This window comes from Curtobacterium sp. MCBD17_023 (assembly GCF_003224415.1).
GTDB lineage: Bacteria > Actinomycetota > Actinomycetes > Actinomycetales > Microbacteriaceae > Curtobacterium.
This window is the reverse complement of sequence record NZ_QKLJ01000009.1, coordinates 1-84,955: the sequence shown is the minus strand read 5'-3', so window position 1 is coordinate 84,955 and position 84,955 is coordinate 1. Positions and strand designations below refer to the sequence as shown.

85 protein-coding genes and 1 pseudogene are annotated in these 84,955 nt (G+C 71.2%); 36 read left to right on the top strand and 50 right to left on the bottom strand.

From position 1 onward, the window contains the following. Positions 1 to 4: 4 nt before the first annotated feature. Together DEI84_RS11355 and DEI84_RS11350 are read left to right on the top strand one after the other, a co-directional pair. Positions 5 to 1,249 carry a HupE/UreJ family protein gene (locus DEI84_RS11355; protein ID WP_110890908.1) on the top strand — a complete coding sequence of 415 codons (1,245 nt, stop codon included), beginning with the start codon at positions 5 to 7 and terminating at the stop codon, positions 1,247 to 1,249. 115 nt (positions 1,250 to 1,364) lie between these two features. Next, positions 1,365 to 3,491: an Ig-like domain repeat protein gene (locus DEI84_RS11350; protein ID WP_110890907.1), complete on the top strand. Its 2,127-nt coding sequence runs from the start codon at positions 1,365 to 1,367 to the stop codon at positions 3,489 to 3,491. 97 nt (positions 3,492 to 3,588) lie between these two features. Here the strand turns inward: DEI84_RS11350 and DEI84_RS11345 are convergent, their stop codons facing one another. From DEI84_RS11345 to DEI84_RS11335, 3 genes are all read right to left on the bottom strand, one after another. Then, positions 3,589 to 4,446 (bottom strand): family 16 glycosylhydrolase, encoded by an 858-nt coding sequence (locus DEI84_RS11345; protein ID WP_110890906.1) that lies wholly within the window; start codon positions 4,444 to 4,446, stop codon positions 3,589 to 3,591. Between the two features lie 185 nt (positions 4,447 to 4,631). After that, positions 4,632 to 6,173, bottom strand: coding sequence for an MFS transporter (locus DEI84_RS11340; RefSeq protein WP_110890905.1), 1,542 nt, complete (start codon positions 6,171 to 6,173; stop codon positions 4,632 to 4,634). 292 nt (positions 6,174 to 6,465) lie between these two features. Continuing rightward, positions 6,466 to 6,753: a helix-turn-helix domain-containing protein gene (locus tag DEI84_RS11335; RefSeq protein WP_110890904.1), complete on the bottom strand. Its 288-nt coding sequence runs from the start codon at positions 6,751 to 6,753 to the stop codon at positions 6,466 to 6,468. A gap of 49 nt (positions 6,754 to 6,802) precedes the next feature. On the opposite strand from DEI84_RS11335, the gene map reads away from it, so the two are divergent. The 6 genes from map to DEI84_RS11305 all read left to right on the top strand — a co-directional run bounded on the left by map (position 6,803) and on the right by DEI84_RS11305 (position 11,262). After that, positions 6,803 to 7,588 carry a type I methionyl aminopeptidase gene (map, locus tag DEI84_RS11330; RefSeq protein ID WP_110890903.1) on the top strand — a complete coding sequence of 262 codons (786 nt, stop codon included), beginning with the start codon at positions 6,803 to 6,805 and terminating at the stop codon, positions 7,586 to 7,588. A 114-nt stretch (positions 7,589 to 7,702) separates the two neighbouring features. Continuing rightward, positions 7,703 to 8,434, top strand: coding sequence for a hypothetical protein (locus DEI84_RS11325; RefSeq protein ID WP_110890902.1), 732 nt, complete (start codon positions 7,703 to 7,705; stop codon positions 8,432 to 8,434). A gap of 90 nt (positions 8,435 to 8,524) precedes the next feature. Continuing rightward, complete coding sequence (locus DEI84_RS11320) at positions 8,525 to 9,298, top strand: LamB/YcsF family protein (RefSeq protein ID WP_110890901.1); 774 nt, start codon at positions 8,525 to 8,527, stop codon at positions 9,296 to 9,298. After that, positions 9,295 to 9,927: an allophanate hydrolase subunit 1 gene (locus DEI84_RS11315; RefSeq protein WP_110890900.1), complete on the top strand. Its 633-nt coding sequence runs from the start codon at positions 9,295 to 9,297 to the stop codon at positions 9,925 to 9,927. Before DEI84_RS11320 ends, DEI84_RS11315 begins: the two co-directional genes overlap by 4 nt. Next, a complete protein-coding gene (locus DEI84_RS11310; protein ID WP_110890899.1) occupies positions 9,924 to 10,865 on the top strand; it encodes a biotin-dependent carboxyltransferase family protein in 942 nt (313 codons plus the stop codon). The genes DEI84_RS11315 and DEI84_RS11310 overlap by 4 nt, the downstream gene beginning before the upstream one ends. 91 nt (positions 10,866 to 10,956) lie before the next feature. Then, positions 10,957 to 11,262 (top strand): putative quinol monooxygenase, encoded by a 306-nt coding sequence (locus tag DEI84_RS11305; protein WP_110825884.1) that lies wholly within the window; start codon positions 10,957 to 10,959, stop codon positions 11,260 to 11,262. A gap of 22 nt (positions 11,263 to 11,284) precedes the next feature. Here the strand turns inward: DEI84_RS11305 and DEI84_RS11300 are convergent, their stop codons facing one another. The 3 genes from DEI84_RS11300 to DEI84_RS11290 are packed head-to-tail and all read right to left on the bottom strand — an operon-like array spanning position 11,285 to position 14,137. Beyond that, positions 11,285 to 12,364, bottom strand: a complete 1,080-nt coding sequence (locus tag DEI84_RS11300) for a DUF2891 domain-containing protein (RefSeq protein WP_258371765.1) — start codon at positions 12,362 to 12,364, stop codon at positions 11,285 to 11,287. Beyond that, positions 12,351 to 13,421: a DUF979 domain-containing protein gene (locus tag DEI84_RS11295; protein WP_110825883.1), complete on the bottom strand. Its 1,071-nt coding sequence runs from the start codon at positions 13,419 to 13,421 to the stop codon at positions 12,351 to 12,353. The genes DEI84_RS11300 and DEI84_RS11295 overlap by 14 nt, the downstream gene beginning before the upstream one ends. Further along, positions 13,418 to 14,137, bottom strand: a complete 720-nt coding sequence (locus DEI84_RS11290; protein ID WP_258371764.1) for a DUF969 domain-containing protein — start codon at positions 14,135 to 14,137, stop codon at positions 13,418 to 13,420. Before DEI84_RS11290 ends, DEI84_RS11295 begins: the two co-directional genes overlap by 4 nt. Before the next feature lie 72 nt (positions 14,138 to 14,209). On the opposite strand from DEI84_RS11290, the gene DEI84_RS11285 reads away from it, so the two are divergent. Further along, a complete protein-coding gene (locus DEI84_RS11285; protein ID WP_110890898.1) occupies positions 14,210 to 14,851 on the top strand; it encodes a GntR family transcriptional regulator in 642 nt (213 codons plus the stop codon). A 114-nt stretch (positions 14,852 to 14,965) separates the two neighbouring features. Here the strand turns inward: DEI84_RS11285 and DEI84_RS11280 are convergent, their stop codons facing one another. From DEI84_RS11280 to DEI84_RS11255, 6 genes are all read right to left on the bottom strand, one after another. Beyond that, positions 14,966 to 15,325, bottom strand: coding sequence for a hypothetical protein (locus DEI84_RS11280; RefSeq protein WP_110890897.1), 360 nt, complete (start codon positions 15,323 to 15,325; stop codon positions 14,966 to 14,968). Between the two features lie 139 nt (positions 15,326 to 15,464). After that, positions 15,465 to 15,977, bottom strand: coding sequence for a GNAT family N-acetyltransferase (locus DEI84_RS11275; RefSeq protein ID WP_110825879.1), 513 nt, complete (start codon positions 15,975 to 15,977; stop codon positions 15,465 to 15,467). Between the two features lie 43 nt (positions 15,978 to 16,020). Continuing rightward, positions 16,021 to 16,701: a response regulator transcription factor gene (locus tag DEI84_RS11270; RefSeq protein WP_258369050.1), complete on the bottom strand. Its 681-nt coding sequence runs from the start codon at positions 16,699 to 16,701 to the stop codon at positions 16,021 to 16,023. Beyond that, positions 16,698 to 18,038, bottom strand: coding sequence for a sensor histidine kinase (locus DEI84_RS11265; RefSeq protein ID WP_110890896.1), 1,341 nt, complete (start codon positions 18,036 to 18,038; stop codon positions 16,698 to 16,700). Before DEI84_RS11265 ends, DEI84_RS11270 begins: the two co-directional genes overlap by 4 nt. A gap of 4 nt (positions 18,039 to 18,042) precedes the next feature. Then, positions 18,043 to 19,980: an ABC transporter permease gene (locus DEI84_RS11260; protein ID WP_110890895.1), complete on the bottom strand. Its 1,938-nt coding sequence runs from the start codon at positions 19,978 to 19,980 to the stop codon at positions 18,043 to 18,045. After that, the gene (locus tag DEI84_RS11255) at positions 19,977 to 20,741 is read right to left on the bottom strand and encodes an ABC transporter ATP-binding protein (RefSeq protein WP_110825876.1); all 765 of its coding nucleotides are present in this window, start codon (positions 20,739 to 20,741) and stop codon (positions 19,977 to 19,979) included. Before DEI84_RS11255 ends, DEI84_RS11260 begins: the two co-directional genes overlap by 4 nt. Before the next feature lie 229 nt (positions 20,742 to 20,970). Between DEI84_RS11255 and DEI84_RS11250 the strand changes: the two genes are divergently transcribed. Further along, on the top strand, positions 20,971 to 21,585 hold the full coding sequence (locus tag DEI84_RS11250; RefSeq protein WP_110890913.1) for a CoA pyrophosphatase: 615 nt from the start codon (positions 20,971 to 20,973) through the stop codon (positions 21,583 to 21,585). 120 nt (positions 21,586 to 21,705) lie between these two features. Here the strand turns inward: DEI84_RS11250 and DEI84_RS11245 are convergent, their stop codons facing one another. From DEI84_RS11245 to DEI84_RS11230, 4 genes are read right to left on the bottom strand one after another with little or no spacing between them, the layout of a single operon-like run. Continuing rightward, complete coding sequence (locus DEI84_RS11245; protein ID WP_181420429.1) at positions 21,706 to 23,088, bottom strand: GH1 family beta-glucosidase; 1,383 nt, start codon at positions 23,086 to 23,088, stop codon at positions 21,706 to 21,708. A gap of 2 nt (positions 23,089 to 23,090) precedes the next feature. After that, on the bottom strand, positions 23,091 to 23,453 hold the full coding sequence (locus DEI84_RS11240) for a tautomerase family protein (RefSeq protein ID WP_110890893.1): 363 nt from the start codon (positions 23,451 to 23,453) through the stop codon (positions 23,091 to 23,093). 52 nt (positions 23,454 to 23,505) lie between these two features. After that, entirely contained in the window at positions 23,506 to 24,462 is a 957-nt protein-coding gene (locus DEI84_RS11235) for an aldo/keto reductase (protein ID WP_110890892.1), read from the bottom strand. Next, positions 24,459 to 25,262, bottom strand: a complete 804-nt coding sequence (locus DEI84_RS11230) for a VOC family protein (protein WP_110890891.1) — start codon at positions 25,260 to 25,262, stop codon at positions 24,459 to 24,461. The genes DEI84_RS11235 and DEI84_RS11230 overlap by 4 nt, the downstream gene beginning before the upstream one ends. A 249-nt stretch (positions 25,263 to 25,511) precedes the next feature. On the opposite strand from DEI84_RS11230, the gene DEI84_RS11225 reads away from it, so the two are divergent. From DEI84_RS11225 to DEI84_RS11205, 5 genes are all read left to right on the top strand, one after another. Further along, the gene (locus DEI84_RS11225) at positions 25,512 to 26,888 is read left to right on the top strand and encodes an ABC transporter substrate-binding protein (protein ID WP_110890890.1); all 1,377 of its coding nucleotides are present in this window, start codon (positions 25,512 to 25,514) and stop codon (positions 26,886 to 26,888) included. 31 nt (positions 26,889 to 26,919) lie between these two features. Continuing rightward, positions 26,920 to 27,903 carry a carbohydrate ABC transporter permease gene (locus DEI84_RS11220; RefSeq protein WP_110890889.1) on the top strand — a complete coding sequence of 328 codons (984 nt, stop codon included), beginning with the start codon at positions 26,920 to 26,922 and terminating at the stop codon, positions 27,901 to 27,903. Then, on the top strand, positions 27,896 to 28,684 hold the full coding sequence (locus DEI84_RS11215; protein ID WP_110890888.1) for a carbohydrate ABC transporter permease: 789 nt from the start codon (positions 27,896 to 27,898) through the stop codon (positions 28,682 to 28,684). The genes DEI84_RS11220 and DEI84_RS11215 overlap by 8 nt, the downstream gene beginning before the upstream one ends. Positions 28,685 to 28,789: 105 nt before the next feature. Continuing rightward, positions 28,790 to 29,584, top strand: a complete 795-nt coding sequence (locus DEI84_RS11210; RefSeq protein WP_110890887.1) for a substrate-binding domain-containing protein — start codon at positions 28,790 to 28,792, stop codon at positions 29,582 to 29,584. Next, positions 29,581 to 30,795, top strand: coding sequence for an ROK family transcriptional regulator (locus DEI84_RS11205; protein ID WP_258367602.1), 1,215 nt, complete (start codon positions 29,581 to 29,583; stop codon positions 30,793 to 30,795). The genes DEI84_RS11210 and DEI84_RS11205 overlap by 4 nt, the downstream gene beginning before the upstream one ends. Positions 30,796 to 30,873: 78 nt before the next feature. On the opposite strand, the gene DEI84_RS11200 is transcribed toward DEI84_RS11205, so the two are convergent. The 3 genes from DEI84_RS11200 to DEI84_RS11190 form a co-directional block, all read right to left on the bottom strand. Further along, positions 30,874 to 31,416, bottom strand: coding sequence for a hypothetical protein (locus tag DEI84_RS11200; RefSeq protein WP_110890886.1), 543 nt, complete (start codon positions 31,414 to 31,416; stop codon positions 30,874 to 30,876). A gap of 256 nt (positions 31,417 to 31,672) precedes the next feature. After that, positions 31,673 to 32,491 carry an SDR family oxidoreductase gene (locus DEI84_RS11195; RefSeq protein ID WP_110890885.1) on the bottom strand — a complete coding sequence of 273 codons (819 nt, stop codon included), beginning with the start codon at positions 32,489 to 32,491 and terminating at the stop codon, positions 31,673 to 31,675. Positions 32,492 to 32,579: 88 nt separating this feature from the next. Beyond that, positions 32,580 to 34,130, bottom strand: coding sequence for an MFS transporter (locus tag DEI84_RS11190; RefSeq protein ID WP_110890884.1), 1,551 nt, complete (start codon positions 34,128 to 34,130; stop codon positions 32,580 to 32,582). Between the two features lie 282 nt (positions 34,131 to 34,412). Here DEI84_RS11190 and DEI84_RS11185 point away from each other — a divergent pair, with 282 nt between their 5' ends. The 3 genes from DEI84_RS11185 to DEI84_RS11175 are packed head-to-tail and all read left to right on the top strand — an operon-like array spanning position 34,413 to position 35,922. Beyond that, entirely contained in the window at positions 34,413 to 34,913 is a 501-nt protein-coding gene (locus tag DEI84_RS11185; RefSeq protein WP_110890883.1) for a hypothetical protein, read from the top strand. Then, the gene (locus tag DEI84_RS11180; RefSeq protein WP_110890882.1) at positions 34,910 to 35,290 is read left to right on the top strand and encodes a hypothetical protein; all 381 of its coding nucleotides are present in this window, start codon (positions 34,910 to 34,912) and stop codon (positions 35,288 to 35,290) included. The genes DEI84_RS11185 and DEI84_RS11180 overlap by 4 nt, the downstream gene beginning before the upstream one ends. A gap of 47 nt (positions 35,291 to 35,337) precedes the next feature. Beyond that, positions 35,338 to 35,922: a GNAT family N-acetyltransferase gene (locus DEI84_RS11175; RefSeq protein WP_110890881.1), complete on the top strand. Its 585-nt coding sequence runs from the start codon at positions 35,338 to 35,340 to the stop codon at positions 35,920 to 35,922. Here DEI84_RS11175 and DEI84_RS11170 read toward each other — a convergent pair. Beyond that, positions 35,865 to 36,320 (bottom strand): hypothetical protein, encoded by a 456-nt coding sequence (locus tag DEI84_RS11170; RefSeq protein WP_146236354.1) that lies wholly within the window; start codon positions 36,318 to 36,320, stop codon positions 35,865 to 35,867. The two genes, DEI84_RS11175 and DEI84_RS11170, sit on opposite strands and share 58 nt — an antisense overlap. Positions 36,321 to 36,442: 122 nt before the next feature. Here DEI84_RS11170 and DEI84_RS11165 point away from each other — a divergent pair, with 122 nt between their 5' ends. Both DEI84_RS11165 and DEI84_RS11160 read left to right on the top strand, forming a co-directional pair. Next, positions 36,443 to 37,930, top strand: a complete 1,488-nt coding sequence (locus DEI84_RS11165) for an LCP family protein (protein ID WP_110890879.1) — start codon at positions 36,443 to 36,445, stop codon at positions 37,928 to 37,930. 186 nt (positions 37,931 to 38,116) lie between these two features. After that, positions 38,117 to 39,220: an SDR family oxidoreductase gene (locus DEI84_RS11160; protein WP_110890878.1), complete on the top strand. Its 1,104-nt coding sequence runs from the start codon at positions 38,117 to 38,119 to the stop codon at positions 39,218 to 39,220. 127 nt (positions 39,221 to 39,347) lie between these two features. On the opposite strand, the gene DEI84_RS11155 is transcribed toward DEI84_RS11160, so the two are convergent. From DEI84_RS11155 to DEI84_RS11130, 6 genes are all read right to left on the bottom strand, one after another. After that, positions 39,348 to 40,064: an alpha/beta fold hydrolase gene (locus DEI84_RS11155; RefSeq protein ID WP_110890877.1), complete on the bottom strand. Its 717-nt coding sequence runs from the start codon at positions 40,062 to 40,064 to the stop codon at positions 39,348 to 39,350. A gap of 95 nt (positions 40,065 to 40,159) precedes the next feature. Next, positions 40,160 to 40,924 (bottom strand): CPBP family intramembrane glutamic endopeptidase, encoded by a 765-nt coding sequence (locus tag DEI84_RS11150; protein ID WP_181420428.1) that lies wholly within the window; start codon positions 40,922 to 40,924, stop codon positions 40,160 to 40,162. Between the two features lie 140 nt (positions 40,925 to 41,064). After that, positions 41,065 to 41,493, bottom strand: coding sequence for a DUF1648 domain-containing protein (locus tag DEI84_RS11145; protein ID WP_110890875.1), 429 nt, complete (start codon positions 41,491 to 41,493; stop codon positions 41,065 to 41,067). Beyond that, positions 41,490 to 42,452, bottom strand: coding sequence for a sporulation-delaying protein SdpB family protein (locus DEI84_RS11140; protein WP_181420427.1), 963 nt, complete (start codon positions 42,450 to 42,452; stop codon positions 41,490 to 41,492). Before DEI84_RS11140 ends, DEI84_RS11145 begins: the two co-directional genes overlap by 4 nt. Further along, positions 42,443 to 43,000 (bottom strand): SdpA family antimicrobial peptide system protein, encoded by a 558-nt coding sequence (locus tag DEI84_RS11135; protein ID WP_110890873.1) that lies wholly within the window; start codon positions 42,998 to 43,000, stop codon positions 42,443 to 42,445. Before DEI84_RS11135 ends, DEI84_RS11140 begins: the two co-directional genes overlap by 10 nt. Beyond that, positions 42,997 to 43,548, bottom strand: a complete 552-nt coding sequence (locus tag DEI84_RS11130; RefSeq protein WP_110890872.1) for a hypothetical protein — start codon at positions 43,546 to 43,548, stop codon at positions 42,997 to 42,999. Before DEI84_RS11130 ends, DEI84_RS11135 begins: the two co-directional genes overlap by 4 nt. Before the next feature lie 206 nt (positions 43,549 to 43,754). Here DEI84_RS11130 and DEI84_RS11125 point away from each other — a divergent pair, with 206 nt between their 5' ends. Continuing rightward, on the top strand, positions 43,755 to 44,384 hold the full coding sequence (locus DEI84_RS11125) for an SRPBCC family protein (RefSeq protein WP_258371763.1): 630 nt from the start codon (positions 43,755 to 43,757) through the stop codon (positions 44,382 to 44,384). Continuing rightward, positions 44,381 to 45,047, top strand: a pseudogene (locus DEI84_RS15975) (DUF4166 domain-containing protein). Before DEI84_RS11125 ends, DEI84_RS15975 begins: the two are co-directional and overlap by 4 nt. Before the next feature lie 61 nt (positions 45,048 to 45,108). On the opposite strand, the gene DEI84_RS11115 reads toward DEI84_RS15975, so the two are convergent. After that, positions 45,109 to 46,050 (bottom strand): LysR family transcriptional regulator, encoded by a 942-nt coding sequence (locus DEI84_RS11115; protein ID WP_110890871.1) that lies wholly within the window; start codon positions 46,048 to 46,050, stop codon positions 45,109 to 45,111. Between the two features lie 119 nt (positions 46,051 to 46,169). Here DEI84_RS11115 and DEI84_RS11110 point away from each other — a divergent pair, with 119 nt between their 5' ends. The 4 genes from DEI84_RS11110 (at position 46,170) to DEI84_RS11095 (ending at position 49,463) form a co-directional block, all read left to right on the top strand. Next, complete coding sequence (locus DEI84_RS11110) at positions 46,170 to 47,165, top strand: putative oxygenase MesX (protein WP_110890870.1); 996 nt, start codon at positions 46,170 to 46,172, stop codon at positions 47,163 to 47,165. 68 nt (positions 47,166 to 47,233) lie between these two features. Continuing rightward, positions 47,234 to 48,283 carry a methionine synthase gene (locus DEI84_RS11105; protein WP_110890869.1) on the top strand — a complete coding sequence of 350 codons (1,050 nt, stop codon included), beginning with the start codon at positions 47,234 to 47,236 and terminating at the stop codon, positions 48,281 to 48,283. 311 nt (positions 48,284 to 48,594) lie between these two features. Next, on the top strand, positions 48,595 to 49,017 hold the full coding sequence (locus tag DEI84_RS11100; protein ID WP_181420426.1) for a PRC-barrel domain-containing protein: 423 nt from the start codon (positions 48,595 to 48,597) through the stop codon (positions 49,015 to 49,017). Positions 49,018 to 49,109: 92 nt separating this feature from the next. After that, positions 49,110 to 49,463 (top strand): SdpI family protein, encoded by a 354-nt coding sequence (locus tag DEI84_RS11095; protein ID WP_110890867.1) that lies wholly within the window; start codon positions 49,110 to 49,112, stop codon positions 49,461 to 49,463. Between the two features lie 248 nt (positions 49,464 to 49,711). Here the strand turns inward: DEI84_RS11095 and nrdF are convergent, their stop codons facing one another. The 4 genes from nrdF to nrdH all read right to left on the bottom strand — a co-directional run bounded on the left by nrdF (position 49,712) and on the right by nrdH (position 53,687). After that, positions 49,712 to 50,686: a class 1b ribonucleoside-diphosphate reductase subunit beta gene (gene nrdF / locus DEI84_RS11090; RefSeq protein ID WP_110825849.1), complete on the bottom strand. Its 975-nt coding sequence runs from the start codon at positions 50,684 to 50,686 to the stop codon at positions 49,712 to 49,714. A gap of 111 nt (positions 50,687 to 50,797) precedes the next feature. After that, positions 50,798 to 52,903, bottom strand: coding sequence for a class 1b ribonucleoside-diphosphate reductase subunit alpha (nrdE, locus tag DEI84_RS11085; RefSeq protein WP_110825848.1), 2,106 nt, complete (start codon positions 52,901 to 52,903; stop codon positions 50,798 to 50,800). A 17-nt stretch (positions 52,904 to 52,920) separates the two neighbouring features. Further along, the gene (gene nrdI, locus DEI84_RS11080; protein ID WP_110825847.1) at positions 52,921 to 53,337 is read right to left on the bottom strand and encodes a class Ib ribonucleoside-diphosphate reductase assembly flavoprotein NrdI; all 417 of its coding nucleotides are present in this window, start codon (positions 53,335 to 53,337) and stop codon (positions 52,921 to 52,923) included. 116 nt (positions 53,338 to 53,453) lie between these two features. Continuing rightward, positions 53,454 to 53,687 carry a glutaredoxin-like protein NrdH gene (gene nrdH, locus DEI84_RS11075; RefSeq protein ID WP_058769310.1) on the bottom strand — a complete coding sequence of 78 codons (234 nt, stop codon included), beginning with the start codon at positions 53,685 to 53,687 and terminating at the stop codon, positions 53,454 to 53,456. A 377-nt stretch (positions 53,688 to 54,064) separates the two neighbouring features. Between nrdH and DEI84_RS11070 the strand changes: the two genes are divergently transcribed. Together DEI84_RS11070 and DEI84_RS11065 are read left to right on the top strand one after the other, a co-directional pair. Continuing rightward, positions 54,065 to 55,270, top strand: coding sequence for an MFS transporter (locus DEI84_RS11070; RefSeq protein ID WP_110825846.1), 1,206 nt, complete (start codon positions 54,065 to 54,067; stop codon positions 55,268 to 55,270). 74 nt (positions 55,271 to 55,344) lie between these two features. After that, entirely contained in the window at positions 55,345 to 56,163 is an 819-nt protein-coding gene (locus tag DEI84_RS11065) for an aldo/keto reductase (RefSeq protein ID WP_110890866.1), read from the top strand. Between the two features lie 55 nt (positions 56,164 to 56,218). Here DEI84_RS11065 and DEI84_RS11060 read toward each other — a convergent pair whose 3' ends face one another. Beyond that, a complete protein-coding gene (locus tag DEI84_RS11060) occupies positions 56,219 to 56,548 on the bottom strand; it encodes a hypothetical protein (protein WP_110825844.1) in 330 nt (109 codons plus the stop codon). A 290-nt stretch (positions 56,549 to 56,838) separates the two neighbouring features. Between DEI84_RS11060 and DEI84_RS11055 the strand changes: the two genes are divergently transcribed. Further along, positions 56,839 to 57,453 carry a hypothetical protein gene (locus DEI84_RS11055; protein WP_146236353.1) on the top strand — a complete coding sequence of 205 codons (615 nt, stop codon included), beginning with the start codon at positions 56,839 to 56,841 and terminating at the stop codon, positions 57,451 to 57,453. 165 nt (positions 57,454 to 57,618) lie between these two features. Next, positions 57,619 to 58,140 carry a ribonuclease H gene (locus DEI84_RS11050; protein WP_110825842.1) on the top strand — a complete coding sequence of 174 codons (522 nt, stop codon included), beginning with the start codon at positions 57,619 to 57,621 and terminating at the stop codon, positions 58,138 to 58,140. Between the two features lie 86 nt (positions 58,141 to 58,226). Here the strand turns inward: DEI84_RS11050 and DEI84_RS11045 are convergent, their stop codons facing one another. Both DEI84_RS11045 and DEI84_RS11040 read right to left on the bottom strand, forming a co-directional pair. Further along, positions 58,227 to 58,478: a DUF6458 family protein gene (locus DEI84_RS11045; RefSeq protein WP_110890864.1), complete on the bottom strand. Its 252-nt coding sequence runs from the start codon at positions 58,476 to 58,478 to the stop codon at positions 58,227 to 58,229. Positions 58,479 to 58,552: 74 nt separating this feature from the next. Next, on the bottom strand, positions 58,553 to 61,108 hold the full coding sequence (locus DEI84_RS11040; protein WP_110890863.1) for an RNA helicase: 2,556 nt from the start codon (positions 61,106 to 61,108) through the stop codon (positions 58,553 to 58,555). A gap of 105 nt (positions 61,109 to 61,213) precedes the next feature. On the opposite strand from DEI84_RS11040, the gene DEI84_RS11035 reads away from it, so the two are divergent. Further along, entirely contained in the window at positions 61,214 to 62,227 is a 1,014-nt protein-coding gene (locus tag DEI84_RS11035) for an LLM class flavin-dependent oxidoreductase (RefSeq protein ID WP_110890862.1), read from the top strand. Positions 62,228 to 62,588: 361 nt separating this feature from the next. On the opposite strand, the gene DEI84_RS11030 is transcribed toward DEI84_RS11035, so the two are convergent. Beyond that, on the bottom strand, positions 62,589 to 65,111 hold the full coding sequence (locus DEI84_RS11030) for a glycoside hydrolase family 3 protein (RefSeq protein ID WP_110890861.1): 2,523 nt from the start codon (positions 65,109 to 65,111) through the stop codon (positions 62,589 to 62,591). A gap of 123 nt (positions 65,112 to 65,234) precedes the next feature. On the opposite strand from DEI84_RS11030, the gene DEI84_RS11025 reads away from it, so the two are divergent. Both DEI84_RS11025 and DEI84_RS11020 read left to right on the top strand, forming a co-directional pair. Further along, positions 65,235 to 65,825 carry a TetR/AcrR family transcriptional regulator gene (locus tag DEI84_RS11025; protein WP_110890860.1) on the top strand — a complete coding sequence of 197 codons (591 nt, stop codon included), beginning with the start codon at positions 65,235 to 65,237 and terminating at the stop codon, positions 65,823 to 65,825. Between the two features lie 126 nt (positions 65,826 to 65,951). Next, a complete protein-coding gene (locus DEI84_RS11020) occupies positions 65,952 to 66,806 on the top strand; it encodes an NAD(P)-dependent oxidoreductase (RefSeq protein ID WP_181419612.1) in 855 nt (284 codons plus the stop codon). A 9-nt stretch (positions 66,807 to 66,815) separates the two neighbouring features. Here DEI84_RS11020 and DEI84_RS11015 read toward each other — a convergent pair whose 3' ends face one another. After that, on the bottom strand, positions 66,816 to 68,381 hold the full coding sequence (locus tag DEI84_RS11015) for a class I SAM-dependent methyltransferase (RefSeq protein ID WP_258371762.1): 1,566 nt from the start codon (positions 68,379 to 68,381) through the stop codon (positions 66,816 to 66,818). Next, complete coding sequence (locus DEI84_RS11010) at positions 68,378 to 68,743, bottom strand: helix-turn-helix transcriptional regulator (RefSeq protein WP_110890859.1); 366 nt, start codon at positions 68,741 to 68,743, stop codon at positions 68,378 to 68,380. The genes DEI84_RS11015 and DEI84_RS11010 overlap by 4 nt, the downstream gene beginning before the upstream one ends. 125 nt (positions 68,744 to 68,868) lie before the next feature. Between DEI84_RS11010 and DEI84_RS11005 the strand changes: the two genes are divergently transcribed. Next, complete coding sequence (locus DEI84_RS11005; protein WP_110890858.1) at positions 68,869 to 70,113, top strand: MFS transporter; 1,245 nt, start codon at positions 68,869 to 68,871, stop codon at positions 70,111 to 70,113. Positions 70,114 to 70,140: 27 nt separating this feature from the next. On the opposite strand, the gene DEI84_RS11000 is transcribed toward DEI84_RS11005, so the two are convergent. Continuing rightward, complete coding sequence (locus tag DEI84_RS11000) at positions 70,141 to 70,638, bottom strand: TIGR02611 family protein (RefSeq protein WP_110825834.1); 498 nt, start codon at positions 70,636 to 70,638, stop codon at positions 70,141 to 70,143. A gap of 117 nt (positions 70,639 to 70,755) precedes the next feature. Continuing rightward, entirely contained in the window at positions 70,756 to 71,091 is a 336-nt protein-coding gene (locus tag DEI84_RS10995) for a TraR/DksA C4-type zinc finger protein (RefSeq protein WP_110825833.1), read from the bottom strand. A gap of 49 nt (positions 71,092 to 71,140) precedes the next feature. Between DEI84_RS10995 and DEI84_RS10990 the strand changes: the two genes are divergently transcribed. Continuing rightward, a complete protein-coding gene (locus DEI84_RS10990) occupies positions 71,141 to 72,247 on the top strand; it encodes an LLM class flavin-dependent oxidoreductase (protein WP_110890857.1) in 1,107 nt (368 codons plus the stop codon). Positions 72,248 to 72,356: 109 nt separating this feature from the next. Beyond that, positions 72,357 to 72,809 (top strand): DUF2510 domain-containing protein, encoded by a 453-nt coding sequence (locus DEI84_RS10985; RefSeq protein WP_181420425.1) that lies wholly within the window; start codon positions 72,357 to 72,359, stop codon positions 72,807 to 72,809. Positions 72,810 to 72,833: 24 nt separating this feature from the next. On the opposite strand, the gene arfB is transcribed toward DEI84_RS10985, so the two are convergent. From arfB to DEI84_RS15965, 11 genes are all read right to left on the bottom strand, one after another. Then, positions 72,834 to 73,256, bottom strand: coding sequence for an alternative ribosome rescue aminoacyl-tRNA hydrolase ArfB (gene arfB, locus DEI84_RS10980; protein ID WP_110825830.1), 423 nt, complete (start codon positions 73,254 to 73,256; stop codon positions 72,834 to 72,836). Positions 73,257 to 73,299: 43 nt separating this feature from the next. After that, complete coding sequence (locus DEI84_RS10975; protein WP_110825829.1) at positions 73,300 to 74,292, bottom strand: site-specific tyrosine recombinase XerD; 993 nt, start codon at positions 74,290 to 74,292, stop codon at positions 73,300 to 73,302. 43 nt (positions 74,293 to 74,335) lie between these two features. Beyond that, positions 74,336 to 74,935, bottom strand: coding sequence for a DoxX family protein (locus DEI84_RS10970; protein WP_110890855.1), 600 nt, complete (start codon positions 74,933 to 74,935; stop codon positions 74,336 to 74,338). Between the two features lie 77 nt (positions 74,936 to 75,012). Further along, positions 75,013 to 75,591: an NUDIX domain-containing protein gene (locus DEI84_RS10965; protein ID WP_110890854.1), complete on the bottom strand. Its 579-nt coding sequence runs from the start codon at positions 75,589 to 75,591 to the stop codon at positions 75,013 to 75,015. 125 nt (positions 75,592 to 75,716) lie between these two features. Then, complete coding sequence (locus tag DEI84_RS10960) at positions 75,717 to 77,444, bottom strand: CTP synthase (RefSeq protein ID WP_375342323.1); 1,728 nt, start codon at positions 77,442 to 77,444, stop codon at positions 75,717 to 75,719. Between the two features lie 103 nt (positions 77,445 to 77,547). Continuing rightward, on the bottom strand, positions 77,548 to 79,239 hold the full coding sequence (gene recN, locus DEI84_RS10955; protein WP_110825826.1) for a DNA repair protein RecN: 1,692 nt from the start codon (positions 79,237 to 79,239) through the stop codon (positions 77,548 to 77,550). A 124-nt stretch (positions 79,240 to 79,363) separates the two neighbouring features. Continuing rightward, the gene (locus DEI84_RS10950) at positions 79,364 to 80,290 is read right to left on the bottom strand and encodes an NAD kinase (RefSeq protein ID WP_110890853.1); all 927 of its coding nucleotides are present in this window, start codon (positions 80,288 to 80,290) and stop codon (positions 79,364 to 79,366) included. Continuing rightward, positions 80,287 to 81,231 (bottom strand): TlyA family RNA methyltransferase, encoded by a 945-nt coding sequence (locus tag DEI84_RS10945; RefSeq protein ID WP_258371761.1) that lies wholly within the window; start codon positions 81,229 to 81,231, stop codon positions 80,287 to 80,289. Before DEI84_RS10945 ends, DEI84_RS10950 begins: the two co-directional genes overlap by 4 nt. A 73-nt stretch (positions 81,232 to 81,304) precedes the next feature. Further along, entirely contained in the window at positions 81,305 to 81,532 is a 228-nt protein-coding gene (locus DEI84_RS10940; RefSeq protein WP_146234154.1) for a hypothetical protein, read from the bottom strand. 220 nt (positions 81,533 to 81,752) lie between these two features. Further along, entirely contained in the window at positions 81,753 to 82,727 is a 975-nt protein-coding gene (locus DEI84_RS10935; RefSeq protein ID WP_258371760.1) for an HAD-IIA family hydrolase, read from the bottom strand. Positions 82,728 to 82,758: 31 nt separating this feature from the next. After that, entirely contained in the window at positions 82,759 to 83,532 is a 774-nt protein-coding gene (locus DEI84_RS15965; protein ID WP_258368280.1) for a hypothetical protein, read from the bottom strand. Between the last annotated feature and the right edge of the window lie 1,423 nt (positions 83,533 to 84,955).

Genomic DNA, 84,955 nt, shown 5'->3' with positions numbered 1-84,955 from the left:
AGATGTGTATAAGAGACAGCTCCTCCCCCCGCCCGTCACGCGGATCGTCGCAGCCCTCGTGCTGTTCGGCACGGTCGTCCTGAGCCTGCTCGGCGGAGCGTCGGCTGCGAGCGCGCACGGCTTCAGCTCCGTCGTCTACGCGGACGTCAGCGGTGACGGTGCCGACACGGTCCGCGCCGAGCTCGGGCTCGAGTACGACCTCATGCTCGTGTCCGTCGGCACGAGCGAGGACGACGACGCGCTCTTCCGCCAGGGTCAGGCGGCCTGGGACGACGGGGACGACCCGGGGATGGTGCGAGCCGCCGAGGCGCACCTCGACTCGATCGGTCGGTACGTGTTCGACCGTTTCGGGGTGACGACCGGGGGGAAGGCGTGCACCGGCACGCTCGACGACTCGGTACGTGTCGAGATGCGCGACGAGGTGCCGTACGCCATGCTCACGGCGGACTTCGCGTGCCCGGAGCCCGGACACACCGCGTCCGGCCACGTGGTGCGATCGGAGCTGTTCCCGGACAGCGAGACGTTCGTGCAGGACACCAAGACGATCGTCACCTACGACGTCGACGACCAGGAGGGCACCGCGACGCTCGACGCCGACGAGCCGTCGTTCTCGACCGAGCAGTCCGCGGGCGCACGGTTCTGGGAGTTCTTCACCCTCGGCGCCGAGCACCTGCTGACCGGGATCGACCACATCCTGTTCCTCATCGCGCTCATCGCCGGGTCCCGACGGCTGCGCGAGGTCGTCTACACGGCGTCGGCGTTCACCATCGCGCACTCGATCACGTTCATCCTCGCCGCGCTCGGCGTCGTGAGTCCGCCGTCGATCGTCGTCGAACCGCTCATCGCGCTGTCGATCGCGGCGGTCGCCGGGTGGTACCTCTGGCGGCTGCTCCAGCGCCGGTCCCGCGCCGACGAACTGGTCGTGGCCGACCACGGCCGGTTCGCCCTGGACCGGTCCGGATGGTCACGTCTCGCCGTGGTCTTCGCGTTCGGACTCATCCACGGACTCGGGTTCGCCGGTGCCCTCGGCATCAAGGAGGCGTTCTCGTGGCAGCTGCTCGTGTCGCTCCTCATCTTCAACGTCGGCATCGAGGCGGTCCAGCTCGCGATCATCGTCATCGTCTTCCCGCCGCTGTCGCTCCTGCGACGCAAGGCACACATCGCGTCGCTGTGGGTCACCGGGGCGGTGACGGCCGGTGTCTTCGTGATGGGGATGATCTGGTTCGTCCAACGGCTCGTCGAGGGTTGATCTCCTACCGCTTCGGCGCTGTGAGACGGATGGTCACACAGCGTTTACTCACCATCCACCAGGGCGATGCAGAGTCTCTCTGCTGCACCATCCCTTCCCTCGAGAACGGACCCACATGAGTCTCCTGTCCGGCGCCCCTTCCCGGCGCAGAACCACCACCCTCCGCTTCGGCGGGGCCGTCATCGGCGCCGCCCTCATCGCGGGCGCCTGCCTCGTCGGCTCCAACCCGGCGACCGCGGCCACGAACACCCCGACGAGCAACATCTCGACCGGCCCGCTCCACATCCTGCTCGGCGTCGGTGCCACCGAGAGCCAGCGCATCGCCTCGTGGTACTTCCCCGCGAACGTCGCCCAGTCGCTCGAGATCCAGAAGACCGACAGCATGACCGGCGGTGTCTTCACCGACGCGAAGAAGACGATCGACGCGTCGGAGGCCGCCAACACGGCAGCCGACACGAGCACGACCGACCGGTCGACCCGCTCGATCCCGGGCATCACCGCCGAGGCCGGCTACATCAACGCCCACGCGACGATCTCGGACCTCGAGCCGAACACCACGTACACCTACCACGTCGGTGCCGCGGACGGGTCGGCCTGGTCCGCCCCGTACACGTTCACGACGAAGAGCTTCAGCGGCGACTTCGACTTCCTGTTCTTCGGCGACCCGCAGATCGGTTCGTCGGGCTTCACCGACGAGGACGGCGCCGGCTGGGCCGACACGTTGAAGTACGCGACCACGAAGGAGAAGGACGCCGAGCTCCTCGTCTCCGGTGGCGACCAGGTCGAGAACGCGAACAACGAGTACCAGTGGGGTGCGTTCGCCGACAGCAGCGACGTCCTCAAGCGCTACCCGTGGGCCTCGACCATCGGCAACCACGACGTCGGCGGCAAGGCGTACGAGCAGCACAACCAGCTGCCGAACTCCCTCCGCGTGCCGGACTTCTACCCGGGCGGCAACACCACCGCGAACTCGGGTGGCGACTACTGGTACATGTACAAGGGCGTCCTGTTCATCGACATCAACTCGAACGCCTACGCCGCCGGTTCCGACGCGGCGCACGTGAACTACGTCCGCGACGTCATCTCGCGTCACGGCGACGACGCGAAGTGGACCGCGCTCGTCTACCACCACTCGATCTACTCGCCGGCCGACCACGCGAACGACCGTGACAACCAGCAGCGCCGCTTCGACTTCACCCGCGCCTTCTCGGACATGGGTGTCGACGTCGTCCTGCAGGGCCACGACCACTCCTACTCGCGCAGCTACGCGATCAAGAACGGCAAGAAGGCCAACCCGGACGAGCAGCCGGGTGCCGAGGACGTCTTCGCCGGACCCGGTGGCGTCATCTACCTCACCGCCAACTCCGCGTCGGGGTCGAAGTACTACGACCTGACCACCCCGGACGCCACGCAGGGCTACGGCGCCGACCCGCTCGACCCGACCGGTCAGCGTCACTTCGCCAACTCGGTGGAGAACCAGGAGCACGTCCGGACCTACGTCAAGGTGTCGGTCACGGACGACAACCTCGCCGTCACGAACGTCCGTGCGGGCGACTGCACCACGCTCAACTCGGCCGTCCAGCACGGGAACGTCGACAGCTGCGGCGTGACCCTCAAGCCGACGGCCTCGGCCGACCCGGCGCCGATCGGCTCCACCGTCGACGACTTCACCCTGCACGCAGAGCTGCCGGCGACCACCACCACGGTCACCACCTCCGCGGCGAAGCAGGCCTACCGCACGGCGAAGCCCGTCGTCGTCACCGCCACCATCGGCGGCGGCATCGGCGACCAGCAGGGCACGGTGACCTTCTCGGACGGCACAACGGTCATCGGCACCGCGCCGGTCACGGGCGACACGGCGTCGATCACGCTGTCGAACACGCTGGCCGTCGGGGCGCACCCGATCACGGCGTCGTTCACCAGCAGCTCGGCGTTCGCCGGCACCAGCTCGTCGACCACGGCACCCACGACCGTCACCGTCGAGAAGGCCGCGTCGACCACGTCGCTCCGGTACTCCGGCGGCAGGGCGACCGTCACGGTGACCGCCCCGGGTGTCGTCTCGGTCAAGGGCACGGCGACCATCTACGACGGTTCGGTGAAGCTCACCACCGTCTCGATCGGCAACGGCACCGGCTCGAAGGACATCTCGCTCGCGAAGGGCACGCGCAGGCTGCACGCCGTCTTCACCAGCACCGCAACGGTCTCGGCCAGCACCAGCCCGACCATCTCGGTCAAGCGGTAACGACCGACGATGCACGACGAGAGGGCCCCGTGGTGACCACCACGGGGCCCTCTCCCCGTCGGTCAGCGGAGCGTGGACGGGCCGTCGGTTCGGGGACTCAGGCGTTCTGCCAGACCCGGATCCAGTCGACGAGCATCTGCTGCGGGAACGCGGTCATCGCGTCCGGCGCACCCGGCCACCCGCCGCCGACCGCGACGTTGAGGACCACGAAGAACGGCTTGTCGAACACCCACGGGTCCCCGTTCGTGTCCGCGGGCGTGATCGTCCGGTAGGTCGCACCGTCGACGGACCAGCTGATCGAGCCCGGTCGCCAGTCCACTGCGTAGACGTGGAAGGCGTCCGCGAAGGCACCGCTCGGCAGCGTCGCCGTCGTACCGATGCCCTCGGCCCCGGAGTACCCGGGTCCGTGCACGGTGCCGTGGATCGTCCCGGGCTCGCGTCCGATGTTCTCCATGACGTCGATCTCGCCGCACGCCGGCCACCCGACCTGCGGCAGGTCGGTTCCGAGCATCCAGAACGCGGGCCAGATGCCCTGCCCGCGCGGGATCTTGATGCGGGCCTCGACCCGGCCGTACTGCACGGAGTACGTGCCCTGCGTCGTCAGGCGGGCGGACGTGTACGAGCCGTCGGCCTCGCGCCGCGCGGTGATCGCGAGGTTGCCGTTGCCGTCGAGCGCCGAGTTCCGCCGCGAGTCGGTGTAGACCTCGAGTTCCCCGTTGCCCCAGCCGCCGCCACCCAGGTCGTGGCGCCAGATGCCCGGGTTCGGGGCGCTGCCGGCCGGTCCGTCGAACTCGTCGGCGGCGAGGAGCATCGGCGCCGTGGCCGCTCGGGCCGCCTCCGGCCGCAGTGTCGCGACGCCCGTCAGGCCGACCGCTGCGGCGGCGCCCAGGCCGAGCGTGAGCAGGCGGCGGCGGTCGATCGCGCCGTCGGCGCGGGACTGGTCGTCCTTCGTCATGGGTCCTCCGGCACGGTGTGCTGTCATCGGGCAGAGGAACAGTAGACGACACGTTCCGCCGGAACACCATGCCCCCGTCCGGGTCCCCCGCGCTGCGCGGCCAGACGGCGCGGTGACCGCAGGACGGACGGGAGGCCCGTGGCGGGTCGCGCCACGGGCCTCCCGGACGGCTCGGGGTGCGCCGATCAGGCGTGCCCGCCAGCGGCCTCGACCGTCTCCTCGAGCACCGCGGCCGGTGCGGACGTGCCACCGGACCGGACGAAGACGGCGGCGAGGACCGCCACGACGACCGCGACCACACCGGCGACGACGAAGGCGGTGTGCATGCCCCCGAGGAACGCATCGCGGGCGGCCGCCGACGCCGCCGGACCGAGCCCCGCGGGCACGATGCCCTGGGCGAGCCCCTGCCGGTCAGCGCTCGCGAGTCCGAGCCCGGCGGTGCCCGAGAGCACCCCGGCGCTGACCACGGCGGAGAGCACCGAGGTGCCGAGCGCACCGCCGAGCTGCAGCGCGGTGGCCTGGAACCCGCCGGCGACCCCGGCGAGCTGCACCGGGGCGCTGCCGACGACGGCCTCGGCACCGGCCGTCATCGTGAAGCCGGCCCCGAGGGCGAAGACGACGAACGGGACCGCCATCCCGACGTACGCGGAGTCCTGCGTGGTGCCGGTCAGGGCGAACAGCGCGACCCCGACCATGAGCAGGCCGATGGTGAGCGTCCTGCGGATGCCGAGCCGCCCCACGAGTGCCGCGCCGATCGGTGACGCGATGATCGAGACGCCGCTCAGCGGGAGCTGCATGAGCCCTGCCTGCAGACCGGTCACCCCGCGCAGGTTGAGCATGTACAGGGACAGGAAGAACGTCACGCCGAGCATCGCGAAGAAGTTCGCGCCGACGGCCAGGCCACCGATCGAGAGCGTCGACGACCGGAACAGCGACATCGGCAGCAGCGGGTCGGTCACGCGCAGCTCGACCAGCACGAAGACCACGAGCAGCGCGGCACCACCGAGCAGCACCCCGAGCGTGAGCGGGCTCCCCCACCCCCACGACTCGGACTGGACGACGGCCAGCACGATGCCGAACAGACCGAGCGCGAGCAGCACCACGCCGGGCACGTCGAAGCGTCCGCGGTGGGGAGCGGTGGACTCCCGCAGGACGAGCCCGCCGAACACCAGGCCGACGAGGGCGATCGGGGCGTTCACGAAGAAGACGGACTCCCAGCCGAGTGCGGCGACGAGCACGCCGGCGACGATCGGACCGGCCGCGATGGCCACCGAGGACGCACCGCCCCAGACACCGACGGCGACGCCGAACCGCTCCTTCGGGAAGGTCGCCCGCAGCAGCGCGAGGGTCTGCGGCATGAGCAGCGCGGCGCTGAGCCCCTGCACGGCACGGAAGACGATCACGCCCGTGGCGGTCCCCACGAGGCCGATCGCGACCGAGGCCAGCGCGAACGCGACGACCCCGATCAGGTACATGCGGCGGCGGCCGAACCGGTCCCCGAGCTTGCCGCCGAGGATGAGGAACACCGCCAGGGCGAGCAGGTAGGCGTTCGTGATCCACTGCAGCTGGGTGAAGGTGGTGCCGAGGTCGGCGGCGATCGCGGGGTTCGCGATCGACACGACGGTGGCGTCGAGGCCGACCATGAACAGGCCGAAGCAGACGGCGACGAGGGTGGCGATCGGGTTGCCGCGCAGGGTGCGGCGGGATCCGGGCATGGTTGTGCCCATGAGGGCTCCTTCGGACGACACGGACCGTGCTCCGGCGGTGGGACCGCACGACGAGAGGCACGAGGGGTGCGAACCGAAGGACGCGGGGTGGCACCGACAGGGAGCGGTACACGAGCCGACCGTCGTTCTCGCGTGACGGGCAGCCCCCTTGGTTCTGGCACGACGACGGTAGCAGACGAGCACCGCGCCGCACGAACGGCCGCACGCCGCTGTGCTCAGGGCTCAGGGCTCAGGGCTCAGGGCGCTGTGCTCAGGGCTCAGGGCTCAGGGCGCTGTGCTCAGGGCTCAGGGCTCAGGGCTGGGGTGCCGCTCCGACCGCGGAACGCTCGGCCTCGCGCTGCGCACACACCTCGGCCCACACGGCGTCGAGGGACAGGCGGAGCACGCCGGCGAGCGCCGCCACGGTCGGGAAGGACGGCGTCGCGATCCGTCCGGTCTCGACCTTCCGCAGCGTCTCCGGCGAGACACCGGCCTCGAGCGCGACCTCGAGCATCGACCGGGTGCCACGTGCGGACCGGAGCACGGCACCGAGGCGCCGCCCGCGTTCGAGGTCGACCGGGGAGAGCGGGAGACGGACCATGCACCTACAGTAATACCGGTATGACAATCGGAACAGAAACGGCACCCGCATGATCGAGATCCTCACCCCGGCCGAGCTCCCCCGGGCCCGCGCCGCCGGCGCCCTGGTGGCCGACATCCTGCAGACCCTGCGGAGCCGCACCACGGTCGGCACGAACCTGCTCGACCTCGACCGGTGGGCGGCCGAGATGATCACCGCCGCCGGGGCCACGTCGTGCTACGTCGACTACGCCCCGTCGTTCGGGCGCGGCCCCTTCGGTCACCACATCTGCACCGCCGTGAACGACGCCGTCCTGCACGGTCTGCCGCACGACCGCGCCCTGGCCGACGGGGACCTGCTGACGCTCGACCTCGCCGTCGTGCACCAGGGCTACGCGGCCGACTCCGCGATCAGCTTCGTCGTCGGGACGAGCCGTCCGGAGGAGAGCGTCGCGCTCATCGAGACCACCGAGCGGGCCCTGGCCGCCGGGATCGCGGCCGCCCGCCCGGGCGCACGGCTCGGGGACCTGTCACACGCGATCGGGTCCGTCCTCACCGAGGCCGGCTACCCGATCAACCTCGACTTCGGCGGGCACGGCATCGGCTCGACCATGCACCAGGACCCGCACGTGGCGAACGGCGGCCGGCCGGGCCGCGGGTACACGCTGCGTCCGGGCCTCCTCCTCGCCCTCGAGCCGTGGGTGATGGTCGACACCGACGAGCTCGTCACCGACGCCGACGGGTGGACGCTCCGCAGCGCGACCGGCTGCCGGACCGCCCACAGCGAGCACACCATCGCGATCACCGAGGACGGGGCCGAGGTCCTCACCCTGCCCTCCGGCCGGGTCGCCGGGTAGCCCGGTCGCCGGATGGCCCGGTCGCCGGACAGCTCGGTCGCCGGACAGCCCGGTCGCCGGATAACCTCGACGCGTCGGGCGGTCGAGGGGGCCGTCGACACGAGGGGGACACCGATGCGCACCACCACCATGCCCGTCGCCGCGGCCGCAGCCGTCCTGGCACTGACGCTGGCGGGCTGCTCCGGCGGCGGGGACGACACCACCGGCGGTGCGGGAGCCCGGACATCGGCGCCCGCCCCGAGCGCCCCGGTGACGAGCGCGGCGCCCACGCCGTCGGCGTCGTCGACGGGCGGTCGCGCGTCCGCCCACACCGAGGCCGAGCTGACCGGCGTGTTCCAGCGCATCCAGTTCAGGCCCGCCGAGTTCACCACGACGGACGCGATGCTCGACTCCGTCTACCCGGGCCTGACGGTCTCCGATGCCAGCTGCCTCGCCCCGTTCGGCGTCGGGTGGGACACCTCGGACGACGCCGGGACCGTGGTGTTCGGCACGAGCAACGACCGGTCGATGACCGCCGTCGTCGCCAGCACCGGGGAGACCGCTGCCGCGACGGACCTGGTCGAGGACGCTCGCAGTGCTCTGACCCGGTGCGCGGACGGCTCGGCGTTGTTCTCGATGCAGGGCAAGCCGATCGAGACCACCGTCGAGACGGCGGAGCCGTCCCTGACCGGTACCGACGAGGCGATCGGCTGGCGCGTGCGCGGCACCGTCGGCGGCAACGCGTTCACGCTCGTCGGCCACACCGCCAGGGTCGGCGGTGACGTCGTCGCGCTGGTGGGGTGGGACCCGACGTCGAACACGACGAACGTCCCGCTCGCGACGCAGATGTTCGTCGACGCGCTGTAGCCGGGTCGACGCATCGCCGCCGGGGATCCCGACGGTGACACGGCCGGCGGCGGGCGCTACATTGTTGAACAATCCCGACAGGAGGTCCGCGTGCCCACGATCGACCTGAACAGCGACCTCGGCGAGGGCTTCGGCGCCTGGACCGCGGGCGACGACGACGCGATGCTCGACGTGGTGTCCAGCGCGAACATCGCCTGCGGGGCCCACGCCGGCGACCCGACGATCATGCTCGACACGTGCCGGGCCGCAGCCGAGCGCGGGGTGGCCGTCGGGGCACACGTTGCGTACCGGGACCTGCTCGGCTTCGGCCGCCGCCCTGTCTCGGTCACCCCGGACGAGCTGTACGCCGAGGTCGTGCACCAGCTCGGCGCGCTCACCGCGGCCGCCCGGGTCGCCGGGACCGCCGTCACGTACGTCAAGCCGCACGGCGCGCTGTACAACACCGCCTGCGCCGACCCGGTGCAGGCCGAGACGGTCGTCCGCGCGGTCGCCGACGTCGACCCGTCCCTGTCGGTCCTCGCCCTCCCCGGCTCGGAGCTGGTGCTCGCCGCAGAACGCCACGGGCTCCGCGCGGTGCGCGAGGCCTTCGCCGACCGCGCCTACGAGCCGGACGGGTCGCTCGTGTCCCGCAGCCGCCCGGGGTCGGTGCTGCACGACCCGGACGAGGTCGCCGCCCGCGTGCTCCGCATGGTCACCGAGGGGGTCGCGATCGCGGTCGATGGCTCCGAGGTCCGCGTGGCGGCGGACTCCATCTGTGTGCACGGTGACTCCCCCGACGCCGTCGCGATGGCGCGGGCGATCCGGACGCTCCTGACGGAACAGGGCGTCGGCATCACGGCGTTCTCGACCGCCGCCGCGGCATGACGCCTGACGTCCGGGTCGCCGGGGCGACGGCGCTGCTGGCGACGTTCGACACCCTCACCGACGTCGTGGCGTTCCGCGCCGGCCTCACCGCGGCCGCGCTGCCCGGGGTCACCGAGGTGGTCTCCGGTGCGCGGACCCTCCTCCTCCGTTTCGACCCGACCGCCACCGACGCGGGACGACTCCGCGCGCTCCTGTCGGACGTCGAGCCGGTGCGCCCCTCGGACGACCGCGCAGACCGCGACCCGGTCGTGGTCCCGGTCACCTACGACGGCGCCGACCTCGACGCCGTCGGCGCGCTCACCGGCATGACCCGCGGGGAACTCGTCGCCTGGCACACCGGGCAGGTCTGGACGAGTGCCTTCTGCGGCTTCGCCCCCGGCTTCAGCTACCTGACCGGCACCGCACCGTCGCTCGACCTGCCCCGCCGCGACACCTCGCGCACCGCCGTCCCGAGCGGCGCCGTCGCCCTGGCCGGCGAGTTCAGCGCCGTCTACCCGCGGACCTCCCCCGGCGGCTGGCAGCTCATCGGCCGGACCGAGGTGCCGATGTGGTCGCTCGACCGCACCCCGCCGGCGCTCGCACCGGCCGGCGTCCGGTTGCGGTTCGTCGACGCGGCGGCACGGTCGTGAGTGCCCTGACCGTCGTGCAGGTCGGTTACGGCGTGACGACACAGGACCTCGGCCGTCCCGGACTGAGCGACATGGGGCTGGGTGCGGCCGGCCCCGCGGACCGGGGGTCGGCCGCACTGGCGAACAGGATGGTGGGCAACCGTCCGCACGCTGCCGTCCTGGAGGCCCTCCTCGGCTCCGTCGCGCTCCGCACCGACGCGCACGTGGTCGCCGCCGTCACCGGGGCACCGTGTCCGGTGTCGATCGAACGCGCGGACGGACGAGTGCGCGGTGCGGCCGCCTACGAGGTGCTCCTCCTCGAGCCCGGCGACACCCTGCGGGTCGGGCTGCCAAAGGACCGACTCCGCGCGTACGTCGCCGTCCGCGGAGGCATCGCGGTCGAGCCGGTGCTCGGCAGTCGGTCGTGGGACTCGCTCGCGCAGCTCGGTCCCGCACCGCTGTCGGCCGGGGACGTCCTGCCGGTCGGGCCCGCCGTGCGCGGTGCCACGGCGACCACGGACGGTAGGGCGACGGCCGGGGACGGGCTCGGCGTCGGCCCCTGGCCGGTGGTCGACGCGGTACCGCCGCCGCTCCTGCCCCGGCCCGGCGACCCCGTGGTGCTCGACGTCGTGCCCGGTCCCCGTGACGACTGGTTCACACCGGACTGGCGGGCCACCCTGACCGGCCAGGACTTCCACGTCACCCCGGACAGCGACCGGGTCGGGGTCCGCACCACCGCAGACGCCTCCCTCGTGCGTGCGGTCACCCGCGAGCTCCCCAGCGAGGGCGTCGAGACCGGCTCGCTGCAGGTCCCGCCGGCCGGCTTCCCCGTGCTGTTCCTCGCCGACCACCCGGTCACCGGCGGTTACCCGGTCGTGGCGGTCCTGACGCCGGAGTCCGTCGACCGTGCGGCGCAGCTCCGCCCCGGTGACACGCTGCGCTTCCGCATCGCCCGCTGACGCAGCGCACCCGGAACAACTCCCCGCCGGTCGTGGTTGCCGTCACGGGGCGCCGTCAGCGGACGGGGTCCGACGACGAAAGGTGCACACCATGACGATGACGGTCTTCCTCGAGGTCCAGATCCGGAACGACGTCGCAGCGGACACGGTCGAGGCCGCGATCCGGGAGACCCTCGCGCAGACCGCAGCCCGGCAGGGCAACGAGTCGCTCGAGGTCCTGGTCGACGACGAGGACCCGACGCGCATGGTCGTGCTGGAGCGCTGGGCCACCGCCGAGGACCACGACGCCTACGTCGCCTGGCGCGCCACCCCCGAGGGCGCGGCGGAGGCGCTCGGCGCAGTGCTCGCCGCCCCGCCGGTCACGAAGACCTTCGGTCAGACCATCCCGTTGCGCTGACACTCGTCGCGGTGCGGCAGGATCAGCGGGCTGCGTGCTCCCGGGCCTCCATGGCGTCCCACGCGAAGCTCGCCAACCAGTGCGTGGAGTAGTACTCCTCGCCGACGCTCGCGGCGAGCCCCGAGGCGAGCAGCCGGTCGGCCGCGCCGTCCAGCAGGGCCGTGAGGTCGGCGTCCTCGGCGTCGGCGGAGCGCAGGGCGTCGGCGATGCGCCGTGCCGATCCGGCCCGGGACAGGTCGAGGCCGAAGAGGTGCACCTGCTGCGGGTCGTTCTCGTCGCGGACGGTGGTCGGGGTCAGGATCGCGTCACCGGCGGAGACCTCGGAGAAGAACGCCCGCGCCCAGGTCTCGAACTCGGACGCCGGCAACACCGAACGCATGAGGTCTGCCTCGGCCAACCCGGCGGACAGGAAGTCGTGCCCGCTGCGCTCCCACGCGAACGGCCACCCGGCGTCGGCGCCGAACCACTCGCGGGCGGTGCGCTCGACCGTGGCGACGAGCTCGGTCCGGCCGAGCGACCGGGCACCCTCGAGCACGAGCAGCAGCCCGAACGCGGAGTTCGAGTGGACGCCGTGCCGGACCGGGTGCGCAGCGCCCTCGACCCAGCGGGTGACCAGGTCCTCGAGCACCTCGACCACGGGCGCGAAGCCCGGCGCGAGTGCGCGGACCGCCGGCACCTCGGAGGCGGCGACCTCGGCGGCGAGCCGCATCAGCCACGCCCAGCCGTAGGGCCGTTCGTAGTGCGGCGTGGCGCGGAGGTACGCGGCCTCGGTCGCGAGGTGGTCGGCGGAGAGGTGCGCCTGCAGGACGGAGGTGATCCGGGCCTCCAGGTCGGCGGGCACGCCGTACGCGACCAGACGCGTCGCGAGCCAGTGCATGTGCACGGACGAGTGCCAGTCGTACGACGTGGCGAAGGCGGGGTGCAGCTCGACGGGGAGCGCGCGGTCCTCCGGACCCGACGTCGTGTGGTGCGCGGCGTACGGGTACTCGCGCGTGGTGTTGTCGAGGGCGACGGCGGCGAAGCCGGCGGCCCAGGCGGCGCGGGTCAGGTCCGGTGCGGACGAGGACGACGGCGTACCGTCGGCGGGGTCAGAATGCGACAAGGTACATCACTCCCATGTTGACGACGAGCAGGATCCCGGCGGTCGGGAGCTGCGCCTTGATCGGCCCGTACTTGTCCCGCATCTCGAGCAGGGCGGCGGGCACGAGGTTGAAGTTGGCGGCCATCGGGGTGACCAGGGTCCCGCAGAAGCCGGCGAGCATGCCGATCGCGAAGATCGCGGCGGGGTTGCCGTCGAAGCCCTGCACCAGGACCGGCCAGCCGATCGCGGCGGTCATGATCGGGAACGCCGCGAAGGCGTTGCCCATGATGACGGTGAACAGGGCCATGCCGAGGCAGTAGACGACGACCGCGGCGAACAGGGACCCGTCCGGCAGGACCGCCTTGATGATCGTGCCGACCGCCGTGCCGACGCCGGCCTGGGTGAACACGATGCCGAGTGTCGAGAGCATCTGCGGCAGGAGCGCCGCCCAGCCGATCGCCTGCAGCAGCCGTGCGCCCTCGCGGACCGGGGTGTCGAGCCGCGGCGGACGGAGCACGAACACCGCGACGACCACGGCGAGCACCGAGCCGATGCCGAGCCCGGTCAGGGTGGCGCTCCCCTCGGCCAGGAGCGGCTCCCCTCCGATCCGGACGAGCGGGCCGAGGGTGGCGACGAGGACCGCCACGACCGGGATCACCAGCGCCGGGATGAAGAGCTTGTTCCCGTACCGCTGCGCGAACGCAGCGCGCTCGTCCGGGCTCGTCGTCGCGAGGACGCTCGTGCTCGAGCTCGGGCGGGTGGTGACGGCGGTCGGCTCGGCCGGGCCGGTCGCGGAGCCCACCCCGGCGCCGGGGACGCTCGCGACACGGGTGCGGCTCGTCGTGCCGGTGAAGCCGAGGCCGGCGAGCGCCACCATCACGAGGACGGCGATCCCGAGCACCCAGGCGGGGATCACCCCGGACACGACGAAGGTGCCGGCGAAGAACGACAGCCCGAGGATGCCCCAGAAGGCGGCGTTCCCGAGGCGCTTGGCGTGGGAGCGGTCCGTGACGATGAACACGGAGACGGCGATGAAGAACGCGCCGATGAGCCAGTAGAGCCATTCGCTGGTGATCATGCCGCGACCCCCTCGGTCTGGCGGACGTCGGCCGCCATCTTGTCGAGCTTCCGGTCGAGCAGGAGCAGGCGGATGCCGTGCACGATGAGCGCCGCGATGCCGGTGGGGATCGCCCACAGCGCCAGGTCGATCGGTTCGAGCGCGAGACCGTACGTGGTGTCGACGAAGGTCGTGATGAGCAGGATCGACCCGACCGCGACGAAGACGTCCTCGCCGAAGAACACCCCGACGGTGTCGGAGGACGCCGAGAAGCCCTTGATCTTCTCGCGCATCCGCTCGTCGATGCGGCCGTACTTCTTGGTCGCCGCACCCTCTGCCATCGGGTGCACGAGCGGGCGGACGGTCTGCGCCGGCCCGCCGATGCTCGTCAGGCCGACCGCGGCGGTGACCTGCCGGACCGCCAGGTACCCGGCGAGGATGCGGCCCGTCGTGAGCTTGTCGAGCTTCGCGATGAGCCGCTTCGCCTGGTCCTGGAGCCCGTAACGCTCGATGAGACCGATGACGGGCAGCACGAGCGCGAACGTCGTGACGCTCCGGCTCGACGCGAACCCGTTGCCGAACGCGGTGAGGATGCCGACGGGGTCGATCCCGCCGATGGCTGCCGTGACGATGCCCGCCACGGTGACCACGAGCAGCGCATTGATGCGCAACGCGAAGCCGATGATCACGACGGCGACGCCGATGAGGACGAACATGCGGGCCAGTCTGGCGTGCATTGTTGAACAATCTCAAGACCCGGCCGGATCTGTAACACGCCGGTCACACGAGTGCTCTGCGAGGATCGGGGCATGACACGGACGGTCAGCGGAGCAGAGTCCACCGCGGCACGGCTGCGGTCCTCGATCGCGGACGGCGCGTTCATGCCGGGCACGCAGCTGTCCGAGGAGCGCCTGAGCGACCAGTTCGGCGTCTCGCGGAACACCCTGCGCGAGGCGTTCCGGCTGCTCGCGCGCGACCGGCTCGTCGAGCACGTCTTCAACCGCGGGGTGTTCGTGCGTCGCCTGTCCGTGGCTGACGTCACGGACCTCTACGCGGCCCGGCGCGTCCTCGAGGAGGCGGGCATCCGCGCCTGCACCCCGGAGTCCCCAGCCCTGGCCGCGGCAGCGTCCGCGGTGTCCGACGCGCGGTCGGCGGCCGCCGCCGGTGACTGGCGCGCGGTCGGCACGGCGGACATCCGGTTCCACTCCGAGCTCGTGCGGGCCGTGCCGAGCGAGCGGCTGCACGTGCTCATGGACGCACTGCTCGCCGAGATGCGCCTGGCGTTCCTCACCACCGACGACCCGGCGGCGTTCCACGCGGACTTCGTCGACCGGAACGAGGCGATCGTCACGGCGCTGCGGGCCGGCGACCGGGACGGCGCGGCAGCGCTCCTGGCCGACTACCTCGACGACGCGGAGGCGACGCTGCGGTCCGCCGCCAGCGCGGGCTGACGGCCGGGAGGCACGCCCCCCTCGTGCGCGCGCCCGCGGTCGAGCAGGGCGCTGGCCACGGCCGGGTCCGGCACTTGACGCTGACGGTGTCCCGGCCACCGTCCGCGTGCCCGCTCAGGGCTTCGCCGCCTCCGCCGGGGCTCCGGGCTCGTCGTCGCCCGTCGTCAGGTCCGACCGCGTGTCGGCGTGGATGACGGTGTCGTGCCCGAACGTGCGGGCAGCGGCGCGCAGCCGTGCCACGAACTCGTCGTTCTCGAGCTCGAGCTCGTCCTCCTCCGCGTCGGCGACGACGACCTCGCTCGACGGGCCGATGAGGATCTTCGTCGTCGTCATGGTGCCGTCCTCGGCGACCGACGGCACCGCCACGGTGTCGGCCCGGTCGCCGCCGGAGAGCGCCGCGGCGTACTCGATCACGGCGTCGGCGACGTCGTCGCTCGTGAGGACCACGGTGTTGTCGTAGCGGATGGTCTTCATCGGGAGCCCCTTTCGCTAGACCATGAAAGCCCCCGCTCGCCGGGAACCCACCAGGTGGGCCGGACGGGCGCGCGTCCTGCGGACACTCCGGCGTCGCCGCACCAGTCGACGGACGCAGCCGTGCGACGACCGGGACCGTTCACCGTAGGGCCTTGCGCAGCTCCAGTTCCTCGCCGTACGGCGGCAGGGGGTAGGGCACGAGTCGGCCGGTGGGGACGAACCCACGACGACGGTAGAAGGCGATGGCGCGCGGGTTGTCCTCGTGCACGTGCAGGAGGATCCGGTCGCCCCGGCCCCGCGCCCAGTCCTCCACCGCGTCCAGGAGCGCGTCCGTCACGCCGGACTCGCGCCCCCGGTGCTCGGGGTCGACGAAGACGCCGACCAGGAGCGGGTCGCCGCCGTCGAGTCGACCGCCCATGATGCCCGCCCACCCGCCGGTCGTCACGTCCTCCGCGACGAACCAGGGCGTGTCGGCCTCGGCACCGCTGCCGGCGCGCCGACGCCACTCGTCCTCGCCGAGCTGCCGTGCGTGCTCCAGGGTCTCGAGGAACGCGAGCGGGGTGTCCGCGAGCATCCGCAGGCGCAGGTCGCGGAACACGGGCCAGTCCTCGGGGCCGGTGCGGCGGATCACGATGTGGTCGGGCAGTGGCATCCGGTGGTCCTCCCGGTCCGGTGTCGTCAGGGTCCCGCTGGCGTCAGGCGCCGCCGCCCCGCAGCCAGGCGAGGACGGCGAGCACCCGCCGGTGCGCGTCGGGTGTCGGTTCGAGGTCGAGCTTGGTGAAGATCGAGCTGATGTGCTTCTCGACGGAGGCGACCGCGATGCGCAGCCGGTGCGCGACCGCCTGGTTGGTCTGTCCCTCGGCGATGAGCCGGAGGACGTCGCGTTCCCTCGGGGTGAGGCGCTCGATCGGGTCGGTCCGGCGGGCGATGAGGCGCTGGACGATCTGCGGGTCGAGGACCAGACCGCCGCGGGCGACCCGGGCGACGTCGTCCCGGAGGTCGTCGATCGACGAGATCCGGTCCTTCAACAGGTACCCGACGTGGTGTTCGCCGGTCGCGAGGAGCTCTCGTGCGTAGTCGAGTTCCGCGTACTGACTGAGCAGCAGCACCGCCACCTCGGGGTGCTCGGTCCGGATCCGGATCGCCGCGCGGAGACCCTCGTCCCGGAACGTGGGCGGCATCCGCACGTCGAGCACGGCGACGTCCGGTCGCACGGTCGCGAGCTCAGCGAGCAGGGCGCCGGCGTCCCCGTACGACCCGCCGATCGTGAACCCGGCCTCCTCGAGCAGGCGGATCGTGCCCTCCCGGAGCAGGACCGAGTCCTCGGCGAGGACGATGCGCAACGCGGCGGGGACTGCACCTGCTCCGAGGGTCACCCGGCCAGGGTACGACCTCCGGTCGCCGGTGCCTCGACGGGGACCGGGATGCGGACCCGCACCACGGTCGGTCCCCCGGGCGGGCTGATGACCGTGAACACGCCCTGGAGACCCTCCACGCGGTCCCGGAGTCCGTCCAGCCCGTGTCCGGGGTCGAGTCGGGCGCCGCCGACCCCGTCGTCGCGGACCTCCAGTTCGAGGTCGCCGCCCGGGGCGGCCACCGCCCGGATCGTCGCGCTGCTCGCATGGGCGTGCTTCGTCACGTTCGTGAGCAGTTCCGACAGGATCGCGTAGGCACTCCGCTCGACGGCGGCGAGCCCGGCCCCGGCGGCGTCCAGCCGGACGTCCGCCGTCGTCGGCAGGACGCTGTCCTCGGCCAGGGCCTGGACGGCCGCCGCGAGACCGCGGTCCTGGAGGATCGGCGGTGCGAGTCCGCGGGAGAGGTTCCGGATCGTCTCGAGCACGACCTTCGACCGGTCCAACGACTCCTCGACGAGCCGCTCGGCGGCTGCGGTGTCGTCCGGGAACCGGCGGAGGGCGATGGCCAGGTCGTACTGCAGGCGGAGCAGCTGCTGCTGGGGGCCGTCGTGGATGTCCCGCTCGAGCCGGCGCAGCGAGGCGTCCTCGGCGAGGAGGGCGGCCCGACGTCCGGCCTCGGCGCGCTGCGCCCCACGGAGCAGCTGCACGTCCTGCCGCTCCCCGAGGAGGAGTCCGGCGAGCACCAGGTGCGGCACGACCAGGACGCGTGTGACGAACGGGAACGTCGCGGCGAGGACGAGTCCGGCGAGGACGACGACCACCGGCCGGAGCACCGTCCCGGTCCACTGCCCGGTCTCCCCGATGCCCGCAGCCACCCGCTCCAGCCAGATGTCGTCGGCCGGGGTGACGGCCCAGCTCCACGCCGGGTACGTGACGGCGCCCAGTGCGAGCGCGCCCCACGTCACCGTGGCCACCCACGTGGCGACCGACACCGGGAAGGTCGCGAGGGTGTGGACGGTCGCGGCCCAGTTCCTGGTGTCCGCGAGCGGCGCCACCAACCGCACCCCGGGGACGCCGGTCGGAAGGGTCGGACGGACCGTCCAGTCCGGAGCATCCGGGACCTCGCCGACCCTGCCCGCCCGGCGGCGGGCGAACACCCCGAGCAGGCGTCCGGTCCGCACGGTCACGGCCAGCACCGGGAGCCCCACCCACACGATCCCCAGCCCGATCCCCAGGCACAGCAGGGTCAGGACGACGACGAAGCCGACGAGGTCCACCGGGAGTGCCGTCAGGAGGTACCAGGTCCGCCCGGTCCAGCCGCGCCAGTCGTCGACGTACCGTCGTCGTCTCTCCGTCACGGGCCTATCCTCGCGCTGCCAGGAGCGTCGCGGGGCCCTGACGCGTCGCGACCGCCGCCGCCACGAGCCCGGCCGCCCCCGTCAGGACGAGCCCGCCGCCGCTCGCCGCGACGACGAGGAGCCACGGCACGTGCAGCACCGCTGCTCCCGTGGCCTGGGCCGTCCCGGTGAGCACGGCCGCCGCGGTCATCGCGGTCGCGACGAGCGCCAGCCCGACCGCTGAACCGGCGACGAGGACGGTCTCGAGTGTCGCCGCGGCCAGGACCTGTCCGCGCGTCATCCCGCTCGCGCGGGCCACCGCGAAGGCCCGGCGTCGGCCGGAGGTCGCGATCGCGACGGCGTTGAGGACACCGATCACCGCGTAGAGCGCACCGACCGCCATCACGACGAGCAGGACGCGGGTGTTCTGGTCGAGCCCGGCGGCCCCGGCGTCCTCGGCCCAGGCGTCGGTCTCCGCCACCGTCCCGATGCGGGCGAGGGCGGCGGTGACGGCGTCGCGGTCCGCACCCTGGTCGAGGACGACGAACGTGGTCGCGGGACTGTCGGCCAGGACGTCCGCCGGCACCAGGCCCCGGGGGACGACGATCCCGACCTGCCCGGCGCTCCCGGCCGGTACGGGGACACCGAACCGGACCGCCCCGAGGGCACGGTCACCGATGGCCACGGTCCCGGCTCGTCCGAGACCGAGTCCGGTCGCACCGGGGCCGGGGGCCGCGGAGCGACCGCCGAGGTCCTGCATCGCGGTACGCGCACCGGGGTGTGCCGCCGCGAACCCCTCGGGATCGACCACGAGGGCCTCCGTCGTGACGGCGAGCGGCGTCCCCGCGAGTTCCTCGGACATCCCCGGGACGGCCGACCCGGACGGCTGGACCCGCACGGGGACGGCCCACTCGGTGGACGCGGCCGCGACCCCGGGCACCGAAGCCGGGTCCGCGGTGAACGCGCCGGTCGTCTGCAGCACGAGGTCCGCGTCCGTGCCCCGCGCGATCTGGGCGGTCGCGGCGTCGGTGAAGGACAGCATCGCGATCGGCTGGCTCAGCACCAGGGCCAGCAGGACGACGAGCGGGGCGGCGGTGGAGGCCGAGCGGGTCCGGGCGTCGCGGAGTTCCGCGACGGCCAGCGACCCGACCGCCGAACGCGGACGCGGGAGGACGGCTGCCACGAGCGGCACGAGCACCGGGGCGGTCATCGTGATCGCGAGTGCGCCGGTGATGCCCGCTGACATCGCCATCGCCTGCGCGCCGGCGAGCCCGCCCACGGGTGCGAGGACGACCAGGGCGACCGTCACCACGGCGAGCACCAGCCCGCCGACCCATCGCGACCGCGTCATCGGTCGTGCGGCAGCGCCGGTCTCCCGCACCGCGTCGAGCGGGTCGATGCGCGCTGCTCGGCGCGCGGCGACGGCGACGCCCGCCGACGCCAGGCCGATCCCGACGGCGAGGGACGCGGGCACGACCCAGACCTGCCAGGACGGGGAGAAGCCGGACGGCACGAAGCCGGCGGCCACGAGCATGCGCGTCTCCACCGCCATCAGTGCGATGCCGGCCGGGATGCCGAGCACGGCCCCGGCGAGGCCGAGGACGACGGCCTCGCCACGGAGCATCCGTCGTACCTGCCCGACCTCGGCTCCGACGATGCGCAGCAGGGCGAGGTCCCGTCGCCGCTCGGTGACCGAGAAGGCGAAGGTCGACGCGATGATGAACACCGCGAGGAAGGCCGCGAACCCGAGGGTGACGGACACGACGGTGACCGCGACGATCCTGCTGCCGTCCGCCCGGGCCTGGGTGAGCGCATCGGCGCCGGCCGCCGGCTGCATGCCGAGCACGGACAGCAGGAGCAGCAGCGACGCCTGCACGAGCCCGACGCCGAGGGCGACGGTGACGATCGCGCCGACGTACGTCTGCCAGCGTTCCCGGAAGCCGCTCAGTGCGATGCGGTTCATCGTCCCGTCTCCAGGCTGACGAGGCGGTTCGCGATCGTGGCGGCGTCGGCGCCGGTGAGGGCGTCGACGAGCTGGCCGTCGCGGAGGAACACGGTGGAGTCGGCGGCGGCCGCGGCAGCCGGGTCGTGGGTGACCATGAGGATGGTCTGCCCGGCGTCGGTCATCTCGCGCATCATCGCCAGGACCACGCGGGCGGCGGTGGAGTCGAGCGCCCCGGTCGGCTCGTCGGCGAACAGGACCTCGGGTGCGGTGATCATCGCGCGGGCGATCGCGACGCGCTGTTGCTGCCCGCCGGAGAGCTCCCGTGGCCGGTGTCCCACCCGGTCGCCCAGCCCGACGCGGGCGAGGGCGTCGCGGATCATCTGCCGGGACGGGTGTCCGCCCGCGAGCTCGAGCGGCAGCGCGACGTTCTGCTCCGCGGTCAGCGACGCGATGAGGTTGAACGCCTGGAAGACGAACCCGATGCGGTTGCGGCGCAGCAGCGTGCGCTCGTGGTCCGTGGCGTCGGTGATGTCCGTCCCGCCGAGGACGACGCGGCCGGAGTCGACCTGGTCGAGGCCGGCGGCGATCTGCAGGAGGGTCGACTTCCCGGAGCCAGAAGGACCCATGATCGCGGTCCAGGAGCCGGTGTGGAGTTCGAGGGTGACGTCGCGGAGCGCGGTTACGCTCGCGTCACCGGTGCCGTGGGTCCGGGTGACGCCGAGGAGCGCCAACGCGGTGTCGTGGTGGACGAGGGGCTGGGTGGGGGTGGTCGTTGTCATGCCTCGATCACAGCCGTCCCGACGCCTCCGGAACAGCGTGCGGACCCGGCCGTGACCCCCTGGCCAGCCAGGGGGTCACGCAGCCAGCCGCGCCTCCGACCGGTGCCTAGGCTGGCATCGTGACCCCGCCCCGCACGTTGCCCGTCCGCACCGCTCCGAGGACCCCGTGAGCGCGCGCGACCGACTCGCGACGGCCGTCGCCCCCGGCGCGGCGCCGCTCGTCACAGGGATGCCCACGGCACCGTCACCGCGACGTGCCGCCGTGCTCATGCTGTTCGGCGTGCTCGACGAGGTGCCGAGTGAGCGCCCGGCCCGGGCCGGTGACGTCGCGCGGGACCTGGACGTGCTCCTGCTCGCGCGCGCCGCGACCCTGCGGTCCCACGCGGGCGAGGTCGCCTTCCCGGGCGGCCGTGTCGACCCCGGTGACACTGACGCGGTGGCGGCAGCGCTCCGGGAGGCCCGAGAGGAGACCGGCCTGGACGTCGCGGGCGTCGACGTGCTCGGGACCGCGGCTCCGGTGCCGCTGGCGTTCTCACGGCACCTGGTGACGCCGGTGCTCGGGTGGTGGCGAGCGCCGTCACCGGTGCGGGTGGTGGACGAGGCGGAGTCGGCCGCCGTGTTCCGTGCACCGGTCGCCGACCTCCTCGACCCCGCGAACCGCGGGGTGACGGTCTTCCACCGCGACGGCCGGGAGTGGCGCAGCCCGGCCTTCACGGTCCACACCGGATCCGGCTCGCACGTCGTCTGGGGCTTCACCGCGACACTGCTCGACGGTCTGTTCGACCGGGTCGGGTGGACCGAGCCGTGGGACCACGACCGGGTGGTGGCGCTGCCGGGGCGATGAGTGCGTCGGGCCGTCGACCGCACGACGGACGGGAGGCGCGGTGCCAGCCGGCACCGCGCCTCCCGTCCGTCGTCGCCGTCCCCGCTGGACTGCGACGCGGACGGCTCGCGTGACCGCGGGTCAGTCCGCGTCGCGGAGGAACGCCGCGAGCCAGTGCCCGCTCTGCTTGACGGTCCGCTGCTGCGTCTCGTAGTCCACGTGCACGATGCCGAACCGCCGTGAGTAGCCCCAGGCCCACTCCCAGTTGTCCATCAACGACCACGCGAAGTACCCGCGCAACGGCAACCCGGCGTCGACGGCCGCTGCGCACGCTCCGAGGTGTGCGCGGAGGTACGCCGTCCGGTCGGGGTCGACGACCTCACCCTCCGGCCCGACGTGGTCCGGGTCGGGGTACGCCGACCCGTTCTCCGTGATGTACAGCGGCAGTTCCGGCGCCAGCTCGTGCGCCTGCCGTAGGACGTCGACCATGCCGTCCGGGTGGACCTCCCAGTCCATCCCGGTCACCGCTGCCCCGGTCCGCACGAACCGCACCCCCTCGCTGCCGGGGTAGGCGCTCGGCTCCGTGGTGCCAGCCCCGTCGTCGTCGGCCGGCGCCGCCACCGTGTGCCGGCTGTAGTAGTTGATGCCGAGGAAGTCGATCGGCGCGGCGATCCGCTGCAGGTCCTCCGCGGTGGCGTGCTCGGCGAACCACGACGTCTGCCCGAGGTCCTCGAGCACGTCGGCCGGGTAGCTCCCCCGCAACACCGGGTCGAGGAAGAAGCGGTTGCTCAGGCCGTCGATCCGGCGTGCGGCGTCGCGGTCCTCGGCGGAGTCCGACGCCGGACGCACCGAGTACAGGTTCAGCGTCGTGCCGACCCGGGCCTCGGGCCGCGTCGCCCGGACCGCCTCCAGCGCCAGTCCGTGCCCGAGCAGGAGGTGGTGTGCCGCCTGCGCGGACCGGGCTCCCTCGTGCCGCCCCGGTGCGTGCACCCCGCTGGCGTAGCCGAGGAACGACGAACACCAGGGCTCGTTCAGGGTGATCCAGTCGGTGACCACGTCGCCGAGCTGCTCGGTCACGAGCGCTGCGTACTCGGCGAAGCGTGCGGCGGTGTCCCGTTCGAGCCACCCTCCGCGGTCCTCGAGCGCCTGCGGGAGGTCCCAGTGGTACAGCGTCGCCCAGGGAGTGACGCCCCGCTCGAGGAGCCCCTCGGCGAGCCGCCGGTAGAAGTCGATGCCGGCGGGGTTCACCGGGCCGGTGCCGTCGGCCTGGATACGCGGCCAGGCGATCGAGAACCGGTACGCGTCGAAGCCGAGGTCGGCGATGAGCGACACGTCCTCCGGCATCCGGCGGTAGTGGTCGTCCGCCGGGTCACCGGTGGACCCGTCGGCGATCGCGCCGGGTACCCGGGCGAAGGTGTCCCAGATGCTCGCGCCGCGGCCGTCCGCCTGCGTCGCCCCCTCGATCTGGTACGAGGCGGTCGCGGCGCCGAGGACGAAGTCGGCGGGCAGGTCGCTCCGACGCATGGTCACTGCACCGCGGACGGGGCGAGCCAGTCGCCGTCGCCGTTCTCGTGGATCGCGATCAGGACGTTGTCGCGCTTGATGCCGAGGGCGGCGAGGCGGTCGACGACGAGGGCGGCGCCGCGCTGCTTCACCTCGGGCGAGTACCCGGTGTAGGCGAGGATCTCGACGAAGACGATGTCCGTCCGGTCGGCCTCGGGGAAGGTGCGGCTGTAGAACAGGTCACCGGGTTCGTGCAGCTGGAAGACCTGGAACAGGTCGTCGGCGGGCATCCCCCAGCCGTCGGCGAGGGCGGAGTTGATCGCCTCGCTCATCTGCGGTCGGAGGTCGGCGAGGGGGGTGTGCATGTCGATGCGGACGAGTGGCATGTGGGCCTCGGTTTCGTTGGGTCGGTGGTGGCCTGGCGGCCGGTCTGGAGGCTCAGCGCGCGTCCGGCGCGTCGAGCCAGTTGTCGGGGGTGGGGACCAGGTCCTCGAGGGACTCCCAGAAGGCGTCCGGCAGGTCCAGGTCGGCGGCGTCGAGGGTCGGCCGGATGCGTTCCGGCCGGCTGATCCCGACGATCGTGCTGGCGAAGCGCGGATCACGGGTCGAGAAGCGCAGCGCCGCTGCGGCGAGCGTCGTCCCGGCGTCGTGGCAGAGGTCGCGCATCGCCGTGATCGCGCGCAGGGTCGCGGGCGGCGCCGGGCGGTACCCGTACGACGTCGTCCGCCCGGTCTCGTCGGCGAGGATCCCGCCGCCGAGCACGGCGGCGTTGACGACGCCGACGCCGAGTTCCGCGGCCCGGTCCAGGAGCGGTCCGGCGCTCCGGTCGACGACCGTCCAGCGGTTGTGGACGAGCAGGACCTCGAACACCCCGAGGTCGAGCCAGCGGCGCATCTCGTGCACGTTCCCACCGGCGAGACCGATGTGCTCGACCTCGCCCCGCTCCCGCGCGGCCACGAGCGCCTCGAGCGCTCCGCCGGGGCCGGACAGCGCGCCGAAGTCGTGGAACTCCGGGTCGTGCAGGTGCACCAGGGGCAGCGGGGCGATGCCGAGGCGCTCGATGCTCTCGGCGATCGACCGGCGGACGCGGTCCCCGCTGTAGTCGCCGTCCCGCGCGTCCACCTTGGTGATGACGGTGACGTCGTCGGGGACACCACCGGACTCGGCGATCGCGCGACCGATGCGGGTTTCGCTCCGGCCGTCCGAGTACCCGTTGGCCGTGTCGATCGTCCGGATGCCGCTGCGGAGCACCGCGCCGACGAGCGCGACCGCGTCCGCCTCGGCGACCTCGTGGCCGAAGTTCTCGGGCATGCTGCCCAGCGGGGCCCCGCCCAGGGTGACCGGACTGACGAGCAGTCCCGTGCGACCGAGAGGTCGGAGGAGACCGGCGCTCATGCCGATGCGACGATGAACGGAAGACCGTCCGGGTCCGTGCGGACGTCCTGGCCGAGCAGGGTGCCGACGGCGAGGGCGACGCTGCCGCCGCCCGCCCCTGCCGCGCGGGCCGACTCGGTCCCGGTCGCTCCGAAGGCCACGGCGGCGAACCCGAGGGCGTCGAGTTGCGGCGTCCGCTCCTGCTTCTCCGCACGGTCGTAGGTGAAGACCTCGAGCGAGCTGTCGCCGGCCCGGAGGAAGGTGATCTCGAAGCCCCGGTCGTCACTCGGCTGGTGGATGCCCGCCATGCGGACGTAGCCGAGCTCGGCGAAGAACTCGGTCGTCCGGTCGATGTCCGCGACGGTCTCGGCCACGTGGTCGAAACGCGGTCGGTCCGGTTCGCCGAGACCCCAGTCCCGGTCCACGGCCTGCTGGTCGTGGACCTCGTGGTACTGCAACGGTCCTTCGACGAGCTCGAGGAGCGTCCCGTCGGGGTCGAAGAAGAACGTGATGCGCACGCCGCCTTCGGCGTTGATCGGCTCGAGGTGGAACGGGACGCCGGCGTCGTGCAACGCGCTGACGCGGGCGTCGAGGTCGGCGACCTTGAAGCCCACGTGCCGGAAGCCGCGCTGCAGGTCGTCGCCGATCCACGTGGACTCCGCTGGCGCGTCGACGCGGGTGAGCACGAAGCGCGCGGTGACGAGGTCGAGTTCGGCCGCGTCGGGCGAGGACGAGATGACGGTCGCGCCGAGGTGACGCGTGTAGAACTCCGCGGACTGCGCGACGTCGCGCACGTTGAGGAGGACGGATTCGATGGCCACGGAAGGGTCCTTTCGTCGGTGAAGCGGGTGCCTTCGTGCCAGGCGGGGGCAACGCTAGTGCCGTCATGAACACTGTGCAACTAAGTCGCGCTTCGCGGCGGCGGAGAGCACGCACCGGCCACACTGTCGGCCTGGGCGAGTTCGTGACAAATAGGTTCGAACTCTTGCGCGGGCGGAGCGGCGTCCGTAGGCTCGCCGCCGAACGGGCACCTCGGTGCACCCCCAGCACAACGACGTGAAGGAAGAACAATGAAGCGAACGCGGATCCTGACCGCCGCGGCCCTCGCCGCGACCGCCGCTCTGCTCATCACCAGCTGCTCCGGGTCCCCCGGGAACACCGGGGAGGACGTCAAGCCGGCGAAGAAGGGCTCGGTGACGTGGTGGGGGTGGACGCCGGACACCCCCGTGGCCGAGCGGTACATCGAGGCCTTCAACGAGCAGTACCCCGACATCGAGGTCACGTACAAGAACTTCGAGAACGTCGACTACCGGAACACGATCACGCCGGCGCTCGACTCCGGCAAGGGTCCGGACGTCTTCGACCTCTCGCCGGCCGGCGGGTCGCCCGACCTGTGGGGACCGTACGCGCTCGACCTCAGCTCGCTCGCGAAGAGCACGCTCGGTGCCGGGTGGAAGGACGACATCGGCGGTGACTACGTCGAGCAGCTGACCAGCTCGGACGGACGGTTCGTCTCACTGCCGCTGGGCGGGATGTCAGCCGGGTTCCTCTGGTACAACCAGGACGTCCTCGACGAGGCCGGCGCGGATGTCCCCACCGACTACCGGTCATGGGTGGACACCTGCGAGAAGGTCACCGCGATCGGCAAGACCTGCTTCACGATGGGCGCCGGCGGCAGCGACACGTTCCCGACGGACATGTACCACGCGATCGCGAACTCGGTCGCCCCGGGCTGGTTCATCAAGGCGTCCACCGGCAAGGCGAAGTGGAACGACGCGAACGGCATCGAGGTCCTCCGGATCATCGAGAAGATGCAGGACGACGGGATCATCCCGAAGGACGCTCTCGACGGCCCGCAGTACCCCCTCGCGAACAACGAGTTCATGAAGGGCGACGCGGCCATGGTCCAGATGGGCTTCTGGTACACGCAGTACGCCGGAGCCGACTCGTGCAAGGCCGCGATGGAGGCCGCCGGCGTCAGCAGTCCGAAGTGCTTCGTGCAGCTGCCGGCGGCCTTCCCGGACGTCGCCGGGAAGGGCAACGGTTCCGCGTACTTCAGCGAGGCCGACTACGGGATCGCGATCAACTCGGCGTCCGAGCACATCGGTGCCGCGAAGACGTTCGTGTCCTGGATGACCCTCCACAAGCAAGGTCAGCAGAACGTGGCCAACGCGATCGACCTCCTGCCCGCGGTCAAGGGCGTCAGCCCCGACTGGGACTCCATCCAGCTCGTGGACGAGTCCGTCCAGCGTCCGGCGATCGAGAAGCTCATCGAGGACAGCAGCGAGGCGAGCGAGTCCCGCCAGTGGCAGGCCACCGAGAAGTCACTCGACGCGATCGTCGTCGCGACGCAGCAGGTGCTCGACCCCTCGGTGGACAAGTCGATCCAGGACATCGCCGACGACCAGCAAGCGGCGTCGGTGGCCAGCAAGGTCGGCACGAAGTGAGCCGGGCCGACCGCAGCGGGACGGCGCGATCGTGATCGACACCTCCTCGTCCGTCCGGCCCGGCGTCCGCGCCGGCCGGACGCCGGGGGCGGGACGCCCCCGGCGTCGACGCCCCCTCGTCCTGCCCGGCGGACTCCGCTGGATCCTGCCCGGCTTCGTCATCTCGGTCGGTCTGATCTACTACAGCATCGTCTACTCGGGCTACCTCTCCTTCTTCGACTGGCCCGGCGGTCGGGCACTGATGACGCCGGTCGGCTTCGGCAACTACGTCCAGGCGGTGCAGGACCCCGTGCTGTGGGGCGCGCTGCGGAACACGCTCGTGTACTTCATCGTCGTGTTCGCGGTACAGGTCGTCGGCGGGACGCTCTTCGCAGCCGCGATGCACTCGTCGATCCGCTTCGCCAACGTCTACAAGGTGCTCGTGGTCATCCCCGTGGTGGTCGCGCCGGCCACCCTCGCGCCGGCGCAGCTGCAGGTCTGGCAGAGCGACGGCACCGTCAACCACGTCCTCGGATGGCTCGGACTCTCCGGGCTCGAGCAGTCGTGGGTCGGTCAGTCGACCACGTCCCTGGTCGTCGTCGTCCTCGTCGGCTGCTGGGGCGCGGTGGGGTACGGCTTCATCCTGCTCTACGCGGGGATGGCGCAGGTCGACCCGGAGCTCGTCGAGGCCGGTCGACTGGACGGTGCGGGGAACCTCCGCGTCCTCTTCTCGATCGTCATGCCGAGCCTCCGACCCGTGATCGTGTCCCTCGCCATCCTCAACTTCATCACCGCCTTGAAGTTGTTCGACAACCCCTGGCTCATCACGCAGGGCGGACCGGCGCACTCGTCGGAGTTCCTCGGCACGATGATCTACGCCGAGACCGCGAGCAGCGACCGGAACCTCGGGTTCGCCTCCGCCCTGTCGATCCTCGTCCTCGTGATCGCCGTCGCGGTGTCCGTCCTCATGCAGATGCGCGGACGCGAACGCGTCGCGCGACCCGTGCGCCGTCGCAAGGAGACCTCCGGTGTTTGAGACCCGTTCCCGACGATCCAGGATCGTCCTCCAACTCGTCCTGACGCTCGCCGTCGTGCCGTTCGTGGTGCCCCTCATCGCGATGCTGCAGACGAGCTTCGAAGGCGCCGGCTGGCGGAACTACCTCGCCGTCGTGCAGGTCCCCGGCTTCCCGAAGTTCTTCCTCAACACGATCGTCATCGCCGCCACGTCGATGGTGATCGTCTACCTCGCCACCCTCATGGCGGCGTTCGGCTTCTCGAAGTTGCGGGTCCGTGGCAAGGAGGTCTACTTCTGGCTCATGATGGCGGCGCTCACGTTGCCCGAGGTCGTCCTGATCGCTCCGCTCTACACGACGGCGGTACGGCTCGGGCTGTTGGGCACGTACTGGTCGGTGATCCTGCCGATCGCCGCGCTGCAGATCCCGTTCACGGTGCTCATCGCCCGTGGGTACGTCGACGGGATCCCGGACGCACTGTTCGAGGCGGCGCGGATCGACGGCGCGAGCACCTGGCGCGTGTTCTGGTCCATCCTCGTCCCGCTGTCCCGACCGATGGCGGTGGCACTGATGATGCTGGTGCTCATCTACGCCTGGAACTCGTACCTGCTGCCGAAGGTCTTCCTCATCGACGACGGGCTGGGGGTGGTCACGCAACTGCCCGAGTTCTTCCGACGGCAGTACAACGACGACACCCCGAAGATCCTCGCCGCGTCCGTGATCACGGCGATCCCGACGATCGTCGCCTACATCGCGCTCCAGCGGCAGTTCGAACGGGGGATGGCGGCCGGTGCGCTCAAGTAGGCGCACCCGTGCGCGCCTCGAGCCGGTGCACGATCCGGCAGACTGCTGTCCTGCGGTGCCGTCCCCGGTGCCCACGCATCGGACCGGACGACGGGAGGGACCCGCATGAGCCACCAGGGAGCCTCCATCGGGCTCGTCATCCGGCAGGGGCACGACCGTGACCCGGTTGCCGGAGCCGTCGTCCGGGCCATCGCCGGCCCGCTCGTCGCCGCGGGGAAGCGCTTCGTGACCCGGTCCGTGGCGGACGAGGACGCGGAGCTCCGGGTCTACCGCCTCTGGGCGCGGACCGGAGGGGTCGCCGGCGTGATCCTGCTCGAGGTGTCGCGCGACGACCCGCGCCCGGCGCTCCTCCGGCAGATCGACATGCCCTTCGTGGCGCTCGCTCCGTCGACGCTCCCGGTCGACTTCCCGGCGGTGGTCGTCGACCGTGCAGCGTCGTCCGCGGCCCTCGCGGCGTACCTCGACGGCTACCCCGCCGAGCGCCGCGTCTCGGTGACGGGCACGGCACCCGCCGAACCGTTCGGGGACGAGCTCGGACCGGACGACACCGTCACCGAGGTCGTCCGGACGGACGACGTCGTCGGGACCTGCCTCCGGATCGGCGCAGGAGCCGACGGGAGCGGTCGGACGGTCCTCGTCGTCGACGGCGACCACGACGCGGTCGCGGTGCTCACCGGTCTCCGGGAGGCGGGCATCCGCGTCCCGGAGGACGTCGCGCTCATCTGCCGGAGCGACTCGCTCGTCTGTCAGAGTGCGAGCCTCCCGATCACCGCGATCGACCGCCGTGGTCGGGAGATCGGCGCCGTGCTCGGTGAGGCGGCCGTGCGGGCCGTCGACGACGCGGTCCTGCCAGCGGTCGCGATGCCCGCTCCGGTCGTCGTGCCCCGGGAGACGACGTGACCGGCCGGCGGCTCGGGCCGTCCTCGGCGGCCACCCGGAGCGCCGTGCTCGACATGGTGCGCTCGGGCCGGACCGTCACCCGCGCAGAACTCGCAGCACGGTCCGGCTTGACGCCGACGTCCATCACGCGCATCGTGAAGACCCTCCTGGACGAGGGACTCGTCGTGGAGGTCGGTTTCCTCGACTCCACCGGCGGCAAACGGAGCAGCCTGCTCGAGCTCAACACCACCGGACGGTTCGCCGTCGGGGTGTCCCTCGACGCCGGCCGACTCACCTACGTGGTCACGGACCTGGCCGGTGCGGTCGTCGGACGTCTGGTGTCGCCGGGCATCGAGCAGGACGCGCCCGGTGAGGACGTCGTGCGCATCGCCCGCGAACTCGGGCAACTCCTCGTGCAGCTGGACATCCCCCTCGAATCCGTCGTCGGCGTCGGGGTCGCCGGAGCCGGCCTCGACCTCGGCGCCGGAGCGGAACGGCACTCCCTCACCGCGACGGAGTGGGAGTCCTTCGCGTTGCCCGAGGCGCTCGAGCCCCGCATCGGCCTCCCCGTCGTGCGTGACAACGACGCTGCGTGCGCCGCCCTCGGCCAGTACTGGGCCGGGCGGGTGCCGTCCACGCAGGACTTCGCGACGCTCTACATGTCGAACGGCTTCGGTCTCGGCATCATGGTCGGCGGCAGCATCGCGCGGGGAGCGTCGTCGAACGTGGGTGAGATCGGTCACACGATCGTCGACATCGACGGGCCGGAGTGCTGGTGCGGCGCACGCGGGTGCCTCGAGATGCTCGCGGCACCGCGGGCCGTCGTGGCCGCAGCAGACGCGGACCTCGCCGCACGCCTCGGCCTGACGGGTGACGCCCAGCGCTTCCGTGTCGACTTCGACCGGATCGCCCAGGCAGCCGCGCAGGGCGACGTCGACTGCCACGCACTGATCCAGCGATCAGCGCGCTACCTCGCTGCGGCGGCGCTGTCGGTCGTGAACGTCCTCGACCTCGACCGCATCGTGCTCGCCGGCCCCGGCTTCGCGGAGGCCGGCGCGATCTACGTCCGGGAGATCCGACAGCAGGTCGAGCGGTTCGCCCGCACCCGGGGCATCCACGGGGTCCTGGTCGAACTCGCCGACCCCGGACTCGACGCCGCCGCGGGCGGCGCTGCGAGCCTGGCCCTGCAACACGCACTCACACCGCACGCGGTCCGGTCCGGCGGCTGGTAGCCGGGGCCACCGCACGACGGACGGGAGGCGCGGTGCCAGCCGGCACCGCGCCTCCCGTCCGTCACCGGACCGAGTCGGTCAGCGACGCCACTTGTCGAGGATGCCGGCCTTCGACCGCTGCTGCTCCCCCTGCTGCGCACCCATGACGAGGAGCACGCCGGTGAGGGCCGGGGTCGCCCACTGCAGGATCTTCTGCTGCCGCTGCGCCGCCTTCAGCGTGCCCGACGCGTCGGCGCTCGGCTCGGTGGTGCCCTCGGCGCCCTCGCGGGCGTGCTCGGCCATCTTCTTGCCGACCGAGGCCGACCAGAAGGTCGTGACGAGGGCCGCACCGGTCAGCACGAGCTTGATGCCCGTGTTCGTGCGGGCGCCCTGCTGCACGCCGAGGCGGTCGCGGTTGGCGACGATGAGGCCGATGCCGCCGATGCCGTGCACCGCGAGCGCGGCGAGCTGCACCGGTGCCCACTTGCCCCAGCCGACGCTCGACAGGGTGAGGCGCTCGACGGGGTCCTTCGCGCCGGCGGCGGCGCCGTTCAGCCCGGTGGCACCCATGAGGTTGCCGCCGAACCAGGCGGCGAGGCCGAGGTCGTGCATGCTGCGGATGAGGGTGTTGTTCTGGGACATGGGAGTCGCTTCCTGGTCGGTGGCGCTGGCGCGGCGAGGCGGTCGGCCGCGCGGGGGCGGGCAGCAGCGCGAGGCCGTGCCCGCGGCGGGGTCCGGGTGCAGATCGCGTTCCGGGTCGCTCCGTCGTGTGTCCCCGACGGTACGCGTCGGCGGTCCGGTGTCGGCTCAGGTCCGCGGCGTGCGTGGCCGGGTCACGACGGACGGGAGGCACGGTGCCGGCCCGCCACCGTGCCTCCCGTCCTGATGCGGCAGCCGGTCAGGCGCCGTGTGCCGCTTCGGCGACGGGCTGCCACTCGCGCCACGTCGCGAGGCGCGACTCGTAGTCACGCTCCGCGATGCCGAGCGGGGCCTTGCCGAAGAACACCCGGAGCGGGGGCTGCTCGGCGTCGACGACCTTCAGGATCGCGGCCCGCGTGGCCTCCGGCTTGCCCGGGTCGGCCGCCGAGGGGCGCTTCGCCGCGGCCTCGCGGACCTCGGCGTAGGCCGGGTTCTCCTCGCTGTGCTTCGAGGACGGGCCGGACCAGTCGGTGGAGAACCCGCCGGGCTCGATGAGGGTGACGGAGATGCCGAAGCCCGCGACCTCCTGGGCGAGCGACTGCGACAGGCCCTCGAGTGCCCACTTCGACGCGTGGTAGGCGCCGACCGTCGGGAACGCGCTGATGCCGCCGATGCTCGACACCTGGATGACGTGCCCGGAGCCCTGCTCGCGCATGATCGGCAGTGCCGCCTGGGTGACCCACACGGCGCCGAACAGGTTGGTCTCGAGCTGGGCGCGGAGCTCGTCCTCGCTGAGTTCCTCGACCATGCCGAAGTGGCCGAAGCCGGCGTTGTTGACGACGACGTCGAGCGACCCGAAGTGCTCCGCGGCACGGGCGACGGCATCGCGGTCGGCGGCGCGGTCGGTCACGTCGAGCCGGAGCGCGAGGAACGTGTCCGGGTACTGGTCGACGAGGTCCTGCACGTCGTCGAGGTTGCGGGCCGTGCCGGTGACGGAGTCGCCGCGTTCGAGTGCTGCTTCCGCCCACTCGCGGCCGAAGCCCTTGGATGCTCCGGTGATGAACCAGGTCTTGCTCATGTGTCCTCCAGTCGTGTGACCGGGTCAGTCAACGCCGTGGCCGGTCGGTGCGCGTCGATGTCCGGATCCGGGTGCAGTGTGCGCGGCGTCAGACCGACGCCGCGGTGCCGTGTCGCTTCCCGACGACCACGTCGACGATCCCGGCGACCAGCGCCACCGCGACGAACCCGAGCGACACCGCGAGGCCGAGTGGCAGGCCCTGCGCGTAGTCGCCGCGCGAACTCGCGAGCGTGGAGTAGAACACGCTGCCCACCGCTGCGATCCCGATCGCGGAGCCGACGCGGGCGCCGACCTGGATCAGCCCGCCCGCCGATCCGCCCTGCTCGACCGGCACCTCGGAGAGCGTGAGGGTCTGGTTCGGGGAGATGGTGAGCCCGGACCCGATGCCGGCGACGAGCAGCGGCAGGACGAGCCACCACCCCAGGTCCGACTCGAAGTGGTTCGCGACCACCCAGACGACCGCGCCGAGCCCGATGAGGACGAGGATCGTCCCGATGACGATGAGCTGCCGACCGAAGCGGTGCACGACGCGGCCGCCGACGGTCGAGGCGATGCCCGAGCCGATGGCGAACGGGATCGACGCCAGTCCGGCCATCAGCGCGGAGTAGTGCAGGCCGGACTGCAGTGCGAGCGTCAGGACGAAGAACAGCGGGGTGAAGCCGGCGAAGTACACCGTCGCCAGACCGACGCCGAGCGAGAACGACCGGCGGCGGAACAGCCGCAGGTCGACCACGGGCTCCTTCGTCCGCCCGTAGTGCCGCTCCCACAGGACGAACAGCACGCCGAACACGACGGCGACGACGATGAGCCACCACTTCGCGTTCCCCTTCCACTCCTGCGACTGCACGAACGGCAGCAGCAGGGCGACCACGGCGGCACCGAGGAGCACGATGCCGACGGGGTCGAAGTCGTGCTTCTTCCCCCGCTCGTCCCCGTTCGGTGCGGGCAGGTACCGGAAGGCCAGGAGGATCGTGACGAGTCCGACGGGCAGGTTCACGAAGAAGACGAACCGCCAGCCGTTCTCGGTGCCGAACGCCGTGATGAGCAGACCGCCGATCAGGGGGCCGATCGCGGTCGCGATGCCGACGGTGGCGCCGAAGAGTCCGAACGCGGTGCCGCGCTCCTTGCCGCGGAACAGCTGCTGGATGAGCGCGGTGACCTGCGGCGTGAGCAGGCCGCCGGCCAGGCCCTGCAGCAGACGGGCGACGACCAGGACGATGCCGTTCGGTGCGAAGCCGCAGAGGGCGCTCGCCAGGGTGAACAGGCCGACCCCGATGACGAACATCCGACGTCGGCCGGTGGCGTCACCGAGTCGTCCACCGGGCACGAGCAGCAGGCCGAAGGACAGCGCGTACCCGGACAGGATCCACTGGACCGCCTCGGGCGTGGTGCCGGGCAACCCCGTCGAGATGGACTGCAGCGCGACGTTGACGATCGAGACGTCGAGCAGGACGATGCCCCCGCCGAGCAGGCAGATGACGAGCGCCTTCCAGCGGTTCGGGTCCGGCTGGTCGCCGGAGCTGCGGTCGTCGGTCTGCGCGGGCTTCGACGCATCAGCGGGCGCAGCGTGGTGCGCCGTGTGGTGGGCGACGGACGGAGCCGCATCGGGCTCGGCGGGTCTGCGGTGTTCGGCTGTCATGACGCCCTCACGGTAGGCGCGTCACGGTGCGGGGTCCGCAGGGAGGACGTTTCCTGTCCACACCCCGGCGCTGTCACAGCCGTCCGTGAACGAGCGCTCAGCCCCACCGGTGTGACGACGGGCGGGAAGCGCCCCCCAATGGCCGCTTCCGCGCGATCCTGACGAGCAGTTCCGAGCTCCGGCGTGTCGGTGCCGTCGCGGTGGTGCTGCCGAGGTTGCTGTTCGGTCTCGTTCCGGCGGATCGCGGCCGATCCGCGGGCGCTACACCGCAGAGTGAGGTGCATGGACACCTGGGACATCCGCGACACCGTCGGACTCATCGGCCGGAGCTTCCTCTGGATGGCCGCGGTGACCGTCCCTGTCGGCACAGCGGCCGTCCCCGCGATCGTCGCCGTCACCAGTGGCACCGCTCCCGACGCTCTCTCATGGGTGTGGTGGAGCCTCCTGTTCGTCGTCGTCACCGACGCGCTGGCTCTCCTCGGCGCCGTCCTGTCCGCGCCGTTCACGCACCTGCTCGGCCGGGCACTGCAGCGGGTGCGCTCCCGCGCGGTCCACACGGCAGCACACGCGGCACTGGCCGGCGTGCTCGGCGCGGTGACGTCGTCGCTCGCCATGGCGTGGTGGATGTCGGGCGCCGACCCGTCGCTCTCCCTCGGCATCGCGATCGCTGCCGGAGCCGCTGCAGCGATCGCGACGTGGCGTCGGATCGGGCCGCGTCGGGACCGGTCCGTCGACGACACCGACGCCCTCGCCGACGCGCATGCGGTGGTGGTCGGCCGATGACGACACGTGCGGACGCGCATCGGAGGCAACCCGACGTCGGCGCGCTGATCGCGATCCTCCTGGTCGTCGCATGGTGTGCCGTTCTCGTCACCACCGGCGCCCTCGGCCCGCAGCGCGACACCCCGCCGTCCATGTTCGACCAGGCCGGCGGGCAGCTGTCGACAGCGGCGGCCGGCGCCAGCGCGACCCTGCAGGCCCTCGTGTTGATCGGCTCGCTGCCCGTCTCCGTCGTAGCACTGTGGATCTCGGGGCGATCGCTGCGGAGGTGGAGGCAGCCGGTGACGGCCGTCGTCGCGACCGGCGTCTCGAGCCTCGCGACCCTGGTCGGCATCGGTCTCGCGTGGATCGGGTTCGGGACGGTCGCCTTCTCCTCGTGACGCTGTCCGGCGCCGAGCCCGCCCCGGTCCCCCGCTAGCCTCGGCGCATGGCTCCGAGGAACACCGAACTGACGCTGACGACCGCCCGCCTGAGCATCGAGCCGCTCGCGGAACGTGACATCGACGCCTTCACGGAGTACCGACGCGACCCCGATGTGGCTCGGTTCCAGTCGTGGGACACCGACTACTCCCGGGCGGACGCCGAGCGCCTGGTCGCCGACCAGCCCGACGGGCGGCTCCCGTCGTCCGGGTCCTGGCTGCAGCTCGCCGTCCGCGAGACCGGGTCCGACGTGCTCCTCGGCGACCTCGCGCTGCACCGCCTCGAGGAACAGCCGGACACCTTCGAGGTCGGCGTGACCCTGGCACGGTCATCGCAGGGCCGCGGGATCGCAACCGAAGCACTGGCGGCTCTGCTCGACCACCTCTTCGACGACGAGCACGCCCACCGGGTCGTCGCGTTCTGCGATCTGCGCAACGACGCGGTCGCACGGCTGTTGACCCACTCGGGATTCCGACAGGAGTCGAGGCAGGTCGACGCCGACTGGTTCAAGGGCGCGTGGACCACGCTCGACGGCTACGCGCTGCTCGCCCGCGAGCGCAGCGGGGTGGCACGGAGCGGCACCCGCCCCTGAGGGGCGCTGGCCCCGCCTGCCGCACCCGCGCCTCCCGGCCGAGCACCCCGTCTCACGGTGGCCTGCTCCAGCGCGGCCTCCGCGCGCTCATCGCTGCCCGCCGCGGGCCCGCGGTCGATCCGGCCGCGCGACGCCAGCCACATGCCGACCCCGGCCAGGACGACCAGGACCTCGGTGCGGGTCAGCGCCCAGATGATGCCCGCGAGTCCGAACCACAGGTCGCCGAGCAGGACGATCGAGATGAACAGGATCCCCTGCGCCATCGACATCACGATCGCCGGGGTGACGAGCAGAGCGGCCTGGAACAGCGAGGTGACGAGCCCGGTGACCCCGTTGACGACGATCGCGACGATCGCGACGAGCTGGGCGACCAGGACCGTCAGACCGATGGCCAGCACCGATCCGTGAGGTCCCGTGGCTGCGAGGACCCACATGCGCAACCCGTGGTCCCACGGATGTCCCCGGATCGTCCCGATGTGAGACTGCTCCTCCTGCCACCGAACACGATCGAGGGAACCCGATGCCCACCGAACCCCGCGCCACCGCCCTCGGCGGCCCTGTCCGGCACGGGCGGCAGCGCCGCCGTCGTCTCGTCCTGCCGACCATCGGTGGTGCCCTCACGATGGCGCTGCTCCTGACCGGTGGCTACGCGGCGTGGTCGTACGAACAGCTCGACTCGAGTCTCACCAAGGTGCACGTCGCGCAGTCCGCTCCCGACGGCTCCACGGGCGAGGACGCGGCCGACGACGCCGACGGGAAGGCCCAGAACATCCTGCTCATCGGTGACGACCACCGCCCGGCCGACGCCACGCCCCAGGAACTCGCCGAGCTCAGCACCCAGCTCGACGACGGCGCGACCAACACCGACACCATGATCGTGCTGCACATCCCCGCGGACGGCGGCAGCGCGACGATGATCTCGTTCCCCCGCGACTCCTGGGTCCCCATCCCCGGCCACGGCACCTTCAAGTTGAACAGCGCGTTCTCCGACGGAGCCGCGGACGGCGGCGGTGACGCCGGCGGGATGAAGCTCCTCATCCAGACCATCGAGAACACCAGCGGCCTCACCATCGACCACTTCGTGCGGGTGTCGCTCCTGGGCTTCTACCAGCTCGTCAAGGCGTTGGGGCCGATCGACGTCTGTCTGAACCAGGCAGCCCACGACACGAACTCCGGCGTCGACCTGCCCGCGGGACGATCGACCCTGAACGCGTCCCAGGCCCTGTCCTTCGTCCGGCAACGTGACGGGCTGCCGCGCGGTGACCTGGACCGCGAGGTCCGACAGCAGTACTTCCTCTCCCAGGAGGCCCGGGAGGCGTTGTCGGCGCGCACGCTCCTGAACCCGGTGAAGGTCGCGGACCTGCTGCACGGCGTCGGCGACGCGGTGCAGGTCGACGACACACTGAGCATCCCCGACCTGGTCTCGACGTTCAGCCACATCGACCTGTCCGCCATCCGCTCGACCACGATCCCCACGGCCGGCACCCCGACGATCGACGGGTACGCGACGGTGGCCGTCGACTTCGCCGCCATGCCCGCCTTCATCCAGGACATCGTCGGGCCGCCTGCCGCGTACACCGCGGCGTCGGCAGCTGATCCCTCGACCGTGCACGTCTCGGTCCTGAACGGCGCCGGGACCCCGGGCGGTGCCACGACGGCGTCGAGCGCGCTGACCGCGAAGGGGTTCGTCGTCGGAGCGCCCGGCGACGCCCCGAGCACCAGCACGACCGTCGTCGAGTACCCCGCGGGAACGGAAGCGCAGGCGAAAGCGGTCGCAGCGGTCGTGCCCGGCGCCACGCCGGTCGTGTCGACGACGGTGAGCGGGGTGACGCTCGTCCTCGGCACCGACGGGCACACCGTCTCGACACCTGCACCGGCACCGGCTGACGGAGCGAGCAGCGCGCCGGCAGCAGCGCCCTCCGCTGCGAGCCACGCAGCCGAACCTGCACCCGCACCGTCGAAGCCGGTCGGCGACGCGTACGGGGCGAAGGGCACCTGCATCAACTGACCGGCACGGGTCGACGCGGAGGGACCACCGCCTCCCGTCCGGCCGTTCCTCGGTGCTGGCCGTTCCTCGGTGCCGGCCGTTCCTGGGTGCCGGGCGTTCCTGGGCTCCGGCCGGGGTCGGCGGGGCAGGATCGGCACCGGCGCGGCAGGAGCCGCGCCGCGTTCGCCACCCGACAGGAGCAGCACCATGGCCGACGGATCCCCCGCCTCCGGGACACCAGCCGACGACGGCGACGCGGTCCTCGTCGTCGGGGCCGGCGGCGTCGTCGGGCGCAGCGTCGTGGAGCACTTCGCCCGCAGTGGTGTCCGCACGCGAGGTGCCAGTCGCCGCGCTCCGCAGGGCCCCGTGTCCGGCTGGGACCACCTGCCCGTCGACCTGTCCGACGCGGACGCAGCGGTCGACGGACTCCGGCCGGCCGCCGACACCACGCGCCTCGCGTTCGCCGCCTACGTGGAGCACGCCGACCTCGCCGAGCAGATCGCCCCGAACGTCGCGCTCCTCGAGAATACGCTCGACGCCCTCGATCGGCTCGATGCACCACTCCGCCACGTCACCCTCTACCAGGGCATGAAGTACTACGGCGCACACCTCGGTCGGTTCAGGACACCGGCGAAGGAGGACGACCCGCGACTCATGGTCCCGAACTTCTACTACGACCAGGAGGACCTGCTCCGGGAGCGCGCAGCATCCCGGGGGTTCGCGATGACCGTGCTCCGCCCCGAGGCCGTGATCGGGTACGCGCAGGGCACGCCCATGAACCTGCTCATGGCGATCGGGACGTACGTCAGCATGACGAAGGAGCTCGGGCTGCCGCTGCGGTTCCCCGGTGCCCGCACCACGTACGACGGCATCTTCTACCAGATGACCGACGCCGAGCTCCTCGCTCGTGCCACCGACTGGGCGGGGACGTCCTCCGTCGCGGCCGGGGAGGCGTTCAACGTCACGAACGGCGACGTGGTGCGCTGGAGCCATCTGTTCGAGCGCGTCGCCGAGCACCACGGACTCGACCTCGCCGAACCCCAGTCGATGGAGCTCGCGCAGGTGATGCCCTCCCGCGAGGACCTGTGGCAGCGCATGGGGGAGCGCCACGGACTCGTCGCCACCCCGTACGCCGACCTGGTCGACTGGCGGTTCGCGGACATGATCCTGAACTCGACGTGGGACAACGTCTCGTCGCTGATCAAGATCCGGCAGGCAGGGTTCACGGAGTGCCACGACTCGGCGGACCGGCTGGTGGAGCTGCTGGACGACCTCGGACGGCGGCGGATCCTGCCCGTCCCCGCGGAGTAGCGCACCCCGCCCCACCCCGGACGTGCACGTCGTCTTCACCGCGAGCCCCGTCCGCGCTGGGGTGCTCGTCGTCGGCTTGCTGGTACCGGCGACCTGGTCCGGGTCGGTGTTCCACTGCGTCCGTTGCTCAGCCGAACACCTCGGGTAGGGCTGCGACGAACTCGTCGAAGTGGCTGTACCAGACCGCGTGCGAGGCTCCCGTGATGCTCCGGACCTGCACGTCGGCGTCGAGCAGCGCCGCCACCATCGGACCATCGACGTACTCGCTCGGCTCGGCACGCACGACGATGGACCGCGGTGCGGGGAACCAGCTCCCACCAGCACTCGCGGCGATCCCGGCGGCCGTCGCGGGTTCGAACCGGGCAGCTGCACGGGCCTCCACGTCGCAGTCGCGACGGCTGTAGTGCGGCTTCGTCGCCAGCAGTCCCTCGTACGTCCGTTGCGCTCGTTCCTGCTCGTACTCCGCCTGCACCTCCTCCCTGTCCCACCCACCGCGCGTGGAGAACGGGGAGTCGACGAAGACACTCCCTTCGGGTGCGAGCTGTCCGCGGGCGACAGCGGCGGCAAGCACGAGTCCTCCGAACGAGTGGCCGACCGCCAGAGCTGGACAGGTCGCCGATCCGGCCATGAGTGTCTCGGCGACGGCCTCGGCCACGTCTTCGACGCTCATCGACGAGCACCGCGGGGAACGACCGTGCCCTGGGAGGTCAACCGCGAGGACCCGGAACCCTCGAGCAGACAGGAGCGGAGCGATCCGCCACCAGCTCTCGGCCGATCCGGTCATCCCGTGGAGCAGCACTGCAACGCGCGGCCCTCGGCCGGTCCGCTCGACGTGGAGGCGCATGGGGACATCGAACCACGGTGCAGTCTCCGACAAGGAGGCTCGTCCTCGCCTCGGCGTTCCGTGCCTTGCAGTGCTCGTCGCTCTCGCGACGATCCCTACGCTTCGCCACCGTCACGACGTCGTGACGGAGCATGAACCACACGTATCGCCCCGACAGCGATCAGCAGGATCATGATCATCCACCCGGTGATCGAGAGGGGTCCGACAAGGCGCTGATCGAAGGGCGGGAAGAGTGCGGATCGGTACGTGGCGAACACGTTGAGCGCCGCATGCGCGAGCACGCACGGCAGCAGGGAGCCGCTCACGAGCCGCAACCAACCGATCAGCACACCAGCACCGGTACAGGCGACGGTCATCATGACGACTCCGAGCAGATCACGTTGTTCGTAGTTCAGTCCGAGCAGGATCGCCGGAGCATGCCAAGCACCCCAGATGGATCCACTCACGATCAGCGCCCACGGGGTGCCCAAAGGCAGCAACCGCGGGAGCAGCCAGCCTCGCCAACCGATCTCCTCCCCCGCCGCGGCGACCGCCGTCACGGCCATCCCGATCGGGAGGTTCAGCAGCTGGAGCGCAGCCAACGCGGCCATCGGAACAGGCGGTTGCTCACCGGTGACCCGGATGATCAACCCCTTCGCGACGGATCGCTCCGGATCCAGTTCCACCCAGCCGAACAGCAGCCCGAGGCCCCAACTGCCCACGACCAGCACCGCCGCACCAGCGATGCCGATACCGGCGAACCGCCAAGCCCGCCGCGTGGAGAACCCGGTCAATCCGAGTTCCGTCAGGAGCGCTCGACCGCGCCGTCGCTGGATCACGACCGCGACCACCAGCGCGGCCGACACCGGTGTGAACATCATCGCAACGGTCGCCGTGTGCGCCGCGGGACTCCCCACAGGATCTGAGAGGTCCGCTCCAGCTCGAACCGACGACCCCAGCAGCACCCAAGCGGTGCCGTACGCGAGACACACGAACGTGCCGACGATGCCCGCGTTCCGGATCATCCCGACACCCCGCGAGTTCGCAACAGCAGGTACGGCACGACGGCCCATGCAGGTCCGGCGAGGAGCGCCCACCACACCGACGAACTGAGCGACAGCGCGGACAGGCTCGCCATGATCAGCCAGCTGGCGGCCAGGGTTGCGACGAACCCTGTCGTCACCGAGCACGCAACCTGGCCTTTCCGACGGTTCCGAGCGAAAGCGGACCCCACCGCCGCAGTGAGGAACGGGGCCTGGATGACGGCGAGGGCGATGACTGCACTCAACGGCGTCGCATACCCGCTCGGGCTGCCGTCCGCATCGAAGGTGACGGGGATGCGATCGGGGAGTCGTTCCCACCACGAGGCGGACGCTGCAACTTCAGCGATGACGGGGAGCGCCGCTGCGGAGGTTGCCCAGTACGGGCGCCACCGGTTCTTGTCCCTCATCGGACGGCAGCCTCACTTCCGACGAGCCGCTTCGGCTTCTCGCCCGCCCTCTTCCGAAGGGCGGTCCACACTTGCTGTTCCCGCTCATGCGGCGTGTACGGCATCGCGGCGATACCGACGCTCCCGATCATGATCAGGCCGAAGCTCCACAGGCCCATCGCGATGATGATCGATCCGTGCAGTGCGAGGCAGAGCGCCATCGCGAGCGACCGGCTCCGCGGGCCACAGAGAATCAGCACGCCAACAGAGAGCTCAGTCAGCACCGCACCCCAAGTCGCAGCAACGGTCACAGCGGCGTTGGTGGTCGCAGCTTCGAGGACCGGAGCGAACGGCCCGCTCGCTCCGAAGAAGGGGTCTCGCAGCACGTAGAACTCGGCAGTGCCGTTCACCCAATCAGGCGCGAAGAGCTTCGCGATCGCGGCGTTGAAGTAGATCGTCGCGATCTGGACCCGCATGACCATCAAGCCAGCAAGGGCAACTTGACGACGCCAGGACGCAGCACCCCGTGGCGACGCGAGAGCCCACGGTCGGCGATCGGCAACACTGACGCCGATCAGGAGAAGCGCGCAGACAGCAGCCACCTGGTCTCCTCCGTCGGGAAGGGAGATTGAAGCAGCGATCGAGAATGCAACCCACGCGTGGAGGATCGCCATCACAGTGGGCAGCAATCCGACGGCAACGCACACGAGGATGAGGACCATCACACTGGTGACGAGTTCCTCGGGTAACGACTGACCGATGCAGTAAGTGGAGGCGCGACGCAGCCCGTCGCAGATCGGGCCGGCGCCACTGCCCACCAGCGTCTGCATCAAGGCGTCGTACGGCGTCGTCACCAGCGTGATGAGCTGCGCCAACGCAAGCGTCGCCCGGAATGTACTGAAAGTGAGGGTCTGGACGTCGAATGCGCGGACGGTCCGACGCAATCGAGGTCCGACGACCTCGGCGAAGATCAGTTGCACGAAACCTCCACCCGCGCTGCCTGCAGCACTCGGAACTGCGGGAGGTCGAAGCTGCGGAACTCGAACGGAGTCGGCTTCTCCTGCGCAAGGAGGAGATCTCCGCAGAGGGTCTTCCGCCTCGCCTCATTTCGCAACGGCTGCGGTCGCGCCTCCGCAGCCCGCTGGAGACATCGGTGGGAAGCAGCCTTGTCAGTGCACTTGACCCAGTTCGCTACCTGCTGGTGGAGCGCCGCCAGTTCAGGGCCCTGCGCGCGTTGGGCGCGCGAGATACCGAACCAGTTGGATGCCTTCGACTGCGGTAACGACAGGGCTGATCGGCCTGATCCGGTGCGGTACGCGACGTACTGACGCCCCTGTGGGGAAGCGGTGAAGAACTCCCATCGCTGAGGCGCGATCGCCAGCACCGCATCCCGCAACGCCGCGGCGGCGGGCTCTCGGCTGGACAGTGCATTCGGTGACAGCGACTGCGCAACACTCAGCGCTGTCCAGCTCATCAGCATCACGACCGTCACAACGAACGGCCAGAGGGGCGGTTTTGGTGGCTTCATCTCAGGGTGTGAGCCAGCTCAGCAGCGAATGCAGCACCCGCATCGTGCTCTGCGGAGTTCGGCCCCCAGAATTTGACTGACACGGAAACAGCGGCCCAGACCAAGACCCCCACGGCGAGGACCACGACGCACTTGCCGTCGCCGGTGGCGGTGACCGAGCCAGAATCAGCGATCCGATCGGTCGCGGTCTCGAACGCGTGCAGCGCGTCGAGCACCCGGTAGGGGTCGCCGCTCTGCAGCGGCACCGTGACCTCATCATGGAACTGCGGGTACGCCTTGCGGTACTCGCCAACCACCGTCGAGATCTGCGCCGCAGTCAAGTGCTGCTCACCAGCCGGGACGTACTTCGCAAGCTCCGGGTGCTCGGCGATGATCCGCCCCTGCCCCGTGAACAGCTCGATCACGTTCCGATCAGAGATCAGCGACCGATCCGCCGCGACCACTTGCTGCGGACCCGACGACGCAGCCTCGGCCGGCACCGTCGGCACAACTGACCCAACAGAAACGGTCCACGCGACGGCCGCGGCGGTGATCAACAACTTCGACATGGAAGCCCTCCCGAACGCGGTCCCTCCGCGCGCAATACTTCACCGTACACATGTGGATCAACCACGGTGACATGTTCATATGTCGCCAGCCCCATCCATGCCTTGCCGCAAGGCAACAGAGCCCGCAGGTCGCAGCCGACGGCGCCGCACGACTGCACGTGGTCGAGGGGCTGTGACCGCTGCACACATCGCGCTACGCTCCGCACGTGGGGAGTCGGGGCATCTACGTCGAGACGGTCATCGACGCGCCACTCGAGCGGGTCTGGGACGCCACGCAGGACCCGGAGCAGCATGTCCGGTGGGACGTCCGCTTCTCGGAGATCCTGCCCGAGCCCGCCGACCACGAGGGCGTGACGCGGTTCACCTACGTCCGCGAGTCCGCTCTGCATGATGTGCACGGCACCGGCGTCAGCCTCGGCGAGCGCCGCCGACCCGACGGCTCGCGCACGTCCGCCCTCCGCTTCGCGACCGTCGACCGCCTCTCCCCGATCCGCTCCGGCCGGGGCTACTGGCGGTACGTCCCCACCGCGGACGGACGGACACGCTTCCTCACCGGGTACGACTACGACTCCGGGTGGGGCTTCCTCGACGTCCTCGTTCGGCCGCTCCTCGGCTGGGCGACCGCCTGGAGCTTCGACCGCCTCCGCATCTGGCTCGAGGGCGGGCCCGAACCGGAGGCCTGGCCGCTCACGAGCGCCCTGCAGGTCTGGCGGCCGGACCGGCCACGGGCCTCCAGGACGCTCCGCGCGCCGGTCGGCGGCAGCCGACGCGATGACCACCTGCAGGATGCGCCGGCCACCGTGGCGGCTCTGCCCGAGCCGGGAGGCCCGGCATGACGTCCGTCTTCGAGGAAGCGCTGGGTGCCGACTTCCGTCGCCTGCACCCGATGATGCAGCGCCGCTTCGGCGTCGGCCTCGACGCCGCAGAGGCCTGCGTGGGCCGGGGCAGGATGACCATCCGCCGCGGGCCGTGGTGGACCGTGCCGTTCCTGCAGATCGGGCGGCTGCGGAACATCCTCGTGCCCGACGTCGGCACCGACGTGCCGTTCACGATCGAGAACTACCCCTACCGGGACGCCCTCGGGCGGGAGACGGTGACGTTCGTCCGCACCTACGCCACCCGCGCCGGCCGACCGGCACGGTTCGACGCGACGATGGTCCTGTCGGAGGGCCGGGTCCTCGACTACCTCGGGACGCACCAGCACCTCGCGGTCGATCTCGACCTGCGGGTGGACGAACGCGGCGGGCTCGTGCTGACCTCCGACGAGCAACGCTTCCACGAGGGGCCGATCTCGTTCCGCTTCCCGATGCTGTTCAGCGGCCGCGGCCCTGCGCGAGTGGTGGTCGGAGGACGACGGCGCATTCCACGTCGACCTCGCGGTGCGCAACCGCGTGTTCGGCTTCCTGTTCGGCTACCGCGGTACGTTCACGTGCGAGTGGGCGCCGGCGACCGATGCCCCCGAGCGGTTGAAGCCGCGGCGCACGGAAGCGCGGACCTGACGCCTGGGCCGATCCGGCGGGTGGTCCGACGGGTGGTCAGGCGGGTGGTCCGGCGGTCTGCCTACCCGAGCGGCTCGACGCCGTAACTGGTGACCACGGCTCGCAGCTCCTCCAGGTACGTCTGCGCCTGCACGGTGAGCGGGACCGAGGCGTGCGCGATCCACCCGATCTCGATGCGTTCGTCGACGTCGAGGGGGATGGCGACGATCTCGGGGTCGAGGTCGTCACTGATGAGTCCCGTCGAGATCGTGTACCCGCCGAGGCCGATCATGAGGTTGAAGATCGTCGCACGGTCCGAGACGCGGATCTCCCGCTTGCTCGACATCGTCGACAGGATCTCCTCCGCCAGGTAGAAGGAGTTGTTCGCGCCCTGGTCGAACGTGAGCCGAGGGAGCTCTGCGAGGTCGGCGAGGGTCGCCCGCTCCTGGGACGCCAACGGGTTCCGCCGGGCGACGAAGATGTGCGGCTGCGCGACGAACAGCGGCGTGAACACGACCCCGGCGTCCCGCATCAGCTTGCCGAGGACCTGCCGGTTGAAGTCGTTGCGGTAGAGGATGCCCACCTCGCTCCGCAGCGTGCGGACGTCCTCGATGATGTCCCACGTGCGCGTCTCCCGGAGCGAGAACTCGTACTCCTCCGCGTCTGCGGTCTCGACCATCCGGACGAAGGCCTCGACCGCGAACGAGTAGTGCTGCGCCGACACCCCGAGCAGTCGGCGTGACGCCTGTCGCCCGACGTAGCGCTGCTCGAGGAGGGAGACCTGCTCGACGACCTGTCGCGCGTAACCGAGGAACTCGACGCCGTCGACGGTGAGCACGACACCGCGCGCGGATCGGGTGAACAGCGGTCGACCGATCCGTGTCTCGAGGTCCTTCATCGCGGCCGACATCGTCGGCTGCGAGACGTAGAGCAGGTCGGCGGCGGCACTGATCGATCCTTCGGACGCGACCTCGATGAAGTACCGGAGTTGCTGCAGGGTGATGTCGTTCGAGACGCGCGCCATAGCCGCAGGCTATACCGGCGCATAGTGATTCCGGATTACCTGATGACCCGTGCGCCGCGTCATGATCGAGCAACACCTCCCACAGTGCCGCCAGGCGCTCGACGTACGGACTGCCGACCATGGCGAACGACCTCACCTTCAGCATCACCAGGACCCGCTTCGACGAGGACTACTCCCCCGCGGAGAGCTCCCGGCTGACCACGAACTTCGCCAACCTGGCACGCGGCGAGCGCCGCCAGCAGAACCTCCGCAACGCGCTCGCCATGATCAACGCACGCTGCAACGACCTCGCGGGTGAAGCGGGCGAAGCGGGCAACGCCGACGGCGGTCGGTACCGCCTCGAGCTCGACATCGTCTCGGTCACGCTGCACTTCGAGGACGACGGTCGCGCCGAGCAGTTCCCGCTGATCGAGGTGCTCGACGTCGCGATCCTCGATCAGCACACCGGGGAACGGCACCAGGGGATCCTGGGCAACAACTTCTCCTCGTACCTCCGGGACTACGACTTCGCGGTCCTGCTGCCGTCCCTGGACAAGAGCGCCGGCATCCCCGACGACTTCGGCCAGCTCCACGGGGCGCTGTTCCAGCGGTTCCTGGAGTCGGACGCGTACCGCGACCACTTCGCCGCCGAGCCCGTCGTCTGCATCAGCGTCTCCACGAGCCAGACGTACCGGCAGACGGGGTACGTCCACCCCGTGCTCGGCGCCGAGTACGAGCACGAGCACTCCTCGCTCACGGACGACTACTTCGGGCGGATGGGCATGCGGGTGCGCTACTTCATGCCGCCGGGTGCGAAGGCGCCGCTCGCGTTCTACACGCGCGGTGACCTCACCGGCGACTACTCGGACCTCCAGCTCATCGGCACGATCGGCACCATGGAGACGTTCCAGAAGATCTACCGACCGGAGATCTACAACGCGGACACGGTCGCCCCGAGCACGTACCGCCCGACCCTCGAGCACACGGACTTCTCGACGCCTCCCGTCACGTACGACCGGGAGGAGCGCAGCCGCCTCGGAGTCACGCAGGGGCGGTACACGGAGGAGCACCTCGTCCAGCCGCACCGAGCACTCCTCGAGCGATGGGCCTCCAGTCACACCGCTCTGACGCACTGACCTTCCGGCCCGCTGGACCCCTGCCCCGCCGCCCGCTTGCCCCACTGACCGACAGGAACCACCCGCGCATGACCACGCTCCTGCCCACCGCGATCGTCGGCAGCCTGCCGAAACCGTCCTGGCTCGCCGAGCCCGAGCGGCTGTGGTCCCCCTGGCAGTTGGAGGGCGCAGCGCTGACCGAGGGCAAGCAGGACGCGCTCCGGTCCGCCGTCCACGAGCAGGAGCACCGCGGCATCGACATCGTCAGCGACGGTGAGCAGACCCGGCAGCACTTCGTGACGACGTTCATCGAGCACCTCGACGGCATCGACCAGGAGCGCAAGGAGACCGTCCGCATCCGCGACCGGTACGACGCCGCGGTCCCCACGGTCGTCGGCGCCGTGAGCCGTCCCGCCCCGGTGTTCGTCGACGACGCGAAGTTCCTCCGGGCCCAGACCGACCGCCCGATCAAGTGGGCGCTCCCCGGCCCGATGACCATGATCGACACGCTCTCCGACCAGCACTACAAGAGCCGCGAGAAGCTGGCGTGGGAGTTCGCCACGATCCTCAACCAGGAGGCTCGGGAGCTGCAGGACGCCGGCGTCGACGTCATCCAGTTCGACGAGCCCGCCTTCACCGTCTTCCACGACGAGGTGCAGGACTGGGGCGTCGCCGCACTCGAGCGCGCTGCCGAGGGCCTGCACGCCGAGACCGCCGTGCACATCTGTTACGGCTACGGCATCGAGGCGAACAACCGGTGGAAGGAGACGCTCGGCGCCGAGTGGCGCCAGTACGAGCAGTCCTTCCCGCTCCTCCAGCAGTCGTCGATCGACATCGTCTCCCTCGAGTGCATCCACTCCCACGTGCCGCTCGAGCTCGTCGAACTCATCCGCGGGAAGAAGGTCATGCTCGGCGCCATCGACGTCGCGACCGAGACCGTAGAGACGCCCGAGGAGGTCGCGGAGGTGCTCCGTCGCGCGCTCGAGTTCGTCGACGCCGACAAGCTCATCCCGAGCACCAACTGCGGGATGGCGCCGCTGGCACGCGGTGGGGCGCTCTCGAAGCTCAGCGCGCTGTCCGCCGGGGCGGCCATCGTCCGAGCCGAGCTCGCCAGCGTCGCCGTGCAGTCAGCGCGGTAGCGACCCGGCTCCACAGGACGGCTCGCCTCGGCAACGGGGCGGGCCGTCCGTCGTGTCGCGTCCGACAGGTGCGCGGTTCCGGTCCGGCCTGGAGGCACGGCTCGCTCCCAGCGAACCGGTCGCGTCGGCAGGCACTTGCCCGTCAACGGGGGGCTGACCGTCGGTCGGCTCAGGTCCGTCACTCCTGACTGTCGCGGCTCATCTCGTCGAAATCACCCGATACGCACTGCAAACTCCTGTCGATCGGCCGACCGCCCGTTCAAGTGGGCATTGGCACAATGCGAATCAGGCACGGGGCGTTGACTACGCCCATGATCACCAAGAGCAAGATCCACGAGGTCGAGAACGCGACCGTCCGGGACCGCGACGGCGCATCAGTCGGCAAGGTCGCGCAGGTGTTCCCCTCCGAGGACGGCAACGCTGCGTTCGTCAGCGTAGCGACAGGACGCTTCGTCGGTCACACCGCACTCGTCCCGGTCGAGGACGCCACGTTCGACGGCACGGACCTGCATGTCGGGTACGCGAAGAGCGCGATCAAGGGCGCACCGTCCCCAGGAGCCGGGAACACCTTGTCCGTCACCGAGGCGAACGCGGTCCGCAAGCACTTCGGGCTGTCCCCCGCCGGCAAGGCCACCGGCGACATGGGCGACCCGCACGAGAACCTCGATCAGGCCGGTGCCGGTCCGGCCGGCGCAGACGACACCGAGGGCGCGGGCACGACGCCGCAGGGGTGAGCTGAGCCGGTGCGGTCTCGTTGGCGTCCCATATCCTCCAAGAAGAGACTGAAACATTGCCGTTCTGCTTCTGAGGCACTACCGTTATCGACATGGACGGAGCGATGGTGTTCGCGATGGCACTCGAAGTCGGCGCAGCCGCTCTCGTCACCTGGCTGACCTGGAGGGCTGCCAGCGGGTCGCTGCCACGGAACAGCCTCGCCGGCGTTCGAACGTCGATCACCCTGTCGAGCGAGGCGGCTTGGCGTATCGGCCATCGCGCAGCGCTGCGTCCGACGATCATCTCCGGGATCGCCACGGTGTCGTGGTGCACGGTCTGCCTCGGTGTCGCACCACTCCGCACTCCGGTCGCCGTCCTCGTCGCCGCGGGCCTCCTCGTCGGCGGCGCGCTCCTGTCCATCCCGGCCGCCCACCACGCCGTGCGTCGATCGTCGCCTGAGTCCTGAGCCGACCGACGCGCGCAGCGAGTCCCGTGAGCAGCCTGGTCTCCTCATGACACCGCGGACGCGTGACCTCGTCGCTCTCCAAGGCGTTTCAGCCACCCCCATGTCTCGTGCCCGTCCGATCGTCGAGCACCGGGGAGCTAGCAGGTGATGGCTGCCACCAGCCGGTCCCGTCAGCGCTCTTCCGGTCGGGGATGACGAACGCCCCGCCGGCCGAAGCCAGCGGGGCGTTCCCACGAGTCAGACCAGGATCAGAAGTCCCAGTCCTCGTCCTCCGTGTTCACGGCCTTGCCGATGACGTACGACGAGCCCGACCCCGAGAAGAAGTCGTGGTTCTCGTCCGCATTCGGCGACAGGGCGGAGAGGATCGCCGGGTTCACGTCGGTGATGTTCTTCGGGAACATCGCCTCGTAGCCCAGGTTCATCAGCGCCTTGTTGGCGTTGTAGTGCAGGAACTTCTTGACGTCCTCGGTCAGCCCGACCTCGTCGTAGAGGTCCTGCGTGTACTGCGCCTCGTTGTCGTAGAGCTCGTAGAGCAGCGAGAACGTGTAGTCCTTGAGCTCGTCGCGCTCCTGCTGCGTGACGCGCTCCAGGCCCTTCTGGAACTTGTAGCCGATGTAGTACCCGTGCACGGCCTCGTCGCGGATGATGAGGCGGATCAGGTCGGCGGTGTTCGTGAGCTTCGCGCGGCTGGACCAGTGCATCGGCAGGTAGAAGCCGGAGTAGAAGAGGAACGACTCGAGCAGCGTCGACGCGATCTTGCGCTTCAGCGGGTTGTCGCCCTGGTAGTAGTCCATCACGATGGACGCCTTCTTCTGCAGGTTCGGGTTCTCCTCGGACCAGCGGAAGGCCTCGTCGATCTCCGGCGTCGACGCGAGGGTCGAGAAGATCGACGAGTACGACTTCGCGTGCACCGACTCCATGAACGCGATGTTCGTGTAGACGGCTTCCTCGTGCGGGGTGATCGCGTCGGGGATGAGCGAGACGGCGCCGACGGTGCCCTGGATGGTGTCCAGGAGCGTCAGACCGGTGAACACACGCATGGTCAGCTTCTGCTCGGCCGGCGTGAGCGTGTTCCATGACTGGACGTCGTTCGACAGCGGCACCTTCTCGGGCAGCCAGAAGTTGTTGACGAGACGGTTCCAGACCTCGACGTCCTTGTCGTCCTGGATTCGGTTCCAGTTGATTGCCTGGACCCGATCGATGAGCTTGAGCTTCTCGACCAACGTGTGTTCCTCGTTCAGCAGTAGATGGTGACCAGTGATGCGGACTGGAGGCGCGGTGCGGGATGGCACCGCGCCTCCAGTCCGGTGGGCAGTCGCGTCAGCGACCGACCGCTACAGCATGCAGCTGACGCAGCCCTCGACCTCGGTGCCCTCGAGGGCGAGCTGGCGGAGACGGATGTAGTAGATCGTCTTGATGCCCTTGCGCCATGCGTAGATCTGCGCCTTGTTGATGTCGCGCGTGGTGGCGGTGTCCTTGAAGAACAGCGTCAGGGACAGGCCCTGGTCCACGTGCTGCGTGGCAGCGGCGTACGTGTCGATGATCTTCTCGGGGCCGATCTCGTACGCGTCCTGGTAGTAGTCCAGGTTGTCGTTCGTCATGAACGGCGCCGGGTAGTAGACGCGGCCGAGCTTGCCTTCCTTGCGGATCTCGATCTTCGACGCGATCGGGTGGATCGACGACGTCGAGTGGTTGATGTACGAGATCGAACCGGTCGGCGGGACGGCCTGCAGGTTCTGGTTGTAGATGCCGTGCTGCTGGATGGACGCCTTCAGCGCCTTCCAGTCGTCCTGCGTCGGGATGGTGATGTTCGCGTTGTCGAACAGCGACGCGACGCGCGGAGTGGCCGGCGTCCAGACCTGGTCGGTGTACTTGTCGAAGAACTCACCCGATGCGTACTTCGAGTCGCGGAAGCCGTCGAAGGTCTCCCCGGTCTCGATGGCGATGTTGTTCGAGGCGCGCAGGGCGTGGAACAGCACCGTGTAGAAGTAGATGTTCGTGAAGTCGATGCCCTCTTCGGAGCCGTAGTACACGCGCTCACGAGCGAGGTAGCCGTGCAGGTTCATCTGGCCGAGGCCGATGGCGTGCGACTTGTCGTTGCCGTCCTCGACCGAGCGGACCGACGAGATGTGCGACATCTGCGACACCGAGGTCAGGCCGCGGATGGCGGTCTCGATGGTCTTGCCGAAGTCCGGCGAGTCCATCGTCAGCGCGATGTTCAGCGACCCGAGGTTGCAGGAGATGTCCTTACCGATCTCCTTGTAGGACAGGTCCTCGTTGAAGGTCGTCGGGGTGTTGACCTGCAGGATCTCCGAGCACAGGTTGGACATGTTGATCCGACCCTTGATCGGGTTCGCCTTGTTCACCGTGTCCTCGAACACGATGTACGGGTAGCCCGACTCGAACTGGATCTCGGCGATGGTCGTGAAGAAGTCACGTGCCTTGATCTTCGTCTTCTTGATGCGCGAGTCGTCGACCATCGCGCGGTAGTTCTCGGAGATCGGGACGTCACCGAACGGGACGCCGTAGACCTTCTCGACGTCGTACGGCGAGAACAGGTACATGTCCTCGTTGTTCTTCGCGAGCTCGAACGTGATGTCCGGCACGACGACACCGAGCGACAGCGTCTTGATGCGGATCTTCTCGTCCGCGTTCTCGCGCTTGGTGTCGAGGAACTTCATGATGTCGGGGTGGTGGGCCGACAGGTACACGGCACCGGCACCCTGACGCGCGCCGAGCTGGTTCGCGTAGGAGAACGAGTCTTCCAGCAGCTTCATCACGGGGATGATGCCCGAGGACTGGTTCTCGATCTGCTTGATCGGGGCGCCGGCCTCGCGGATGTTCGACAGGAGCAGGGCCACGCCGCCGCCGCGCTTCGAGAGCTGCAGCGAGGAGTTGATGCCGCGCGAGATCGACTCCATGTTGTCCTCGATGCGGAGGAGGAAGCAGGAGACGAGCTCGCCGCGCTGGGCCTTCGCGGTGTTGAGGAACGTCGGGGTGGCGGGCTGGAAGCGGCCGGCGATGATCTCCTCGACGAGGTCGATCGCGAGCTGCTCGTTGCCCTGCGCCAGGCCGAGCGCGGTCATCACGACACGGTCCTCGAAGCGCTCGAGGTAGCGCTTGCCGTCGAACGTCTTGAGCGTGTAGCTCGTGTAGTACTTGAACGCGCCGAGGAACGTCTGGAACCGGAACTTCTTCGAGTACGCCAGGTCGTTGAGCTTCTGGATGAACTCGAGCGAGTACTGGTCGATCGTCGCCTGCTCGTAGTACTCATTCTCGACCAGGTAGTCCAGCCGCTCCTTCAGGTTGTGGAAGAAGACGGTGTTCTGGTTGACGTGCTGCAGGAAGAACTGCTTGGCCGCCTCACGATCCTTGTCGAACTGGATGTTCCCGTCCGCGTCGTAGAGGTTGAGCATCGCGTTGAGGGAGTGGTAGTCCATCCCCGTCTGCGGCGACGTCAGATCGACGTCTGCAACTGCTGCGTCCAAAATGCTTCCAATCCTGAGTTGACCGCCGACACGTCGTCAGGGGTCCCGAAGAGTTCGAATCTGTAGAGAACGGGCACATGGCACTTCTGTGCGATCACGTCGCCCGCGAGACCGTAGGCCTCGCCGAAGTTCGTGTTGCCGGCGGCGATCACGCCCCGGATCAGTGCCCGGTTGTGTTCGTCGTTGAGGAACTTGATGACCTGCTTGGGGACCGCTCCGTGGCCGTTGCCGCCGCCGTAGGTGGGCAGGACGAGCACGTACGGGCCGTCCGCGTGGAGGAACGGCTCGCTCGGGAGGAGCGGGATCCGGTCGGCGTCCTGGCCGAGCTTCTCCACAAACCGGGCGGTGTTGCCCGAGACACTCGAGAAGTAGACGAGGCGGCTCATGGTGCGCTCCCTGGCGAGGTGCGGACTGCGGACCGGAGGGGTGTGGCGGGGGCGGGACGAGCCTCCAAACTGTCTGCCCGCCACCGGGCGACGCGGGCCGGACGGCCCGCGTGGCGTCAGGCCAGTTCGGCGCTGAGGGTGGCGATCTTGTCGGGGCGGAAGCCCGACCAGTGGTCGTCGTCGGTCACGACGACGGGGGCCTGCATGTAGCCGAGGCTCTTGACGTGCTCGAGTGCGGCTTCGTCCGTGGAGACGTCGTGCACCTCGTACTGGATGCCCTTGTTGTCGAGGGCGCGGTACGTCGCAGTGCACTGGACGCAGGACGGCTTGGTGTACACGGTGACGGCCATGATCTCCCCTGGTTCTGGGCCCGGTGGGGGCCCGACGTTCTGGTGCTGTGTTGTGGACGACGCTACTACATGTAGTGCCCGATGGCCGGTTGGACCACTAGAGGAAGTGTTACACCCCTGTAGTTCTCCACAACGCCCTCCACAGACTGTGGATTCCCGCGAGGCCCGGTTTTCCGGCACTCTCGCACCCACCACCGACACTTCCCACACCCCGTTGAGGGGCCCTCTCCACGGGTGTGGAAACCGTCGGACGCACCTGCCGCTCGGCGTGTCTGAGAACGCTGCGCGGACAGCCACCGATCGTCCTTCCCCCGGACAGGGGACACGGCCCTCCACAGCCCCTGCGGGGCGGTCCGTCCGGTCCGTACACTCGTCACGTGAGCGCGTACGGGTCCCTGTTGAAGACGCCCGGTGTCGGCCGGGTCATCGCCGCGCAGCTGACCGCTCGCTTCCCGTTCGGCATGCTGTCGCTGGCCTACCTGCTGCACGTCGAGCACATCTTCCACTCCTACGGCGCCGCCGGACTCGTGCTCGCGACCACCAGCGTCGGACAGGCCCTCGCCGGGCCGCTGACGAGCCGGTGGATGGGCAGCTGGGGCATGCGTCCCGTCCTGGTCCTCACGAGCATCGTGGCGTTCGTCACCATGGGCGTCATCGCCTTCTTCGTGATGCCGCTCTGGGCGTACGTGGTCATCGGGTTCGTCGGCGGCCTGGCCGTCCCGCCCGTGCAGCCCGCGGTGCGCACCATCTACCCGAAGATGGTGACGTCGAAGCAGCTCACCCCGCTCTTCTCCCTCGACGCCAGTGCGCAGGAGCTCATCTGGGTCGCCGGCCCGGTCATCACGACGTTCGTCGCGACGCAGATCGGCACGGTCGAGGCGATCGTCGTCGCGATGGCGTTCCTGCTCGTCGGTGGCGCGTGGTTCATCGCCTCCCCCGAGCTCGGCCGCGTCCGGATCCCCCGCTCGAAGCGCGCCTTCGGTGTCGTCATGAAGCGTCCGTCGGTCGTCGTGGCGACCCTGACCGGTCTGCTCCTGATCGGGGCGTGCGCCGCGGTCGAGGCCAGCGTCACGAGCGTCTTCGGCGAGGGCAGCCCGAACGCCGGCATCGTCCTCGCGGTCTTCGCCATCGGGTCGCTCATCGGCGGCCTCGCGCTCGGCCACCGCCCGATCTCGAAGAACACGCTCTGGCTGCGGATGACGATCGTCTTCGTCGGCCTGGTCCTCGCCGTGGGCAACCCGACGTTCTGGTGGCTCTGCATCGCCCTCGTCATCGCCGGCGCCGGCATCGCGCCGGCCCTCGCGGTCATGTTCGGGTCGGTGTCGGCGACGGTCAAGTTCTCCGACACCGCCGAGGCGTACGGCTGGATGGGCACCGGTCAGCTCATCGGTGCCGCCGGTGGGTCCGCTGTCGCGGGCTTCCTCATCGACAGCAACGGCCCGAGCGGCGGGCTCATGGTCGGTGCGGTGATGGCCGCGGCCGGCGTCGTGCTGCCGCTGGCGATGCGGAGCTGGCTGCCCGACCTCCGCGGTCGCGACGTCAGCCCCATCCCGGACACCGAGCCGGTCACGATCCCCAGCTGACCTCGGTGGCGGCGCCTCTGCACAGCGCCGCTCGAGATGCCGGTCCGGGAGGCCCGGGGCGGCAGGATGGGGGCATGGTCACCACGATCCCCCTCCGCGACGGCCGGAGCATCCCCGCCGTCGGCTTCGGCGTCTACAAGGTCGACGACGCGGAGGCCGAGACGGCCGTCGGCCTGGCGCTCGACGCCGGGTACCGCCACGTCGACACCGCCGAGATGTACGGGAACGAGCGCGGCGTCGGGAAGGCGATCCGGGCCTCCCGGCTCGACCGCGACGACGTCTTCGTGACCACCAAGGTGTGGAACGACCACCAGGGGCGCGACGCGACCCTGCGCGCCTTCGACGCCAGCCTCGACCGACTGGGACTCGACGCCGTCGACCTGTACCTCATCCACTGGCCCGCCGCGGCGAACGACCGGTACGTCGAGACCTGGCGAACGCTCGTCGAGCTGCGCGAGTGCGGCCGCGCGCGGAGCGTGGGGGTGTCGAACTTCCAGGTCCCCCACCTCGAGCGGATCATCGCCGAGACCGGCGAGGTGCCGGCACTCAACCAGGTCGAGCGGCACCCGTGGTTGCCACAACGCGAGCTCATCGCCTTCCACGAGCAGCACGGCATCGTCACCGGGGCGTGGTCGCCTCTCGGCCGCGGACGCCTCGTCGAGGACCCGGTCCTCACCGGGATCGCCGCCGCGCACGGGGTGAGCGTCGCCCAGGTGCTCGTGCGGTGGAACGTGCAGCAGGGCGTCGTCGTCATGCCGAAGTCGGTCACGCCGGCGCGCATCCGGTCGAACCTCGACGTCGACGGGTTCGTGCTGGGTGACGACGAACTCGCCGCGATCGCCGGTCTCGAGTCCGGGCAGCGGACGGGCTCCCACCCGGACTCGGTGTCCTGAGGGACGGACCCGGGTCCTGACGGGCCGGCTCACATCCTGACGGACCGGCCGATGGTCAGCCCTGGCGGTCCTCCTCGGACTGCCACGGCAGGTTGAGGTCACCCGGCTCCGGCTCGACGTCACCGGCGTCGTCGGCGCCACCGGTCCCCGGAGCAGCGACGACCCGCGACGGGTCGATGCCGTCCTCGCGCAGGTCGTCGTCGTCGCGCTGCTCGGTCTGGGACGCGTCCATCTCCCGCTCACTCGAGGGGCTGTACGAGGTGTCGGCGGCCCGCTGCTCGCTGCCGCTGACACCGTCGACGTCGTCGCTGTGCGCGGCCGAGGTCAGGGCGTCCGAGCGGTCCCGGTCGTCGGAGTGCTCGGGGCCTGCGATGTCGTTGCTCATGGTGGTTCCTCCCGTTTCCCCGAACGGTAGGCGGCGGAGGGTGGCCGGCTCCCAGGGCGTCGGCCCGATCGGGGCACAACAGCGCTGCCCGTGCATCGGTAGCGTCGAAGGGTGATCGGTCCTCGTGCCCTGGCTTCCGACGAGCTCCGCCCCGGCGAGCACCTGCTGTGGGTGGGGCAGAGCGAGCCGGGCCGCCTGTTCGGCGGGCGTCGGGATGGACGGGCTGTCCGGCCCCCGTCCGATGGCGTTCTTCGACGTCGCCGACGGCAAGGCCATGGTCCAGGCGCTCGATGACGCAGCAGGACGCTGAGGGCGGGAGCGGAGACCAGGTGACCTCGTCCGGGGCGCTTGCCCGCGTCGAGGAGCGGCTCCAGCCGGGCGAGCGCATCCTCTGGGTCGGCCGGAGCGACCCGCACCGCATGTTCGTCGACGCCGACCGGTACCTGATCCCCTTCAGCGCCTTCTTCACCACGATGGTCACCATCGGCCTCGTGGGCGCCGCGCGATCGCACGCGCACCCCGCTGGGATCGCGCTGTTGTCCGCGTTCGTCCTGATCGGTCTGCACATGCTCGCCGGCCGTTTCGCCGTGAAGCGCCACCGCAAGCGCACCGATGTGTACGCCGTGACGACGGAGCGCGCCCTCATCACGAACGGCCGCCGGACCCGCGAGACCGATGCCCGACGCACCGACTGGTACGTCGACCGATCGCCGGGGCACGTCACGGTCCAGTGGGACGACGTCAGCGGCCTCGACACACTCTTCTACGGCGGGAGCGCGGCGGCACAGCAGTACGCGAACACCGGGCTCGACGGCCTACCCGGCGCACGTGAGAACTTCGCGCTCTACGACGTCGCCGACGGAGACGCCCTCGTCGCCGCACTCCGCCAGGTGAGCGGCCGCTGACCCGCGGTCCGGTCGCGCCCGCCGCGGACGACGCGCCCCGCCGCGACAGGGTGCGATGAGCGCAGCGGGCCCCCGGCACCGTCCACGCCGACGGCCGGGAGGCACACCCCGCCCGACAGGTCCGTTACGCTCGTCGGGCACTCGCCACCACCAGGAGGTCCCACCGTGACGATCGTCGCCGCCGCAGACGGCTCAGCCCTCGGCAACCCCGGCCCGGCCGGCTGGGCCTGGTACGTGGACGACGACCGGTGGGCAGCCGGCGGATGGCCCCGCGGAACGAACAACCAGGGCGAGTTGACGGCGGTCCTGCAGCTGCTCCGTGCGACCAAGGACACCGGCGAACCCCTGCACATCCTCTGCGACAGCCAGTACGCCATCAAGGCCTGCACCGAGTGGCTCGCCGGGTGGAAGCGGAAGGGCTGGCGGAAGGCCGACGGCAAGCCCGTGCTGAACGTCGAGATCATCAAGGAGCTCGACGCCGAGCTCCAGGGCCGCAAGGTCACCTTCGAGTGGGTCCGCGGACACATGGGCCACGAGATGAACGAGGCCGCTGACGTCCGCGCCCGGGGGGCTGCGACCGCGTACCAGAACCGCACCGAGGTGCCGACGGGGCCGGGCTGGCCGGGCGTCGACGTCCCGGAGCCGGAAGCGCTGCCCGAGGCCGTCCCGCCCGCGACGCTCTTCTGAGCCGAGCACGCAGCCGCACACACCACCCGGGTACACGACGAGGGCGGGACCGATCGGTCCCGCCCTCGTCGTTCGCGCTTGCCGTGTCAGTAGGTGCCGTCGCGGCGGTCCTGCCGCGTGATCTGCTCACCGGAGGCCGGGTCGACCCCGGAACGGGTCGTGGTGGTGGTCCGACGCCCGCCGAAGCCGACCGCCAGGCTGATGATGAGCAGGATGATCCCCGCTGCGATGAGGATGTAGCCGATGAGCTTCAGGTCGATGCCCGCGACCTGGAAGTCGACCGCGAACGCGACGATTGCGCCGATCACGATCAGGGCGATGCTGGAGCCGATACGCATGGGCGTTCCTTCCGTGGGAACCCCGACCGTACCGGACGGTGCCCGCTCGTGTTCCGCCCTCGGTCGATCCGCCCTCAGTCGACGTCGACCTCGGCCCACCCGTCGAACCGGCCGATCTCGGTGACCCGGACGACGGCCTCCCCCGCCTCGTCGGACGCGTCGAGGTCGATCGTGGCGGAGAAGCCGAAGTCCTTGTCGCCCTCCGGGTCGGCGAAGATCTGCCGTGCGCGCCAGGTCCGGCCTTCCTCGGTGAGGACCAGGTACTGCATGGACCGGGCCTCGGCGTCGATGCCGACGGTGTCGTGCTCGTCGTAGTACTCCTCGAGCACGGTGTCCCACGCGGACCGGTCGAACCCCTGCTGCGCGTCGAGTTCACCGAGCCCGTCGATGTCGTCGCGAGCGGCGAGCAGCACGCGCTGGAACAGGGCGTTCCGCACGAGCACCCGGAAGGCCCGCACGTTGCCGGTGAGTCGCGCGGGCTGCGGCGGGGCGATCTCCTCGTGTTCGGCCTCGGCGAGCGCGATGTCCCCGTTCATCAGCGCTTCCCACTCATCGACGAGCGAGGAGTCGACCTGGCGCACGAGCTCGCCGAGCCACTCGATGACGTCGTCGAGCTCCTGCGTCCGGTGCTCGTCGGCGATGGTCTGCCGCATGGTCCGGTACGCGTCCGACAGGTACCGGAGGACGAGCCCTTCGGACCGGGTGAGCTGGTAGTACCGCACGTAGTCACCGAAGGTCATCGCCCGCTCGTACATGTCGCGGACCACGGACTTCGGCGAGAGGGTGAAGTCGAGCACCCAGGGCTGCTCGTCCGCGTAGCTCTCGTACGCGGCGGTGAGGAGTTCGTCGAGCGGCTTCGGCCAGGTCACTTCTTCGAGCAGCTCCATGCGCTCCTCGTACTCGATGCCCTCCTGCTTCATCCGGGCGACCGCTTCCCCGCGCTCCTTGAACTGCTGCTGCGACAGGATCGCGCGCGGGTCGTCGAGGGTCGCCTCGACGATGGAGACCATGTCGAGCGCGAAGGTCGGGGAGTCGGGGTCGAGCAGCTCGAAGGCGGCGAGTGCGAAGGGCGACAGCGGCTGGTTCAGCGCGAAGTTCGCCTGCAGGTCGACGGTGAGGCGGTAGCGCCCGTCGACCTTCTCGATCACCCGCGCGTTGATCAGGGTCCGGGCGATGGTGAGCGCCCGCCTGGCCATCGCGAGCTGACGCGCTCGGGGTTCGTGGTTGTCGAACACCAGGGAGCGGACGTCCTGGAACGCGTCTCCCCCGCGCGCGACGACGGAGAGCACCATCGCGTGTGTGATGCGCATACGCGACACCATCGGCTCGGGCTCGGCGGCGATCAGGCGCTCGAAGGACGCCTGGCCCCAGGACACGAAGCCCTCGGGCGCCTTCTTCCGCTTGATCTTGTTCTTCTTCTTCGGGTCGTCCCCGGCCTTGGCGACGGCCCGCGCGTTCTCGATGTCGTGCTCGGGGCCCTCCGCCACGACGTCGCCCTCGGTGTCGTAGCCGGCGCGACCGGCACGGCCGGCGATCTGGTGGAACTCGCGCGCGGAGAGCTGCCGCATCTTCGTGCCGTCGAACTTCGTCAGCCCGGTGAAGAGCACCGCTCGGATGGGGACGTTGATGCCGACGCCCAGGGTGTCGGTCCCGCAGATCACGGGCAGGAGCCCGCGTTGCGCGAGCTGTTCGACGAGCCGCCGGTACTTCGGCAGCATGCCAGCGTGGTGCACCCCGATGCCGGCACGGATGAGCCGGGACAGCGTCTGCCCGAACCCGGCGCTGAAGCGGAAGCCGGCGATGGCCTCCGCGATCTCGTCGCGGCGCTCCCGGCTGGCGACCTTGGCGGACATGAGCGACTGCGCCCGTTCGAGCGCCGCTGCCTGGGCGAAGTGGACGATGTAGACCGGCGCCTTGCGCTCTTCGAGCAGGCGCTCCACCGTCTCCTGCACCGGCGTCATGACGTACTCGTACGCGAGCGGGACGGGCCGCGAGACGCCGGTCACCCGCGCGGTGGCGCGGCCGGTCCGTCGGGAGAGGTCGTCCGCGATCGTGGTGACGTCGCCGAGGGTCGCCGACATGAGCAGGAACTGCGCCCGCTCGAGCACGAGCAGCGGCACCTGCCACGCCCACCCGCGGTCGGCGTCGCCGTAGAAGTGGAACTCGTCCATCACGACGACGTCCACGTCGGCGTCGGGGCCCTGGCGGAGCGCGAGGTTCGCGAGGATCTCTGCGGTGCAGCAGACGATCGGGGCATCCGCGTTGACAGCTGAGTCGCCCGTGACCATGCCGACGTTCTGCGCACCGAACAGGTCGACGAGCTGGAAGAACTTCTCCGAGACGAGCGCCTTGATCGGTGCCGTGTAGTAGCTCCGCTTGCCCTCGGCGAGCGCGGCGAAGTGCGCGCCGGCCGCGACGAGCGACTTGCCGGTGCCGGTCGGGGTGCTCAGGACGACGTTGGCGCCGGAGACGAGTTCGATGAGCGCTTCGTCCTGCGCGGGGTAGAGCGGGCGACCGCCGGAAGCGGCCCACTCCGCGAAGGCCAGGTAGACGGCGTCGGGATCGACGACACCGCCCTCTGCCGCCGGCAGTGCGGCGACGAGCGGAGGGACGGTGGTGACGTCGGTCATGTCCCCATCCTCCCAGCACCACGCGTCGCCGGTCCCGGGAGGCCAGTATCCGGTGGACAGGTCCCGCGCCTTCCACAGATCCATACGCCCGCATAGACTGCCTCCGTGCGCGAACTCGGCTTCCTCTCCTTCGTCCCGAACCACGGTGGCACTCCCGGCGCCGCGAGCGCGCTCGAGGACGGCCTCCGGCTGTTCGAGGCCGCCGAGGCGCTCGGCTACGGCACCGGATGGGTGCGCGGCCGCCACTTCGAGCCCTTCCTGACGAGCCCGATGACCTTCTTCGCCGCCGCCGCCCAGCGGACGAGCACGATCGGCTTCGGCACCGCCGTCCTCGGGATGCGGTACGAGGACCCGGTCCGGCTCGCCGAGGACGCCAGCACGGTCGACCTGCTCAGCGGCGGTCGGGTGCAACTCGGCATCAGCACCGGGATCGCCGGCTACGGCCCGATCCTCGACCCCGTGTTCGGCACCTCCGAGCGCTCGTTCCGCGACGAGGCGGAGGCCCGTGCCGCCCGCCTGCTCGAGGTCCTGCGCGGCGACGCCCTCGGTTCCGCCGGAACGGGCTACGAGTCCATCCCCGCCGGCGCCGAACTCACCCTGCAGCCGCAGAGCCCCGACCTGCTCGACCGGGTCTGGTGGGGCGGCGGCAGCATGGGCACCGCGGTGAAGACGGCCGAGAAGGGCCTGCTGCTGCACTGCTCGACGCTGAACACCGAGGACACCGGCGCCCCGTTCGCCGAGGCTCAGGCCGACCAGATCGCCGCGTACCGCTCCCGGTTCGCCGAACTGCACCCCGAGCGCACGCCGAAGGTCGCCGTCGGGCGGATCATCGTCCCGCTCCTCGACGACTCCGACCGCGCCGTGCACGAGGAGTTCCTCACCGGGTACGCGTCCGGCATGGACGACGAGGGCCGGCCGCTCTCCGGCCCGCCGTTCCGCTTCAGCCGCGTGATCTCCGGCGAACCGGCCGCCATCGTCGACGCGCTGCTCGCGGACCCGGCGGTGGCGGCGACCGATGAACTCGTCGTGACCCTCCCGGCCAACGGGGACCGCGCCTCCCACGAGCGGATCCTGCGGATCGTCGCCGAGGAGATCGCACCGGCGGTGCGCACGGTCTGAACCGGCGGAGCGGACAGACGTCCGGCGGGGCCCACGGTGTGGTGAGTACCGAGGACCCTCCCGCCGGACGACCATCCCGTCCCTGATCCACACGGGATGGTGGACTCATCGTTCCACCACCTGGGTGGTTTGTCACACAGGTCGCGACACGAGGATGCGCCCCCGCACGGGGTGCGGGGGCGCATCGGGACGCATCCGGCCCGGCGGGGCGCCGACGACCGGATCAGGAGGCCGTGGCGCACGCTCGACGGACCGTCGGTGATGCGCGCGTCGCCGGTAACCAGCCGGCTGACGCAGCACCGATCGTACTTGCCCGCTGGTGCCCCGTGCGGAAACCGGACGGGTCGAGCGGGCAACGGGTTCACGCCAGTTCGACCGACGCCCGTCCGGCCTCGTCGACCACGGACGCGCCGACGTGCAGGGTGAACTGCCCGTGCTCGTACGCCCACCGCCCGTCGCGCCCGCCGTCCCAGTACGCGAACGCACGGGCCGGGACCTCGATCGAGACCTCGGTCGACGCACCCGCGTCGAGTCGCACCGGGGCGAAGCCGACGAGCCAGCGCACCGGCCGGTCCACCGAGGACTCCGCACGCGACGCGTAGACCTGCACGACGTGCTTGCCCGCGCGGTCCCCGGTGTTCGCGACGGTCGCGGTCACGATGACGGCGTCGCCCTCGGTGACCGTCGGGGTCGCCGCGACGCCGTCGATCGACCACGTGGTGTAGCCGAGCCCGTGCCCGAACGGGTAGGCCGGCTCCGAGCCGGCACGGAGCCATGCGCGGTACCCGATGTGCACGCCCTCGTCGTAGGAGACCGCGCCGTCGACCGGGGTGACGTCGAGCACCGGGACGTCGGACATCACGGCCGGCCACGTGGTCGGGAGCCGGCCGCCCGGCTCCCGACCACCGGTGAGCACGTCGGCGAGCGCGTTCCCGTACTCCTGACCGCCGAACCAGGTGAGCAGGACCGCGGCGACCTCGTCCCGCCACGGCATCTCGACGGGCGAGCCGGCGTTCACGACGACGACCGTTGCCGGGTTGGCCGCGGCGACCGCACGGACCAGGTCGTCCTGGTGCCCGGGCAGTGCGAGGGACGTCCGGTCGTGACCCTCCGACTCGACCCGGCTGTTCGTCCCGACGACCACGACGGCGACGTCGGCCCGCGACGCGGCGGAGACGGCCGCGGCGACCAGGTCGGCCGGGTCGTCGTCCGAGGGCTCGGTGCCGAACTGGTAGGCGAGGACCCCGCCGAGCGTCTCGTCCTGCACGACGTCGTGTTCGATGCGGATCGCGAGCCGCTGCCCGGCCGTCACCGGGACGGGGACCGAGCGCGCCGGCGGGTCGAGGAACGCGGCGCCGAGCTGGTTGGCCGCGAACGGCACGTCCTCGTCGAGCAGGAGGGCGCCGTCGACCCACATCCGGGAGCGTCCCGCGGCACCGATCCCGATCCGCACGGTGCCGTCCTGCTGCGCCGTGTAGGTGGTCGTGATGTCCAGCCGGTCTGCCTCGCGGGTGGGAGCGTCCCCGCCGAACCAGAACAGCGCGGTGGCGCGACGGTCCTCCGTGTACAGCTCCGCCCCGTCACGCACGAAGGCGACCCGCGCACCGGGCTCCCCGGTGACCGGGTTCGTGATGGTGTCGAGGGGGAACTCGGCGATGCCCTCCTGGACGACGGCGCCGATCGCGTACTCGACCGAGGCGGCCGGGAGCGCGGCACGGATGCCGTCGAGCGGGGAGACGACCGACTCCGGCACGACGGTGGCGGAACCGCCGCCCTGCGTCCGGGCCTGGTCGGCGTTGTGCCCGATGACCGCGATGCGGGACACCGCGGCGGGGTCCAGGGGCAGGACCCCGGTGTTGCGGGCGAGGACCGTGCCCTCGGCCTCGGCCTCGCGCGCGAAGGCGACGCCGTCCTCGACCGAGGGACCCCGTGCCGGCGCGGCGCCAGCGGCAGCAGCACCGGCCGGCCCCGCGGCGTCCACCCCGGACAGCGCCCCCACCCGGGCGGCGAGCAGCAGGATCCGGCGCACCTTCCGGTCGATCGCCGCCATCGGCACCGCCCCGGACTCGACCGCGGCCAGCAGCGGCCCCTCGCTCCACCACGGGTTCGGCCCGGGCATCGCGAGGTCCTGCGACGCCGTCGCCGCCTCGACGGAGCGGACCCCGGTCCAGTCGGACACGACGACGCCGTCGAAGCCCCACTCGGCGTTGAGCGGCGTCTCGAGCAGGTCGTTCTCCGATGCGGTCACGCCGTTGACGGCGTTGTAGGACGACATCACGGCCCACGCGTGCGCCTCGGTCACGGCCTTCTCGAACGCCAGCAGGTACAGCTCGCGCAGGGCACGCTCGGACACCTCGGTGGACGCGGTGAAGCGGTCGGTCTCGTAGTCGTTCGCGATGTAGTGCTTCGGGGTCGCCGCGACGCCGTGCTCCTGCACGCCGGCCACGTAGGAGGCCGCCAGGTCGCCGGTGAGCACCGGGTCCTCGCTGAACGCCTCGAAGTGGCGACCGCCGAGCGGTGAGCGGTGCAGGTTGATCGTCGGACCGAGGACGACGTCGACGCCCTTGCGACGGGCCTCCACGGCGGCCACCCCGCCGTAGCGCTTCGCGATCGCGCGGTCCCACGACGCACTCAGCGCGGTCGCGGACGGCAGGTTGAGCGACGGCTCCCGCTCGTCCCAGACCTCGCCGCGCACGCCGGACGGCCCGTCGGACATGAGCACGCGACGGAGCCCGATCTCCTCGATCGGCCAGGTGGTCCAGAAGTCCCGGCCGGTGAGCAGCTGCACCTTCTGCTCGGTGGAGAGCCGGTCGAGGAGTGCGTCGATGCGCTCGCCGAGCCGATCGGTGTCCGCGGGGGTCGGGGCTGCGGGGGTCGCGGTCACGGGGGTCGTTCCTTCCGTCGGAGACGTACCGCCGAGCGCCGTCGTCGGCAGTGCCCTCACGCTAGCACCAATCCCTACCGCTACTCGGTTTCTGCTCGGGCCAGCGGGCGGTACTCTCTCGCCATGGCACGACGGGGTTCGTACGCGAAGGGCATCGCCAAGCGCGAGGAGATCCTGTCCGTCGCGCTCGAGCTCGTCGCCACGCAGGGGTTCCGACGCACGAGCATCAAGGACATCGCCGACGCCGTGGGCCTCACGCAGGCCGGGCTCCTGCACTACTTCGACTCGAAGGACGAGCTCTGGGTCGCGATCCTCCGCCGCCGTGACGACCTGGACAACGCCGCGCAGTGGGACGCCCCGGACTTCGCCGCACTCCTCGCCGCGGTCGTCCGGCACAACGCCGAGGTCCCGGGCCTGGTGCAGATGTTCGTCAACCTGTCGGCAGCGGCGGCGACCGACCCGGACCACCCCGCGCACGCCTACTTCCGCGAGCGCTACGAGACCACGCGTGCCCGCATGACGGACGACTTCCGCCGGATGCAGCAGGACGGCCGGCTCCGCACCGACCTCGACCCGGAGGAACTGGCGAGCGTCCTGCTCGCCACCTCGGACGGCATGCAGATCCAGTGGTTGTACGACCCGACCCGGGACATGGCCGAGCACGTCGAGCTCGTCACCCACCTCGCGATGGCGCAGGTCACGACCGGCTCCTGACGTCCGGCCGGGAGGCCCGCCCCGCGCCCCGACACGGGTACCGCCCGTCCCTGGTCGCGTCCACCACCCGCGGTGCAGGATGGACCCGACCCGACCCGGGTCTCGACGACGAGGTGGAGTGACGCGATGACGCGTGTAGTGGTGACCGGTGGCAGCGGCAAGCTCGGACGGGCGGTCGTCCGCGACCTCGACGAACACGGCTACGACGTCGTGCTGATCGACCGGGTGCCCTCGCCGGACAAGCCCGAGCGCGTGCAGTTCGTCCGCACCGACCTGACCGACTACGGCCAGGTCCTCAACACCCTGATCGGCGTCGACGACCGCTACGACTCGGTCGACGCCGTCGTGCACCTCGGTGCGGTGCCGGCGCCGGGCCAGGTGCCGGACGTCGCACTCATCACGAACAACGTGACCGCGTCCATCAACGTGTTCCACGCCGCCCGCGCAGCCCGCATCCGCAACGTCGTGTGGGCCTCCAGTGAGACGCTCCTGGGCATCCCGATGGGCGAGCACCACCCGCCCTACCTGCCCGTCGACGAGGAGTTCGCGGTGCGGCCGCAGTCCTCGTACTCGCTCGGCAAGGCCGTCGAGGAGGAGATGGCGCGTCACTTCACCCGCTGGGACCCGCAGCTGAAGATGATCGGGCTGCGCTTCTCGAACGTGATGGACGAGACGGACTACCCGGCGTTCCCGTGGGACGCGACCCCGGAGGCGAAGACCTTCAACCTGTGGTCGTACATCGACTCCCGCGACGGCGCCCAGGCGGTGCGCAAGGCCGTCGAGAGTGAGCTGACCGGCTTCGAGGCGTTCATCATCGCCAGCCCGGACACGGTCATGGACACCCCGACGCTCGAGCTCGTCGAGCAGTACCTGCCGGACATCGAGCGCCGGGCAGACATCGACGGCGTCAGCTCACTGTTGTCCTCCGACAAGGCCCGCGAGCTCCTCGGCTACGCCCCGGAGCACACCTGGCGCCGCTGACCGCCGGGGTCAGGCGGGGAGCAGCAGGCCGTCGAGCACCAGGTCCCGGAGGCGCGGCACGAGGTCGGCGCTGAGCGCCGCCTCGTCCACGCCGGTGAGCTGGGCGATCGCCCCGACGATCTGGCCGACGGCCAGCTCCCCGTCGGCCGCACCGACGAACGCGGCCAGGGCGGTGTCGGCGTCGACCCGGCGGCCGAACCCGCCGCCCTGCACGAGCGCCATCACCGTGGGGTCGTCGTTGCCCGGCCAGTAGTGACGCTCCTCGGTGACGTCCCCGGCGACACGGAGGTGTGCGTCCGCGAAGGCCCGGTCGTCGTGGGCGGCGAGCCAGCTGACGGCGTCGAGGGCCCGTGCCACGGTCGCGCCGAGGCCCGCCGGGTTCGAGCCGAGCACCTGCGGGAGTCGTTCGAAGCGCCGGAGCGGTGCCGGGCTGCTCCCCCGGGGACCGGACGGCGAGCGGACCACGACGTAGCCGAAACCGACCCCGGTGACGTGCCGGTCGCGGAAGTCGTCGAGCCAGGCGTCCACCAGGTCGTCGAACTCCGGCGAGCCGGGCTTCGTGCCGCCGTCGCGGATCCAGGTCTCGGCGTAGGCGGGCGGGTCCTCGCGCTCGCGTTCGACCACCCACACGTCCAGGTCGGTGTCCGCGAACCAGGACGCGACGCGGTCGAGGCCGTCCGTGCCCCAGCGGTGCTCCCAGTTGCCGAGCAACTGCGCCGTCCCGCCGGGCTCGAGGTGGTCTGCGAGACCCCGGAGCACGGTCTCGACCAGGGCGTCACCGACCATCCCGCCGTCGCGGTACTCGTAGGCGGGGACGCCCTCGCGGCGGGGCGTGATGACGAACGGCGGGTTCGAGACGATCCGGTCGAACCGCTCCCCCGCGACCGGCTCGAACAGGGAGCCGAGGCGGAAGTCGATGCCGTCGACGCCGTTGAGGAGCGCGTTGAACCGGGCGATGGCGAGCGCCCGTGACGAGATGTCGGTGGCGACGACCTCGTCCGCGAAGCGGCGGGCGTGCATGGCCTGGACGCCGCACCCGGTGCCGAGGTCGAGCACGCGGCGGACGGGCACGGGCAGCTGCAGACCGCTCAGCGTCGTGGTGGCACCGCCGATGCCGAGGACGTGCTCCTCGCTGATCGCGTGCCCGAGGGCGAGTTCGCCGAGGTCGGACGCGATCCACCAGCTGCCGGCGCCGAGGTCGTCCACGAAGGCGTACGGCCGGAGGTCCAGGGCGGGCGCGACACGGTCCGCATCGGTCCGGAGCACCCCGGCGCTCACGAGCGTGTCCACGCCGGTGGTCGGGAACCCGCGGTCGGCGTCGGCGCGCGACACCGGCAGTCCGAGCACGAACAGCGTCGCGATGGTCGACAGCGGGGTGGTCGGACGCTCGGCGAGTGCGCGGAGGGCCGCGACCCGGGTGCCGCGGTGCAGCGCTGCCGCGGCTTCGGTCCCCCAGAGCGCGTCGACGCCCTCCACCGTGTAGCCGGCCGCGGTCAGGTCCGCGGCGAGCGCCGACGTCACACGGGGGTCGGCGACGACGGCGGGCAGCCGGTGCTGCGCGGTCCCCCCGCTCACACTGCGGCCTCGGCGCGCACGAGCCCGGCCGGGACCCGCCAGTCGAGCACGAGGTCGAGCAGGCCGGGGAAGCGCTGCTGGACGTCCTCGGTACGGACGCGGCTGACGCGGGTCAGGCCCTCGAGGTGCTGCTCGAGGAGCCCGGCTTCGCGGAGGACCCGGAAGTGGTGCGTCAGGGTGGACTTCGGGCGGTCGATGCCGACCCATCCGCAGGAGCGCTCCCCGCCCGCCGCGTCGACGAGGTACCGGCGCAGGATCGACAACCGGATCGGGTCGGACAGGGCGTCCATCACGACGGGCAGGTCCATCTCGGCCGGCGTCGGCTGGGGCAGCCGTTCGGGGGCATCGTCGCGCTCGGGCATGGACGGGACGCTACCACCGTTCCCCTCCCTGTACGACTTGCGTCGTACAGCCACGATGCGGTACCAATGCGGTACCACCCGGTACGACTCCGTCCGTACTGGTCCATCACGACGGGAGGGACACCATGCAGTCCACACGCTCGGTCGCCGGGTTCTGGATCATCGCCGCCATGCTGCTCGTGGCGTTGGCGTCGTCGGCGGTCCCCTCCCCGATCTACCCCGTCTACGCGGCCGAGTGGCACCTGACGCCGCTCATGCTCACCGCCGTGTTCGCCGTCTACGTCGCCGGGCTGCTGGTGAGCCTGCTCGTCGCCGGCCGGCTGTCCGACCACGTCGGCCGGAAGCCCGTGCTCGTCGCCGGCGGGATCGGCCTCACCGTCTCGCTCGGGCTCTTCGTGGTCGCCGACGGCTTCGGTGCCCTCGTCCTCGACCGCGTCGTGCAGGGCGTGTCCGTCGGCCTGCTCATCGGTGCCCTCGGTGCCGCGCTCATCGACAACTCCCTCGAGCGGCACCCCGCCCTCGCCGGTGTGCTGAACGGGGCCGTCCCACCGATCGCGCTCGCCACCGGCGCACTGTCGAGCGGCGCCCTGGTCGAGTGGGGTCCGGCACCCGAGCAGTTCGTCTACCTGCTCTTCGGCGCGCTCCTCGTGCTCATGCTCGTCGCGCTGGCCGTCGTCCCCGAGCGGGTCACCCGCCGGCCGGGAGCCCTGCGGTCCCTCCGCCCGACGATCGCCGTGCCGCGGTCCTCGCGCCGGCTGTTCCGGGGCGTCGCCGGTTCGCTCATCGCGAGCTGGGCCCTGGGCGGGCTCTTCCTGTCCCTCGTCCCCTCGGCGCTCGGCGTGGTCTTCGGCATCGACAACCACTTCGCCGCCGGAGCCCTCATCGCCGTCGTCACCGGGGTCGGCGCGGCCACCGGCATCACCACGCAGCGGCTCGACGCCCGCGTCGGCGTGCTCATCGGTCTCGTCGCGCTCGTCCTCGGACCCGTCGTCACGATCGGGTTCGTGTTCGCCCAGTCCCTGCCGGGCCTCGTCGTCGGCAGCGCGATCGCCGGCGTCGGCTTCGGAGCCGGCTTCCAGGCGCCGCTGCGGATGCTGCTCGCGACCGCCGCGCCGACCCACCGTGCGGGACTGCTCTCCACCATCTATGTCGTCAGCTACCTGGCGTTCGGCGTGCCCGCCGTCATCGGTGGGCTGCTCGAGCCGACGGTCGGCCTCGTGCCGGTGCTCGCCGGCTACGGCGCGTTCATCGTCGTCGCCGCGGGCATCGCCCTCGTGCTGCAGCTCACGTCGAAGGACACCGTCGCGGTCGAGGAGTCGGCCGCCGAGGCCGTCGAGCGGACGGCGACGGGCACGGTCCGCACGGTCTGACGCGGGCGGCGCGTCGCGACGGGCTCGCTAGAGACCGGGTCGCGCGGTCCGACCGCGGGGGCGCGGGACGCCGACGTTCCGGTGTGCCTCGGCATGGGCCGCGTCGACGTCCGCCTTGCCCTTGTCCGCCGCGTCCCGCATCCGCTTCGACGGGGCGTGGTGCTTCGCCCAGTCCCAGAACCGATGCAGCTTCGCCCGCAGCCAGGTGATGATCCGGTGGAAGAAGTGGAACTCGCTCGCCAGGACCGTCAGGCCGATGAAGACGACCAGCCACCCGGGACCGGGCAGCGGCACCAGGGCGAGCCCGACCACGACGATGAGCCCGCCGACGATCCCGACCAGGACCTTGTAGAAGAGGTGCACGTGCGGCCGGGCGTGGATCCAGGTCCGCAGGTCTCGGAACCACTGGAAGCGCTGACGACCGCCGTCGGCCTGCTCGGTACGGCCGGACGCAGCGCGGTCCGCGTCGGGTCCGCCCACGTCGGGGCCGGCACTCCGGGGAGGCTCAGTCGGGTCGCCGTGCATGTCCGCACGCTAGGGCGCGCGGCTGGGAAACCGCGGCGCATCGGGTCCGCACCAGGTGGGTGTCGGGAGCCGACGCGGCGGACGTCGTCCGGGCCTCCAGGCCGGCCGGGAGGCCCGTCACGCGTGCGCGACGCAGGTCGCCGCCCACGGGACCGCGGCCAGGCGAGCCTCCGGGATGGGCTCCCCGCCGACCGCGCAGCGCCCGTACGTCCCCGCGTCGAGACGGCCGAGGGCCGCGTCGACCTGCTCGATGCGGCGTCGGGCGTCGTCACGCACCGCGCCGAGGGACCCGCGCTCCCAGGCCAGGGTCGCCCCCTCTGGGTCGTGCTCGTCGTCGGTGTTCGCGCCGTCCCGGGCGTCGCTGACGTCCCGCATGCTGCGTTCGACGTCGGCGAGGAGCTTCGTCGCCCGGACGCGTTCCCCGTCCAGGGCAGCGCGCGGGTCGAGGTCCATGGGGACGACCGTAGTCCGGCGGAATGGGCCGCCGCACGGATGCGTTCGCATGGGCATGACGAAGATCGGGTTCCTGTCCTTCGGGCACTGGCGCGACGTCCCCGGGTCGAAGGTCCGCAGTGGCCGTGAGGCCCTCGTGCAGGCGATCGACCTCGCCGTGGCCGCCGAGGAGGCCGGCGTCGACGGCGCGTACTTCCGCGTGCACCACTTCGCACCGCAGCAAGCCGCACCCTTCCCGCTGCTCTCCGCGATCGCCGCCAGGACCAGCCGGATCGAGATCGGCACCGGCGTGATCGACATGCGCTACGAGAACCCGCTGTACATGGCGGAGGAGGCCGCGGCCACCGACCTCATCTCCGGCGGCCGACTCCAGCTCGGCGTGAGCCGGGGGTCACCCGAGACCGCACTCGCCGGCTACCGCTCGTTCGGCTACGTGCCCGAGTCGGGCGACGAGAACGGCGCCGACCTGGCCCGCGACCACACCGCGGTGTTCCGGCGTGCGATCGCCGGTGAGCCGATGGCGAACGCGAACCCGCAGATGACCGGCTCCGTCGGGTCCCTCGCGGTCACGCCGCAGTCCGACACCCTGTCCGAGCGCATCTGGTGGGGTGCCGGCACCCGGGCCACAGCCGAGTGGACCGCCGAGCAGGGCATGAACCTCATGTCCTCGACCCTGCTCACCGAGGACACCGGTGTGCCCTTCGACCAGCTGCAGGCGGAGCAGATCGAGCGCTTCCGGTCGACCTGGGCCGACATGCGCGCTGGAGCTGAGGCGGCGCGCCAGCGACGCGCGACGCCAGCGCCGACGGAGCCTGCGGAGTCGGGCCTCTGGGAGCGCTCACCCCGCGTCAGCGTGAGCCGCAGCATCATCCCGATCATCGACGACGAGTCGCGCCACTACTTCGGGGTCCGCGCGCAGGTCGAGGGACAGGACCAGGTCGGGCACCTCGACGGGGGCCTGGCCCGGTTCGGCCGCTCGTACATCGGCGAGCCGGAACAACTCGTCGCGGAGCTCGCGGCGGACCGTGCCGTCCGCGAGGCAGACACCGTCCTCGTCACCGTCCCGAACCAGCTCGGGGTGGACTTCAACGCGCGGTTGCTCGCCGCCGTGAAGGACGTCTTCACCGAGGTCGACGCGGCGCCGGCAGCGGTCTGACGGGGCGGTCCCCCCTTCTGCCGACACCCGGTCTGGGGCTGCGGTGCGGGATCGTGGCGGGTAGCGTCGAACCGCACTGACGACACCCCCCACAGACCAGGAGTTCCCCGTGACGCTGCCGGCAGCCGGCTGGTTCCCGGACCCGCTCGACACCGCTCGACTGCGGTGGTGGGACGGGCACGCCTGGGGCGAGACCACCCGGGTGCTCCCCCGCGTCGTCCCGGAGCCGGCGCTGCAGGCGCTCGCGGTGTCGAGCGGTCCGGCGTTCTCGGTCGATGCCTCGGGTCGCCCAGCCGACGTGCAGTCCTGGGCCTACGGCAGCACCGAGCGGCGGTTCTGCGTCTTCGCGGTCCTCGCCGTGCTGTCCGCCGTCGTGTCCCTCGTGCTGAACCCGTGGGGCGTGTGCAGCCTCCTCGCCGTGGTGACCGGCGTCGTCGCCCTCGTGCGCCCCGGCGCGACCGGAGCATGGCGGGTCGTCGGGCAGAGCGTCGGTACCTCGGCGCTCGTGCTCGCCGTCGCGACGGGCGTCGTCGTGCTGAACACCCACCTGCACCTGTTCTGACGGACCGCCGCGCCGCCTCGACGATCAGTCGTCGGACGGACGACGACGGTGCTGCTTCGTCACGGACCGCTGCTGCTTGGTCGCGAGACGCCGACGCTGGGAGCCGCGCGTCGGCCGGGTCGCCCGCCGCGGTGGGCCGGGCGGGGCGAGTGCCTCCCGCAGGAGCTCGCGGAGTGCGTCGAGGGCGGCCTCGCGGTTGCGCAGCTGGGACCGTCGCTCGGACACCGTCACGGTGATCGTGCCCGCGACCGTCCGTCGGCCGAGCCGCTCGAGGACGCGTGTCCGCTGCTCCTCGGTGAGCGCCGCCGACGCCACGACGTCCCAGGTGAGCTGGACGCGGCTGTCGGAGGTGTTCACGTGCTGGCCCCCGGGGCCGGACGACCGCGAGAACCGCCAGCGCAGTTCGGCCTCGGGGATCGTCAGCCCCGACCCCACCTCGAGGTCCATGCGCCAAGGGTTGCACGATCTCCGCGCGGCCGGCTCGCTCCCGCTACCGCCGCGCCCGCGGGTGCGCCGTCTGGTAGACGTCCCGCAGCATGTCGGCCGTCACGAGCGTGTAGATCTGCGTCGTCGCGACGCTCGCGTGCCCGAGGAGCTCCTGCACGACACGGACGTCCGCCCCGCCCTCGAGCAGGTGCGTCGCGAAGGAGTGCCGGAAGGTGTGCGGGGAGACGTGGTCGGCGAGCCCGGCACGTTCGGCCGCGGCCTGGATGACGAGCCAGGCGCTCTGCCGGGACAGCCGGGCGCCGCGTGCCCCGAGGAACAGCGCCGGGGTGCCGCTCCCGCGAGCGGCGAACACCGGCCGCGCCCGCACCAGGTAGGCGTCGACCGCCGCGCGTGCGTAGCTGCCGAGCGGCACGATCCGCTGCTTGTTCCCCTTGCCGGTGACCCGCACGACCGAGACATCGGTGTCCTCGTCCGGGACCCCGTCGACACCGGCGAGCGTCGTCACGTCGTCGACGGAGAGCCCGACCGCCTCGGAGACGCGCGCGCCGGTCGCGTACAGCAGTTCCAGGAGGGCTCGGTCGCGGAGCTGTGCCGGTTCGTCACCGACCACCGCGCCGAGCAACCGCTCCATGTCGTGCACGGAGATCGCCTTCGGGAGCCGCATGGGCGCCTTCGGCGGACGCACGGAGGCGCCGGGGTCGAGCGGTAGCCAGCCCTCCGCCGCCGCGAACGCACTGAACGACCGCACCGAACTGAGCATCCGGGCGACCGACCGCGGTGCGAGCGGCCCGTCCGGCCTCGTCGCGAGGTGCTGCACGAACCCGGCCAGGTCCGCGCGCGCGAGCCGCCCGACGTCGTCGAGGACCGCCGCCCCACCGGCCCGGTCGGCACCGGCGGAGTCGACGACCGGCTGCGTGCCGACCCAGTCCCCGAAGGTCGAGAGGTCGCGCCGGTAGGCGGACAGGGTGTGCTGCGACAGGCCCCGCTCGATCGCGATGTGCCGCAGGTAGTCCTGCACGGCACGCTCGAACGGCATCACCCGACGAGGCTACCGGGACGCGGGCTCCGGCCCGGAGGAGCTACTCGGCCGAGGGCGCACCGTCGCCGGACGCCGCCGGGGCCGGCGCCTCCGTTGGGGCCGGCGCGTCCGCCGCGTCCGCGGCGTCCGCCGCGAGGGCCTTCCGACGCTGCACGACCTGCACCGCGATCGCGACCGGCACCGCGGCCAGGGCGACGGCGCGGAGCCACGGCCGGTCGAGGGCGTGCCGGGTCGCGTGGTCGAGCGACACGGGGCCCGGGCCACCGAGGGCGAACATCGCCGCCGAGAAGCCGAGGAACGCCGGCAGTTCCAGGCCGCCGTCCGCGTTGAAGAAGCCGTTCGGCGTGTGCACGCTGGAGGCCACCCCCATGGTCGTGGCGGCACCGGCGCCGGCGATCGGGGTGGCGAGGCCGAGCGCGAGGGCGGCACCGGACCCGGCCTCGCCGATGCCGGCCAGGACGGCGTTGCGGCGGCCGGGCCGGAAGCCCATCGCGTGCATGCCCTGCGCGGTGCCGTCGATGCCACCGCCACCGAACGCGCCGAAGAGCTTCTGGGCACCGTGCGAGACGAGCACCGCTCCGAGTGCGATGCGGAGCAGGGTCGTCGCGGTGACGGCTGCGGTGGTGGTGCGCGAGCTCATGGGGGTCCTCCCGGTCGTCGGTGGTCCGGCCACCCGTCCGACGCGGGTGAGCACGGTGCCGCCGACGGTACGCCGTGTCAGCCCTGCGAGTGGCGCTCGATGGCCTCGACCGCGAGCGTCGCGACGATGAGCGCCGAGTTGTGCAGCCGACCCGCGAGGATCCCCCCCAGCAGTTCGGCGCGCGGCACCCAGCGGATGACGATGTCGGCTTCCTCGGCCTCGCGCTCGAAGGCGGACTCGGTCGCACGCACGCCGGTCGCGCGGTACACCTCGATGAACTCGTTGCTGCCACCCGACGAGGTGTTGTAGCGCACGAGGTGCTGCCACTCGTCAGCCTCGACGTCGGCCTCCTCCGCGAGCTCGCGCTTCGCGGCGGTGAGGTGGTCCTCGCCCTCCTGGTCGAGCAGCCCGGCGGGCAGCTCCCAGTCGCGCAACTGGACCGGGTGCCGGTACTGCTGGATGACGAGGACGCGGCCTTCGTCGTCCTCCGCGTACACGGCGACGGCGCCGGTGTGGTCCACGTACTCACGGACCATGTCGGAGCCGTTGTAGTCGATGTGGTCACGGGTGATGTCCCACACCGCGCCCTCGAACACCCGCTCGGAGGCGGTGACGTGGTGGGAGGCGGTCTCGTCGGCGATCGGTGCGTCAGTCACCTCGCCATCCTGCCCCACCCGGCCCGGGCGGGCCCACGGGCTGTGGACAGACGGACGGGAGGCTCCCCACCAGCTGGTGGGTGGGCCTCCCGTTCGTCGTCCGGTCGCGACCGCGACCCGACCCACTAGGCGACCGCTTCGGTCTCCGGGTCGAAGAGCCGCGTCGACTCGTTGCGCTCGATCGCCGCACCGACGAGGCCCGCGAAGAGCGGGTGCGCGCGGTTCGGACGCGACCGGAGCTCCGGGTGCGCCTGGGTGCCGATGTAGAACGGGTGCTCCGCACGGTCCAGCTCGACGTACTCGACGAGCGTGCCGTCCGGCGAGGTACCCGAGAAGCGCAGGCCGGCGTCCGCGATCTGCTCGCGGTAGTGGTTGTTCACCTCGTAGCGGTGACGGTGACGCTCCGACGCCTCGGTCGCGCCGTACAGCTCAGCCGCCAGGCTGCCGTCGGTGAAGTGCGCCGGGTACATGCCGAGCCGCATCGTGCCGCCCAGGTCACCGCCCGCGATGATGTCGACCTGCTCCGCCATGGTCGCGATGACCGGCGTCGAGGTCTCCGGGTCGAACTCGGTGCTCGACGCGTCGAGCAGACCGGCCTCGTGGCGGGCGTACTCGATGACCATGCACTGCAGGCCGAGGCACAGCCCGAGCGTGGGGATGTTCTGCTCACGCGCGAACTTCAGCGCGCCGAGCTTGCCCTCGATGCCGCGGATGCCGAACCCACCGGGGATGCAGATGCCGTCGACGTCGCCGAGGTTCTTGGCGGCGCCCTCGGGGGTGATGCACTCGTCGGACGCGACCCACTTCAGCGTGACCTTGGCGGTGTGGGCGAAGCCGCCCGCGCGCAGGGCCTCGGTGACGGACAGGTACGCGTCCGGCAGGTCAATGTACTTGCCGACCAGGGCGATCGTGACGGCCTTCTTGGGCTCGTGCACCGCGGTCAGCACGCCGTTCCAACGCGACCAGTCGACGTCGTGCGCCTCGAGGCGGAGGGCGTCGATGATGACCTGGTCGAGGCCCTGGTCGTGCAGCATCGTCGGGATGTCGTAGATCGAGGGGACGTCCACGGCGTTCACCACGGCGTCCTCGTCGACGTCGCACATCAGGGCGATCTTGCGCTTGTTCGCGTCCGAGACGGGGCGGTCCGAGCGGAGCACGAGGGCGTCAGGCTGGATGCCGATCGAGCGGAGCTGCGCGACCGAGTGCTGCGTCGGCTTCGTCTTCTGCTCCCCGGAGGCGTTCATGAACGGCACGAGCGAGACGTGCACGAAGAAGACGTTGTTCCGGCCGAGCTCGTGGCGCACCTGGCGGGCCGCCTCGATGAACGGCTGCGACTCGATGTCGCCGACCGTGCCGCCGACCTCGGTGATGATGACGTCGGGCTGCGGGTCGTTCTCCGCCTGCTCGCGCATCCGCCGCTTGATCTCGTCGGTGATGTGCGGGATGACCTGCACGGTGTCGCCGAGGTACTCGCCGCGACGCTCCTTGGCGATGACCGTCGAGTAGACCTGTCCGGTCGTGACGTTCGCCGACTGGGCGAGGTCGATGTCGAGGAAGCGCTCGTAGTGGCCGATGTCCAGGTCGGTCTCGGCGCCGTCGTCGGTCACGAAGACCTCGCCGTGCTGGAACGGGTTCATCGTGCCCGGGTCCACGTTGAGGTACGGGTCGAGCTTCTGCATGACGACCTTGAGGCCGCGTGCCGTGAGGAGGTTGCCGAGGCTGGCCGCCGTCAGGCCCTTGCCGAGAGACGAGACGACCCCGCCGGTCACGAAGATCTGCTTCGTCACCTTCGGGGTCTTGCTGTCGATGCGCGCTGTGCTTGCCTGGGTACCGCTGCTGAGAGTGTCCGCCACGGGATTCCATCGTACGTCAGAAGTGCCGGGAGGCGCGACCCGCGTTCGCCGGGCGCGTTGCGTCCGGAGCGTGGTCGCCGACGCGGGGCGGGCCTCCCGGCCGTCAGGCGGACCGACCGGCGACCTCGAGGAGTTCGCGCGCGTGCTCCATGCCGCTGGCGCTGTCGCCGAGACCGGAGAGCAGCCGTGCCATCTCCTGCAGGCGGTCGTCGCCCTCGAGGCGCCGCACGCTCGACGAGGTGACCGCGCCGCTGGCGTCCTTGACGACGTTGAGGTGGTTGTTCGCGAACGCGGCGACCTGTGCGAGGTGCGTGACCACGATGACCTGCGTTCGCTCGGCGAGCGCCGCCAGGCGTCGGCCGATCTCGATCGCAGCAGCGCCGCCGACGCCCGCGTCGACCTCGTCGAACACGAACGTCGGGACCGTGGTGCTCCCGGCCATGACGACCTCGATCGCGAGCATCACGCGGGAGAGCTCACCGCCGGAGGCGCCCTTGCCGATCGGTCGGGGGTCGGTGCCCGAGTGCGGCTGCAGGAGGATCGCCACCTGGTCCCGCCCGTGGCGACGGAACTCGCCCGCGTCGGTGACCTCGACCACGAGGGTCGCGCCGGCCATCGCGAGGCTCTTCAATTCGGCCGTGACCCGCTTGGCGAGGTCCGTCGCCGCCTTGCTCCGCACCTTGGTGAGGGTCGCGGCGGCGGCCTCGAGGGCGACCAGGTCCGCCTCGACCGCCTGCTGGAGTCCGACGATCCGGTCGTCGTCGCCGTCGAGTTCGAGCAGCCGGTCCGAGGCGCGCTGACCGTAGGCGATGACGTCCTCGACGGTGTCCCCGTACTTCCGGGTCAGTCCGGCGAGCAGGGCGCGGCGCTCGTTGACGAGTTCGAGGTCGTGACCCGCTTCCGGCTCGAGCGAACCGATGTAGCTCGACAGCGACGCCGACGCCTCACTCGCCTGGATCCCGAGCTCGGTGAGCTGTTCCAGCACAGGCTGCAGGGCCTGGTCGACGTTCGCCACCCGTTCGATCGCACGCCGTGCGGACTCGACGAGGCCGATGACGTCGGGCCCGTCGAGCGACTCGCTCGAGACGGCCTCGTGCGCGAGCCCTGCAGACAGTCGGAGCTCCTCGAGGTTCCCCAGCCGCTCGGCGCGTTCGGCGAGCTCGGTGTCCTCGCCCGGCTGCGGGTCGGCTGCCTCGATCTCCTCGGACGCCTCGCGGAGCCGCGCGGCCTCGGCGAGCCGTTCGTCCCGGTCCCGCGTGAGCGTCTCGAGGTCCCCGGCGTGCTGCTGCCAGGCGTCGTACACGGCGACGTACTTCGCGAGGGCCTTCTCGATCGCGCCGGCGCCGAACCCGTCGAGCGCGGCCCGCTGCGCCGACGCCGAGGTCAGCCGGATCTGGTCGGACTGGCCGTGCACGGTGACGAGCTGGTCGGCCAGTTCGCCGAGCACGGCGACGGGCGCGCTGCGGCCCCCGACCGTGGCGCGGCTGCGACCCTCGGCGGAGACCGTCCTGGTGAGGATGAGCTCGCCGTCCTCCACCGTCCCGCCGGCGTCCTCGACCCGCTCGGCCACGGCCGCGTGGTCCGGCAGGTCCCAGCGTCCCTCGACGACCGCGCTGGACGCCCCGCGACGGACGGAGCCGGCGTCCGCCCGGGCGCCGAGGAGCAGGCCGAGTGCGGTGACGATCATCGTCTTGCCGGCTCCGGTCTCACCGGTCACGACGGTGAAGCCCGGGCCGAGCTCGAGCGTGGCGTCGCCGATCACGCCGAGGTCGGAGATGCGGATTTCCTCGATCACTGGATGTGCTCCTGCTGCTGGTTCACGTCGTGGTGCCGGTGGTCGTGCTCGTGTTCGTCGTCCGGGCGGCCGGCTGGGTCGCTGACAGGTCAGGCCGGACCGGCGCGGTGGTCGCACGAGGGCGTCACTGGACGTCCTCGTCGTCGCGCTGCGGGCCGCGCCAGCCCGCGACCGGCAGGCGGAACTTCGCCACCAGCCGGTCGGCGAACGGAGCGTCCTTGAGCCGCGCCACCCGCACCGGATCCGGCGACCGGCGCACCTCGACCCGCGCTCCGGGAGGCAGGTCGTGCGTCCGGCGTCCGTCACACCACAGCACGCCCACGCCGCTCGTGCGCCGCAGGACCTCGACCGCGAGGACACGGTCCGGACCGACCACGATCGGCCGGGAGAACAGGGCGTGCGCGCTCAGCGGGACCATGAGGATGGCGTCGACGTCGGGCCACACGACGGGGCCGCCCCCGGAGAAGGAGTAGGCGGTGGACCCGGTCGGCGTGGAGAACACCACGCCGTCGCACCCGAAGGAGGACAGCGGTCGGCCGTCGACCTCGGTCACGACCTCGAGCATGCGCTCCCGCGAGGCCTTCTCGACCGTCGCCTCGTTGAGCGCCCAGCTGGAGTAGACGATCTCGTTGCCGACCACCACGTCGACCTGCAGGGCGACGCGCTCCTCGACCTTGTACTCGCCGGTCAGCGCGCGTTCGACCGTCTCGGCGAGTCCGTCACGCTCGCTCTCGGCGAGGAAGCCCACGTGGCCGAGATTGACCCCGACGATCGGTGCGAAGGTGCCCCGGGCCAGTTCGGCAGCGCGGAGGATCGTGCCGTCCCCGCCGAGGACGATCACGATCTCGATCTCGTCCGGGCGCACGTCGACGCCGAGGATGTCGACCTGTCCGACCGACGCTTCCGCTCGGCGGACGTCGGCGTACTCGTCGAAGGGCATCACCGGGGTGAGGCCGGCGGCGTGGAGGATGTCACAGACCTCGACGGCGGCGTCGATCGAGTCGCGCCGCCCGGTGTGCGAGACGAGCAGGATGTGTCGTTCGTCGCTCATGGAGCTCCCTCCGCCAGTTCCGTCGCCCGGACGATCCATTCTGTCGGGTTCTCCCCGCGACCCCGCTGGAGACGCGCGAGGTACTCCTGGTTGCCGTGCGTGCCGACGATCGGCGACGGCGCCAACCCGGCCGTCCCGAAGCCCAGGTCCCACGCTGCCCAGAGGACGTTCATGAGGGCGTCCTGCCGCAGCGACGCGTCGCGGACGATGCCCTCGCGGATCCCGGTGCGGCCCACCTCGAACTGCGGCTTCACGAGGAGGACGAAGTCGTCGGCGGGCACGGCCTCGACCAGTGCCGGCAGGACCATGCGGAGGCTGATGAACGACAGGTCACCGACCACCAGGCTGGTGTCCGCCGCGGCCGGGTCGAGGGCGAGGTAGTCGCTGCTCGTGATGTTCCGGGCGTTCACCCCCTCCACCACCGCCACACGGTCGTCGAGGGCGATCTCGGGGGCGAGCTGGCCGTGTCCGACGTCGAGGGCGACCACACGGGCAGCGCCTCGCGACAGCAACACCTGGGTGAACCCGCCCGTGGAGGCGCCGACGTCGAGCACGGTCCGCCCGCTCGGGTCGACGTCGAACGCGTCGAGTGCGGCGACGAGCTTGAGCGCAGCGCGGGAGACCCATTCGTCCTCGGCGTCCACCGTGACGTCGGACGCAGCGGTCACCGGCGTCGACGCCTTCACCACCGGCACACCGTCGACCGTGACACGTCCGGCCTGGATCAGGGCAGCGGCGGCCGTGCGGGAGCGAGCGAGGCCCCTGGCAGCGACGGCCGCGTCGAGGCGCTGCGTGGAGGCGCGGTCGCCCGTCGCTGGCCTGTCACCGGTCGCTGCTGTGTTGCCGGTCTGTGCTGCGTTGCCGGTCTGTGCTGCGTCGCTGGTCTGTGCTGCGTTGCCGGTCTGTGCTGCGTCGCTGGTCTGTGCCGCGTCGCTGGTCACTGCCGTGGCATGCTCTCCGGGGCGGGGCGTCGACGACGTGAGCGGCGCCCCCTGGTCACGGGCTGTGCCACGGTCAGGCACGTGCGGCCCCGCCCTGCTCGAGCCGGGTCCGGAGGTCGTCGTGCAGGGCTGTGAAGGCATCCGCACGCTCCGCGAGTGGCATGGCCTCCACGGCCTCGGCACGCCGTCGGAGGTCGCCGCCGAGGTCGCCAGATCCGCCAGCTGCACGCACGGCACCGTCCGCTGCAGGATCATCGTCGCCGGTCGGCGTGCTGCTCGCCGCGCCGTTCTGCGATCCCATCCCCAGCGGCTCGTTGAGCGCCTCCGCGCCCAGCGCGTCCGTGTCCAGCGCCTCCGTGTCCAGCGCCTCCGTGTCGTTCGTCGGAGCGACAGGTCGCGGCGGACCGGGCACTGCACGCGGAGCTACCGGAACGGCCCGCGGGGGTCCTGGGACGGCCCGTGCAGTCGGGAGGACCGGCTCGGCAACGTCGTCGGTCCGGGCCTGTTCCACGCCCGTCACGCTACTCGCCGCCGTACAGCTTCGGGTCCACGTCCAGCCCGTAGATCGCCAGTCCGGAGTCCCAGATCGCTGTCGCGCCGGCACGCAACAGGTCCATGTCGTCCGGTCCGACTCGTTCGGCGCGGACGACGTGACCTCGCATGCTCACCGTCGACTCGCCGACCGTGACCCGGCGCGTGCCGTCCCGGTCCTCGTGCCGGATGGTCACCGGGTACGGCTCGTGCAGACCCCGGAGGTCTCGGAGCACGTACGTCGGTCGCGACCGCTGGTCCGCTGCGAGCACCTGCTTGGGCTGATCGATGCCGGTGAGCACGAGCACGCTCGGGATGCCGGCGTCGTTCGCGCCCTTGATGTCGGTGTCCAGTCGGTCACCGATGAAGAGCGGGCTCGCACCACCGAACCGAGCGAGGGCGGCGTCGAAGATCGGCCGCTCGGGCTTGCCCGCGACCACCGGCATCCTGCCGACGGCCTGGTGCACGGCCGCCACGAGCGTGCCGTTGCCGGGCGCGATGCCGCGCTCGACGGGGATCGACCAGTCCATGTTGGTGGCCACCCACGGTACGGAGGCGTCCGCCAGCGCGAAGGACGCCTCGGCGAGCTGCTTCCAGCCGAGCTCCGGGGCGAAGCCCTGGATGACGGCAGCCGGGTGGTCCTCCGCGCTGTCGGTGACGACGAAGCCGGCCTGTTCGACGATCGTCGTCAGGCCGAGCCCACCGATCACGAGCACGGTGGAACCCGCCGGAACCAGCGTCGCGAGGAGCCGCGCACCGGCCTGGGAGGACGTCACCACGTCGTCGGCGGTGACCTGCAGACCGTACTGCTCGAGGTGTTCCGCGACGTCCACCGGGCGCCGCGACGCGTTGTTCGTGATGTAGCCGACACGCGCCGTCAAGGCGGCCCGGGTCAGGGCCTCCACGGCGTGCGGAACAGCGTTCCGTCCACGGTAGACGACGCCGTCGAGGTCGGTGAGGACCACGTCGACGCCGTCCACCGGCGGCCGAGGGGTCTCAGCCTGCTGCGGAGCCGTCGATGTCCCGCGGGTTGTCCTCGTCGCGCTCTCCGAGGTCGTCCCCGGCGACGCCGTCGGATTCGTCGTTCCCGAGGGTGCTGACGTACCCGTTGCCGGGCTCGGCGTCCCCGAGCTCTGCGTCGTCGAGCTCGCCGTCCTCGAGTCCGGAGTCGTCGGACTCGTCGCGTCCGGGCTCGCTGTCGAACCCGTCGTCTTCGAGCGCTTCCTCGACCACATCCACTGTCTCCCAAGCATCGTCTTCAGCGGCCTCGGCGAGAGCCTCGGCCGCACGGTCGACACGGGCCCACCATTCGTCGGCCTCGTCCTGGCGGCCGAGCTCCTCGAGCGTGGCCGCGTAAGCACTGTAGAGCGCCGGTGACCAGCTGTAGGCCGTAGACGGGTCGAGCTGTGGAATCTCGAGTTCGCCCAGCGCGGCTGTGGGGTTCCCGAGGTCGAGCCGGGCTCCGGACATCGCGATCGCGAGTTCCACCTGCACCGGCGTCTCCAGGGCGGCGCGGTCGACCGAGCGACCCAGCTCGAGCGCACGCTCGGGTCGGCCGAGGCCGCGCTCACAGTCGACCATCATCGGCAATTGGTCGTTCCGGCCGGAGATGCGTCGGTACGTCCGGAGTTCCCGGAGCGCCGTGGCGAAGTCACCGAGCCGGTACGCCGTGATCGCAGCCGTCTCGCGGACGACGGCGACGCGGCCGGCACGACGAGCCGCGCTGAGGGCGTGCTGGTTCGCCAGCTCCGGGTCGGTGTCCACGAGCATCGCGGCGGTGACGAGGTGCCGGGCAACCCAGTCAGCGTTGTCCTTGCTCAGCGTCTTCAGCTCGGCACGCGCGGCGGGGTGCAGGTCACGCGCCTGGATCTCCTCGGGGATCTCCGGGTCGTCGTGCCGCGGCCGGATCGACCGGGTGCCGTACGGGTCGCGGTCTTCCCAGTCGTCGCGGGCTGCCTCGCCGAACCGTGCGCCGGCCGAGCGCGTGCCGTCTCCGAACCGCTTCCGGTCGGCGCCGTCGCGGCCCGGACGGTCGTCGTCACGGCGCGGACGCCCTCCGTCGCGGAACGGACGGTCACTGTCACGCCGGGGCCGGTCGTCACCGCCGCGGAAGGGACGGTCCGGACCACCGGAACGATCCGGCCGGTCTCCGTCACGGCGCGGACGGTCATCGCCGCCACGGAAGGGGCGGTCACCGTCACGACGCGGGCGGTCGTCGCCACCACGGAACGGGCGGTCAGACCCGCCGGAGCGGTAGGGGCGGTCACCATCGCGACGCGGGCGGTCATCGCCACCACGGAACGGGCGGTCAGACCCGCCGGAACGGTAGGGGCGGTCACCATCGCGACGCGATCGGTCATCGCCACCACGGAACGGGCGGTCAGACCCGCCGGAGCGGTAGGGGCGGTCACCGTCACGACGCTGCCGGTCATCGCCCGCACGGGGGGGACGGTCGCCGTCACGGCGGGGGCGATCGTCACCACCGCGGAACGGACGGTCTCCGTCTCGACCCGGCCGGTCGTCGCCACCGCGGAACGGACGATCCGAGCCCCCGGAGCGAACCGGGCGGTCACCGTCACGACGGGGTCGGTCGTCTCGACCACGGAAGGGACGGTCACCATCACGACGCGGACGGTCGGACGAAGGGCGGTCCGATCGCCACGAGGGGCGGTCCGAGCGCGCTCCACCCTCACGGAAGTCACGACCTGCCGGCCGCCGATCCGACGACTCGTTGGAGGGACGACCGGCGCCGCGACGGTCATCGCCACGCTGCCCCTCGCGGCGTTCGAAGTCGCGAGGTCCGGACGACCACCCACCGCGGTCACCGCTCCGCTGCGGACCGCCGTCGCGTCGAGGCCGGTCCTGACGGTCGCCGTCGCGCCCATCTCGTCGCTGTTCGTCGTCGTTCGCCACCGTAGCTCCTCGTTGCGTGCCGAGATCAGATGTCCCGACGGTCGTCCGCTGTGTCGTTGTGTGTGGGCTGTGCAGCTCGCCCTGCGTCAAGTCCATCACGAACCCAGCGCAGAGTCGACCTGTGGAGCACCCTGAGAATGAGAAATGGCCACCGACCCTCCCGAGAGCTCTCGCTCTCGATGGAGGGCCGATGGCCACATCTGTGAAAAGAAGTCCGGCGGCGTCCTACTCTCCCACAAGGTCCCCCTTGCAGTACCATCGGCGCTGAGAGGCTTAGCTT

Bases quoted from the DNA above. Each gene is read 5' to 3' on its own strand.
- DEI84_RS11350 (WP_110890907.1), top strand. From the start codon at position 1,365: ATGAGTCTCCTGTCCGGCGCCCCTTCCCGGCGCAGAACCACCACCCTC.
- DEI84_RS11345 (WP_110890906.1), bottom strand. From the start codon at position 4,446: ATGACGAAGGACGACCAGTCCCGCGCCGACGGCGCGATCGACCGCCGC.
- DEI84_RS11340 (WP_110890905.1), bottom strand. From the start codon at position 6,173: ATGGGCACAACCATGCCCGGATCCCGCCGCACCCTGCGCGGCAACCCG.
- DEI84_RS11335 (WP_110890904.1), bottom strand. From the start codon at position 6,753: ATGGTCCGTCTCCCGCTCTCCCCGGTCGACCTCGAACGCGGGCGGCGC.
- map (WP_110890903.1), top strand. From the start codon at position 6,803: ATGATCGAGATCCTCACCCCGGCCGAGCTCCCCCGGGCCCGCGCCGCC.
- DEI84_RS11325 (WP_110890902.1), top strand. From the start codon at position 7,703: ATGCGCACCACCACCATGCCCGTCGCCGCGGCCGCAGCCGTCCTGGCA.
- DEI84_RS11315 (WP_110890900.1), top strand. From the start codon at position 9,295: ATGACGCCTGACGTCCGGGTCGCCGGGGCGACGGCGCTGCTGGCGACG.
- DEI84_RS11305 (WP_110825884.1), top strand. From the start codon at position 10,957: ATGACGATGACGGTCTTCCTCGAGGTCCAGATCCGGAACGACGTCGCA.
- DEI84_RS11295 (WP_110825883.1), bottom strand. From the start codon at position 13,421: ATGATCACCAGCGAATGGCTCTACTGGCTCATCGGCGCGTTCTTCATC.
- DEI84_RS11290 (WP_258371764.1), bottom strand. From the start codon at position 14,137: ATGCACGCCAGACTGGCCCGCATGTTCGTCCTCATCGGCGTCGCCGTC.
- DEI84_RS11285 (WP_110890898.1), top strand. From the start codon at position 14,210: ATGACACGGACGGTCAGCGGAGCAGAGTCCACCGCGGCACGGCTGCGG.
- DEI84_RS11280 (WP_110890897.1), bottom strand. From the start codon at position 15,325: ATGAAGACCATCCGCTACGACAACACCGTGGTCCTCACGAGCGACGAC.
- DEI84_RS11275 (WP_110825879.1), bottom strand. From the start codon at position 15,977: ATGCCACTGCCCGACCACATCGTGATCCGCCGCACCGGCCCCGAGGAC.
- DEI84_RS11260 (WP_110890895.1), bottom strand. From the start codon at position 19,980: ATGAACCGCATCGCACTGAGCGGCTTCCGGGAACGCTGGCAGACGTAC.
- DEI84_RS11255 (WP_110825876.1), bottom strand. From the start codon at position 20,741: ATGACAACGACCACCCCCACCCAGCCCCTCGTCCACCACGACACCGCG.
- DEI84_RS11250 (WP_110890913.1), top strand. From the start codon at position 20,971: ATGCCCACGGCACCGTCACCGCGACGTGCCGCCGTGCTCATGCTGTTC.
- DEI84_RS11245 (WP_181420429.1), bottom strand. From the start codon at position 23,088: ATGCGTCGGAGCGACCTGCCCGCCGACTTCGTCCTCGGCGCCGCGACC.
- DEI84_RS11240 (WP_110890893.1), bottom strand. From the start codon at position 23,453: ATGCCACTCGTCCGCATCGACATGCACACCCCCCTCGCCGACCTCCGA.
- DEI84_RS11235 (WP_110890892.1), bottom strand. From the start codon at position 24,462: ATGAGCGCCGGTCTCCTCCGACCTCTCGGTCGCACGGGACTGCTCGTC.
- DEI84_RS11225 (WP_110890890.1), top strand. From the start codon at position 25,512: ATGAAGCGAACGCGGATCCTGACCGCCGCGGCCCTCGCCGCGACCGCC.
- DEI84_RS11210 (WP_110890887.1), top strand. From the start codon at position 28,790: ATGAGCCACCAGGGAGCCTCCATCGGGCTCGTCATCCGGCAGGGGCAC.
- DEI84_RS11200 (WP_110890886.1), bottom strand. From the start codon at position 31,416: ATGTCCCAGAACAACACCCTCATCCGCAGCATGCACGACCTCGGCCTC.
- DEI84_RS11195 (WP_110890885.1), bottom strand. From the start codon at position 32,491: ATGAGCAAGACCTGGTTCATCACCGGAGCATCCAAGGGCTTCGGCCGC.
- DEI84_RS11190 (WP_110890884.1), bottom strand. From the start codon at position 34,130: ATGACAGCCGAACACCGCAGACCCGCCGAGCCCGATGCGGCTCCGTCC.
- DEI84_RS11185 (WP_110890883.1), top strand. From the start codon at position 34,413: ATGGACACCTGGGACATCCGCGACACCGTCGGACTCATCGGCCGGAGC.
- DEI84_RS11180 (WP_110890882.1), top strand. From the start codon at position 34,910: ATGACGACACGTGCGGACGCGCATCGGAGGCAACCCGACGTCGGCGCG.
- DEI84_RS11175 (WP_110890881.1), top strand. From the start codon at position 35,338: ATGGCTCCGAGGAACACCGAACTGACGCTGACGACCGCCCGCCTGAGC.
- DEI84_RS11165 (WP_110890879.1), top strand. From the start codon at position 36,443: ATGCCCACCGAACCCCGCGCCACCGCCCTCGGCGGCCCTGTCCGGCAC.
- DEI84_RS11160 (WP_110890878.1), top strand. From the start codon at position 38,117: ATGGCCGACGGATCCCCCGCCTCCGGGACACCAGCCGACGACGGCGAC.
- DEI84_RS11155 (WP_110890877.1), bottom strand. From the start codon at position 40,064: ATGCGCCTCCACGTCGAGCGGACCGGCCGAGGGCCGCGCGTTGCAGTG.
- DEI84_RS11150 (WP_181420428.1), bottom strand. From the start codon at position 40,924: ATGATGTTCACACCGGTGTCGGCCGCGCTGGTGGTCGCGGTCGTGATC.
- DEI84_RS11145 (WP_110890875.1), bottom strand. From the start codon at position 41,493: ATGAGGGACAAGAACCGGTGGCGCCCGTACTGGGCAACCTCCGCAGCG.
- DEI84_RS11135 (WP_110890873.1), bottom strand. From the start codon at position 43,000: ATGAAGCCACCAAAACCGCCCCTCTGGCCGTTCGTTGTGACGGTCGTG.
- DEI84_RS11130 (WP_110890872.1), bottom strand. From the start codon at position 43,548: ATGTCGAAGTTGTTGATCACCGCCGCGGCCGTCGCGTGGACCGTTTCT.
- DEI84_RS11115 (WP_110890871.1), bottom strand. From the start codon at position 46,050: ATGGCGCGCGTCTCGAACGACATCACCCTGCAGCAACTCCGGTACTTC.
- DEI84_RS11110 (WP_110890870.1), top strand. From the start codon at position 46,170: ATGGCGAACGACCTCACCTTCAGCATCACCAGGACCCGCTTCGACGAG.
- DEI84_RS11105 (WP_110890869.1), top strand. From the start codon at position 47,234: ATGACCACGCTCCTGCCCACCGCGATCGTCGGCAGCCTGCCGAAACCG.
- DEI84_RS11100 (WP_181420426.1), top strand. From the start codon at position 48,595: ATGATCACCAAGAGCAAGATCCACGAGGTCGAGAACGCGACCGTCCGG.
- DEI84_RS11095 (WP_110890867.1), top strand. From the start codon at position 49,110: ATGGACGGAGCGATGGTGTTCGCGATGGCACTCGAAGTCGGCGCAGCC.
- nrdE (WP_110825848.1), bottom strand. From the start codon at position 52,903: ATGGACTACCACTCCCTCAACGCGATGCTCAACCTCTACGACGCGGAC.
- nrdI (WP_110825847.1), bottom strand. From the start codon at position 53,337: ATGAGCCGCCTCGTCTACTTCTCGAGTGTCTCGGGCAACACCGCCCGG.
- nrdH (WP_058769310.1), bottom strand. From the start codon at position 53,687: ATGGCCGTCACCGTGTACACCAAGCCGTCCTGCGTCCAGTGCACTGCG.
- DEI84_RS11065 (WP_110890866.1), top strand. From the start codon at position 55,345: ATGGTCACCACGATCCCCCTCCGCGACGGCCGGAGCATCCCCGCCGTC.
- DEI84_RS11060 (WP_110825844.1), bottom strand. From the start codon at position 56,548: ATGAGCAACGACATCGCAGGCCCCGAGCACTCCGACGACCGGGACCGC.
- DEI84_RS11055 (WP_146236353.1), top strand. From the start codon at position 56,839: ATGACGCAGCAGGACGCTGAGGGCGGGAGCGGAGACCAGGTGACCTCG.
- DEI84_RS11045 (WP_110890864.1), bottom strand. From the start codon at position 58,478: ATGCGTATCGGCTCCAGCATCGCCCTGATCGTGATCGGCGCAATCGTC.
- DEI84_RS11040 (WP_110890863.1), bottom strand. From the start codon at position 61,108: ATGACCGACGTCACCACCGTCCCTCCGCTCGTCGCCGCACTGCCGGCG.
- DEI84_RS11025 (WP_110890860.1), top strand. From the start codon at position 65,235: ATGGCACGACGGGGTTCGTACGCGAAGGGCATCGCCAAGCGCGAGGAG.
- DEI84_RS11020 (WP_181419612.1), top strand. From the start codon at position 65,952: ATGACGCGTGTAGTGGTGACCGGTGGCAGCGGCAAGCTCGGACGGGCG.
- DEI84_RS11010 (WP_110890859.1), bottom strand. From the start codon at position 68,743: ATGCCCGAGCGCGACGATGCCCCCGAACGGCTGCCCCAGCCGACGCCG.
- DEI84_RS11005 (WP_110890858.1), top strand. From the start codon at position 68,869: ATGCAGTCCACACGCTCGGTCGCCGGGTTCTGGATCATCGCCGCCATG.
- DEI84_RS11000 (WP_110825834.1), bottom strand. From the start codon at position 70,638: ATGCACGGCGACCCGACTGAGCCTCCCCGGAGTGCCGGCCCCGACGTG.
- DEI84_RS10995 (WP_110825833.1), bottom strand. From the start codon at position 71,091: ATGGACCTCGACCCGCGCGCTGCCCTGGACGGGGAACGCGTCCGGGCG.
- DEI84_RS10990 (WP_110890857.1), top strand. From the start codon at position 71,141: ATGGGCATGACGAAGATCGGGTTCCTGTCCTTCGGGCACTGGCGCGAC.
- arfB (WP_110825830.1), bottom strand. From the start codon at position 73,256: ATGGACCTCGAGGTGGGGTCGGGGCTGACGATCCCCGAGGCCGAACTG.
- DEI84_RS10975 (WP_110825829.1), bottom strand. From the start codon at position 74,292: ATGCCGTTCGAGCGTGCCGTGCAGGACTACCTGCGGCACATCGCGATC.
- DEI84_RS10970 (WP_110890855.1), bottom strand. From the start codon at position 74,935: ATGAGCTCGCGCACCACCACCGCAGCCGTCACCGCGACGACCCTGCTC.
- DEI84_RS10950 (WP_110890853.1), bottom strand. From the start codon at position 80,290: ATGAGCGACGAACGACACATCCTGCTCGTCTCGCACACCGGGCGGCGC.
- DEI84_RS10940 (WP_146234154.1), bottom strand. From the start codon at position 81,532: ATGGGATCGCAGAACGGCGCGGCGAGCAGCACGCCGACCGGCGACGAT.
- DEI84_RS15965 (WP_258368280.1), bottom strand. From the start codon at position 83,532: ATGCTCGTGGACACCGACCCGGAGCTGGCGAACCAGCACGCCCTCAGC.